The 113,908-nt window shown below is 71.3% G+C and carries 103 protein-coding genes and 3 tRNA genes (1 of these 106 only partly in view); 58 read left to right on the top strand and 48 right to left on the bottom strand.

What is annotated here, in order from left to right:
* Positions 1-45 precede the first annotated feature (45 nt).
* From DEJ08_RS14505 to DEJ08_RS14490, 4 genes are all read left to right on the top strand, one after another.
* Positions 46-1,044 carry an ATP-grasp domain-containing protein gene (locus DEJ08_RS14505; protein ID WP_111055067.1) on the top strand — a complete coding sequence of 333 codons (999 nt, stop codon included), beginning with the start codon at positions 46-48 and terminating at the stop codon, positions 1,042-1,044.
* 87 nt (positions 1,045-1,131) lie between these two features.
* On the top strand, positions 1,132-2,172 hold the full coding sequence (locus DEJ08_RS14500; RefSeq protein ID WP_071406522.1) for an LLM class flavin-dependent oxidoreductase: 1,041 nt from the start codon (positions 1,132-1,134) through the stop codon (positions 2,170-2,172).
* Positions 2,172-3,491, top strand: a complete 1,320-nt coding sequence (locus tag DEJ08_RS14495) for an O-acetylhomoserine aminocarboxypropyltransferase/cysteine synthase family protein (protein ID WP_111055066.1) — start codon at positions 2,172-2,174, stop codon at positions 3,489-3,491. The genes DEJ08_RS14500 and DEJ08_RS14495 overlap by 1 nt, the downstream gene beginning before the upstream one ends.
* A 9-nt stretch (positions 3,492-3,500) precedes the next feature.
* Positions 3,501-4,433, top strand: coding sequence for a 4-(cytidine 5'-diphospho)-2-C-methyl-D-erythritol kinase (locus tag DEJ08_RS14490; protein ID WP_027466065.1), 933 nt, complete (start codon positions 3,501-3,503; stop codon positions 4,431-4,433).
* Positions 4,434-4,475: 42 nt separating this feature from the next.
* Here DEJ08_RS14490 and DEJ08_RS14485 read toward each other — a convergent pair whose 3' ends face one another.
* Entirely contained in the window at positions 4,476-6,128 is a 1,653-nt protein-coding gene (locus tag DEJ08_RS14485; protein ID WP_111055065.1) for a glycosyltransferase family 39 protein, read from the bottom strand.
* Between the two features lie 95 nt (positions 6,129-6,223).
* Here DEJ08_RS14485 and DEJ08_RS14480 point away from each other — a divergent pair, with 95 nt between their 5' ends.
* Genes DEJ08_RS14480 through DEJ08_RS14455 form a run of 6 tightly spaced genes read left to right on the top strand, consistent with a single transcriptional unit; the run spans position 6,224 to position 11,509 of the window.
* On the top strand, positions 6,224-7,279 hold the full coding sequence (locus DEJ08_RS14480; RefSeq protein ID WP_181439035.1) for a ThiF family adenylyltransferase: 1,056 nt from the start codon (positions 6,224-6,226) through the stop codon (positions 7,277-7,279).
* Positions 7,280-7,338: 59 nt separating this feature from the next.
* Positions 7,339-7,755, top strand: coding sequence for a TOBE domain-containing protein (locus tag DEJ08_RS14475; protein WP_111024680.1), 417 nt, complete (start codon positions 7,339-7,341; stop codon positions 7,753-7,755).
* Positions 7,752-8,555 carry a molybdate ABC transporter substrate-binding protein gene (gene modA / locus DEJ08_RS14470; RefSeq protein ID WP_111055063.1) on the top strand — a complete coding sequence of 268 codons (804 nt, stop codon included), beginning with the start codon at positions 7,752-7,754 and terminating at the stop codon, positions 8,553-8,555. Before DEJ08_RS14475 ends, modA begins: the two co-directional genes overlap by 4 nt.
* 3 nt (positions 8,556-8,558) lie before the next feature.
* On the top strand, positions 8,559-9,359 hold the full coding sequence (locus DEJ08_RS14465; protein ID WP_111034049.1) for an ABC transporter permease: 801 nt from the start codon (positions 8,559-8,561) through the stop codon (positions 9,357-9,359).
* A complete protein-coding gene (locus DEJ08_RS14460) occupies positions 9,356-10,396 on the top strand; it encodes an ABC transporter ATP-binding protein (RefSeq protein WP_258367190.1) in 1,041 nt (346 codons plus the stop codon). Before DEJ08_RS14465 ends, DEJ08_RS14460 begins: the two co-directional genes overlap by 4 nt.
* A 12-nt stretch (positions 10,397-10,408) precedes the next feature.
* Complete coding sequence (locus tag DEJ08_RS14455) at positions 10,409-11,509, top strand: calcium:cation antiporter (RefSeq protein WP_017888287.1); 1,101 nt, start codon at positions 10,409-10,411, stop codon at positions 11,507-11,509.
* Positions 11,510-11,745: 236 nt separating this feature from the next.
* Here the strand turns inward: DEJ08_RS14455 and DEJ08_RS14450 are convergent, their stop codons facing one another.
* From DEJ08_RS14450 to DEJ08_RS14440, 3 genes are read right to left on the bottom strand one after another with little or no spacing between them, the layout of a single operon-like run.
* Positions 11,746-11,985, bottom strand: coding sequence for a MoaD/ThiS family protein (locus DEJ08_RS14450; protein WP_111055413.1), 240 nt, complete (start codon positions 11,983-11,985; stop codon positions 11,746-11,748).
* A gap of 3 nt (positions 11,986-11,988) precedes the next feature.
* Positions 11,989-13,041, bottom strand: coding sequence for a GTP 3',8-cyclase MoaA (gene moaA, locus DEJ08_RS14445; RefSeq protein ID WP_111055412.1), 1,053 nt, complete (start codon positions 13,039-13,041; stop codon positions 11,989-11,991).
* Positions 13,042-13,046: 5 nt separating this feature from the next.
* Complete coding sequence (locus tag DEJ08_RS14440; RefSeq protein WP_111055411.1) at positions 13,047-14,486, bottom strand: glycosyltransferase 87 family protein; 1,440 nt, start codon at positions 14,484-14,486, stop codon at positions 13,047-13,049.
* A gap of 87 nt (positions 14,487-14,573) precedes the next feature.
* Between DEJ08_RS14440 and DEJ08_RS14435 the strand changes: the two genes are divergently transcribed.
* Genes DEJ08_RS14435 through pheA form a run of 4 tightly spaced genes read left to right on the top strand, consistent with a single transcriptional unit; the run spans position 14,574 to position 18,011 of the window.
* The gene (locus DEJ08_RS14435; RefSeq protein ID WP_111055410.1) at positions 14,574-15,956 is read left to right on the top strand and encodes a molybdopterin-dependent oxidoreductase; all 1,383 of its coding nucleotides are present in this window, start codon (positions 14,574-14,576) and stop codon (positions 15,954-15,956) included.
* Positions 15,953-16,441 carry a hypothetical protein gene (locus DEJ08_RS14430; RefSeq protein ID WP_181438070.1) on the top strand — a complete coding sequence of 163 codons (489 nt, stop codon included), beginning with the start codon at positions 15,953-15,955 and terminating at the stop codon, positions 16,439-16,441. Before DEJ08_RS14435 ends, DEJ08_RS14430 begins: the two co-directional genes overlap by 4 nt.
* Positions 16,442-16,469: 28 nt before the next feature.
* Positions 16,470-17,015, top strand: coding sequence for a MarR family winged helix-turn-helix transcriptional regulator (locus DEJ08_RS14425; RefSeq protein WP_111055409.1), 546 nt, complete (start codon positions 16,470-16,472; stop codon positions 17,013-17,015).
* Positions 17,016-17,054: 39 nt separating this feature from the next.
* Entirely contained in the window at positions 17,055-18,011 is a 957-nt protein-coding gene (gene pheA / locus DEJ08_RS14420; RefSeq protein ID WP_111055408.1) for a prephenate dehydratase, read from the top strand.
* A gap of 18 nt (positions 18,012-18,029) precedes the next feature.
* Here the strand turns inward: pheA and DEJ08_RS14415 are convergent, their stop codons facing one another.
* Positions 18,030-19,100, bottom strand: coding sequence for a diacylglycerol/lipid kinase family protein (locus DEJ08_RS14415; protein WP_084741463.1), 1,071 nt, complete (start codon positions 19,098-19,100; stop codon positions 18,030-18,032).
* A gap of 54 nt (positions 19,101-19,154) precedes the next feature.
* Between DEJ08_RS14415 and serS the strand changes: the two genes are divergently transcribed.
* The 5 genes from serS to DEJ08_RS14390 all read left to right on the top strand — a co-directional run bounded on the left by serS (position 19,155) and on the right by DEJ08_RS14390 (position 22,559).
* Entirely contained in the window at positions 19,155-20,420 is a 1,266-nt protein-coding gene (gene serS / locus DEJ08_RS14410) for a serine--tRNA ligase (RefSeq protein ID WP_111055407.1), read from the top strand.
* Complete coding sequence (locus DEJ08_RS14405; protein WP_084741461.1) at positions 20,417-21,280, top strand: HAD family hydrolase; 864 nt, start codon at positions 20,417-20,419, stop codon at positions 21,278-21,280. Before serS ends, DEJ08_RS14405 begins: the two co-directional genes overlap by 4 nt.
* Positions 21,281-21,363: 83 nt before the next feature.
* Positions 21,364-21,448, top strand: a tRNA-Ser gene (locus tag DEJ08_RS14400).
* A 14-nt stretch (positions 21,449-21,462) separates the two neighbouring features.
* Entirely contained in the window at positions 21,463-21,999 is a 537-nt protein-coding gene (locus DEJ08_RS14395; RefSeq protein WP_258367264.1) for a GNAT family N-acetyltransferase, read from the top strand.
* Positions 21,996-22,559, top strand: coding sequence for a GrpB family protein (locus tag DEJ08_RS14390; RefSeq protein ID WP_111055405.1), 564 nt, complete (start codon positions 21,996-21,998; stop codon positions 22,557-22,559). Before DEJ08_RS14395 ends, DEJ08_RS14390 begins: the two co-directional genes overlap by 4 nt.
* Before the next feature lie 84 nt (positions 22,560-22,643).
* On the opposite strand, the gene DEJ08_RS14385 is transcribed toward DEJ08_RS14390, so the two are convergent.
* A complete protein-coding gene (locus DEJ08_RS14385; RefSeq protein WP_111029862.1) occupies positions 22,644-23,339 on the bottom strand; it encodes an SDR family oxidoreductase in 696 nt (231 codons plus the stop codon).
* 84 nt (positions 23,340-23,423) lie between these two features.
* Here DEJ08_RS14385 and DEJ08_RS14380 point away from each other — a divergent pair, with 84 nt between their 5' ends.
* Complete coding sequence (locus DEJ08_RS14380) at positions 23,424-23,879, top strand: winged helix-turn-helix transcriptional regulator (protein WP_111029863.1); 456 nt, start codon at positions 23,424-23,426, stop codon at positions 23,877-23,879.
* A 70-nt stretch (positions 23,880-23,949) separates the two neighbouring features.
* On the opposite strand, the gene DEJ08_RS14375 is transcribed toward DEJ08_RS14380, so the two are convergent.
* Together DEJ08_RS14375 and DEJ08_RS14370 are read right to left on the bottom strand one after the other, a co-directional pair.
* Positions 23,950-24,963: a LacI family DNA-binding transcriptional regulator gene (locus DEJ08_RS14375; protein WP_258367263.1), complete on the bottom strand. Its 1,014-nt coding sequence runs from the start codon at positions 24,961-24,963 to the stop codon at positions 23,950-23,952.
* Positions 24,964-25,039: 76 nt separating this feature from the next.
* Positions 25,040-26,305 (bottom strand): Gfo/Idh/MocA family protein, encoded by a 1,266-nt coding sequence (locus DEJ08_RS14370; RefSeq protein WP_502869427.1) that lies wholly within the window; start codon positions 26,303-26,305, stop codon positions 25,040-25,042.
* Between the two features lie 201 nt (positions 26,306-26,506).
* Between DEJ08_RS14370 and DEJ08_RS14365 the strand changes: the two genes are divergently transcribed.
* The 5 genes from DEJ08_RS14365 to DEJ08_RS14345 all read left to right on the top strand — a co-directional run bounded on the left by DEJ08_RS14365 (position 26,507) and on the right by DEJ08_RS14345 (position 31,146).
* Positions 26,507-27,481 (top strand): carbohydrate ABC transporter permease, encoded by a 975-nt coding sequence (locus DEJ08_RS14365; protein WP_228516654.1) that lies wholly within the window; start codon positions 26,507-26,509, stop codon positions 27,479-27,481.
* 11 nt (positions 27,482-27,492) lie between these two features.
* On the top strand, positions 27,493-28,434 hold the full coding sequence (locus tag DEJ08_RS14360) for a carbohydrate ABC transporter permease (RefSeq protein ID WP_027466099.1): 942 nt from the start codon (positions 27,493-27,495) through the stop codon (positions 28,432-28,434).
* Between the two features lie 26 nt (positions 28,435-28,460).
* On the top strand, positions 28,461-29,834 hold the full coding sequence (locus tag DEJ08_RS14355) for an ABC transporter substrate-binding protein (RefSeq protein ID WP_220035474.1): 1,374 nt from the start codon (positions 28,461-28,463) through the stop codon (positions 29,832-29,834).
* Positions 29,835-29,958: 124 nt separating this feature from the next.
* Positions 29,959-30,429 carry a BLUF domain-containing protein gene (locus tag DEJ08_RS14350; RefSeq protein ID WP_051596847.1) on the top strand — a complete coding sequence of 157 codons (471 nt, stop codon included), beginning with the start codon at positions 29,959-29,961 and terminating at the stop codon, positions 30,427-30,429.
* A 108-nt stretch (positions 30,430-30,537) separates the two neighbouring features.
* Positions 30,538-31,146, top strand: coding sequence for a ScbR family autoregulator-binding transcription factor (locus tag DEJ08_RS14345; protein WP_146248553.1), 609 nt, complete (start codon positions 30,538-30,540; stop codon positions 31,144-31,146).
* Between the two features lie 25 nt (positions 31,147-31,171).
* Here DEJ08_RS14345 and DEJ08_RS14340 read toward each other — a convergent pair whose 3' ends face one another.
* The 3 genes from DEJ08_RS14340 to DEJ08_RS14330 form a co-directional block, all read right to left on the bottom strand.
* Positions 31,172-31,600, bottom strand: coding sequence for a BLUF domain-containing protein (locus DEJ08_RS14340; RefSeq protein WP_017888306.1), 429 nt, complete (start codon positions 31,598-31,600; stop codon positions 31,172-31,174).
* Between the two features lie 76 nt (positions 31,601-31,676).
* The gene (locus DEJ08_RS14335; protein WP_111055400.1) at positions 31,677-32,831 is read right to left on the bottom strand and encodes an AI-2E family transporter; all 1,155 of its coding nucleotides are present in this window, start codon (positions 32,829-32,831) and stop codon (positions 31,677-31,679) included.
* Between the two features lie 10 nt (positions 32,832-32,841).
* Positions 32,842-34,059 carry an MFS transporter gene (locus tag DEJ08_RS14330; protein ID WP_111055399.1) on the bottom strand — a complete coding sequence of 406 codons (1,218 nt, stop codon included), beginning with the start codon at positions 34,057-34,059 and terminating at the stop codon, positions 32,842-32,844.
* Positions 34,060-34,127: 68 nt separating this feature from the next.
* On the opposite strand from DEJ08_RS14330, the gene DEJ08_RS14325 reads away from it, so the two are divergent.
* Genes DEJ08_RS14325 through DEJ08_RS14315 form a run of 3 tightly spaced genes read left to right on the top strand, consistent with a single transcriptional unit; the run spans position 34,128 to position 36,223 of the window.
* Positions 34,128-34,907 carry an MSMEG_4193 family putative phosphomutase gene (locus tag DEJ08_RS14325; RefSeq protein WP_111055398.1) on the top strand — a complete coding sequence of 260 codons (780 nt, stop codon included), beginning with the start codon at positions 34,128-34,130 and terminating at the stop codon, positions 34,905-34,907.
* Positions 34,908-34,940: 33 nt separating this feature from the next.
* On the top strand, positions 34,941-35,468 hold the full coding sequence (locus DEJ08_RS14320) for a DUF3090 domain-containing protein (RefSeq protein WP_071406497.1): 528 nt from the start codon (positions 34,941-34,943) through the stop codon (positions 35,466-35,468).
* Entirely contained in the window at positions 35,465-36,223 is a 759-nt protein-coding gene (locus DEJ08_RS14315; RefSeq protein ID WP_111055397.1) for an SCO1664 family protein, read from the top strand. Before DEJ08_RS14320 ends, DEJ08_RS14315 begins: the two co-directional genes overlap by 4 nt.
* Positions 36,224-36,293: 70 nt before the next feature.
* Here DEJ08_RS14315 and DEJ08_RS14310 read toward each other — a convergent pair whose 3' ends face one another.
* Complete coding sequence (locus DEJ08_RS14310) at positions 36,294-38,312, bottom strand: vWA domain-containing protein (protein ID WP_111055396.1); 2,019 nt, start codon at positions 38,310-38,312, stop codon at positions 36,294-36,296.
* Positions 38,305-39,690, bottom strand: a complete 1,386-nt coding sequence (locus DEJ08_RS14305) for a MoxR family ATPase (RefSeq protein WP_027466108.1) — start codon at positions 39,688-39,690, stop codon at positions 38,305-38,307. Before DEJ08_RS14305 ends, DEJ08_RS14310 begins: the two co-directional genes overlap by 8 nt.
* Positions 39,691-39,914: 224 nt before the next feature.
* Here DEJ08_RS14305 and DEJ08_RS14300 point away from each other — a divergent pair, with 224 nt between their 5' ends.
* From DEJ08_RS14300 to DEJ08_RS14285, 4 genes are all read left to right on the top strand, one after another.
* On the top strand, positions 39,915-41,369 hold the full coding sequence (locus DEJ08_RS14300; RefSeq protein ID WP_372444921.1) for an MFS transporter: 1,455 nt from the start codon (positions 39,915-39,917) through the stop codon (positions 41,367-41,369).
* A 169-nt stretch (positions 41,370-41,538) separates the two neighbouring features.
* Positions 41,539-42,219, top strand: coding sequence for a GntR family transcriptional regulator (locus tag DEJ08_RS14295; protein WP_111029874.1), 681 nt, complete (start codon positions 41,539-41,541; stop codon positions 42,217-42,219).
* 172 nt (positions 42,220-42,391) lie between these two features.
* Positions 42,392-43,708: an LCP family protein gene (locus DEJ08_RS14290; protein ID WP_111055414.1), complete on the top strand. Its 1,317-nt coding sequence runs from the start codon at positions 42,392-42,394 to the stop codon at positions 43,706-43,708.
* A gap of 509 nt (positions 43,709-44,217) precedes the next feature.
* Positions 44,218-44,307: transfer RNA gene (locus DEJ08_RS14285), tRNA-Ser, on the top strand.
* A gap of 65 nt (positions 44,308-44,372) precedes the next feature.
* On the opposite strand, the gene DEJ08_RS14280 is transcribed toward DEJ08_RS14285, so the two are convergent.
* The gene (locus DEJ08_RS14280; RefSeq protein ID WP_111055395.1) at positions 44,373-45,563 is read right to left on the bottom strand and encodes an MFS transporter; all 1,191 of its coding nucleotides are present in this window, start codon (positions 45,561-45,563) and stop codon (positions 44,373-44,375) included.
* Positions 45,564-45,690: 127 nt separating this feature from the next.
* Here DEJ08_RS14280 and DEJ08_RS14275 point away from each other — a divergent pair, with 127 nt between their 5' ends.
* Entirely contained in the window at positions 45,691-46,140 is a 450-nt protein-coding gene (locus tag DEJ08_RS14275) for a MarR family winged helix-turn-helix transcriptional regulator (protein ID WP_071406491.1), read from the top strand.
* Between the two features lie 78 nt (positions 46,141-46,218).
* Here DEJ08_RS14275 and DEJ08_RS14270 read toward each other — a convergent pair whose 3' ends face one another.
* Positions 46,219-47,223, bottom strand: coding sequence for a LacI family DNA-binding transcriptional regulator (locus DEJ08_RS14270; protein WP_111055394.1), 1,005 nt, complete (start codon positions 47,221-47,223; stop codon positions 46,219-46,221).
* A 116-nt stretch (positions 47,224-47,339) separates the two neighbouring features.
* Between DEJ08_RS14270 and DEJ08_RS14265 the strand changes: the two genes are divergently transcribed.
* The 5 genes from DEJ08_RS14265 to DEJ08_RS14245 all read left to right on the top strand — a co-directional run bounded on the left by DEJ08_RS14265 (position 47,340) and on the right by DEJ08_RS14245 (position 54,471).
* Positions 47,340-48,581, top strand: coding sequence for a Gfo/Idh/MocA family protein (locus DEJ08_RS14265; protein WP_111055393.1), 1,242 nt, complete (start codon positions 47,340-47,342; stop codon positions 48,579-48,581).
* A complete protein-coding gene (locus DEJ08_RS14260) occupies positions 48,578-49,582 on the top strand; it encodes a sugar phosphate isomerase/epimerase family protein (RefSeq protein ID WP_111055392.1) in 1,005 nt (334 codons plus the stop codon). Before DEJ08_RS14265 ends, DEJ08_RS14260 begins: the two co-directional genes overlap by 4 nt.
* Positions 49,583-49,781: 199 nt before the next feature.
* Positions 49,782-50,786: an AAA family ATPase gene (locus DEJ08_RS14255; RefSeq protein WP_071406487.1), complete on the top strand. Its 1,005-nt coding sequence runs from the start codon at positions 49,782-49,784 to the stop codon at positions 50,784-50,786.
* A gap of 89 nt (positions 50,787-50,875) precedes the next feature.
* Positions 50,876-52,117, top strand: coding sequence for a DUF58 domain-containing protein (locus DEJ08_RS14250; protein ID WP_146237770.1), 1,242 nt, complete (start codon positions 50,876-50,878; stop codon positions 52,115-52,117).
* On the top strand, positions 52,114-54,471 hold the full coding sequence (locus tag DEJ08_RS14245) for a transglutaminase TgpA family protein (protein ID WP_111055391.1): 2,358 nt from the start codon (positions 52,114-52,116) through the stop codon (positions 54,469-54,471). Before DEJ08_RS14250 ends, DEJ08_RS14245 begins: the two co-directional genes overlap by 4 nt.
* Before the next feature lie 498 nt (positions 54,472-54,969).
* On the opposite strand, the gene DEJ08_RS14240 is transcribed toward DEJ08_RS14245, so the two are convergent.
* Entirely contained in the window at positions 54,970-55,572 is a 603-nt protein-coding gene (locus DEJ08_RS14240; RefSeq protein ID WP_111038271.1) for a TetR/AcrR family transcriptional regulator, read from the bottom strand.
* Positions 55,573-55,819: 247 nt separating this feature from the next.
* Complete coding sequence (locus DEJ08_RS14235) at positions 55,820-56,581, bottom strand: trimeric intracellular cation channel family protein (RefSeq protein WP_071406483.1); 762 nt, start codon at positions 56,579-56,581, stop codon at positions 55,820-55,822.
* A gap of 69 nt (positions 56,582-56,650) precedes the next feature.
* Here DEJ08_RS14235 and efeU point away from each other — a divergent pair, with 69 nt between their 5' ends.
* Genes efeU through efeB form a run of 3 tightly spaced genes read left to right on the top strand, consistent with a single transcriptional unit; the run spans position 56,651 to position 60,784 of the window.
* Positions 56,651-58,261, top strand: a complete 1,611-nt coding sequence (gene efeU / locus DEJ08_RS14230; protein WP_284180474.1) for an iron uptake transporter permease EfeU — start codon at positions 56,651-56,653, stop codon at positions 58,259-58,261.
* Positions 58,248-59,483 carry an iron uptake system protein EfeO gene (efeO, locus tag DEJ08_RS14225; protein ID WP_111055164.1) on the top strand — a complete coding sequence of 412 codons (1,236 nt, stop codon included), beginning with the start codon at positions 58,248-58,250 and terminating at the stop codon, positions 59,481-59,483. The genes efeU and efeO overlap by 14 nt, the downstream gene beginning before the upstream one ends.
* The gene (gene efeB / locus DEJ08_RS14220; RefSeq protein WP_111029889.1) at positions 59,480-60,784 is read left to right on the top strand and encodes an iron uptake transporter deferrochelatase/peroxidase subunit; all 1,305 of its coding nucleotides are present in this window, start codon (positions 59,480-59,482) and stop codon (positions 60,782-60,784) included. The genes efeO and efeB overlap by 4 nt, the downstream gene beginning before the upstream one ends.
* A 321-nt stretch (positions 60,785-61,105) precedes the next feature.
* Here the strand turns inward: efeB and DEJ08_RS14215 are convergent, their stop codons facing one another.
* From DEJ08_RS14215 to DEJ08_RS14200, 4 genes are all read right to left on the bottom strand, one after another.
* Positions 61,106-63,484: a bifunctional metallophosphatase/5'-nucleotidase gene (locus DEJ08_RS14215; RefSeq protein ID WP_111055163.1), complete on the bottom strand. Its 2,379-nt coding sequence runs from the start codon at positions 63,482-63,484 to the stop codon at positions 61,106-61,108.
* A 101-nt stretch (positions 63,485-63,585) separates the two neighbouring features.
* On the bottom strand, positions 63,586-65,400 hold the full coding sequence (locus tag DEJ08_RS14210; RefSeq protein ID WP_111055162.1) for a thiamine pyrophosphate-requiring protein: 1,815 nt from the start codon (positions 65,398-65,400) through the stop codon (positions 63,586-63,588).
* Between the two features lie 134 nt (positions 65,401-65,534).
* A complete protein-coding gene (locus tag DEJ08_RS14205; protein WP_111055161.1) occupies positions 65,535-66,461 on the bottom strand; it encodes a sugar phosphate isomerase/epimerase family protein in 927 nt (308 codons plus the stop codon).
* Positions 66,458-67,615, bottom strand: a complete 1,158-nt coding sequence (locus tag DEJ08_RS14200; protein ID WP_035808774.1) for a Gfo/Idh/MocA family protein — start codon at positions 67,613-67,615, stop codon at positions 66,458-66,460. The genes DEJ08_RS14205 and DEJ08_RS14200 overlap by 4 nt, the downstream gene beginning before the upstream one ends.
* 76 nt (positions 67,616-67,691) lie before the next feature.
* Here DEJ08_RS14200 and DEJ08_RS14195 point away from each other — a divergent pair, with 76 nt between their 5' ends.
* The 4 genes from DEJ08_RS14195 (at position 67,692) to DEJ08_RS14180 (ending at position 71,198) form a co-directional block, all read left to right on the top strand.
* A complete protein-coding gene (locus DEJ08_RS14195; protein WP_111055160.1) occupies positions 67,692-69,113 on the top strand; it encodes a glucose-6-phosphate dehydrogenase in 1,422 nt (473 codons plus the stop codon).
* A gap of 29 nt (positions 69,114-69,142) precedes the next feature.
* Entirely contained in the window at positions 69,143-69,928 is a 786-nt protein-coding gene (locus DEJ08_RS14190; protein ID WP_111055159.1) for a dienelactone hydrolase family protein, read from the top strand.
* A gap of 110 nt (positions 69,929-70,038) precedes the next feature.
* A tRNA-Arg gene (locus tag DEJ08_RS14185) sits at positions 70,039-70,111 on the top strand.
* A gap of 145 nt (positions 70,112-70,256) precedes the next feature.
* Entirely contained in the window at positions 70,257-71,198 is a 942-nt protein-coding gene (locus DEJ08_RS14180) for a helix-turn-helix transcriptional regulator (RefSeq protein ID WP_181439042.1), read from the top strand.
* Positions 71,199-71,216: 18 nt separating this feature from the next.
* Here DEJ08_RS14180 and DEJ08_RS14175 read toward each other — a convergent pair whose 3' ends face one another.
* The 5 genes from DEJ08_RS14175 to DEJ08_RS14155 form a co-directional block, all read right to left on the bottom strand.
* Positions 71,217-71,846, bottom strand: a complete 630-nt coding sequence (locus DEJ08_RS14175; protein WP_111047729.1) for a TetR/AcrR family transcriptional regulator — start codon at positions 71,844-71,846, stop codon at positions 71,217-71,219.
* 92 nt (positions 71,847-71,938) lie between these two features.
* A complete protein-coding gene (gene aroQ, locus DEJ08_RS14170; protein ID WP_258367208.1) occupies positions 71,939-72,619 on the bottom strand; it encodes a gamma subclass chorismate mutase AroQ in 681 nt (226 codons plus the stop codon).
* The gene (locus DEJ08_RS14165) at positions 72,616-72,837 is read right to left on the bottom strand and encodes a hypothetical protein (protein WP_027466125.1); all 222 of its coding nucleotides are present in this window, start codon (positions 72,835-72,837) and stop codon (positions 72,616-72,618) included. Before DEJ08_RS14165 ends, aroQ begins: the two co-directional genes overlap by 4 nt.
* A 29-nt stretch (positions 72,838-72,866) precedes the next feature.
* On the bottom strand, positions 72,867-74,528 hold the full coding sequence (locus tag DEJ08_RS14160) for a glycoside hydrolase domain-containing protein (protein ID WP_111055157.1): 1,662 nt from the start codon (positions 74,526-74,528) through the stop codon (positions 72,867-72,869).
* A 172-nt stretch (positions 74,529-74,700) separates the two neighbouring features.
* The gene (locus tag DEJ08_RS14155; protein ID WP_111055156.1) at positions 74,701-76,815 is read right to left on the bottom strand and encodes an acyltransferase family protein; all 2,115 of its coding nucleotides are present in this window, start codon (positions 76,813-76,815) and stop codon (positions 74,701-74,703) included.
* Positions 76,816-76,898: 83 nt separating this feature from the next.
* On the opposite strand from DEJ08_RS14155, the gene DEJ08_RS14150 reads away from it, so the two are divergent.
* Positions 76,899-77,981 (top strand): hypothetical protein, encoded by a 1,083-nt coding sequence (locus tag DEJ08_RS14150; RefSeq protein WP_111055155.1) that lies wholly within the window; start codon positions 76,899-76,901, stop codon positions 77,979-77,981.
* 94 nt (positions 77,982-78,075) lie between these two features.
* On the opposite strand, the gene DEJ08_RS14145 is transcribed toward DEJ08_RS14150, so the two are convergent.
* The 5 genes from DEJ08_RS14145 to DEJ08_RS14125 all read right to left on the bottom strand — a co-directional run bounded on the left by DEJ08_RS14145 (position 78,076) and on the right by DEJ08_RS14125 (position 83,453).
* Entirely contained in the window at positions 78,076-79,197 is a 1,122-nt protein-coding gene (locus DEJ08_RS14145; RefSeq protein WP_111055154.1) for an alkene reductase, read from the bottom strand.
* A gap of 37 nt (positions 79,198-79,234) precedes the next feature.
* Entirely contained in the window at positions 79,235-79,447 is a 213-nt protein-coding gene (locus tag DEJ08_RS14140) for a hypothetical protein (protein WP_027466129.1), read from the bottom strand.
* A gap of 51 nt (positions 79,448-79,498) precedes the next feature.
* Entirely contained in the window at positions 79,499-79,942 is a 444-nt protein-coding gene (locus DEJ08_RS14135; protein WP_111055153.1) for a MarR family winged helix-turn-helix transcriptional regulator, read from the bottom strand.
* A gap of 134 nt (positions 79,943-80,076) precedes the next feature.
* The gene (locus DEJ08_RS14130) at positions 80,077-82,728 is read right to left on the bottom strand and encodes an MMPL family transporter (protein ID WP_111055152.1); all 2,652 of its coding nucleotides are present in this window, start codon (positions 82,726-82,728) and stop codon (positions 80,077-80,079) included.
* A gap of 86 nt (positions 82,729-82,814) precedes the next feature.
* Positions 82,815-83,453, bottom strand: coding sequence for a TetR/AcrR family transcriptional regulator (locus DEJ08_RS14125; RefSeq protein WP_163342754.1), 639 nt, complete (start codon positions 83,451-83,453; stop codon positions 82,815-82,817).
* A 161-nt stretch (positions 83,454-83,614) separates the two neighbouring features.
* Between DEJ08_RS14125 and DEJ08_RS14120 the strand changes: the two genes are divergently transcribed.
* The gene (locus tag DEJ08_RS14120; RefSeq protein WP_111055150.1) at positions 83,615-85,096 is read left to right on the top strand and encodes a mannitol dehydrogenase family protein; all 1,482 of its coding nucleotides are present in this window, start codon (positions 83,615-83,617) and stop codon (positions 85,094-85,096) included.
* 160 nt (positions 85,097-85,256) lie between these two features.
* On the opposite strand, the gene DEJ08_RS14115 is transcribed toward DEJ08_RS14120, so the two are convergent.
* Positions 85,257-85,814 carry a GNAT family N-acetyltransferase gene (locus DEJ08_RS14115; RefSeq protein ID WP_111055149.1) on the bottom strand — a complete coding sequence of 186 codons (558 nt, stop codon included), beginning with the start codon at positions 85,812-85,814 and terminating at the stop codon, positions 85,257-85,259.
* Between the two features lie 102 nt (positions 85,815-85,916).
* On the opposite strand from DEJ08_RS14115, the gene bla reads away from it, so the two are divergent.
* A complete protein-coding gene (gene bla / locus DEJ08_RS14110; protein WP_502869459.1) occupies positions 85,917-86,819 on the top strand; it encodes a class A beta-lactamase in 903 nt (300 codons plus the stop codon).
* Positions 86,820-86,856: 37 nt separating this feature from the next.
* Here bla and DEJ08_RS14105 read toward each other — a convergent pair whose 3' ends face one another.
* The 4 genes from DEJ08_RS14105 to DEJ08_RS14090 all read right to left on the bottom strand — a co-directional run bounded on the left by DEJ08_RS14105 (position 86,857) and on the right by DEJ08_RS14090 (position 89,067).
* Entirely contained in the window at positions 86,857-87,846 is a 990-nt protein-coding gene (locus DEJ08_RS14105) for an alpha/beta hydrolase (protein ID WP_111055147.1), read from the bottom strand.
* A 91-nt stretch (positions 87,847-87,937) separates the two neighbouring features.
* On the bottom strand, positions 87,938-88,129 hold the full coding sequence (locus DEJ08_RS14100; protein WP_111055146.1) for a hypothetical protein: 192 nt from the start codon (positions 88,127-88,129) through the stop codon (positions 87,938-87,940).
* Between the two features lie 55 nt (positions 88,130-88,184).
* Positions 88,185-88,754, bottom strand: coding sequence for a GNAT family N-acetyltransferase (locus DEJ08_RS14095; protein ID WP_220035464.1), 570 nt, complete (start codon positions 88,752-88,754; stop codon positions 88,185-88,187).
* 76 nt (positions 88,755-88,830) lie between these two features.
* The gene (locus DEJ08_RS14090; protein ID WP_111055145.1) at positions 88,831-89,067 is read right to left on the bottom strand and encodes a hypothetical protein; all 237 of its coding nucleotides are present in this window, start codon (positions 89,065-89,067) and stop codon (positions 88,831-88,833) included.
* Between the two features lie 158 nt (positions 89,068-89,225).
* Here DEJ08_RS14090 and DEJ08_RS14085 point away from each other — a divergent pair, with 158 nt between their 5' ends.
* Complete coding sequence (locus tag DEJ08_RS14085) at positions 89,226-91,280, top strand: transglycosylase domain-containing protein (RefSeq protein ID WP_258367206.1); 2,055 nt, start codon at positions 89,226-89,228, stop codon at positions 91,278-91,280.
* An 81-nt stretch (positions 91,281-91,361) separates the two neighbouring features.
* Here the strand turns inward: DEJ08_RS14085 and DEJ08_RS14080 are convergent, their stop codons facing one another.
* Genes DEJ08_RS14080 through DEJ08_RS14065 form a run of 4 tightly spaced genes read right to left on the bottom strand, consistent with a single transcriptional unit; the run spans position 91,362 to position 95,600 of the window.
* Positions 91,362-92,381, bottom strand: coding sequence for an ABC transporter substrate-binding protein (locus DEJ08_RS14080; RefSeq protein WP_111023547.1), 1,020 nt, complete (start codon positions 92,379-92,381; stop codon positions 91,362-91,364).
* Positions 92,382-92,392: 11 nt separating this feature from the next.
* The gene (locus tag DEJ08_RS14075) at positions 92,393-93,343 is read right to left on the bottom strand and encodes an ABC transporter ATP-binding protein (RefSeq protein WP_111055144.1); all 951 of its coding nucleotides are present in this window, start codon (positions 93,341-93,343) and stop codon (positions 92,393-92,395) included.
* On the bottom strand, positions 93,340-94,500 hold the full coding sequence (locus DEJ08_RS14070) for a FecCD family ABC transporter permease (protein ID WP_258367205.1): 1,161 nt from the start codon (positions 94,498-94,500) through the stop codon (positions 93,340-93,342). The genes DEJ08_RS14075 and DEJ08_RS14070 overlap by 4 nt, the downstream gene beginning before the upstream one ends.
* Positions 94,497-95,600, bottom strand: coding sequence for a FecCD family ABC transporter permease (locus tag DEJ08_RS14065; RefSeq protein ID WP_241660429.1), 1,104 nt, complete (start codon positions 95,598-95,600; stop codon positions 94,497-94,499). The genes DEJ08_RS14070 and DEJ08_RS14065 overlap by 4 nt, the downstream gene beginning before the upstream one ends.
* Positions 95,601-95,628: 28 nt before the next feature.
* On the opposite strand from DEJ08_RS14065, the gene DEJ08_RS14060 reads away from it, so the two are divergent.
* Positions 95,629-96,459, top strand: coding sequence for a siderophore-interacting protein (locus DEJ08_RS14060; protein WP_111055142.1), 831 nt, complete (start codon positions 95,629-95,631; stop codon positions 96,457-96,459).
* 836 nt (positions 96,460-97,295) lie between these two features.
* Here the strand turns inward: DEJ08_RS14060 and DEJ08_RS14055 are convergent.
* The 3 genes from DEJ08_RS14055 to DEJ08_RS14045 all read right to left on the bottom strand — a co-directional run bounded on the left by DEJ08_RS14055 (position 97,296) and on the right by DEJ08_RS14045 (position 100,620).
* Positions 97,296-98,207 (bottom strand): carbohydrate ABC transporter permease, encoded by a 912-nt coding sequence (locus DEJ08_RS14055; RefSeq protein WP_027466145.1) that lies wholly within the window; start codon positions 98,205-98,207, stop codon positions 97,296-97,298.
* A 1-nt stretch (position 98,208) separates the two neighbouring features.
* Positions 98,209-99,180 (bottom strand): carbohydrate ABC transporter permease, encoded by a 972-nt coding sequence (locus DEJ08_RS14050; RefSeq protein WP_111055141.1) that lies wholly within the window; start codon positions 99,178-99,180, stop codon positions 98,209-98,211.
* An 84-nt stretch (positions 99,181-99,264) separates the two neighbouring features.
* Complete coding sequence (locus DEJ08_RS14045; RefSeq protein WP_027466147.1) at positions 99,265-100,620, bottom strand: extracellular solute-binding protein; 1,356 nt, start codon at positions 100,618-100,620, stop codon at positions 99,265-99,267.
* 295 nt (positions 100,621-100,915) lie between these two features.
* Between DEJ08_RS14045 and arfA the strand changes: the two genes are divergently transcribed.
* Positions 100,916-102,421 (top strand): arabinosylfuranosidase ArfA, encoded by a 1,506-nt coding sequence (arfA, locus tag DEJ08_RS14040; RefSeq protein WP_111055140.1) that lies wholly within the window; start codon positions 100,916-100,918, stop codon positions 102,419-102,421.
* Between the two features lie 485 nt (positions 102,422-102,906).
* Here the strand turns inward: arfA and DEJ08_RS14035 are convergent, their stop codons facing one another.
* The gene (locus DEJ08_RS14035; RefSeq protein ID WP_181438279.1) at positions 102,907-103,932 is read right to left on the bottom strand and encodes a LacI family DNA-binding transcriptional regulator; all 1,026 of its coding nucleotides are present in this window, start codon (positions 103,930-103,932) and stop codon (positions 102,907-102,909) included.
* A gap of 196 nt (positions 103,933-104,128) precedes the next feature.
* Here DEJ08_RS14035 and DEJ08_RS14030 point away from each other — a divergent pair, with 196 nt between their 5' ends.
* The 4 genes from DEJ08_RS14030 to DEJ08_RS14015 all read left to right on the top strand — a co-directional run bounded on the left by DEJ08_RS14030 (position 104,129) and on the right by DEJ08_RS14015 (position 109,388).
* Positions 104,129-105,073, top strand: coding sequence for a carbohydrate ABC transporter permease (locus DEJ08_RS14030; protein WP_071404236.1), 945 nt, complete (start codon positions 104,129-104,131; stop codon positions 105,071-105,073).
* Positions 105,070-106,041, top strand: coding sequence for a carbohydrate ABC transporter permease (locus DEJ08_RS14025; RefSeq protein WP_027466151.1), 972 nt, complete (start codon positions 105,070-105,072; stop codon positions 106,039-106,041). Before DEJ08_RS14030 ends, DEJ08_RS14025 begins: the two co-directional genes overlap by 4 nt.
* A 95-nt stretch (positions 106,042-106,136) precedes the next feature.
* Positions 106,137-107,471 carry an ABC transporter substrate-binding protein gene (locus DEJ08_RS14020; protein WP_181439041.1) on the top strand — a complete coding sequence of 445 codons (1,335 nt, stop codon included), beginning with the start codon at positions 106,137-106,139 and terminating at the stop codon, positions 107,469-107,471.
* 87 nt (positions 107,472-107,558) lie between these two features.
* The gene (locus tag DEJ08_RS14015; protein ID WP_111055137.1) at positions 107,559-109,388 is read left to right on the top strand and encodes a glycoside hydrolase family 35 protein; all 1,830 of its coding nucleotides are present in this window, start codon (positions 107,559-107,561) and stop codon (positions 109,386-109,388) included.
* A gap of 136 nt (positions 109,389-109,524) precedes the next feature.
* On the opposite strand, the gene DEJ08_RS14010 is transcribed toward DEJ08_RS14015, so the two are convergent.
* Together DEJ08_RS14010 and DEJ08_RS14005 are read right to left on the bottom strand one after the other, a co-directional pair.
* Complete coding sequence (locus tag DEJ08_RS14010; protein ID WP_111055136.1) at positions 109,525-109,989, bottom strand: hypothetical protein; 465 nt, start codon at positions 109,987-109,989, stop codon at positions 109,525-109,527.
* Positions 109,986-110,285: a biopolymer transporter Tol gene (locus DEJ08_RS14005; RefSeq protein ID WP_111055135.1), complete on the bottom strand. Its 300-nt coding sequence runs from the start codon at positions 110,283-110,285 to the stop codon at positions 109,986-109,988. The genes DEJ08_RS14010 and DEJ08_RS14005 overlap by 4 nt, the downstream gene beginning before the upstream one ends.
* Before the next feature lie 44 nt (positions 110,286-110,329).
* Between DEJ08_RS14005 and DEJ08_RS14000 the strand changes: the two genes are divergently transcribed.
* A complete protein-coding gene (locus DEJ08_RS14000; protein WP_111055134.1) occupies positions 110,330-111,403 on the top strand; it encodes a spore photoproduct lyase family protein in 1,074 nt (357 codons plus the stop codon).
* 15 nt (positions 111,404-111,418) lie between these two features.
* Here the strand turns inward: DEJ08_RS14000 and DEJ08_RS13995 are convergent, their stop codons facing one another.
* On the bottom strand, positions 111,419-112,519 hold the full coding sequence (locus tag DEJ08_RS13995) for an SDR family oxidoreductase (RefSeq protein ID WP_111055133.1): 1,101 nt from the start codon (positions 112,517-112,519) through the stop codon (positions 111,419-111,421).
* Between the two features lie 122 nt (positions 112,520-112,641).
* Between DEJ08_RS13995 and DEJ08_RS13990 the strand changes: the two genes are divergently transcribed.
* Both DEJ08_RS13990 and DEJ08_RS13985 read left to right on the top strand, forming a co-directional pair.
* Positions 112,642-113,235 (top strand): nucleotidyltransferase domain-containing protein, encoded by a 594-nt coding sequence (locus DEJ08_RS13990; protein WP_111055132.1) that lies wholly within the window; start codon positions 112,642-112,644, stop codon positions 113,233-113,235.
* A gap of 11 nt (positions 113,236-113,246) precedes the next feature.
* Positions 113,247-113,633: a hypothetical protein gene (locus DEJ08_RS13985; protein ID WP_146248532.1), complete on the top strand. Its 387-nt coding sequence runs from the start codon at positions 113,247-113,249 to the stop codon at positions 113,631-113,633.
* Positions 113,634-113,655: 22 nt separating this feature from the next.
* On the opposite strand, the gene DEJ08_RS13980 is transcribed toward DEJ08_RS13985, so the two are convergent.
* Positions 113,656-113,908, bottom strand: partial view of a DUF3253 domain-containing protein gene (locus DEJ08_RS13980; RefSeq protein WP_111055130.1) — the 3' portion only. Its footprint extends 146 nt past the window's final position; 253 of the gene's 399 nt are visible here — the last part of the coding sequence; its start codon lies beyond the right edge, outside the window; it ends in the stop codon at positions 113,656-113,658.

The following is a 113,908-nucleotide window of genomic DNA, read 5'->3' as shown; positions in this document are numbered from 1 at the left end:
TCACACACTTGGGCACGTGCGGTATACCGTGCCTAGGGTGGGGGCGTGAGCACTCCGCGCGTGTACGTCATCCACGAGAACCCCGAGTGGTTCCCCCCGCTCGCCGCCGCCTTCGAGGCCGAGGGCGTCCCGGTCGAGGAGATCCTGCTGACCGAGGGGCAGATCGACCTCGCGGCCGAGCCGGCACCCGGCGTCTACTGGAGCCGCATGTCCGCCAGCTCCCACACCCGCGGCCACGAGCACAGCAAGGAGTACACCCGGGCGATCCTCGGCTGGCTCGAGCGTGCCGGCCGCCAGGTCGTCGGCGGCAGCCACGTGCTCGAGCTCGAGGTGTCGAAGGTCGCCCAGCACGGGCTCCTGCAGCAGGCCGGGTTCGACGTGCCCCGCACCACCGCCGTGTTCGGCACGACGACGCTCAAGGACGCCGCCCGCATCTTCACCGACGGGCAGGACGTCCCCTTCATCACGAAGCACAACCAGGGCGGCAAGGGCCTGGGCGTCCGGCGGTTCGACTCGCTCGCCGAGTTCGACGCCTACGTCGACAGCCCCGAGTTCGAGGCCCCGGTCGACGGCATCACCCTGCTGCAGGAGTACCTGACGGCCCGCGAGCCCTTCATCACCCGCGTCGAGTTCGTCGGTGGCGAGTTCGTGTACGCCGTCCGCGTCGACACCAGCGCCGGCAGCTTCGAGCTCTGCCCCGCCGACGCGTGCGAGGTGCCGCAGGTCATCGCGGGTGCCGTCTGCGACGTCCCCGGCACCGAGACCGCCGGCGCGCCCCCGGCGTTCGCCGTCCGGACCGAGATCAACGCCGAGCACCCGCTGGTCCAGCAGCTCCGCACGTTCCTCGCCGACCAGCGCATCACCATCGCGGGCGTCGAGTTCATGGAGACGACGGACGGCCGCACCGTCGTCTACGACATCAACACGAACACGAACTACAACCCCGCGGTCGAGGAGTCCGCGCCGGCCTCCGGCCCGCGCTCCATCGCGAAGTACCTCGGTGGCCTGCTGGCGGCGGAGTACGCGGCGCAGCTCACGGCCTGAGAACGCAAGAACCACCGGACTGGAGGCCCGTGGCGGGCCCGCCACGGGCCTCCAGTCCCCTTTCCCACACCCCCCCAAGGAACCCACGTGCGATTCGGATACTGGACCCCGCTCTTCGGCGGCTGGCTGCGCAACGTCGACAACGAGAACATGCCGGTCACCTTCGACTACGTGAAGCGCCTGGCGCAGCGCGCCGAGCGGATCGGCTTCGACCTGACGCTCGTGCCGGAGCTCAACCTCAACGACATCAAGGGCACGGCGGCGCCCTCGCTCGAGGCGTGGTCGCTCGCGGCGGCGATCGCGGCGACGACCGAGCGCCTGGAGATCATGGCGGCGATGCGTCCCGGGTACCACCTGCCCGCGGTGACGGCGAAGCAGGCGGCGACGATCGACGACATCTCGTGCGGCCGGTTCACCTTCAACGTCGTGAGCGCCTGGTGGGCGGAGGAGGCGAAGCAGTACGGCGGGATCTTCTCGGAGCACGACGACCGGTACAAGCGCACCGCGGAGTTCGTCGAGGTCATGAAGGGCCTGTGGCGCGAGACCCCGTACTCGTTCTCGGGCGAGTACTACGACATCGAGAACGCGCACCTCGAGCCGAAGCCCCGCGTGACGCCGCGCATCTACGCCGGTGGGGAGAGCGAGGCCGGCAAGGCTGCGATCACCGGGTACGCCGACGCCTACGTCACGCACGGCGGCACGGTCGAGGAGCTCCGCGCGAAGATCGACGAGATGAAGCAGCGCCGCGTCGACGCCGGTCTGCCGCCGTTCGAGGCGTTCGGCATGGCCGCGTACGTCATCGTGCGCGAGACCGAGGAGGAGGCGCAGGCCGAGCTCGCCCGGATCACCGACGTGCAGCACGGCAAGGCGTACGAGTCGTACCAGGACTTCATCTCGAAGTCGCAGCTCGAGCACGTGCCCTCGCTCGAGGACTACTCGGTGTCGAACCGCGGCCTGCGCCCCGGGTTCGTGGGGACGCCGTCGCAGGTGGCCGACCGCATCCGGGAGTTCGAGGACGCCGGGGTCGACACGCTCCTGCTGCAGTTCTCGCCGCAGCTCGAGGAGATGGACCGGTTCGGCGAGCAGGTCATCCCGCTCGTCCGGCAGTCGGTCGGGGCGCAGTCCTGATGGGTGCCGCGCCGACCAACGCCGAGGACGGCTGGGCGTTCGAGACCCGCCAGATCCGCGCCGGCTTCAAGGCCGACCCGGGGTGGGGCGCGAACGTGCCGCCGATCGCGCAGAGCGCCGCGTACGTCTACCCGTCGGGGGAGGACGCCGCCGCGCGCTTCATGCTCGACGCTCCCGGCCACACCTACACGCGGGTGAACAACCCGTCGGCGGCAGCCCTCGAGCGCCGGATCGCCGACCTCGAGGGCGGGATCGGTGCGCTGGCGCTGGCGTCCGGGCAGGCGGCGACGTCGCTGGCCGTGCTCGGTGTCGCACGCGCCGGTGACCACGTGGTGTCGAGCGCCTCGCTGTACGGCGCGACCTACACGCTGTTCGCCTCGACCCTGCGGGACCTCGGCATCACCTTCACGTTCGTGCAGGACCCGACCGACCTGTCCGAGTGGGCAGCGGCGGTGCGTCCGGAGACGAAGGCGTTCTTCGGCGAGTCCATCCCGAACCCCCGCGGGGACGTCCTGGACTTCGCCGGGGTGGCCGGAGTCGCACACGAGGCCGGTGTGCCGCTCATCGTCGACAACACCATCGCGACGCCGTACCTGGTGCGCCCGATCGAGCACGGCGCCGACATCGTCGTGCACTCGGCGACGAAGTACCTGGCCGGACACGGCAGCGCCATCGCCGGGCTCATCGTCGACAGCGGGAACTTCGACTGGGCCGCGCACGCCGACGCCTACCCGCAGCTGGCCTCGACCGAGCAGTCCGGGTTCGCGAACACGAACTTCGCCGAGAAGTTCGGGCGGCGGGCGTTCATCCAGCGCACCCGCTCGAAGCTGTCCGCCGACCTCGGGCCCGCGATCGCACCGTTCAACGCGTTCCTGGTGCTCCAGGGCATCCAGACGCTGTCGCTCCGCATGGACCGGCACGTGTCGAACGCCGCCACCGTGGCGACCTGGCTCGACGCACACGACCAGGTCGAGCACGTGCACTACGCCGGCCTGCCGGCCTCGCCGTGGCACCACCTGCAGCAGCGCTACGTGCCGAAGGGACCGTCGGCCGTGCTGTCGTTCGACCTGGCCGGCGGGGTCGCCGCGGGCCGACGGTTCGTGGCGGCGCTCGAGCTGTTCGACCACGTCTCGAACCTCGGCGACGTCCGCTCGCTCGTCGTGCACCCGGCATCGACCACCCACGTGCAGATGACTTCCGCCGAGCGGGCGGCCGCCGGGGTGGGGGACGGCCTCATCCGCCTGTCGATCGGCCTCGAGCACATCGACGACATCACCGCGGACCTGGCGCGGGGGTTCACGGCAGCCGCAGCGGGATAGGTTGGGCGCATGACCACGTTGGCCGCACCGACCCGCGTGCGGACGCGCGCCCCCGGCAAGATCAACGTGTTCCTGTCCGTCGGGGCGCTGCAGGACGACGGCTACCACGACGTCGCCACGGCGTACCAGGCGGTGTCCCTGTACGAGGACGTCACCGCCGAGGCCGCCGACGACTTCTCGGTCACCTTCACCGGGCCGATCGACACGAGCACCGTGCCGGTCGACGAGTCGAACCTCGCCATCCGCGCGGCCCGGCTCGTGGCCGACGCGGCCGGACACCGCGGCGGCGTGCGGCTGACCATCGACAAGCAGGTGCCCGTCGCCGGCGGCATGGGCGGTGGCTCCGCGGACGCCGCTGCGACCCTGCTCGCCGTCGACACGCTCTGGGGCACCGCGCTCGGTCGCGAGGAGCTGCTCCGGCTCGCCGCACAGCTCGGCGCCGACGTGCCGTTCGCCTTCGCCGGCGGCACCGCCGTCGGTACCGGTCGCGGTGACGAGCTGAGCCCGGCGCTGGCCAAGGGCGAGTTCCACTGGGTCCTCGCCCTGAGCGACGACGGGCTGAGCACCCCGGCCGTCTACCGTGCGCTCGACGAGCACCGGGAGCGGTACCGCGCCGACATCTCCCCGGCGCCGTCGCACCCCGTGGTCGAGGCCAACGTCCTGCAGGCCCTGCGCGCGGGCGACCCCGACCTGCTCGCCGACTGCGTCCACAACGACCTGCAGGCACCGGCCATGCGCCTGCAGCCCCGGCTGGCGGCGACGCTGGAGCTCGGTGAGAAGTCCGGTGCCCTGGCCGGCCTGGTGTCCGGCAGCGGACCGACCGTGGCGTTCCTGGTCGGTGACCGTGACGCCGCGCTCGAACTGCAGGTCGAGCTCAGCGCCGCCGGCCTCGTCGCACTCCGGGCCACCGGTCCGGTGCACGGCGCACGCGTGGTGCACTGACCCGACGCCCCGGCAAAGCCGACGGCGGTTGGACCGCCACCGTCAGCGGCTGTACTTCCAGAGGATGACCGTGCCGGTGTGCCAGTAGCGCACGACGTGGAACCCCTCGGCCACGAGCGTGTCGGTGACCTGCGGGCGGATGTTCCGTGACTTGCCGCCGACGAACCACACGGTGTCGATGCCGGAGATCCGCTGGGGCACCGTCGTCGCGATGTCCCCGTTGACGTTCCAGAGCTGCCCGCGTTCGGCACCGGTCTCGGCGACGGCGAGGTCGCGCATCCCGGTGAAGGCCTCGGGGTAGGAGTCGGCGATGACCTGCGCGGTGGTGCCCGGGTGCTCCCAGACGCTGCCGAAGACGACGCCCTCGTTCTGGTCGGTGCGCCGGTCCCGCTCGCGCTCGATGATCGCCGCCGCGTTCGCCCAGTGCGAGTCCTGCTTCGCGTGGGGCAGCCGGACGATCGTGCTCGTCGGTGCCGACACGAGCAGCATCCCGACGACCGCGAGCGCCAGCCACCGCCGGGGTCGGATCGCCGTGATCGCCAGGCCGATGAGCAGCGCGACGAACGGCAGGCTCAGGCTGGCGTACTTCGGGGAGTACAGGTGCTCCCCGGCCGCGGTCGCGCCGACGAGCAGTGCGGTGGGCAGGATCGTCAGTGGGACGGCGACGCGCACGGCCTGCATCCGCAGCAGGTCACGGGCGGCGGGGGAGGGGCGTCGGGTGGCCCGGACGGCGAGCACGACGCCGACGATCATCAGCGCCCACCCGAGCACCGCGTACGGCCAGACGGCACCGAACCAGGCGGTCGCGACGACCTGGCGCACAGTGGCCCACCCGACGCCGGTGATCCAGCCGACCTGCTTGGCCTGCCCTGCGGCGAGGACGATGAACGGCGACACCACGAGCGCGGCCCCGACGGCGGCGACGCCCCAGCGCACGAATGCGGCGCGGTCGACCATCGGCGCAGCCACCGGACCACTGCGCCGCGAGAGCACGGCGTCGCGCCGTGCGGCACGGTCGGCGACGGCGGTCCAGAGGAGCACGACCCCGTGCGCGACGACGGCCAGGGCCAGGTAGACGTTGAACAGGACGGCCACCACGGCGAACAGGCCGTAGACGACCCACCACCGGGTCGCGTGGTGCCGGGTCCGGGTGCGTCGGACCGCGGTGATCCCCACGAGGGTCAGCGCGACGGCGAAGGTCGTGACGGTGGCGTACGGGCGCCCCTCGGTGCCGGCCCAGGCGACGCGCGGCAGGACCAGGAACACGATCCCGGAGACGACGCCGAACCGCACCCCGCCGAGACGACGGCCGAGCGCGACGACGAGGCCGGCGGAGACCCCGATGGCCAGCGCGCTCGGGAACCGCAGCGTGAACGGCGAGTACCCGACGAGCGTGAACCAGACGTGCATCACGGCGTAGTACAGGCCGTGGACGGCGTCGACGTTCTGCAGTTCGGCCCAGAGCGCCGGCCAGCTGCGCTGTGCGCTCGCGATGGTCGCAGCCTCGTCGTACCAGACCGACGGCACCCAGCTGAAGGCCGCTGCGACGACGACGCCGAGCGCGCCGACGGTGATCTCGGGGGTCCGTGCGAGGGCTCGGACAGCCGCCACGACGAGCCCCAGCGAGCGCGCGCGCACCGACGCGTCCGACGTCGTGCGTCGGACCGGGACGGTACCGGTGCGCGGGGAACTCACGCCCGCGACCGTACCGATCTGCTCTGGGGATCCGCCGCGTCCGGGCGCTGAACTCTCACATGCAGGAGTTCGGTGCGACGGGCCAGAATGACGGGATGGAACCCCTCGTCGCCCCCGCCGCCGCGCTCTCCCCGGGGCGGACGCAGCTCGGTTCGCGGACCGCCGCGCTCGCCGACGTCGGGGTCACCGGGCTGCGACGCCTGGCCACATCGCGCATCCTCGTCGTCGGGGCCGGCGGGCTCGGTGCGCCGGTGGTCGCGTACCTCGCCGGGATCGGTCGGCTCACGGTGGTCGACCCCGACGTGGTCGACGCTTCGAACCTGGCCAGGCAGACGCTCTTCACCGCCGCGGACGTCGGCTCGCCGAAGGCGCAGGTCGCGGTCGCCCGGGCCGTCGCCGTCGACCCGGAACTCGACGCGGTCGCCGTGGTCGGGTCGTTCACGCCGGACCTGGTCGCCGGACACGACGTCGTGGTCGACGCCGCCGACTCGGTCGTGGTCACCCGGGCCGTCTCGGACGCCTGCGCCGTTGTCGGCGTGCCGTTCGTGTGGGGCACCGTGCTCGGCCACGACGGGCAGGTCAGCGTCTTCCGCGACGCCGGGCCGGACGGCGTCGACTTCCACGACCTGCACCCCGAGGCCCTGCCCGACGAGGGCTCGTGCGCCCTCGATGGCGTGGTCCCCGCACTGTGCGGTGCGGTCGGTGCGGTGATGGCAGGACAGGTCTTCGCGTTGGTCACCGGCAGCGGCGACCCGCTGCTCGGACGCGTGCTGACCGTCGACGCCCGCCGGTGGCGCTGGACGGAGAGCCCCGTCCGTCGCGGACCCGCTTCGCGTCGACCGGCACCTGCTGGTGCCTCCGCGACGCCGCGCATCGCGCCGTCCGCCCTGGCTGCCAGGGTGGCGGACCCGTCGGACCCGCTGGTCGTCGTCGACGTCCGGACCGACGAGGAACGCGCGTCCGGCGTGGTCGCCGGTGCCGTCACCGACGACACCGGTTCGGACGAGGTCGTCGTCTACTGCGCACGCGGCCCCCGTGCGGACGCGTGGGCGGCGCGGCAACCGGCCGGGAGGCGCGTGACGGTCCTCGACGGCGGCTTCGAGGCCTGGCGTCGCGAGGGGCTGCCCGTGGCGATCGAGCACCGGTCCTGACCCAGCCCGGTCACCCCCACCGCCCCTGCCGCCGCATCCGCGGATAGGATCAGTGGATCATGACGCAACTGCGGGTACGGGACGCTGCGGCCTTCCTCGGGATCAGTGACGACACCGTTCGTCGGCTCGTCGACGGCGGCACCTTCACCCGTGCCACGGACGACGCGGGGCGAGCCGTGGTCGACGGTCGCGAGGTCGCCGCGTACGCGCGGGAACGCAGCTCCGAGCTGACCGACCCGGCGTCCGCGGTGAAGAGCTCGGCGCGCAACCGCTTCGTCGGGATCGTCACCGACCTGGTCGTCGACACCGTGATGGCGCAGGTCGAGCTGCAGTGCGGCCCGCACCGTGTGGTGTCCCTGATGAGTGCCGAGGCCGTCCGCGACCTCGGGCTCGAGGTCGGGTCCGTCGCGGTGGCGTCCGTGAAGGCCACGATGGTCGCCGTCGAGGCACCCGCCCGGCACGAGGACGAACGATGATCCGCCTCCGGCCGTTCGCGGCGCTGGCCCTCGCCGCCACCGTCGCGCTCGGGCTCGCTGCGTGCACGGCTCCGGACACGGGCTCGGGGGCATCGGCCTCGGCGGGTTCCGACACCGAGGGGCCGACCGGTTCGATCACCGTGTTCGCGGCGGCGTCCCTCCAGAAGACGTTCACCACGCTCGGCAAGCAGTTCGAGACCGCGAACCCCGGTGCCTCGATCCGGTTCTCGTTCGCCGGCTCGAGCGACCTCGTCACCCAGATCCAGAACGGCGCCCCCGCCGACGTGTTCGCGTCCGCCGACCAAGCGAACATGGCGAAGCTGTCGTCGACCGACCTGGCGAGCGGGTCGCCGCAGGACTTCGCGACGAACGTCCTCGAGATCGCCGTCGCGCCGGGCAACCCGAAGGGCATCGCCGACCTCGACGACCTGACGGCTCCGGGCGTCCAGCTCGTCACGTGCGCCGCCCCGGTGCCGTGCGGTGCCGCGACGGCGAAGGTCGAGTCCGCATCGGGCGTCGATCTCGAGCCGGTCAGCGAGGAGCAGTCCGTCACCGACGTGCTCGGCAAGGTCGAGTCCGGGCAGGCCGACGCCGGACTCGTCTACGTGACGGACGTCCGAGGGGCCGGCGGCAAGGTCGACGGCGTCCCGTTCGACGAGTCGGACAAGGCCGTCAACACGTACCCGATCGGCGTGCTCCGGGAATCCCAGGACCCGGAGCTCGCGCGGGCGTTCTCGGAGTACGTCCGCTCCGCCGCCGGACAGCGCGTGCTCGCCGACGCGGGCTTCGGGAAGCCCTGACCCGTGGCTCCGCGCACTGACGGACGGCCGCCGGTCGCGTGGTGGCTCCCGCTGCCCGCGGTGCTCGGCGGGCTGTTCGTCGTCGTGCCGGTGCTCGCGATGCTCGGCCGGGTGGACTGGTCGTCGTTCGTCGGGCTCGTGACCTCCACCGCGTCACTGACCGCACTCGGGCTCAGCCTCGGCACGGCGCTCGCGGCCACGGGCGTCGCGTTCGTCCTCGGGTACCCGCTCGCCGTGCTGTTCGCGCGGTCACGGTCGCGCTGGGTCGGCGTCGCACGTGCCGTCGTGCTCCTGCCGCTCGTGCTGCCGCCGGTGGTCGGCGGCCTCGCGCTGCTCGCGGCCTTCGGCCGGCTCGGGGTGGTCGGGGCGTTCCTCGACGACCACGGCCTGCACATCGCGTTCACCACGACGGCGGTCGTCATCGCGCAGACCTTCGTCGCGATGCCGTTCCTGGTGTCCTCGGTCGAGGGGGCGCTCCGCGTCGAGGGCGACCGCTACGAGCGGGTCGCCGCGACCCTGGGTGCCGGGCCGACCCGGACGTTCCTGACCGTCACGACGCCGCGGGTCCTGCCCGGGATCGTGTCCGGGCTCGTCCTCTGCTTCGCCCGGGCCCTCGGCGAGTTCGGGGCCACCCTGACCTTCGCCGGCAGCCTGCAGGGGGTCACCCGGACCCTGCCGCTCGAGGTCTACCTGCAGCGCGAGGTCGACCCGGACACCGCGGTGGCACTGGCGGTCGTGCTCGTCGTGGTGGCCGTCGTCGTCATCGGGGCCTCGTCGTTCCGCACCCGGGGAGCCCTGGCGTGACGGCCGAGGGTGCGGTGTGCGTCCGGGCGCACGTCGTCGTCGGGTCGCGGGACGTCGACGTCGCGATCGAGGTCCGCGCGGGGGAGTGCCTGGCCGTCATCGGGCCGAACGGTGCGGGCAAGTCGACGGTGCTCGAGGCCCTGGCCGGGCTGCTGCCGATCGACGCGGGCCGGATCGAACTCGACGGGGTGCAGGTCTCGAGCCCGCGGCACACCCTGCCCGCACACCGTCGCCGGATCGGACTCGTCGCGCAGCGGTCCGACCTGTTCCCGTTCCTCGACGTCGTCGGGAACGTCGCCTTCGGGCCCCGTGCGGCCGGAGCCGGTCGCGCCGCGGCCCGGCAGCTCGCCCGCGACGCGCTCGACGCCGTCGGGGTCGCCGACCTGGCCACCCGCGACCCACGCACGCTCTCCGGCGGACAGGCGCAGCGTGTCGCGATCGCCCGCGCGCTCGCCACCGACCCGGCGGTGCTGCTGCTCGACGAACCGACCTCGGCGCTCGACGTCGGTGCGCAGGACGAGGTCCGCGCGGCACTCCGGACCGCCGTCGCCGGCCGTCCCGCGGTGCTCGTCACCCACGACCCGGTCGAGGTCGTCGCCCTGGCCGACCGCGTCGTCGTGCTCGAGGGTGGCCGGGTGGTCGAGCAGGGCACCCCCGCTGCCGTCCTCGGTCGTCCGACGAGTGCGTTCGCCGCGGCGTTCTCCGGGCTCGCGCTGGTGCACGGGACCGCCACCGGGGGTGGGATCGCGATCGACGGCGGGGGTGAGCTGGCGTCGGGGACGCATGCCGTGCCTCCCGGCCGGCCCGCCCTGGCCGCCTTCCACCCGACGGCCGCCGTGCTGACGCGGGACGGTGCCGGGGCCGCGCGCACCGTCTCGTCGCTCGAACCGCGCGACGGACTGGTGCGGGTGCGGGCCGGTGACCTGGTGGCGGACCTGACGCTCGCGCGGCTGACCGCGCTCGGGATCGCCCCCGGCGACGCGGTGCGCATCGACGTCCCCGCGGCCGAGGTGGCGGTCTACGCGCCCCGTGGTTGAGACAATGGTCCGATGACCTCCTGGTTCCCCAAGGTGTGGCCCGTGGCCACGCCGATCCTGGCGGCCGTCGTGCTCGCGTTCTCGTACGGCCGCTACGGGCTCGGCACCGCCGTGGTGGTCGTCGTCGCGGTCGTGCTCGCGGTCACGGTGCTCGCAGCCGTCCACCACGCCGAGGTCGTCGCGCACCGCGTGGGGGAACCCTTCGGCTCGCTCGTGCTGGCCGTCGCCGTGACGATCATCGAGGTCGCGCTCATCATCTCGCTGTCGAGCTCGGGCGGTGCGCAGGCCGAGACCCTGGCGCGCGACACGGTGTTCTCGGCGGTGATGATCACGATGAACGGACTGGTCGGCCTCGCGATCCTGATCGGCACCCTGCGGCACAACACCGTGCGCTTCAACCAGGAGGGCGCCAGCGCCGCGACCATGACGGTGGCCGCGCTCGCCGTGCTGACCCTGGTGCTGCCGACCTTCACCACCGGCACCGACGACGCGTCCTTCACAGGGACGCAGCTCGTGTTCGTCGCGATCGCGTCACTGGTGCTCTACGGGCTGTTCGTCGTCACGCAGACCGTGGCGCACCGCGACTTCTTCCTGCCGGTCAACCGTGCCGGCGGGGTGCTCGTCGAGTCCGAGGACGCCCACGCCGCACGCCCGTCCGGTCGCACCACGATGGTGTCGCTCGGGCTGCTCGTGGTCGCGCTCGTCGCCGTGGTCGGGCTGGCCAAGGTGGAGTCGCCCGCGATCGAGGCCGGGGTCGCCGCCGTCGGGTTCCCGCCGTCGTTCGTCGGTGTCGTGATCGCGCTGCTCATCCTGCTGCCGGAGGGCATCGCGGCGTCGAAGGCCGCCGCACGGAACCGGATCCAGACGAGCCTGAACCTGGCGATGGGGTCCGCGATGGCGTCGATCGGTCTGACGATCCCGTCGATCGCGGTCGCGTCGCTGTTCATGCCGGGGACGCTGCTGCTCGGGCTCGGGCCGTCGCAGATCGTGTTGCTCGCGCTGACGATCGTCGCGGCGGTGCTCACCGTGCTGCCCGGTCGTGCCACGCGGCTGCAGGGTGGGGTGCACCTGGTGATCTTCGCCGCGTTCATCGTGCTGTCCGTCTCGCCGTAGGGCGGGGTGGGGGCGGGCTGGTTCGGCGCGGGCGGGGTCGGGGTCGGGGTCGGGCTGGGCGCGGGGCTGGCCGCGCCAGGTCGTTCCGGGCGTACCTGGTCGAATCGGGCGTACCTGGTCGAATCGGGCGTACCTGGTCGGAAGTTCGCACCAGGTATGCCCGAAAACGGCAGGTATCGCGGGTGTTCTGGGAGGGAACGGGCGTACCGCTCAGCCGCCGAACTCAGCCGCCGAACTCAGCCCCCGGCGAAGGGCGGCATGACGTCGACGACCTCGACCCCGTCGAGCGAGGTCGCCCGGTCGCGCGTGGTCACACCGTCGACCAGGTACGAGCAGCGCTCCTGCAGCGCACTCCATCGCGCAGCGTCCACGACGTCGATCGCGCCGAGGGCGGCCTCGATGGTGGGGCCCGACGTGGTCAGCGAGTCGACACCCACGGCAGCCCGGGCAGCGGCGAAGAACCGGATCGTGGTCATGCCTCAGCCACCGATCGCACTCATGCCGCGCGTCGGGTGCACGAGCTCGTCGCTGTCGTCACCGTGGTCGCGCGGCTTCGCCCACATCGCGAGCCGCCAGAGCTCGGCGACCTCGTCGTCGTCCGCCCCGGAGCGCATCGGCCCGAGCACGTCGGTCTCCTCGTCGGAGAACAGGCAGCTGCGCACGTGCCCGTCGGCGGTCAGCCGCGTGCGGGTGCAGTCCGCGCAGAACGACTCGGTGATGCTCGCGATGATCCCGACGGTGCCGAGGGGCTCGCCGGTGACGACGTCGTGCACGCGGTACCGCTCGGCCGGGGCGCCGTCGCGCGGGGCGTCGTCCGGCGTGAGCACGAACGACGTCGCCAGCAGCGCGCGGGTCTCGGCGGCGGTGATCATCTCGGTGCGGTCCCAGGCGTGGTCGGGGTCGAGGGGCATCTGCTCGATGAACCGCAGCTCGTAGCCACGCTCCAGGCACCAGCGGAGGAGTTCCGGGGCTGCCTCGTCGTTGATGCCGCGCAGCAGCACCGCGTTCACCTTGATGTCGAGTCCGGCGTCGTGCGCGGCCGACAGCCCGGCGATCACCTTGTCGAGGAACGGGCGGCGGGTCACGGTGGTGAAGACGTCGGGGTCGACGGTGTCGAGCGACACGTTCACGCGCCGCAGCCCGGCGTCGTACAGGCCCTGGGCGCGGTGCGCGAGGCCGATCGCGTTCGTGGTGAGCGACAGCTCCGGGGCGTCGGGCAGCGCGGCGCACCGGGCGATCACGTCGACCAGGTCGTGCCGGAGCATCGGCTCCCCGCCGGTGAACCGGACCTTGCGGACGCCGAACCGCGACGAGCCGATCCGGACCAGCCGCTCGATCTCGGTCGCCGTCATCAGGGCCTCGTCGGGGGCGAACGGCAGCCCGGCCGCGGGCATGCAGTACGTGCAGCGGAGGTTGCAGCGCTCGGTCAGCGACACCCGCAGGTCGACGGCGCGACGCCCGAAGCGGTCGACGAGCCCGGCGGGAGCCGGGTCCACGGAGCCGGTCGTGCCGAGCAGGATCGCGGGTGCCATGGTCGTCAGCGTACGTGTTCCACGCGCCGGAACGTCAGCCGCTCCCACCACCGTCGCCACTCCGACCGCTCCGTGCGCAGGAGCGTGACGACCACGATGACCGCCACGGCCGCGAGCAACCACCACCGGTAGGCGTCCGCCGACGGCCACACCCCGCGCAGGGCGATGGCGAGGCCGATCGACAACCACTCCCACCGCCCGGACAGCACCACGAACGGGATGAGCAGCAGCGCGTACCAGGGGTAGCGCGGCGTCACGGCGAGGAACGTCACGCCGATCATCAGGACCTCGCCGGACCACGGCCGCGCCGGGTCGGACAACCGCCACGCCATGAACGCCGCCAGCAACACCAGGAGCCCCACCACCAGGGTCGCCGCGTCGCCCTTGACCACGAGCGACACCAGCGCGAACCGGGAGCCGTCCTCGTAGCCCTCCTCGTTCAGGTAGCCGGGCAGGTACCCGAGCACGTCGAGCCCGGTCGTCAGCACGTAGGGCACGTAGAGCAGCCCGAACACGGCGATGCCGATGGGGATCGCCCACCACGCCCGACCGCGGCCGAGCAACGGCGGGTACACGATCGCCGGGATGAGCTTCGTCGCGGTCGCGGCCCCGAGCGCGATCCCGCCCCAGATCGGCCGGCCGAACGCGACGAGCACGACACCGGCCGTGGCGAGTGCGGCGCCGACGACGTCGACGTGCGAGTTGGTGACCGCCTCGGACGCGACGAGCGGCGACCAGGCCCAGAGCGCCGCCCACCAGGTCGGACGGCCGATCCGGCGGAGCACCAGGACGAGCCCGACGGTCACACCGAGCGACACGAGCAGCCCGGCGACCTGGAACGGCAGGTACTGCGCGGTCGCCGGCACGAAGAACCGCACCGCTGCGAACCACAGCTGCGCCATCGGCGGGTAGATCGTCGTGACGTCCGGCCGGTTGATCGCGGTGCAGTGCCCGTCCGCGCCGTCGCCGAGCCCGCGGAACCGGGGCTTCAGCGGATCGCACGTGCCGTCCACCTTGTCGGGGAACAACCAGTCGGGTCGGAGACCGGACAGTGCCGCGGACTGGGGGGTGTGCGCGTACGGTGAGACACCGGCATGCTGGACGATGCCGTCCCACGCGTACCGAGCGGAGTCGGTGCTCGTGTTCGGCGGGCCGACCAGCGCGGCGATGCCGATCACCACCGCTCCGCCGATGACCATGGTGGTCATCCACCGGACGGGCACGAAACGCACCGCGAGCACGGCGATCACGAAGACGGTCCAAGCGATCAGCGTCCACGCAACGAATGCAGAACGATGGCCCGATCGGAGGAACCCCAGATGCGTGACGCCGACGGCGATGACGCCCGACAGGGCGAGTACTCCCACGACGGCCAGCACCGTGCCGATCCGCGCGGCGGTGCCGTCGGCCAGGGACGGTCGGAGGGCACGCAGTCGGTCGCTCATGGTCCGTCGAGGCTATCCGGCCTCCAGCGCCTGCTGCACGACGGACGAGCAGCTCTGGCGTCCCCCAACCGCAACGCCCGCTCGGCCGTGGTGCTCGGGCGCCTGCTCGGCATCGCGTTCCTGGTCTGCTTCGGCACCGGGATCTACAGCCACCTGCTGCAGGAACCGCTCGGCTGGATGCGGTTCCCGACCCGTCCGACGCAGCTGTACCAGTTCACGCAGGGCCTGCACATCACGACCGGGATCGCGATCATCCCGCTGCTGCTCGCCAAGCTCAACACCGTCATGCCCGCCCTGGTGCAGGTGCCGCCGGTGCGCGGCGTGCTGCACCTGCTCGAGCGGCTGTCGATCGCGGTGCTCGTGTCCGCGTCGATCATCCAGGTCGTCACCGGCCTGCTCAACACGTACCAGTGGTACCCGTGGCCGTTCCCGTTCCGCCAGGTGCACAACGCCCTGGCCTACGTGATCATCGGCTCGCTGGCCATCCACATCGCCGCCAAGCTGCCGGTCATCGCCCGCTACTGGCGGAAGCGCGACTCCTACGACGTGGACGGCCGGTTCATCGCGGACCCCGCGTCCGGCAGTGAACTGCTTCCTCCTGGCCTGGAGGCCCGTGGTGCGTCCGCCCCGAGCGCTGCGGTCGCCGAGACCGCCGGGTCCACCGCCCCCGGCCTGCTGGGCCGCGTGTTCCGCTGGATCGACGGCGTCGACGCCGCCCCCGGCGGCGCCGAGCCCCGTCCCACCGGACCCGACACGGCCCCGGAGGCCCGCGCGGTGTCCGAGGAGCCGAGTCCCGCCCAGCCGACGGCCGACGTGCCGGAGGCGAGCCGGGCCTCCAGGCCGACGCCGGAAGCAGCCACCGGACGACGCCAGCGCATCGCCCGACGCGGGTTCTTCGCCGGCGTGACGGCGGCGACCGTCGGTGTCGTCGCGCTCACGGCGGGGCAGTCCTCGAAGCTCGCGGAACCGTTCAACGTGTTCGGCGCCCGCGGTCGCGGCATCGGCGCGAACGGGCTGCCGGTCAACCGGACCGCGCGGGCAGCCGGCGTCCTCGCGACCGCGACCGCCGCCGACTGGACGCTCACCGTCGTCGGCCACGACGTGAGCCGGACGTTCGTCCGGGCGGAACTCGTCGCGCTCGGCACCGCGCAGGTCGACCTGCCGATCTCGTGCGTCGAGGGGTGGAGTCAGATGGCGACCTGGAAGGGCGTGCGGATGCGCGACCTGCTCGACGCCGTGCAGGCGCCGCAGGGGTCGCACGTGCGCGTGACGAGCCTGGAGCGGCACGGCGGCTACCGGATCATGGACATGGGACCGGAGTACGCCGAGGACCCGACGACGCTCGTCGCCCTCGAGCTGAACGGTGCGACGCTCGACCTGGACCACGGGTTCCCGGCGCGGATCATCGCTCCGGGACGGCCCGGTGTGCTGCAGACCAAGTGGATCGAGAAGATCGAGGTGCTCCGGTGAAGGCCGCGCGGATCGTGCTCGTGGTGATCGGTGTGCTGGTCATCGCGTTCGGGGCGTACGTGCTCGTGACGTCCGTCAAGCCGAACCGCATCGGCGGGCTCGGGGTCTGGCTGCTCGCGGCGGTGGTGCTGCACGACGCGGTCCTGTCGCCGTTCGTGGTCGGTGCCGGGCTGCTGCTGCGTCGGGCCGGACGCTCGCTACGGGCCTGGGTGCTCGTCGTCGTGCAGGCGGCGATCGTGCTCGGCAGCGTGCTCGCCCTGGTGGTCCTGCCGGAGATCGCTGCCAAGGACCACGGGCAGAAGAACCCCACCGTGCTGCCGTTCGACTACGGCACGCGGCTGCTGCTCGTCGAGGGGGCGCTGCTCGTCGTCGTGGTGGTCGTGCTCGTCATCGGGGTGGTGCGGTCGCGTCGCGCTGGCGGTTCGTCGGGTTCGGCGGGTTCGTCCGGTTCGTCCGGTTCGTCCGCGGTGCGCACCACTGGTTAAAGAGACAACCTTTCGGTATGATCAGGTCATGACCGACGAGACCCCGTGGCTCACCCGCGAGCAGCTGCGCGCGTGGATGAAGCTCGTCGCGGTCATGGAACTCCTGCCGGCCGCGCTCGACCAGCAGCTGCAGCGTGACGCCGACCTGACGCACTTCGACTACATGGTCATCGCGATGCTCTCCGAGACCGACACCCGGACCCTGCGGATGTCGGCGCTCGCCTCGGCCACGAACGCCTCGTTGCCGCGGCTGTCGCACGTGGTGTCCCGCCTCGAGAAGCGCGGGCTCGTGACCCGGTGCCCGTCGACCTCCGACCGTCGAGCAACCGACGTCCGGCTGACCGACGCCGGGTGCGCCACCATCGTCGACGCTGCCCCGGACCACGTCCGCACCGCCCGCCGGGTCGTCATCGACGCGCTCTCCGACGAGCAGGTCGCGCAGCTCGACGGCATCGCGGCGTCGCTCCTGACGCGGCTCGACCCCGAGGGGCGGTTCGCGGCGCTGACCTACCCGCGCGAGGACGACGACACCGCGATCTGCGAGCAGCGGCTGACGGGTGCGGCGACGGACTGAGGCCGCCTGGCCTCCGCGTCCCTGCAATAGGCTCGCCGCATGACCGACCCCGCCGCGCCGTCCGACACGTACTCCTACCTCGGACCCGCCGGCACCTTCACCGAGGCGGCCCTCAAGCTCGTCGAGGCCGCCGCCGGCAAGCCCTGGCGGAGCGTCAACAACGTCGGTGAGGCCCTGGACGACGTCATGTCCGGCCGGTCGATCGGGGCCGTCATCGCGATCGAGAACAGCGTCGACGGCGGAGTCAGCGCCACGCAGGACGCCCTGGCCCGGATCCCCGGCGTGCGGATCGTGGGGGAGTACCTGGTCCCCGTCGACTTCGTGCTCGTCGCCCGGCCCGGCACGACGCTGGCCGACGTCCGCACCGTGAACGCGCACCCGGTCGCCTACGCCCAGACCCACAACTGGCTCGAGGCGAACCTGCCCGGCCACGGCCACATCCCGGCGTCGTCGAACGTCGCAGCGGCCCTCGCCCTGCTCGAGGCGAACCCCACGGCCGACGCCGCCGTCGCGCCGCCCGGCATCACGGACCACCACGACGTCGCCGTGCTCGCGTCGTCCATCGGCGACAACGCCTCGGCGGTCACCCGATTCGTGCTCGTGTCGAAGACCCTGGCGCTGCCCGAGCCGACCGGCGCCGACAAGACCAGCGTCATCGTCGAGCTGCCCGCCGACCACCCCGGCGCCCTGGTCGACATGCTCGAACAGTTCGCGACCCGGGGAATCAACATGGGGCTGCTGTCGTCACGCCCGATCGGTGACGAGCTCGGCCGCTACCGGTTCGTCATCGACCTCGACGGGCACGTGCGCGACGAGCGGGTCGCGGACGCGCTGCTCGGGCTGCGTCGGTTCAGCCCGCGCGTGACGTTCCTCGGGTCGTACCCGCGTGCAGACGGTGCCCGCCCCGAGGTGCCCGCGCGCTACTCGGACGCCGCGTTCGTCGAGGCGCGGGACTGGTTGCGCGCGATCGTGTCGGGCGAGCCCGGGGCGCGGTAGCGGCGGAACTACCCCGGGTCAGGGCACCTGGCGCGAGCCGTGGCGGTCGTCCGCCGGGTCGGGCACGCGCACGGAGAGCCCCATCGGGTCGATGCGCGAACGGAAGGCGATGACCTCGCCCACCGGGTCGCCGTCGATCTCGAACTCGTCGGGCCGCTCGAGCCGCGCCGTGAACTCCTGCCCGCGCAGGTAGCGCAGGGGTCGTTCCTCGCGCGACTTCGAGACGATCTTCTTGCCGACGGCGGTCTTGCCCAGGTTCGACCGACGGAACGCCCGCAGGATCCCGTTCTCCCAGAACACCCGGGCACCGATCCGCACCCAGCCGAAGAACCCGCGAGGACGCATCACGGCGATGTCGAACACGCCGTCGTCGATCTCGGCGTCGGGCAGCAGGATCGCGCCGGCCTGCAGCATGCCGCAGTTGCCGACGATGAGCGAGTGCGCTCGGAGCGAGTGGTTGCCGTCGTCGTCGAGCTGGTAGCGGAACTCGAACGCGTTGGCGTCGCGCACCGAACGGAACAGCGAGTCGACGTAGGCGAGCCAGCCGACCTTCTTCTTCAGCTCGGGGCGGGTGTTCACGAGCATCCGGGCGTCGAGCCCGAGGCCCGCCATCACCAGGAAGCCGAAGCGTTCGCGCTCGCCGCCGGGGCGCTCGACCTTGAGCATGCCGAAGTCGATCTTGCGGTCGTCGCCGTGGAAGATCGTCCGGACGCTCGCGGCCAGGTCGTCGAGGGGGAGCTTCATGTTGCGCGCGAGCAGGTTGCCGGTGCCGCTCGGCAGCAGCGCCAGGGTCGAACCGGACTCGTGCACGACCTCGGCGACCGCACGGACCGTGCCGTCACCGCCGGCCGCCGCGACGACGTCGGCACCGGCCTCGATCGCCGCGCGGGCCATGCCGCCGCCCGGGTCTTCTTCTGAGGTCTCGAACCACAGGGTCTCGGCCCAGCCGGCCTGCTGCTGGTGTTCCTGCACCGTGCGCTTGAGGGTCGGCAGGTGGACCTTGACCGGGTTGTAGACCACCGCGGCCGTCCGCTGCTCGGTGGGGAGGGCGTCCTGGTCCGCGGGCGCGGTCTCCGAAGGGGTCGACATACGTCCACGCTACCGATCGAGGCTGCGTGCGGTTGCCCCGTCTAGGATGGGGCGGTGATCGATCCACAGCTGCTTCGCGACAACCCGGACGTCATCAAGGCTTCACAGCAGGCGCGTGGTGCCTCCGTGGCCGTCGTCGACGAAGCCGTCGCCGCCGATTCCGCCCGCCGCAGTGCGATCACCTCGTTCGAGTCGCTCCGCGCCGAGCAGAACGCGTTCGGCAAGACCGTCGCCAAGGCCCCGAAGGACGAGAAGGCCGCGCTCGTGCAGCAGGCCCAGGCCCTCGCCGCGAAGGTGAAGGAGGCGCAGGCCACCGTCACCGCGGCCGAGGACACCTTCAACACCGTCGTCCGCGGCATCCCGAACGTCGTGCTCCCCGGGGTGCCCGAGGGCGGCGAGGACGACTTCGTCACGCTCCGCACCGTCGGCACCAAGCCCGAGTTCGACTTCGAGCCGAAGGACCACGCCGACCTCGGCGAGCACCTCGGCATCATCGACATCCCGCGCGGCGTGAAGGTCTCCGGCTCGCGCTTCTACTTCCTGCGGGGCATGGGCGCCCGGCTCGAGATCGCGCTGATGTCGCTCGGCCTCGACCGTGCGATCGCCGCCGGCTTCGAGCCGCTCATCACCCCGACGCTCGTCCGGCCCGAGACGATGGCCGGCACCGGGTTCCTCGGTGAGCACGCGGCCGAGGTCTACCGGCTCGAAGCCGACGACCTGTACCTGACCGGGACGAGCGAGGTCGCCCTCGCCGGGTTCCACGCCGACGAGATCCTGCCGCTCGAGGAAGGACAGGCCCACCGCTACGCCGGCTGGTCGACCTGCTACCGGCGCGAGGCCGGTTCGGCGGGCAAGGACAACCGCGGCATCCTCCGCGTGCACCAGTTCAACAAGCTCGAGATGTTCGCCTACGTCCACCCGGACCAGGCCGAGGCCGAGCACGAGCGCCTCGTCGGGTACCAGGAGCAGATGCTGCAGGACCTCGGGCTGCACTACCGCGTGATCGACGTCGCCGGCGGTGACCTCGGCACGAGCGCCGCGAAGAAGTACGACATCGAGGCCTGGGTCCCGACGCAGGGCACGTTCCGCGAGCTCACCTCGACGTCGAACTGCACGACGTACCAGGCCCGCCGCCTCGACATCCGCTACCGCACCGAGAGCGGCAAGACCGCCCCGGTCGCCACCCTGAACGGCACCCTCGCCACCACCCGCTGGATCGTCGCGATCCTCGAGACGCACCAGCAGGCCGACGGTTCCGTCGTCGTGCCGGAGGTCCTGCGCCCCTACCTCGGTGGCGTCGAGGTGATCGAGCCCCGATGAGCACCCAGGGACGGTTCGTGGACGGCACCGAGCAGGGCGCGGGCACCGACGCGCCCGCCCGCACCAAGCGCTGGCTGGTCGCGCTCGACATCGACGGCACCACCATGCGTGAGGACGGTGTCATCACCGAGGCCGTCGTGGCGGCAGTCCGTGACGCCGAGGCCGCCGGGCACGAGGTCATGCTCTCGACCGGCCGCAGCGAGGGCATGACCGTGCCCCTGCTCGAGACCCTCGGCATCCGGCCGAAGTACCTGGTCTGCGCGAACGGTGCGCTCATCCTGGCCCGCCGCGCCGACGGCTCCTACGTGCGCGAACACGTCGAGCGGTTCGACCCGTCCGAGGTGCTGCAGACCATCCACGGCGCGCTCGAGAACGCCGCGTTCGGCGTCGAGGACGAGACCGGTCACTTCCTGCTGTCCGGCAACTTCCCCGACGACACGATGACCGTCGAGGGTGAGCACGTGCCGTTCGAGCAGCTGCTCGGCGTCGAGGCCACCCGCGTCGTCGTCATCTCGCCCGGCCACGACACCGAGGACTTCCTGCAGATCGTCGAGCAGATGGGCCTGCACAAGGTCTCGTACTCGGTCGGCTGGACGTCGTGGCTCGACATCGCTCCGGAGGGCGTGACGAAGGCCACCGCGATGGAGCGCGTCCGCGAGTGGCTCGACATCCCGCGTTCCCGCGTCTTCGCCGCGGGCGACGGCCGCAACGACATCGACATGCTCCGCTGGGCCTCGACCTCCGGTCGCGGCGTCGTCATGGGCCAGGCCCCCGACGACGTCGTCGACGCCGGCAACGAGCTCACCGGCGGCATCACCGACGACGGCCTGGCAGCGGCGCTCGACTCCCTGCCCCGTTAGTCCGCGCTCGCGCGCACCCCTGCCTGGAGGCCCGGGTAGACTTCCCGGGACGCGATCACGTCTCGCCACGTGGTCGCGTCACTGGAGGGTTGTCCGAGCGGCCGATGGAGCCTGTCTTGAAAACAGGTGGGCAGAGATGTCTCGTGGGTTCGAATCCCACACCCTCCGCGATGGACACACGGTTGCGCCCACTCCGCCTCGACGACGCGGCCGTCCTGGCTGCGGTCATCACCGAGAACGCCGACCACCTGCGACCGTGGGAACCGGCGCGAGCGCCGTCGTACTACACGGAGTCCGGCCAGCGGGACGTCATCACGCAGGCCCTCGCCACGCAGCGCGCCGGCAACGCGGTGCCGTTCGTCATCGAGTCGACCGACGGGGAACTCCTCGGCCGGATCACGCTGAGCGGCGTCGTCCGCGGCGCCCTGCAGTCGTGCGCGATGGGGTACTGGATCCGCGCCGACCGCACGCGCCAGGGTCATGCGTCCCGCGCTGTCCGCGCGGCAGCCGATCACGCGTTCGACGTGCTCCGTCTGCACCGCGTGCAGGCTGAGACCCTGCCCGAGAACGTCGGCTCGCAGCGCGCGCTCGAGTCGGCGGGCTTCACCCGGTACGGCTTCGCGCCGGAGTACATCAAGATCCACGGCGTCTGGCGCGACCACGTCATGTTCCAGCTCCTCGCGCCGACGCCGACGCCGACGCCGACCCCGACCCCGTGATCGAGGTCGTCGAGTACCGGTCGTCCTGGCCCGAGCGGTTCCGGCAGCTGCACGACGCGTACGCCGCCGCGCTCGACGACGCCGACGTGCCGTTCCGGAGCATCGAGCACGTGGGCAGCACATCCGTGCCCGGCTTGGCAGCGAAGCCCGTGCTCGATGTCGACATCGTGGTGGACGCTGCCGACGTCCCGGCTGCAGTGGCGGCGATGGCGACGATCGGCTTCGAGCCGCGCGGTGAACTGGGCGTCCCGGACAGGCAGGCGTTCCGGGCTCCGGAGCGCTTCGCCCCGACGAACACCTACGTCGTCACGACCGGGTCGCTCGCGCTGCGGAACCACCTGGCCGTCCGCGACGTGCTGCGTGCCGACCCGGTGCTGCGCGACGAGTACGCCGCCGTGAAACGCCGGGCAGCCACCGAGGCCGAGGACATCGACGACTACATCGAGCGGAAGAGCGAGGTGCTGGGCCGGATCCTGCGCGCCGGCGGCTTGACCGACGACGAGCGCGCCGCCATCACCGCCACGAACCGTCGGATCACCGACCGCGGCGCGGGTGGCTGACGCGATCGGGGCGGGTGACGGTTCTGGTTCAGGAACCCGGGTGTTCGTGAACCAGAACCGTCACCGTCCCGACGAGAACCGGCCTCAGGCGCTGGCGAGCATCGGGTAGAGCGCGGTGAGCGGGGCGCTCAGACCGGCACGGACGTCACGGCTGACCTGGTCGGCGAGGACCTCGTGCTCGCCGGCCTCGACCGCGTCCCAGATCGACCGGACGATGTCGGCGGGGTCGGACTTCTCGACGTCGAGGTCGGCGATCATGCCGGTGTCGGTGTAGCCGAGGTGGGCGCCGACGACCTGGGTGCCCTGGGGTGCGAGCTCGAGACGCAGGGAGTTCGTGATCGACCAGAACGCGGCCTTCGACGCCGAGTACGCGCCGGCGAGGGCGACCCAGCTCAGGGCGGAGTGCACGTCGATCAGCGCACCGTTGGCGATCGAGGGGGCGAAGGCCTTGGCGACGCGGAGTGCACCGAAGACGTTGGTGGCGAAGATGCGCTCGACCTCTTCGACGGAGACGTCGACGAGCGGGTCGGAGCCGGCGATCCCGGCGTTGTTCACGACGACGGTCACGTCGGCTGCGGTGCGGGCCGCGGCGTCGACGCTCTCCTGGCTCGTGACGTCGAGGGCGAGCGGGACGATGCGCTCGTCGTCCCAGGTGCGCGGGTTGCGGGCGGTCGCGTAGACCTTGGTGGCGCCACGCTCCAGGGCCTGGCGGACGAACTCGGCGCCGAGGCCGCCGTTCGCTCCGGTGACGAGGACGACGGCGTTGGTGAGGTCGGTCATGAGTGCTCCAGACAAGAGAAGTTGAGTACGGAAACCGAACCTAGCACGTTGTGTCCGGAAATCGAACCCAGCTAGGATGAAGACATGCTCGGCATCCTCGGCGGCGACGAGCGCTGCCCCATCGCACGCTCCCTCGACGTCCTCGGCGAGAAGTGGACGCTCATGATCGTCCGCGACGCCGTCGGTGGCTCGACCCGCTTCAGCCAGTTCCAGCAGAGCCTCGGCATCCCGCGCGAGGTCCTGACCGCACGCCTGGCCTCACTCGTCGACGGGGGAGTGCTCGAGCGCACGACCTACAAGCCCGAGGGCGCCCGTGCCCGCGAGGAGTACGTCCTGACCGATGCCGGCCGCGACCTGTCGCTCGTGCTGCTCGCCCTCGGCGGCTGGGCCGACCGGCACCGCCCGTCCGAGCGAGCGTCGGACCTGCGCTTCGTCGACGCCGAGACCGGCGAGGCGGTCGAAGCTGCCGCCGTGACCGTGGATGCGCAGCAGCGCATCCCGACCGCACGCCTCCGCGCCGTCATGGAGCCGGTGTCCTGAACGCGACCGGCTGACGGACAGGAGGCCCGTGGCGGCCCCGCCCCGCGCCTCCAGACTGTCGGTGGGTGCGTCAGCGACGCACGTCGCACCCGCAACTCGCGCCGAGGACCAACTCGGCGGGGACCAGGTCGCGGTGCCACTGGTTGTCGGCATCGAGGCCGAGCACACGGTCGACCGCGGCGACCGCCATCGTCTCGATCGGCTGCCGGACCGTGGTGAGCTGCGGGTTCGTGTAGTCCGCCTCGGCCGCGCCGTCGAACGACACGATCGCGACGTCCTCGGGGACGCGCAGACCGAGTTCCCACAGTGCGCGCATCACGCCGATCGCCTGCATGTCGGAGCTGACGAAGACGGCTCGGGGGCCGGTCTCGTCGGCGAACATGCGGAGGCCGGCTTCGTAGCCTCCGCGCCGGGTGAAGTCGGTGCGGACGATGGGGCCGTCGGGCAGGCCGGCCTGGCGGAGGGCCCGCATCCAGCCCTGCTCGCGGAGCTCCATCGAGCCGGTGTGCCCCATCACGAGGCCGATCGAGCGGTAGCCGTGCTCGACCAGGTGCTGCGTGCCGTCGAGAGCGCCACGCAGGGCGTCGACACCGATGCTGGCGTACTCGGGGACCTCGAAGAACGTGTTGAGCAGGACCATCGGCAGGCCGGGGTCGGTGACGGTCGACAGGTCCGGGTGGGTCAGGATGCTCGTCACGATGATGCCGTCGACCTGGCGCGCGGACAGGCTGCGGAGCCGCTCGCGCTCCTGGGCGGCGTCACCGTCGCTGTTGGCGAGCAGGACGTCGTAGCCGCGTGCGGCGGCGGCGTGGGTGACGGCGACGGCGAGCTCGGACCAGAACGGGTTGTCGAGTTCGGGCACGATCAGGCCGAGCATCTTCGACGAGCCGGTGCGCAGGGCCTGGGCGCTCGCGTTCGGGCGGTAGCCGAGGACGCGGATGGCCTCGCGCACCCGGGCGGCGGTGGCGGCGGCCACGGGACGCGGTCCGTCGTGCACGACGTAGCTGACGACGGAGGTGCTGACCCCGGCGTAGCGGGCGACGTCCGCACGGGTGACCGCCCTGGGGTTCGTCGGGACGGTCACGGGTGCCACCTTCGTCGGGTCCGGGAGCGTCGTTCGGGTGCCGGCCCACGACGGACCGGCACCCGAACGACACGTGTTACTCGGACGCGATCGTAGCCGACGACGTGCTGCCTGCTGACGTCGGTGCGCTCGCCGTCGCAGCGCTCGTCGTCTCGGGGGCGTCACCGAAGTCCGGCACGTCGAGGCGGGCGCCGCCCTGCAGCGCGGACTGGTGGGCGATGATGCCCGGCAGGGTGAAGCGCGCGGCGGTCCAGGCGTTCACCGGCGGCAGGGTCCGGTCGACGACGGCACGGACGAAGTCGTCGGCGAGGAACTGGTGGCTGCCCTCGTGCCCGGTCGGCACGCCGTCGTACTCGGCGGGCAGGCGGTCGGTGTCGTGCACCTCGGCGTAGCCGGAGACGAACGCGTCGCGCAGGGACGGGTCGACGTCGGCCAGGCGCGGGTCGTCGAGGGACATCGTCGCCTGCGTGTCGATCTTGTCGCTGATGTCGTACGAGTCCTCCTTGTCCTGCCAGACGCTGGTCTTCGCGAGCTGCTCGAAGCTGGCCTCGGTGCCGAAGTAGCGGAAGCGCGACTCACGGATGTGCGACGGGTAGCCGACACGACGCATCTCGTTGATGCGCATGACCCCGCCGTTGTCGAGCTCGAACAGGGCGGTGGCGTTCGAGAAGTCGTTGTCGAACTGGCTGACGTCCTTGTCGAAGACGCCGTCGCCGCGGTCGTCCTTCACGCCGATGCAGCTGACGCTGACCGCGTGCCCGGGGATCGCGCCGAGGACCCCACCGACCGAGTGCGTCGGGTAGAGCATGGGCGGGTAGCTGGCGCTGTGCTTCCACTCGTCGCCGCCGCTGTACTGGTACGCGGCGTAGAAGCCGAGGTCCATGTCGTGCACGTAGTCGCCCTCGGCGTAGAACACCCGGCCGAAGGCGCCGGCGGCGACCTGCTTGCGGGCGAACACCGTCGCGGGGTTGTAGTAGCTCGTCTCGCCCATCATGTAGGTCAGGCCGGTCTCGCGGACCGCCTGGATGATGTCGCGGATCTCGTCGACCGAGATCGCCATCGGCACGGCGGAGTACACGTGCTTGCCGGCGCGCAGGGCCTTGACCACGAGCGGGCCGTGGGTCCAGCGCTGCGTGAAGATCGCGACGGCGTCGACGTCCGAGGCGAGGACGGCGTCGAAGTCCGGGAACGTGCCGTCGAGGTGCTGTGTCTCGACGAGTTCGGACGCGCGCTCGCCGACGAGGTCCGTGACGTAGACCCGGTCAACGTCGGGGTGGAGCTTGAACAGCTTGGCGAACTGGGGGGCGAACTGGCCCGCGCCGACCATTCCGACAGAGATCATCAGTGACCTTTCCAAGGTGTGGGATGCGTCGCCGAGCGGGTCGCTCCGATGCGATCGAGCGCCATCCTGACACACGCTGTCTACACGTGACAACCCCTGTCGACGGCCCGAAAAGAGCCTCTTGCCAGCAGTGGTCCCCACGTGTAGATTCCCGGCTCACGGACTGCTGCACGTCAGTCCACCGCAGACGAAGGAGTCGCGATGGCAACCGAGAGCCCTGTGTCGTCACCCTTGACGACCGCCAGCACGAGACGGAGGAGTCGGTCCGCCGACCTCGCCCGTGCCCGCACCACCGCACCACGGCGCCGCCCCAGGAACGACCTGTGGCTCGCGCTCGTCTTCATCGCCCCGGCAGCCGTCGGGTTCGCGGTGTTCCTCGCCTGGCCGACCGTGCGGGGCATCTACCTGAGCTTCACGTCGTACAACCTGCTCACCGAGCCCGAGTTCACCGGCCTGCAGAACTACGCCCGCCTGGTGCAGGACTCGATCTTCTGGCACTCGATGGTGGTGACCGTCGAGTACGTGCTCATCAACATCGTCATCCAGACCGTCGTCGCGCTGTTCATCGCCGTGATGATGCACCGCCTGACCAAGTCGACCTTCGTGCGCGGCATCGTGCTCGCGCCGTACCTGGTGTCGAACGTCGTCGCCGCCCTCGTCTGGCTCTGGATCCTCGACACCCAGCTCGGCATCGGCAACGAGATGCTCGCCGCACTCGGGCTCGACCGCATCCCGTTCCTGCAGAGCGACGTCTGGGGCATCCCCTCGATCGCGCTCATCAACGTCTGGCGGCACGTCGGCTACACCGCACTGCTCATCTTCGCCGGCCTGCAGTCGCTGCCCGAGACCGTGTACGAGGCCGGACGCATCGACGGTGCGAGCGAGTGGAAGATGTTCTGGCGCATCACGGTGCCGCTGCTCCGCCCGATCCTGTCCCTGGTGCTGATCATCACCGTGATCGGGTCGTTCCAGGTGTTCGACACCGTCGCCGTCACCACGCAGGGCGGCCCCGCGAACGCCACGAACGTCGTGCAGAACTACATCTACAACCTGGCGTTCGGCCGGTTCCAGTTCGGCTACGCGTCCGCGGTCTCGGTCGCGCTCCTCATCGTCCTCAGCATCATCACGATCATCCAGTACCGCCTCACCCGCTCGGGTGAGTCCGACCTGGACTGAACGGAAGCGCCATGACCACGACACTCACCCGTTCCGTCACCACGTCCCGCCCGCCGCGGATGGGCGCCGGCCACCGTCGTCGCCCGTCGCTCGGCCGGGTGCTCGCCTGGGTCGCGATGATCCTCGTCATCGTCGTCACCCTGTTCCCGTTCTACTGGATCCTGCGCACCGCGCTGTCGTCGAACACCGCGATCAACTCCGACCCCACCTCGCTGCTGCCCGTCGGGTTCAGCCTGGGCGGGTTCGAGCGGGTCTTCGGCCTGCAGTCCACCGAAGAGGCGTTGGCGCAGGGCGGCTCCGGCGCCGCGCTGAACTTCTGGCGGTACCTGCTCAACTCGATCCTGGTGTCGACGCTCGTCACGGTCGGCCAGGTGTTCTTCTCGGCAGCGGCTGCCTACGCCTTCGCCCGGCTGCGCTGGCCCGGTCGCGACAAGGTGTTCGGGGTGTTCCTGGCCGGGCTGATGGTCCCCGCGATCTTCACGCTGCTGCCGAACTTCACGCTCATCAAGCAGCTCGGGCTCGTCGACAACCTGCTCGGCATCGCCCTGCCGACGATGTTCATGACCCCGTTCGCGGTGTTCTTCCTGCGGCAGTTCTTCCTCGGCATCTCGAAGGAGGTCGAAGAGGCGGCGCTCATCGACGGCGCCGGCAAGGTCCGAGTGTTCTTCCGGCTCGTCATCCCGATGGCCGCGGCCCCGATCGCCACCCTCGCCGTGCTGACGTACATCACGAGCTGGAACGACTACTTCTGGCCGCTCATGGTGTCGTACACCGACAGCTCGCGGGTGCTGACCGTCGCGCTCGGCGTCTTCAAGTCGCAGACCCCGCAGTCCGGCACCGACTGGGCCGGGCTCATGGCCGCGACCCTGGTGGCGGCGCTCCCGATGATCCTGCTGTTCGGCGTCTTCGCCAAGCGGATCGTCAACTCCATCGGCTTCTCCGGGATCAAGTGACCCGGCTGTCGGACAGGACGAACACCATGACGAACCAACTGACCCGCCGCACGCTCTTCGCCGGCGGCGCCTCCGCCCTGGCCCTCGGCGCGCTCGCCGCCTGCTCGTCGCCCGGTCGCCGCACGACGAACCGATCGGGTGCGCGCACCGTGAGCTACTGGCTCTGGGACGCCAACCAGCAGCCCGCGTACCAGGCCGTCGCCGACGCGTTCCACCGCGCGAACCCGGACATCACCGTGAAGATCACCCAGCTCGGGTGGAACGACTACTGGACCAAGCTCACCGCGGGCTTCATCGCCGGCACCGCGCCCGACGTCTTCACCGACCACCTGACGAAGTTCCCGCAGTACGCCGACCTCGACGTGCTCTACAAGCTCGACGAACTCGACGCCACGAAGGGCATCCGGGACGACGACTACCAGTCCGGGCTCGCCGAACTGTGGAAGGGCCAGGACGGCCACCGCTACGGCTCGCCGAAGGACTGGGACACCGTCGCGATGTTCTACGACCGGAAGGCGATGGCGAAGGCCGGGGTCTCCGCCGAGGAACTCGGGTCGCTCGAGTGGAACCCGGAGGACGGCGGCACGTTCGAACGGATGCTCGCGCGGCTGACCGTCGACTCGAAGGGCCGACGCGGCGACGAGGACGGCTTCGACAAGGACGACGTCGCCGTCTACGGGATCTCGTCGAACGGCTCGGGCGGTGACGGCTTCGGCCAGACCCAGTGGTCACCGTTCACCGGATCGGTCGACTGGTTCTACACGAACGAGAACCCGTGGGGCGACAAGTTCCGCTACGACGAGCGGGTCGTGCAAGACACCCTCGCCTGGTACTACCGGCTGGCCGAGAAGGGCTACATGGCGAAGTACGGGGTGTTCTCCACCACGACCGGGCCCGAGGTCCAGCTCGGCGCGGGCAAGTGCGCGCTGTCGTTCAACGGCTCGTGGATGATCGGTTCGTACCTCGGCATGGAGGACCTCGACGTCGCGGTCGCCCCGACCCCGATCGGCCCGTCGGGTCACCGTGCGTCGATGTTCAACGGGCTCGGCGACTCGATCACGAAGCAGGCGAAGGACCCCGAGGCCGCGGCGAAGTGGGTGGCGTTCCTGGGCAGCGACGAGGCGCAGCGGATCGTCGGTGAGAGCGGGATCGTGTTCCCCGCCCGTCCCGCGGGCACCGAGGCTGCCGTGGCGTCGTTCCGGAAGCGCGGGCTCGACGTCTCGGCGTTCACCCGGCAGGTCGAGGAGGACACCACGTTCCTGTTCCCGGTCACGAAGAACCCCGCCGACGTGCAGGCCCTGCTGCAGCCCGCCTTCGACGACGTCTACGCGAACGGCAAGCCGATCTCGACGCTGACCGGGGTCAACGAACAGGTCAACAACCTGCTCGCCCTCACCTGATCGAAACCCGAAACCCGAAACCCGAAACCCGACACCCCGCCCGTCGTCCGCATGCCGCACCGTCCGGTGCGGTGTGCGGACGACGCGTTGACCGTGCCGCCGACCACGACCCAGACTGCAGGGGATGACTTCCCTCACCTCCCTCGTCTACATGTCCGTCGCCGTCGACGACCTGACCGACGACCAGCTGGTCGCCATGCTGCGTGAGGCGCGGCTCCGCAACCACGCGCTCGGCGTCTCCGGGCTCCTGCTCGCCAAGGGCGGCCGTTTCATGCAGGTGCTCGAGGGTCCGGTCTGGAGCGTCGAGGACCGCTTCGCCGCGATCGAGCGCGACCCGCGGCACACCGGCGTGAAGTCGTTGTCGCGTGAGTCCATCAGCACGCGTCGGTTCGACGGCTGGGCGATGGCGTTCGGCAGCCCGACCGGGGACGAGCTCCGTGACGAGCCCGGGTTCAGTACCTTCCTCAGCGACCGCACCGGTCTGCCGACCGGGGTGGCGGGCACGCCCGCCGACTGGCTGCTCCGCTGGTTCCGTGGGCGCGACCTGCAGGACCTGCCCGAGGAGCGCATCACGCTCGGCCGGCACGCGGCCTGAGCCGCACCACCCCTCGGACTGCCGGCACGCGGCCTGTGCCGCACCACCCCTCGGACTGGAGGGACGGTGCGGGCCCGCCCCGTACCTCCAGACTGTGAGACTGGTCCCGTGGAACGACGTGAGCAGATCCTGGTGGCCGCGGCGGAGGAGTTCGACCGCGTCGGCTTCGCCGGCGCGACGATCGCGGGCATCGCCCGCGCGGCGGGCGTCTCGCAGGGCACCCTGCACTTCCACTTCCCGACGAAGCTCGCCCTGGCGCTCGGCGTCATCGGCGAGCAGAACGCCCGCACCTTCGACGTCGTCAGCCACACCGACAGCTCGCCGGTCGCCGCGCTGATCGGGGCGTCGCACGGCATCGCCGACCTGCTCCGGACCGACCCGATCGTGCGGGCGGGGATCCGGCTGTCGCTGGAGCGCGGCGAGTTCCAGACCGCGACGCTGAGCTTCTACGAGCAGTGGATCGGCGGGATCGTCGACGTGTTCCGGTTGGCGGTCGCCAGCGGGGAACTCCGGACGGACCTGACCGCGGAGCATCTCGGGTCGACGGTGGTGCCCTACTTCACGGGCGTGCAGCTCGTGTCCGACGTCCGGACGCGGCGCACCGACCTGATGCCGGCCGTGGCGACGATGTGGCGCGTGGTGATCGCGGCGACGGCAGACCCGAAGCACCGCGACCGGCTGCTCGGCGTCGTCGAGGACGAGTTCACCGAACGCTGATCCGGCGACGGGGTCCTGGGTCGGCTCAGAGGTCGTGCAGCTCGCGGTCGCGGAACCACTTCAGCAGCCAGGCCGCACTGGTCCGGTCGAACGAGCGCGGGAAGTCCATCGTGCCGGACAGGAAGGGACTGAAGCCCGCTTCGGACCGGATGTCCGAGTCGTCGAGCGCGCGGTAGGCCATCGACCAGCCGTCGAACCGTCGGCGCTCGATGTCCTCGCGCACGAGTGACTTCACCTCACCGTGACGGCGGTCCTTCGCGATCACGTCGTACCGGTCTTGCACGCTCCACGCCGGCCCCTCGAGCAGCTGCATGAACCGGCCGCCCTTGGCGAGCAGGAGCCCGGAGACCCCGAGCGCTTCGTTGCGCAGCCGGGACTCCGCGAGCAGCACCGCCATGGCCTGGTCGTCGAAGGGGACGACGGCACGGCTCATGTAGACGATGGAGACGAGCACTCCTCCATCCTGCTGGGTGGAAGGCCGCTGCGCGAAGCGGATGTCCGCAACGCGCCTCACGGATCGGCGCTGCGGATCAGCCCTGCGGCAGCTCGTGCGCGGTGACGTCCTCGTTGCGCCTCTTCCGCCAGGGTCGTGCCGGGGTGTTCGGGCCGTCCCACACCAGGATCGCGCCCCAGGCGGCGGCGATCAGCGGCACCGAGATGATCGCGCCGGTGATGCCGGCGAGGACGGTGCCGGCGGTCAGCCCGATCAGGATGACGAGGCCGTGCAGCTTGAGGGTGCGCCCCATCAGGACGGGCTGCAGCAGGTTGCCCTCGAGCTGGTTCACCAGCACCACGATGCCGATCACGATGAGCGCCTTGACCGGGCCGAGGGCCACGAGCGCGACGAGGGCGGCGAGGATGCCGGCGGCGGTGGCACCGACGATCGGGATGAACGCGGTGATGAAGACGATGACGGCCAGCGGCAGGGCGAGGGGCACGCCGACGATGGCGATTCCGACTCCGATGCCGATCGCGTCGACCGCCGCGACCGTGGCGGTGCCGCGGACGTACCCGCCGAGGGTCGAGACGACCCGGTCGCCGACGCGACGTGCTCGGGCGTAGCGCTCGCCGGTGAAGGGGCGGAGCAGGAACTCCCAGATGCTCGGGCCGTCCTTCAGGAAGAAGAACAGGACGACGATCATCAGCACGAGCCCGGTCAGGAAGTTCGCGGTGGCCGAGGCACCAGCGAGGGCACCGGAGCCGAACTGCGCGCTCGTGACGAAGTCGGACGCCGACGCGACCGCGTCGTCGATCTGCTTGTCGGAGATCGAGAACGGCAGGTTCTTCGCGAACTCCTGCAGTTGCTGGAACCCGTCGACTGCCGACTTCTGCAGCTGCGCCCACTGGTTCTCGACGGCGACGACGATGAGCCAGCCGATCAGCCCCAGGATCGCGAGGACGCCGATGAGCACCGCGAGGGTGGCCAGCACGGACGGCACCCGGTGCTTGCGGAGCCACGACACCACCGGGTGCATGGCCGACGCGATGATGAGCGCGAGGAGCACCGGGATCGTGACGACGCTCAGGATGTTGCTCGCCCAGACGACGCCGGCGACGACCACCACGACGATGATGAGCTGCAGGCACCGGGTCGCGAAGTGCCCGGCGGAGTCGGACCACGCGGCCTGGACCCTGGACGGAGCGGCTGGGGTGGTCGGGCGCGGAGCGTCGCGGAAGAACGGCATGCCGGAGACGCTACCGACCGGACGGCCGACGCGCCGGTTCCGACGGCTCGATCGTCCGACCGGTGTCCTGTCCCCGCGTCGCCGGGGCGACCAGGAACGCGGCGACCAGCAGGACGAGGGGCACGAGCATCGCCGTCTGCAGGCCGAGGTGCTCCCCGACGAAGCCGAGCAGCGGCGGCCCCACCAGGAATGCGATGTACCCGGCGGTGGCCACCACCGACACCCGGCGGTCGCCGTCGGTGGGGTGGTCGCCCGCGGCGGAGATCGACAGCGGGAACCCGAGGGCGATGCCGAGCCCCCAGACGCCGGCGGCAGCGGCGGTGACGATCGGACTCGGTGACAGCACGACGAGCAGGACCCCCACCGCACCGACCGCGGCACAGACCCGGACGACCGGGGCGCGACCGAACCGGGCGACGAGCGGGGTGCCGGCCGCACGACCGATGAGCATGGCGAGGGCGAACCCGGTGAACACGAGGGACCCGACGGACTCGGGGGCGTCGTGGTCGGTGGTCATCAGCAGCGGGAGCCAGTCGCTCGCGGCACCCTCGGCGAAGGCCATCGCCAGCGTGATGACAGCGATCATGGCGAGCTGCACGGTGAGGACGGAGCGGCGGGCTCCCCGACGGGTGCCGCGGGCAACGGCAGGCGCATCGGTCGGTGTCTCACGAGGCACCGGCCGCAGGTTCAGCGCCGCGAACACCGCCAGCGTGGCCATCACCGCGGCGCCGACGAGCAGGTGCACCCGGACCGGGGTCCCCGCAGCCGTCATGGCGATGCCGACGACCCCACCCACCACGCTGCCGAGGCTGAAGCACGCGTGCAGTACCGGCACGACCGGTCGTCCGATCTGCCGCTCGACCGCGGCGGCCTCGACGTTCAGCCCGATCTCGGCGACGCCCGCCCCGAAGCCGATCAGGAACAGCCCGGCCCAGACCCCGGCGGCGACCTGCGCCGGGGCGAGCAGCGCGACGAGCACCATGCCGACGACGGGCAGCGCGCCCCCGAGCAAGATGAGCGGGCGGTTGCCGGTCCGTCGCACCAGCGCCCCGGCGCCGAGGATCCCGATCATCGACCCGATCGACAGCCCGAGCAGGACGAGGCCCATCGCCTCGATCGAGGCGCCGAGCTCGTCGCGGATCGCGGGCGTCCGGGTGATCCACGTCGCGATCCCGAACCCGGTCACCGTCGACGTGGCGAAGAGTGCGAGTCGATGCCGCCCGGCCATGCCCCCATCTGATCGGTCCCCGGGCTACCCGTCAAGGGCGACCGCGTCCCGCGCTTAGGATCGGGCGCATGGCGACCGTCCTCCTCGTCCGTCACGGACGCACCACCGCGAACGCCACCGGCGTCCTGGCCGGACGCACCGCCGGCGTGCGACTCGACGCCGTCGGCCGCGCCCAGGCCGAGCGGACCGCGGAGCGCATCGCCGCGGTGCCCGTCGTCGCCGTGGTGTCGAGTCCGCTCGAGCGCTGCCGGCAGACCGCCCGCGCGATCCTGGACCGGCAGACGGACCGGCAGACGGACCGGCAGACCGGTGCGCCCGCCTCGCTGATCGAGCGGGCCATCACCGAGGCCGACTACGGGCAGTGGCAGGGCCGGAAGCTCGCCGACCTGGCGAAGGAGCCCCTCTGGCGCACGGTGCAGGCGAACCCGAGCGCCGTCGTGTTCCCCGGCGGTGAGTCCATGCAGACGATGCAGTCCCGGGCCGTCGCAGCCGTCCGGCGCATCGACGCCGAGGTCGAGGCGGAGCACGGACCCGGCGCCGTCTGGGTCGCGGTGAGCCACGGCGACATCATCAAGAGCGTCCTCGCCGACGCCTTCGGCATGCACCTGGATCTGTTCCAGCGCATCGGCGTCGGCCCGGCCTCGGTGTCCGTCGTGCGTTACGGCGAGCACCGCCCCGAGGTCGTCGCGACGAACACCGAGTCGGGCGATCTGTCCTGGCTGCGCACCGCCCCGGCACCCAGCGGGGACGCCGCGGTCGGCGGCGGCGCGGGCCATCCGGAACCCGATGCGCACACCGGCACCGGGCGTCCGGCGCCCGACGCGCCCGCGGGTCCTGCCGGACCCTGAACGGCCGGAGCCGAGCGCTCCTACAATGCGGGTATGCCCACCATCGTCCACGGCTTCGACTGGCCGGACCGCCTCGTCGTCGGCACCATCGGCCGTCCGGGTGAGCGCGCCTTCTACATCCAGGCCCGCTCCGGTCGGCGCGTCACCAGCGTCGCGCTCGAGAAGGAGCAGACCGCCGTGCTCGCCGACAAGATCGACGAGCTCCTCGACGAGGTGGCGACCGTCGACGACAACCGCTTCAGCGTGCCGCCGTCGGTGCCCGTCGAACTCCGCGACCCGGAGCCGCTCGACCAGCCCGTCGAGGCCGAGTTCCGCGCCGGGGCCCTGAGCCTGGGCTTCGACCCGTCCACCGCGCAGGTCGTCATCGAGGCGTACCCGATCGACGACGAGGTCGAGATCGTGTCCGAGGAGAGCGAGGACGGCATCGAGATCGAGGCCGTCGTCGAGATCCCCGAGCCCGCCGAGCTGTTCCAGGTGAAGATCCCGGTCGGCACCGCCCGGGCCTTCGTCGAGCGCACGCGCGAGGTCGTCGCCGCCGGTCGTCCGCCCGGCGACGCATGAGCGACGGCTCGCTCTCCGTCCGGGCGCGCATCCGTGAGGCGTCCAACGCCACCTTCCTCGCGGAACTCGACGGTGCGACCGTCGTCTACAAGCCCATCGAGGGCGAGCGCCCGCTGTGGGACTTCCCGGACGGCACGCTCGCCGGCCGCGAGATCGCCGCGCACCTGGTCTCCGAGGCGTTCGGCTGGGGTGTCGTCCCACCCACGTGGATGGGTGACGGTCCGTTCGGGCCCGGCATGGTGCAGCGCTGGCAGGACGTCGACCCCGAGCAGGACGCCGTCGACCTGGTGGCGCCGGAGCTCGCCGAGGCGGACGGTTCGCCCTGGCTGCCCGTGCTCGAGGCCATCGACGAACACGACCAGCCCGTCACGCTCGTGCACGAGGACTCCGAGGCCCTGCGCCGGATGGCCGTCTTCGACGTCGTCGTGAACAACGCCGACCGCAAGGGCGGGCACGTGCTCGCGATGCCCGACGGCCACCGCTTCGGCGTCGACCACGGGCTCACCTTCCACGTCGAGCACAAGCTCCGGACGGTCCTGTGGGGCTGGATCGGGGAGCCGCTCGGGCCGGACGAGCTCGAGGGCCTCGACCGGGTGTCCGACGCCCTGCGCGGCGGGCTCGGCGACGAGCTCGCCGAGCACCTGACGGACGAGGAGATCGACACGCTCCGGGCGCGCTGCGCGGCCCTGCGCGCCGTCGGGATCTTCCCGCCGCCGCCCGGTCACGGCCCCGCCGTGCCCTGGCCGCTGTTCTAGACGCACCCAGGGACGGACTGGAGGCCCGTGGCGGTGTCGCCACGGGCCTCCCGTCCGTCCCGTGTGGGCTTCAGAGCCCCCAGTCGTCGCGGAAGAGCGCGCCGCCGGCCCCGCGACGCGAGCCGAGGTACGAGCCGACCACGGCGACCCCCAGATCGTCGTTCTCCGGTGCCACGACGCTGCCGTCCACCCGCTTCGCCATCGCGTCGATGAACCGGGCGAGCCCCGGGTCCTCGCCGAGCCGGAAGAACGTCGTCTGGGCGCCGAGGCGTCCGGCGTTCTCGAGCTCCCGTACGGTCAGCGCGATCGTCACCGGGTCGGGCGGGTAGTCGAACCAGACCTGCCCGTTCGGCTCGAGGTGCGACGTCGGCTCGCCGTCGGTGACGATGAGGAGCACCGGTTGGGCCGTGGGGTGCTTGCGGAAGTGCCGGTTGGCGAGGAGCAGGGCATGGTGCAGGTTCGTGCCCTTGTCCCACATCGCGTCGAGACCGACGAGCTGTTCGACGTCCATCACCTCGGCCTCGCGACCGAAGGCGATGAGCTGCAGGTCGTCGCCGCGGAACCGGGTCGACACCAGGGTGTGCAGCGCCAGGGCGGTGCGCTTCATCGGCACCCAGCGGTCCTCCATCGCCATCGAGAACGACGTGTCGACGAGCAGCGCGACGCAGGCCTGGGTGCGGGCCTCGGTCTCCTGCACCTCGACGTCCTCGATGCTCAGGCGCACGCCGGCTCCCTGTCGTCCGCTCGCCGCCGTCCGCACCACGGCGTTCGTGATCGTGCGGGGGATGTCCCACGGCTCGGTGTCGCCGAACGCCCACTGCCGTGACGCCCCCGAGGGCTCGCCCGCGGCGCCCGAGCGACGGAGGTCCCGCGCGCCCTGGCGACCGGACATCCGCTGGGCGACGTCCTTGAGCAGGCTCTTGCCGAGCTGCCGCATCGCCTTCGGGGTGAGCCGGAGCTGCCCGTCGGCACCGCGGCGCATCGCCCCGGAGTTCCGGAGCGCCTGCTCGAGGCGCTGCAGGGTCTTCGCGTCGACCGCAGCCTCGTCGCCGAGCTGCCGGGACAGCGCGTCGAGGTCCAGGTCGTCGAGCTCCGAGCCCGGTCCGGACTGGGCGAGCTGGTCGGCGAGGGCGTCGAGGTCCGCGATGTCCTGGAACACCCCGGTGCCGTCGCCCAGCCCGAGCCCCTGTTCACCCTCCATGCGTTCGGATCCGCCCCAGTCCTCGCCGGGACGCAGTGCGCGCAGGGTGCTGTCGAGCTGGGACAGCTGCCCCATCAGGTCGGGGGAGCCGAACGCCTGCTGGGCGAGGGCGTCGAGTTCATCCCGCTGCTCCTGGGTCATCGAGTTGCGCATGCGCTGCGCCGCGGCCGCGCGGGCTGCCAGGTCGTCGAGCAGCTCGTCGACGTTCGCCGGGTTCGACGGGAAGTACTCGCCGTGCTGGTCCATGAAGTCGTCGAACTGCTGCTGGGTGTCCTCGCCGCGGGCGTGCGCCTCGAGCAGGGTGTTGAGGTCCTGCATCATCGCGCTGACCGCGGCCCGGTCCTGGTCGGTGGCGCCCTCGAGCGCCTGCTTCATGCCGGCGAAGCGCTGGTCGAGCACTTCGCGGCCGAGCAGGTCCTTGATCTCGTCGTACTTCTGCCGCGCGGCCGGGCTCGTCCAGTCGTAGTCGCCGAGTTCCTGCACCGCGGCGGCGGGGGAGGGCGACAGACTGTCGAGCTGCAGCTCGGCCAGGGCCCGGTCGCCGTCGTCGAGGTCGACGTTGCGGGCGAGCTCCCCGCGCTCGGCGAGCAGCGCCTGGTCGAGGAGCTCGCGCACCTGCTGCAGGGTGCCGTCGAGGTTGTTCTTGCTCGTCAGCTCGCGGCGTCGCTCGGCCACCCGGCGGGCCAGGTCGTCGAGACCGCGCTGCGTCCGGCCGCCGCGCCGCAGGAACTCCCGCATCGCGCGCTCGGGCGACGTGCCGCCCATCACGTCCTGTCCGATGGCGTCGAGCGCCTCGGCCAGGTCGACCGGGGCGGCGAGCGGGTCGGGGCCGTCGGTGTACCGGCCGTACCGGGTGTCGCGCGTCAGGCGCCGGTTCTGCCTAGCCATAGACGGCTTCGCCCCCGCCGGACTCCTTGCTGATGCGCCGGGCGAGGAACAGGCCCTCGAGGGCGAGCTCGATCGCGCCGGCGCGTTCGCCGTCGTTCGTGGCACCCATCCGGTCGCACACCTGGTCGTACAGGTCGGACTCGCCGATCGACGGGAGCCCTTCGAGGAATGCCCGGGCGCTGACCTGCTCGCCCGTGGTCACCATCGTGCCGCCGTCGAGCGCGTCCACGAGCACCGCGAAGTCGAGGCCCTTGAACCGGGAGCGCACGGTCTCGGCGGTCGCGGTGCGGAGCAGGTGCTCGAGGACCTCGTCGGCACGGTCCTCTTCGCCGTTCTCGAACTCGATCTTGCCGCCGAGGACGTCCACCGCGGTCTCCAGGTCGATCGGCCGCGCGACCGCCTCGTCCTCGCCCTGGCGCGCTGCGCGGTGCACCGCGGCGGCGGACACCGTCTCGGCACCGGCGATCGCGAACCGGGCGCTCACACCGCTGCGCTGGTCGACGGCGCTCGAACCACGCAGTGCCCGCGTGAACCGGGCGAGGATCTCGATCAGGGCGTCGGGGACCTCGGCCGTCAGCTGGGCCTCCTGCCGGATGACGGCGATCTCGTCGTCGAGCTCGATCGGGTAGTGCGTGCGGATCTCGGCGCCGAAGCGGTCCTTCAGCGGCGTGATGATCCGGCCGCGGTTCGTGTAGTCCTCGGGGTTCGCGCTCGCCACGACGAGCACGTCGAGCGGCAGCCGCAGCACGTAGCCGCGGATCTGGACGTCGCGCTCCTCCATCACGTTGAGCATCGCGACCTGGATGCGTTCGGCCAGGTCGGGCAGCTCGTTGATCGCGACGATGCCACGGTGCCCGCGGGGGACGAGTCCGAAGTGGATGGTCTCCGGGTCGCCCAGGCTGCGGCCCTCGGCGACCTTCATCGGGTCGACGTCGCCGATCAGGTCGGCGACGCTCGTGTCCGGCGTCGCGAGCTTCTCGACGTAGCGGTCGTCGCGGTGTCGCCAACTGATCGGCAGGGCGTCGCCGAGGTCGTCGGCGCGCCGGATGCTGGCGGTGGTGATCGGTTCGTACGGGTGCTCGCCGAGCTCGGAGCCGGTGATGACCGGCGTCCACTCGTCGAGCAGGCCCTGCAGGGTGCGGAGCAGGCGGGTCTTGCCCTGGCCACGCTCGCCGAGCAGGACGACGTCGTGCCCGGCGATCAGGGCGCGTTCGAGCTGGGGGATGACGGTGGTTTCGAAGCCGTGCAGGCCGGGCCACGGATCGGTGCCTTGGCGCAGGGCGGTGAGCAGGTTGTCGCGGATCTCGGCGCGGACCGTCTTCTGGACGTGACCAGAGGTGCGGAGCTCGCCGACCGTGCGGATGTCAGGTCGGGTCACCTCTCCGACGCTACGCCGCGTTCGCGACGGCGACCAGGGTCGGACTGGAGGCGCGTGGCGGGCCCGCACCGGGCCTCCCGTCCGCTTGTGGGTTTCCATCGCACTTGCGATCATTGAGATCCCGGCGACGGAGCCGGATTCGAAGTAGGGGGATCCGGCTCCGCCCCCGGTTCCTCGTTCCGCATCTGAACCACATCGGCGATCTCGGCGTACGGTCCCATTTCGTGAGCAGCGCGAACGCAACCATCAAGAGCCTGGTGCCCGCCAGGATGGACCGCTTGCCGTGGACCCGGTTCCACTGGAGCGTCGTCGTCGGACTCGGCGTGTCCTGGATCCTCGACGGTCTCGAGATCCAGATCGTCTCGAACGCGGGTTTCCAGGCGGACCTGAACCTGTCCACACAGCAGGTGACGTCCCTCGGCACGATCTACCTGGTCGGCCAGGTCGTCGGTGCCCTGGTGTTCGGGCGCATGTCCGACCGGTTGGGGCGGCGCAAGCTGTTCATCCTGACGCTCGCGATCTACCTGATCGGTTCGGGCATCGCGGGCCTCGCGCAGGACTTCTGGTTCCTGGCGGCCTTCCGGTTCGTCGCGGGTCTGGGCATCGGCGGCGAGTACGCGGCGATCAACTCGGCGATCGACGAGCTCATCCCGGCGAAGTACCGCGGGCACGTCGACATCGCCATCAACGGCACGTACTGGGGCGGTGCCGCACTCGGCGCGTTCGCGAACATCTACCTGCTCGACACGTCCTACTTCGCCGAGAACATCGGCTGGCGCATCGGGTTCTTCCTGGGCCCGGTGCTCGGCATCGCGATCATCTTCCTGCGACGCCACATCCCGGAGAGTCCGCGGTGGCTGATGACGCACGGGCGCGAGGAAGAGGCCGAGGCGACCGTCTCCCGCATCGAGGCGTCGGTGGAGAAGGCGACCGGCAAGCCGCTGCCCGAGGTCGACCAGTCGAAGGCGATGACGGTCACGCCGACCGACCGCGTCGGGTTCCTGGCCATCGCGCGCGTGCTGCTGAAGCAGTACCCGACCCGCACGCTCGTCGGCGCGACGATGATGATCACCCAGGCGTTCCTGTACAACGCGATCTTCTTCACCTACGCCCTCGTGCTCACGAACTTCTTCGGTCTGAAGACGGCGGAGACGGCGGTCTACTTCTTCCCGTTCGCGATCGGCAACCTGCTCGGCCCGATCATCCTGGGGCGCTTCTTCGACACCTGGGGTCGTCGGCAGATGATCTTCCTGACGTACCTGGTCTCGGGCCTCGTGCTCGCCACGTCCGCGTTCCTGTTCCGGGCGGACGCGATCTCGGCGACGGTGCAGGTCGCGTTCTGGTGCGTCTCGTTCTTCTTCGCCTCGGCCGGTGCGTCGAGCGCCTACCTGACCGTCAGCGAGATCTTCCCGCTCGAGCTGCGGTCGCAGGCGATCTCGTACTTCTTCGCCCTGGCGCAGATCTTCGGTGCGGTCGCGCCGGCGATCTACGGTGCCTTCATCGGTGACGGCTCGTCGCGGGAGCCGCTGTTCTGGGGGTACCTGCTCGGATCCGCGGTGATGATCGGCGGCGGCGTGGTGGCCTTGATATTCGGGGTCGACGCCGCGCGGAAGGGGCTGGAAGACGTCACCCAACCGCTCTCCGTGCTCACCGGGGACGCGAAGTCCGACCGGAGGTGAGCCCTGCGGCGGCGGCCTGACATTCTGTATTCAGAGTGTTTAGCGCCGCCGTCGCAGCGCTGTCACTGTGCCTGCATGGCACTCCTCCACAGCGCGACACCGGCGACCACGATCCACGGCAGCGACCGCCCTCGCCTCGGGGGTGCCGTCCGTGCGTGAGCCTGGGCTGATGGAGCACACCCCCATCCGAGCCGGTGCCGGCGGCCTCGATCCCCACGGCCTGCGTCGCAGCCTGCTGCGCGACGCGGTGTTCCTGCGACTGCTCGACAACGTCCTGCGGGGGGAGTACCGCCGCGGGCAGCGCTTGCGGCTCGACACCCTGGCATCGGACATGCGGGTGTCGCGCACACCGGTGCGCGAAGCCCTCGTGACCCTCGAGTCCCTGCAGCTGGCCAGCGTGCAGCGCTACGTCGGTGTGGTGATCTCGCAGTGGTCGGTCGACCAGATGATCGAGCGACTGCGGATCGCCCAGGCTCTGCTCGTCGATCCGCCGTCGAACTCCGTCGGGTACCACGACCGGTTCGACAAGGTGTGGCTGCGGGAGTGCTGGACCGAGGCCGGCGCCTTCGTCGAACTCGGCGCCTGGTACCTGCGGCGCCGCGGGTCGTCGGTCAGTGGCGACTGGTTGCTGTCGCAGCGCATCGTGCTCGACATGTTCTTCACCGACGACGTCGCCCTGGCGAACGGGATCGATGCCGTGGTCGACCGGCGACGACGGGTCGAGATCGTCGAGCGGGCCGTGGCCGCTGCTGAGCGAGACGCCCTCGACGACTGTGCCGCGGCGCTCCTCGACCTGTCGTCCGCCCTGATCGCCCTGCCCGACCGCTTCCGGGTGGTCGTGTCGGCCTGAACCGACCTCGGCTGCGGATCCGCTCAGGTCCGCGCCGACCGCCGTGGATCCGCAGGTCGCGGCACTGAGCAGCGAGTGTCACCGGTGTCCCTCGCACTGGATCGTCAGGCAACGTCGTGGCAGCCTTGACCGGTTGCCGTCCCCGGCGTGTCCACCGACGACAGGAGTGCCCGTGAACGACGTCCGCGATCGATCCCACCGCTTGAACCGAGCGTCCGGGATCGCACGGCACGGACGTCTGCGGCGCTCGAGCCCCTTCGCGACCGCTGCCAAGACGGTCTCCGCCGTCGTCGCAGTGGCCCTGGTGAGTTCGGTCTCGGTCACGGCGATCGCGGCGAAGCAGGTCACGGACGACCTCGGTGACGGCGTCGAGATCGAGGGCCAGCCCGCACCGCAGGCGAAGGGCGGCGCGAAGCCGATCAGCGCCTTCAAGGGCGGGTTCAACATGCTCGTCGTCGGCACCGACAACGACCCCGAGCAGAGTGCTGCCTTCGGGGAGCGCGATGCGACACTCAACGACGTCAACATCCTGCTGCACGTCTCGGCCGACCACACCAACGCGACCGCGGTGAGCATCCCGCGCGACCTCGTCACGCCGATCCCGGCCTGCAAGAAGACCGACGGCACGGGCACGGCCCCGGCGATGGCGGCGCAGCCGATCAACACCTCGTTCGGCGAGGGCGGCCTGAACTGCGTCACCCAGACGGTCGCCGGGTTGACCGGGCTCGACATCCAGTACTCGGCCGCGGTGTCGTTCAAGGGCGTCATCGAGATGTCGAACGCGATCGGCGGCGTGCCGGTCTGCGTCGCCCAGCCGATCACCGACTCGTACACCGGGCTGAACCTGCCGGCCGGCACCTCGACCCTGCAGGGCGACGAGGCCCTGGCGTTCCTGCGCACCCGGCACGGGGTCGGCGACGGATCGGACCTCGGCCGGATCTCGAGCCAGCAGGTGTTCCTGTCGTCGCTCCTCCGCACCGTGAAGTCGAACGACACCCTCGGTTCGCCGGCCCGCCTGTACAAGCTGGCCCGGGCGGCGGCGTCGAACATGCAGCTGTCGCAGAGCCTGAACGACATCGGGACGATGGTGCAGATGGGCCTGGCGCTGCGCGACCTGCCGCTGGCGCAGGTGAACTTCGTGCAGTACCCGGGCACCACGGGCGGCACCGGCGTCTACGAGGGCAAGGTCGAACCGACCACGTACCTGGCCGACCGGCTGTTCGCGAAGATCAAGGCCGACCAGTCGTTCTCCCTCGGGGCGGACAGCACGGGCATCGGGTCCGAGACGAGTCCGACGCAGCCGAACCCGACGCAGCCGACCGCTGCACCGTCGTCGCCGGCCGCTGCGCCGGAGCCCGCGACCCCCGCGACACCGGCAGCGCCGTCGTCCGCTGCGCCGCGCACCCCCTCGGCGACGCCCGAGACCATCGACGGGCTCGAGGGCCAGTCCGCCGACCAGCAGACCTGCTCCAAGGCGTTCGGGTACTGAGGCGCGGGCGGGCGGTTGCTTGCTTGGCGCCTCCCGCCCTTGCCCCCTTCCGCGAAAGCGACAGTCTGCCGCCGAACATCCGCGGCACTCTGTCGCCCTGGCACCTGTGACGGCCGAGCTCGGTGGCGCAGTGTCGCTTTCGTGGGCCCGCCGTTGCCGTGCGCGCGCCCGAACGTCAGCAGTGCACCCGCCCCCGAACGCAGAAACGGGGGCGCGGTGGTGGGCCGCGCCCCCAGGGGAAGTCGCTCCCCGCCGGGCGCCACGCGATCGGGCGCGCCGGGCCCGCACGGGGAACGACGTCGGGTGCTGTGTCGCGACGACGGGGACGAGCCCCGGAACGTGATTGCCGCGTCCCGATGATGGTATGCAGTGGGGTACGCCCCGACAACCCCCACGTGTCCCCACTTCGGGGGACCGAGTGTGACGGGTCGTGCCACGCGCGGGTGTGCGTCGGGTCGAGAGTGGCGCGGTCCTCCTGTATGGTGGTCGCAGCGCTCGCGAGAGTGCTTGGAGACGTCGCATAGTCCGGCCGAGTGCACCACCCTGCTAAGGTGGAGTCCCCTTTGAGGGGACCGAGGGTTCAAATCCCTCCGTCTCCGCACGCCGATGAACCCCGGTCCGATCGGACCGGGGTTTCGTCGTTCTCAGGCCCGAAGCGCCCGCGTCAGACGGTCACGATGCTCCCCGTCGTCGTGGTCCGCACTCCCGCACGCCCCCGACGCACCGCGCCCATCGCGACGAGCGTGAGTGCCACGGCCGCCAGGGTGATCCCCGAGCCCGCCCAGATCGGCGACGTGTACCCGAGCCCGCCGGCGATGGTCAGGCCACCGATCCAAGCGCCGAGTGCGTTGCCGAGGTTGAACGCGGCGATGTTCGCCCCGCTCGCGAGGGTCGGCGCGTGGTCGGCGTACTGCATCACCCGCGTCTGCAGGGCCGGGACGGTCGCGAACCCGAACGCCCCCATCAACACGAGGGCGATCACGGTGAGCACCGGCGAGGTCGCGACGAGGGCGAACACCGCGAGCACCACGGTCAGCACGACGAGCACCACGAGCAGCGTGCGGTCGATCGAGCGGGCCGCGAGCTTGCCGCCGGCGAAGTTGCCGACGAACAGCCCGATGCCGAACACGATGAGCAGCCACGGCACCGCCGACGACGGGAACCCGGACACCGAGGTCAGCGTGTACGCGATGTAGGTGAAGGCGCCGAACATCCCGCCGTAGCCGAGCACGGTCATGCCGAGCGACAGCCAGACCTGCCCGGACCGGAAGGCGCCGAGCTCGCGGGCGAGGGACGGAACCTCGGTGGAGCGGACTGCGGGGACGAGGAGGAGCACGCCGATCAGGGCGACGACGCCGATGGCCGCGATCGCCCAGAACGTCGCACGCCAGCCGGCGGCCTGGCCGAGGAAGGTGCCGAACGGCACGCCGAGCACGTTCGACGCGGTGAGCCCGGTGAACATGAGCGCGACGGCCGAGGCGCGCTTGGACCGCTCGACCATGTTCGCGGCGACGACCGAGCCGATGCCGAAGAACGCTCCGTGGCACAGGGCAGCGATGACACGGCCGGTCATCATCACGCCGTAGGTCGGGGCGATCGCGGACAGGGTGTTGCCGACGATGAACAGCACGAGCAGCCCGAGCAGGACGGGCTTGCGGGGGAGTCGCGTGGTCGCGGCGGTGAGCCCGAGGGCCCCGACGATGACCGCCAGGGCGTACCCGGTGACGAGCCAGCCGGCGGTGGTCTCGGTGACGCCGTAGTCGGCCGCCACCTCGGGCAGCAGGCCGGTGATGACGAACTCGGTCAGGCCGATGCCGAATCCGCCGAGTGCGAGGGCGATGAGTCCCGCGGGCATGGATGTCCTTCCGTTGTGCAGCTGTGCCGCGTACGCTTGTTGTTGCAGACGCGGGATATCGATAGTTGCACACGCGGGGTATCCGCGCAAGCAACTGTCGCCGTCTGCACCGACCGAAGGAGCCCCGATGTCCGTCGACGACACCTCCACCGCCGTCCGTGCCCACGGCTGGCGCACCCTGGCGGCGCTGCACGGCCTGATCGAGACGCGCCTGGAGCGAGCCCTCCGGCAGGTCGACCTGTCCGTCGTGGAGTTCACGGTGCTCGATGCCCTGCGCCGCCAGGACGGCTTCCACATGCGCATGCAGCAGCTCGCCCGCGCGGCCGCCCTCAGCCCGAGTGCGACCACTCGACTGGTGAACCGGCTCGAGGAGCGTGCCCTGCTGACCCGTGTCCTGTGCGCCGACGACCGTCGCGGGCTCTACACGGAGCTCACGCACGCCGGGCAGGTCCTGCTCGAGCGTGCGACACCGATCCACGCCGAGGCGCTCGAGGGAGCCCTCGCCGAGGCGCACGAGGTCCCCGAACTCGCCGACCTGGCCGAGTCCGTCGACCGGCTCGAGGGTGCGCGCGTCTGACCTCGGGTCACCTCGCACCCGGCCTGGAGGCCCGGCGCACCTCCGCCCCGCCGGCGTCGGCCCCAGGGCGGCCACCACTCAGGCGCGCGGCGGCCCCGTCGTCGACCGCACGACGAGCGTCGGGGGCACGAGTGTCCTGATGGGATCCGTCGGCGTCCCCGCTGCGGCGCCGATCCGCTCGACCAACCGCGCAGCCGCCAGGCGCCCGACCTCGTCGTTGTGCGGGTCGACCGTCGTCAGGCGCAGCAGGGGTGACGCGGCGAGCGGGGTCTCGTCGTTGCCGATCACCGAGACGTCCTGCGGCACGCGGAGTCCGGCTTCCTGCACGGCGGCGATCGCGCCCATCGCCATGACGTCGTTCGCGGCGAACACCGCGGTCAGGTCGGGGTGCTCCCGGAGTGCGAGCCGCATGCCCTCGTAGCCGGTCGTCTCCGAGGTCGGGCCGGAGCCGTAGACCAGTGGCTCGATGCCGGACGCGACCAGCTGCGCGACGGTGGCGTCGCGGCGGAGCGCAGCCGGGCCTCCCGAGCCGGTGACGTGGGCGATGCGGCGGTGACCCAGGCCGATCAGGTGATCCGCTGCCAACCGCCCGCCGGCGGCTTCGTCGGAGGCGACCACGTCGAGTCCGCCGGGGACCTCCTCGCGCGCGCCGGCGACCACGACCGGGGTGTCGGCGGGGACGACGACGTCGGGGAAGCCCTCGGCGGCGAGCACCACGCCGTCGACCCGCAGGGAGACCAGGTCGTCGAACGGGGACGAGTCGAGGTGGGCGTTGGCGCGGGTGTCGGCGAGGGTGAGGCGGAGGCCGTGCGGGGCGAGGGCCTCGCGGATGCCGTCGAGCATCGGGACGTACCAGGGGTTCCGGAAGTCGTCGACGATGACCCCGATGGTGCGGGTCCGGGTGCCGGCGAGGATGGCGGCGGCGCGGTTCGGGCGGTAGCCGAGCTCCGCGACGGCGGCGAGCACCGCGGAGCGGCGGGCGGGGGAGACCCCGGGATCGTCGCGCAGCACCATCGACACCAGGGACTTCGAGACGCCTGCGCGTGCGGCGACGTCGATGATCGTCGGCGGGCGAGGGGTCACGCTGAGCCTTTCCGGCACGGTGCTTGACAGGACATGGGCTGGTGCGGCTACAGTCTACCGACACGTTCTGGAACGTTCCAGAATCAGGATCCAGCGACCTTCTCGAAGGAGAGAACATGAGCGACAGCATCGGCGTCGCCGTCATCGGCGCGGGCATGGCGGGCAAGGCCCACATGGCTGCGTGGCGGAACGCACCCTCCCTCTTCACCTCGACGCTGCCGCCGGTCCGGCTCGTCTCGGTCGGCGACGTCTACGAGCCCCTCGCCGCCGAGGCCGCACGGCGCTTCGGCTACGAGCGGCACGACACCGACTGGCGGGCCATCGCGGCGGCGGACGACATCGACGTGGTGAGCGTCGTCGTCGCGAACACCCTGCACCGCGAGATCGTCGAGGGGCTGCTCGCCGCCGGCAAGCACGTGCTGTGCGAGAAGCCGCTGTCCGACTCGCTCGACGATGCCCGCGCGATGGCGTCCGCGGCGGCAGAGGCCGAGCAGCGCGGGGTGCTCGGCCGCATCGGCTTCACCTACCGCCGGGCTCCCGGGCTCGCTGCGATCAAGGAGCTCGTCGAGGACGGCACGCTCGGCCGGGTCCTGCACGTCTCCGGCCGGTACTGGACCGACTACGGTGCCTCGCCCGACGTCCCGTTCTCGTGGCGTTTCGCGGGGGCGCCCGGTTCCGGGGCGCTCGCCGACGTCGGCTCGCACCTGTCCTACGTCGCCGAGTTCCTGGCCGGCCCGGTCCGGAGCGTCAGCGGTGGGACGTTCACCACATCGATCACCGAGCGACCCGTGGCCGCCGGACACGCCCTGCGGGGGCAGGCCGTCCCGCTCACCGGTGCGACCGAGGCCGTCGGCAACGACGACTACGCCACGTTCAGCGCACGGTTCGGCGACGGCACGGTCGTCGGGTCGCTCGAGGCCTCCCGCGTCGCGGCCGGGCACCCGAACGGCCTCGTCATCGAGGTGTTCTGCGAGCGCGGCGCCGCCCGCTGGGACCAGGAGCGCGCCTCCGAGATCGGCCTCGCGCTGCAGTCCGACGGCTCGCGCACGGGTGGGTACCGCCAGGTCGTGCTCGGCCCCGACCACCCCTACGTCGCGGGTGGCATGGCGATGGACGCCCCGGGGGTCGGCTGGGGGCAGAACCAGATGTTCGAGTACCAGGCGCGGGCGTTCCTCGACGAGATCGCGGGGCTGTCCGGCGCCGTGCTCGACGCCCTGCCCGCGAACGCCACGTTCGACGACGGCGTGCACAACATGGAGGTCCTCGACGCGGTGGTACGGTCCGCCGCAGCCGGGGGCACGTCCGTCGACGTTGCCGACGCCGTCGTCCCGACCACGGAGGGTGGTGTCCGCGCATGAAACTCGGCCTCTACAACGCGATCCTGCACGACCGGCCCCTCGCCGACGCACTCCGCGTCATCGCGGCCAACGGCCTCACCGGCATCGAGCTGAACACCGGCGGGTTCCTGCCCCCGGTGCACGTGCCTGACATCGACGCGATCCTGCAGGACGACGGGGCGCGTGACGCGTTCCTCGCGCAGTTCGCGGGGACCGGCGTCGAGATCGCCGGGCTCAACTGCAACGGCAACCCGCTGCACCCCGACCCGGCGATCGGTCCCGCGCACGCCGAGGACGTCCGGCGCAGCATCCGTCTGGCGGCCCGCCTCGGGCAGGACCGCGTCGTCACGATGTCCGGACTCCCGGCGGGGGAGCCGGGCGGGACACGGCCGAACTGGATCGTGAACGCCTGGAACTCGGCTGCGCTCGACGTCCTCGAGCACCAGTGGAGCGTCGCGGTGCCGTTCTGGCAGGAGATCGACGCCCTGGCCCGGGAGCACGGCGTCAAGGTCGCACTCGAGCTGCACCCGCAGAACCTCGTGTTCAACCCGGCGTCGATCCGGGAGCTCGTCGAGCGCGGCGGGCTGACCAACGTCGGGGTGGAACTCGACGCCTCGCACCTGTTCTGGCAGCAGATGGACCCGGTGGCGGTCGCCCACGACCTCGGCCCGCTCGTGTTCCACGCCGCCGCGAAGGACGTCCGGATCAACCCGCACGCCGCGATCAACGGGGTGCTCGACAACTCGTTCCGCCGGTTGACGCCGGACGAATCACGGACGAACCTCGGCGGCGACGAGTGGGCGAACGAGTGGCCGAAACCGTCGGCGTGGGACTTCGTCGCGCTCGGCAAGGGCCACGACGAGGCGTACTGGACGACGTTCCTCGAGGCCCTGCGTGCGATCGACCCGGACATGTGGGTGAACATCGAGCACGAGGACACCGAGCTCGGGCGCGAAGAAGGGGTCGCGGTCGCCGCACGCGTGCTGCGCGCCGCGGACGCGGCGCTGGCGCCCCGGTCCTGACGGTCCGTCAGCCGACCCGGACACTGCCTGGAGGCCCGTGAACCGTTCCGCGCACCGGGTGACGGATCGGCGTGTGGCGGGTGCCTCCCGGCCACACCACACGCGGATCGGCCACCGGTGCGCGGAACGACCAGTCCGTGCACCCGTACCGGGTGCTGTCACCGGCCCGATGTAGCATGCACGACACCTGTCCCCGACGATGGAGCCCTGCGTGCCGGAGCCGACCCACCCCGCCTTCCCGCTCGAACACGTGCGGGCGGTGGGCGACGACATCGTGGCCTCCGTCGCCACGGTGATCGACGGCAAGGCGGAAGCCATCCGCACGGCCCTGACGGTGATGCTCGCCGAGGGGCACCTGCTCGTCGAGGACGTCCCCGGTGTCGGCAAGACCGTGCTCGCCAAGGCGCTCGGCGCCTCGGTCGGCGGGTCCGTGAACCGCATCCAGTTCACCTCGGACATGCTGCCGTCCGACGTCACGGGCGTGAACATCTTCGACCAGTCGTCCGGCACCTTCCGGTTCTCGCCCGGCCCGGTGTTCGCGAACGTGGTCATCGGCGACGAGATCAACCGCACCAGCCCGAAGACCCAGTCGGCCCTGCTCGAGGCGATGGCGGAGTCGCAGGTCACCGTCGACGGCGTCACGCGCCCGCTCGACCGGCCGTTCATGATCGTCGCGACGCAGAACCCGATCGACATGGAGGGCACGTACCCGCTGCCCGAGGCGCAGCGCGACCGCTTCATGGCCCGCATCGCGATGGGCTACCCGAGCGTCGACGCCGAACGGCAGATGCTCGCGAACCGCGGCGGCAGCGACCCGCTGTCGCGCCTGCGGCCGATCGTCGACGTCACCACGCTGCGGGCGATCATCGAGACCGTCGCCGGGGTGCACATCGCCCCCGACGTCGAGGCGTACATCATCGCGATCGTCCGGTCGACGCGCACCCACCCCGACCTCGTGCTGGGTGCGAGCCCCCGCGCGACGCTGCACCTGGCGCAGGCGGCTCGTGCGCACGCCGCACTGCTCGGCCGCCCGTTCGTCACCCCCGACGACGTCGCGACGCTCGCCCCGATCGTGCTCGCGCACCGGCTCGTGCCGGTCGCCCGTGGGCTCGGCGGCACCGGCGAGGACACCGTGCGCGAGATCGTCGTCCGCATCGTCTCCGACACCGCCATCCCGTTCACGGCCACCCCCGTCCGCTCCTGATGGCCGGTCCATCGGCACCGCCGTCGCTGCTGCGACGCGTCGGTGCCGCGCGGTCCACGGCGGCACGATTCGGTCGCCGGGGGCTGTCGTTGGCCCGACGCACCCCGTTCCCGCGCCCGACGATCCGGGGCTGGACGGTCATCGCCGTCGGCATCGGCCTGGTCGGCGGCGGTCTGGTCGGCACCACGAGCGTCGCCGTCACGGCCGGCCTGCTGCTGCTCGTCCTGGTCGTGCTCGGCATCGTGATGGCGTTCGTCGTCGCCACCCCGCTCCGCGGCAGCCGCAGCACCGCACGGGCGATCGTCCAGGTGGGCGAGGTCTACCGGGAACGCATCACCCTCGGCAGCACCAGCCTGCGGATCGGCCCGCGGGCGACGCTGCTCGTGCGCGAACAACTCGAGGACGCCTTCGCCAGCCTGGCCGAGGCGGAGACCTACGCCGAGGTCGGGCCGAACCTGCCGCCGGCAGTGCTCGACGTCGAGGCACTCGCGATGCACCGCGGCCGCTCGCTGGTCGGACCCGTGACGATCCGGGTCGAGGACCCGTTCGGCCTGCTCCGCATCGATCGTCCCGTCGTCCCTGCTGAGGAGGTCGTCGTCGTCCCGGCCTCGGCACCCCTCGGGGCGATCGACGCCGGGGCGCTCGCCGGTGCGGTCTCGGCCGACGAGGGACGGGTCGGACAGGGTGGTTCTGCCGACGACAGCGAACTCCGCCCCTACCGACCGGGTGACCCGATCCGCCGGGTGCACTGGGCCCAGAGCGCTCGGCGCGGGGAACTCCACGTCCGCCAGACCACCCAGGCCCAGCCCCCCGAGGCCGTGATCGCCCTCGACGTCCGGCGCGAGTCCTACCAGCGGCTCGGCCGAGAGGACCTCGCCGAGCTCTCCGACCTGGGCGGCGACCAGGCCTTCGAGCACGCCGTCGTGGTGGCCGCCAGTGTCGCCCGCGCGCTCGCAGCCCGGACCTCCCGTGTCGTACTCGTGTTCGACGGTCCCGAAGGCGCGACCCGGCACGCGGGCGACGTCGGTGGGCTCACCGACGTGCTCGTCGGGCTCGCCGACGTCCGGCTCCGCTCCGACGCCCGCGAAGTCACCGACGTCCTGCCCGAGGTCCGCGGCCGCGACGTGCACGGCATGACCGCCGTCGTGACGGGCACCTGCACCGCGGAGGAAGCCGCCGAGCTCGTCAGCGCGACCAGCGGGTCGAGCCGCGGCATCCTGGCGACGATCGTGCCGCCGGACCCGGCCGTGCGGGGCATCCTCGACCGCGGCGGCTGGCGGACCCTCGTGGTACCGGTCGTCGGCGCGACGCCGTCCGGAGCCGCCCGGTGACCGGGGTGAGCGCACCGGCGCGTGGCCGTGCCGACGTGCGCGAGATCCTCGACCGCGACGACGACCTGCGTGACGTCCCGAGCGCCTGGGTCGTGGCCCTCGCGCCGGTGCCCGTGCTCCTCGCTGCCCTCGCCATCCGGCCGCTCGTGCAGGGCATCGCCTGGTGGGCATCGGGCGTCGTCGTCGTCGCCGTGCTCGTCGCCGTGATGCTCGCGGTGCGCCGCCAGACGCCCGGCATCAGCTTCGTCGTCCTGGTCGGCACGGTCATCGCCTGCTCGTGCGCCGCCGCACTGGTCAACGACATCCAACCGCTCGGGTGGCTCGACGCCGACGGGGCCCTCGGGGAGACGCTCGCGGCGATCCGCCTGAACCCCGCACCACTGCCGCAGACCGACGCGATCCGGCTCGTCGTCACCGCGTCGATCGGCTGGGTGGCGGCGGTCTCGCTGTTCCTCGCCGCCATCGCGCGGATCCCGTCGCTCGCCGCTGCGCCGGCCCTCGTCATCCTGATCGTGCCGGGTGTCATCACCGGGCAGCCCGCCGGCACCCCGCTCGTCATCACCACGGCGGTGGCGTTCCTCGCCCTGCTCTGGCTGTCCGTGCGTCCGGTGCAGCGCGCACTGCCGGCCGCGGTCGTCGGGGCGATCGGGCTCGTCGTGGCCATCGGGCTGCCGACGATCGTGCCGCTCAACGCCAGCTGGTTGTCCGGCGTGACCGGTGCGATCCAGTCGCCGATCCAGCCCGGACGGCCCGGCACCCTCCTTGAACTCGGCAACGACCTGCGCCGTCCGAGCGAACTCGAGGTGTTCCGCTACCGCTCGTCCGACGGGCAGCCCGAGTACCTCAAGCTCGCCGACCTGGACGAGTTCGGCACGGGGGACTGGGTGCCGACCGTGACGAACGCGGCCGAGGCCGACACCGCCGACGAACAGCAGTGGGCCGAGGGCGTCAACCCGCGCCTGGCAAGCCGCGGCGACGTGACCGTCCGGATCACCGGGCTGTCCAGCACCTACCTGCCGGTGCCGTCAGGTGCGGTGTCGATCGAGTCGCAGTCCACCAACCTCGACCTGTCGCAGTGGCGCTGGATGGGGAACTCGAGCACCGTCCGGTCGACCGGAGCCGCGACCGCCCGCGGGGCGATGTACGAGGTCTACGGGGCCTCGACGTTCGCCAACGACTACCTCGACGCGGTCGCCGCCTCGGGGGTGCTCGCCCGCTCCGACGGCCGTGGCTTCCGGGAGCCCAGCCGCCAGCAGCTGCGCACCGACCTCGCCCTGCCCGACGACCTGCCCGCCAACATCTCGACCACCGCGACCCGCGTCGCAGCAGCCGCGACCGACGACTACGGGCGGGCGCGGGCCCTCGAGCAGTGGTTCCGCAGTGACCTGTTCACGTACTCCGAGACCGCTCCCGTCGAGCAGGGCTACGACGGCGACAGCATGGACGTCGTCTCGACGTTCCTGAAGGTCCGCGACGGGTACTGCGTGCACTTCTCGTCCGCGATGGCCGTGATGGCCCGCACGCTCGGCATCCCCTCGCGCATCGCGGTCGGGTACCGGGCCGGGTCGCCGCAGCCCGACGGCGAGTACGCGGTGTCGAACCGGCAGCTGCACTCCTGGCCCGAGCTGTACATCCAGGGCGCCGGGTGGGTCGCCTTCGAGCCGACGCCCGACTCCGACGAGGCCGCGCCGTCCGAGGAGCCCTCGGCCTCGCCGACCGCGGCGGCACCGGAGACCCCGCTGCCGGCACCCGAGCAGACCACCCCGGCGGACGAATCAGCGTCACCGACCCCGTCGGCGTCCCCGGTTCCGGGTGCCACGGGTGCCTCCGGCACCGGCGGCGGAGGACCGGTCGGGCTGCTCGTAGGCCTGCTGCTCGTGCTCGCGGTCCTCGTCGCCCCGGGCCTCGTGCGTGCAGTTCGCCGTCGGTCGAGGCTGTCGGCGATCGCCGCCGGCCGGTCGCCCGCCGTGCAGGCGTGGCGCGAGTTGCTCGACGACGTCGCCGACCACGGGTACGCCCCGGGCCTCGCGCCGCCGGGTGACGCCGCCGCCGTGGCCCGGACAGCCCGAGCCGTGCTCGGACGCCTGCGTCCCGGGCTGCCGGAGTCGGTCGTGCCGCACCTGGACGCCGCGGTCGACGCGGTCGATCGTGAGCGCTTCGCCGCCGACGGGGCTGCATCGGTGGACACTCCGGCGTTGGAGCGTCACGTCCGCGACGCTCGGGAGGCGCTCGACGCCTCGGTCCCCACGGTGCGCGTCGTCCGGTCGCGCCTGTTGCCGCCGAGCCTGCTGCCGTCGTCCGCCTGGTCCCACGACGGGCCGAAGCCCCGCCGTCGGGATCGTCGCACGGCCTGACGCGGACGCGTGCCGGCTGGCGGGTGCTGCACGGTGCGGGGTTGGTCGGGTGGTGCGTGGTTGGTGGCTCGGTGCGGTGCTGTAGGCGGGCACGGGGCGGTCGAGCGGGCACGGGGTCGTGAACCTCGCACGGTGCGGGCTCTGTTGGGCGATGGCTCGGCGGGTGTTGCACGGTGCAGGGTTCGTCGGGTGGTGCGTGGTTGGTGGTTCGGTGCGGGGCTGTAGGCGGGCACCGGGCGGTCGAGCGCGCACGGGGTCGCGAACCTCGCACGGTGCGGGCTCCGTTGGGCGTCGGGTCGGAGGGTGTTGCACGGTGCGGGGTTCGTCGGGTGGTGCGTGGTTGGTGGCTCGGTGCGGGGCTGTAGGCGTGCACGGTGCGATCGAGCGGGCACGGGGTGGCGAACCTCGCACGGTGCGAAGCCCCGACCGCCGCGCCTCGCCGCCGCCCGCCGCCCGCGGCGCCCGCAAACCGCCGCCCGCGCCGCGGGGCACCGCGCGTCAGCGCCGGCGGATGACCGCCTCGACCAGGGTCGCGACGAGCTCGCCCGGATCGACCCCGGGCAGCGCCGGCGCGTCGAACACCAGGCCGACGTTCGCCCCGATGAGCACGGTCGCGAACTCCTCCGGGGTCATGCCGACCTCGACCTCGGGGTGGGCACCGAGCCACAGCCGCACCAGCTCGAGCACCCCGTCTTGCAGGATCCGGCGCTGCCGGATGAACTCGGGCAGCAGCTCCGGGTGCCGCACCGCGTACCCGCGGAACGCCGAGAGCAGCGCGAACTGCTCGCTCTGGTCGTTCTGCCCGAACGCGGCGCGCAGGACGTCCCCGACGTCGACGGCGGCGATGTCCGCGTGCACGAGTTCCTGCAGTGAGGCGAGCACGACGTTCGTGGACCGCTGCATGACCTGGGCGAGCAGGTCTTCCTTGGACGAGAAGTTCGAGTAGACCGCACCCTTGCTGAACCCCGCGCGTGCTGCGACGTCGTCGAGCCGCGCGCCGTACACACCCTGTTCGGCGAAGACCGCGGCTCCGGCGGCGAGCAGGCGTTCCCGGACCTCGGCGCGCGGAATGCGCTGGGTGGGGGAAGCGTCGTCGCTCATCGGTTGCTGCTCCGACCTGTGGTGGTGGTCGTCGGGGAGAGCATCGTGGTGGAGACCTGCCGCGCCGCGCGTCTGATCCCGCGCGGCATCAGCGAAGCCCCCATCCCCACGTCTGCTCGGAACCGGCGCGTTCGGGTCGCGTCGGTGCTGTGCGGACAGCGTTCACCGGGACCATCCCCGGCAGAACTGCCAGGACGATACCCGGCGGTACTGATCGTAGCGTCGCGGGGCCGCGGAGGACAGCCCCTCAGTCCTCGTGCTCTTCTCGGACACTGCCGGCACCGGTCCGACGGCCCGGGCGCCGGAGCAACCGGAGCGCGTCCGGTCGCAGGCTCCGACCCCGCCGGAGCAGCGAACCGAGGGTCGACTTCGGCTGCCAGTCACGGCCGTTCGGCAGCCCCCAGCCCCGGCGGACCGCTCCCCAGCGGAGCCCGAGCGACAGCGTGATCGCGAGCAGGATGCCGAGGGACGGCGACCCGAGCGCCGAGGCGATCACCATCACGGCCGACGCCGCGACGGCCACGGTGGCGTACAGCGCGTTCCCGCCGAACACCGCCGGTACCCGCCGCAAGAGCAGGTCGCGCATGGCCCCGCCGCCGACCGCGGTGATGGTCCCCATGATGATCGCGGCCGGCCAGTCGAGCCCGGCGTCGTAGGTGCGCTGCACGCCGACCACGGCCCAGAACCCGATCACGGCGGCGTCGAGCACGGTGAACAGCCGGTCCCACGTGAGCTCGGAGAACGACACGAGGAACGCGATGAGCGCCCCGGCGACGGCGACCGGCACGTACAGCGGGTCGACGAGCGCGACGGGTGGCCCGTTCTGCAGCAGGGTGTCGCGGAGCATCCCGCCGCCGAGTCCGGAGACGAACCCGACGACCAGGAACCCGAACAGGTCGAAGTCCATCGCGCGGGCGATGGAGCCGCCGAGCAGGGCGGACGCGAAGACCCCGGCGAGGTCGAGCACGTTCGTGACCGACGCCAGGCCGTCGACGGACAGCAGGTTCATGAGAACCATCAAACATCACGTCGCACGACTGGCGGGCCGTTCGGCGGTTAGGTTAGCCTCACCTTCGTCATGCTCGCCACTCTCGTCATCGGTCTCCGTGAAGGCCTCGAAGCCACGCTCATCGTCGGCATCATCGCCGCGTTCCTGCGTCGCAACCGCGTCCCGCTCACCCCGATGTGGTCGGGCGTCGGGCTCGCGGTGCTGCTCAGCATCGCCGTCGGCTTCGGGCTGCAGGCCGTCGAGCAGGCGCTGCCGCAGGCTCAGCAGGAGGGCATGGAGGCGGTCATCGGCATCGTCGCCGTCGTCTTCGTCACGGGCATGATCGTCTGGATGCGCACGCACGCGCGCACCCTGACCGCCGACCTCGAGGCCAGTGCGACCGCTGCCCTCGGCCGCGGCACCGCCTGGGCCCTCGCCGGCATGGCGTTCCTCGCCGTCCTGAAGGAGGGCTTCGAGACCTCGGTGTTCCTCCTCGCCACGTTCCAGGCATCGTCGGACACCGGCCTCGCCGCCCTCGGTGCCGTGATCGGCATCGCGGCCGCGGTCGTCGTCGGCTTCGGCATCTACACCGGTGGCGTCCGCCTCAACCTGTCGCGATTCTTCACCGGCACCGGGGTCTTCCTGGTCTTCGTCGCGGGCGGCCTGGTGTTGACCGTCCTCCGCCGCGCGCACGAGGCCGGCTGGATCGTCATCGGCCAGCAGCGCACCGTCGACCTGTCGTGGCTCGCGCCGAACGGTTCGGTGCAGGGGGCCCTGGTCACCGGCGTGCTCGGCATCCCGCCGGACCCGCGGGTCATCGAGGTGCTCGGCTGGGTCCTCTACGTGGTCCCGGTGCTGGCCCTGACGCTCTGGCCGCGCGCCTGGCGTCCGTCGCCGGACCGCGTGCCCCGGGTGCGCGCCGTCGTCGCCGGTGCACTCGCCGTGGCGGCAGCGGCACTCGCGATCGCCGTGCCGACAGGCGGGGTCGACCTGCCCCGCACCACCGCGGTCAGCGGCGACGCCAGCTCCGTCTCCGCCAGCGTCGACGGTGCGTCCGGCGTCCTCCGCGTGGCCGGCACCGGAACCGGCCAGGAGGCCCGAATCGCCCTGCCGACGTCGGCCCACCGCCGCGTCACCCGCGCGGGCGTGGCCGCCGACCGGTGGCGCGTCGTGCAGGACGGGAACACTGAGCAGGGGAGCGGTGCCGACCGTCCGTCGACGCTGACGCTCGACGACCTCGTCACCCTGTTCGGTCGCCTGCCCGTCGGGGTCTCCCCGTCGACGAACCCCGGCCCCTTCTCGGCGCGCTGGGCCGTGCGCGACACGGTGACCCTGTGGACCGTCCGTGGTGGGGTCCTGGACGCGACCCGCGACGAACGCGAGGTGCTGACGCTGAGCGGTGGGGGCCTCCCGTCCGCGCGCACCACGACCCTGGACCGCACCGTCTGGTCCGTCCCCGACGCCCGCGTCGAGCGGTCGGCCGCCTCGGTGGCCGCAGCGGACTCGCGATCAGCCGACCTGCTGCTCTGGAAGGCCTGGCTGCCGATCGCCCTCGGCATCGCGGCCGCCGCGCAGGCGCTGCTGGCCCTCCGTGACCGCCGTCGCCGGCGACTCCCCACCATCCCCACCCCCGACCCCGTCCCCGCTCGTGGCCCTCCGGCCGCGGACCCTGCAAGGAGCACCGACCATGTCCTTCGGTAAGCCCGTCCGACCCCTGATCACCCTGGGCGCCCTCGGCGCCGTCACCGCCCTCGCACTCACCGGGTGCGCCGGTGGGTCCACCGGAGCCGACGGCTCCGGCTCCGGCTCCGGCTCCGGCGACGCGAAGGTCTCCCGCGTCACCATCACGCTCACCAACGACGGGCAGGACGCCTGCGCGGTGTCCTCGACGAAGGTCCCCGCGGGCCCCGTCACCTTCACGGTCAAGAACGAGTCGTCGACCGCGATCACCGAGGTCGAGCTGCTGCAGGACCAGCGGATCCTCGGCGAGAAGGAGAACCTGGCACCCGGCCTCGACGCCGTCCGCTTCACCGCCACGCTGACCGGTGGGAAGTACCAGGTGTACTGCCCCGGCGCCGAGACCGAGCTGACGGACTTCACCGTCACCGGCAAGGCCGCGTCGACCGCGAACAGCAGTGCTTCGACCCTGCTCCGCGACGGGACGAAGGGCTACGCGACCTACGTCGACGGCCAGGTCACCGACATGGTCGCCGCGGTCGAGCAGATGCAGAAGCACATCGACGCTGGCGACCTCGACGCGGCGAAGACCGACTACGCGAACGCCCGCCCGTTCTACGAGCACGTCGAGAGCGACGTCGACGGCTTCGTCAAGAAGGGCTTCAAGGCCACCGACAACGCCGGCAACCTCGACTACCTGATCGACATGCGCGCCTCGAACCTCGACCCGGCCGTCGGCTGGAGCGGGTTCCACGCCGTCGAGAAGGACCTGTTCCAGGCCGGGAAGATCACCGCGTCGACCAAGCAGACCGCCGCGGACCTGACCGAGGACGTGCAGCTGCTCGCGAAGCTCGTGCCGACGCTCGACTACAAGCCGGAGGACCTGGCGAACGGTGCCGCCGGCCTGCTCGAAGAGGTGCAGTCGAACAAGATCACCGGCGAGGAAGAGGCGTACAGCCACATCGACCTCGTCGACCTCGCCGCCAACGTCGAGGGCGCCCGTCAGGCCTTCGCGTACCTCAAGCCGGGGCTGACCAAGCTCGACCCGACCCTGACGAAGCAGATCGCGAAGCAGTTCGACGCCACGAACACGCTGATGGACGGCTACCGCGACGCCGACGACCTGGGCGGTTTCGCCACGTGGGACGCCGCCACCAAGAAGTCCGACGCGAACACGATCTCGCAGCAGATCCAGGCGCTGCAGGACCCGCTGTCCCGCCTGGCCGAGAAGGTCGCGACCGCGTGACCGAGCCGGACGAGGCACCCCGCGCGGACGAGGCACCCCGGGCGAACGTCTCCCGCCGTGGTCTGTTCGGCGCCGGCCTGGCCGTGGCCGGCGCCGGGGTCGGCGCGGCTGCGGGCATCGGCGGCGCCACCGCGGCGACCGGCGTGAACCCGTTCACGGCGGCGACGAACGGCGACGAGTCGATCGATCTGTCGCAGAGCCAGCCGTTCTACGCCACCGCGGCCCGGCAGCCGCAGGGCGGGATCCGCACCACCCCGCAGCGGTACTGCGTCTACATGACGTTCGACCTGTCGACGACCGTCACGACCGAGCTGCAGGTGCTCCTCGCCCGCTGGTCGGCCGCGATCGCCCAGCTGCAGGCCGGCAAGACCGTCGGCAGCGTCGAACCCGCGCACGGCAACGGGGTCGGAGCCGACACCGGCGAGGCGCTCGACCTCGGGCCGGCGTCCCTGACCGTCACGGTGGGCCTGGGCCCCGGCGTCTTCGACGAGCGCTTCGGGCTCGCTGACCGCCGTCCGGCCTCGCTCGCCGACATCCCGACGCTGCCGAGCGACAACCTGCAGGAGGGCCTGACCGGCGGGGACCTGTCCCTGCAGGCCTGCGCCGACGACCCCCAGGTGGCGTACCACGCCGTGCGCGACCTGGCACGGATGGCCCGCGGCACCGCGACCGTCCGCTGGACCGTGCTCGGCTTCGGCCGGGCATCGGCCGGGCCGCACCAGAGCACGCCCCGCAACCTGATGGGGTTCAAGGACGGCACCCGGAACATCACGACCGACGCCGACCACGACCGCTTCGTCTGGCTCGACCGCGACGCCGGGTGGATGGCCGGCGGCAGCTACCAGGTGGTGCGGAAGATCCGGATGAACATCGAGACCTGGGACGCCGACGTCGTCAGCGACCAGCAGCGGGTGTTCGGGCGGACGAAGATCCAGGGCGCACCGCTCTCCGGCGGGCAGGAGCACACCACCCCGGACTTCCACGCGAAGGACGACGACGGTGCGACGAAGATCGACGCGACGTCGCACATCGCCCTCGCCGCGCACGAGGCGAACGGCGGCGTGAAGATCCTGCGCCGGCCGTACAACTACACCGACGGGCTCAACGAGTACGGCCAGCTCGACGCCGGGCTGCTGTTCATCGCCTACGTGAACGACCCGGACCACTTCACGCGCCTGCAGCGGAAGCTCGGCGCCTCGGACCGGCTGAACGAGTACGTCTCGCACATCGGCTCCGCGGTGTTCGCCGTGCCGCCGGCACCCCGCAAGGGGTCGTACATCGGCGAGCAGCTCTTCCGCTGAGCTGCGTCGCTGACCCGAAGGGGTGGGCGCCCTCCGCCGTTTCCCTGGAGGCGGAGGACGCCCGCGTCGCGGAGTCTCGCCGAACGGAACCACCGTCGACTTGCTGAAAGCGACCCGGCACGACGCGTCGCGGTGCGACAACCCCGAGAGTACCCCGCGGATCCGCGGATCCGCAGTGATCGACCGGGATGGGACAGCAACCGTGACCGCCGGGTCGCGCGAGGTGTGCGCCGGAGCTGTGCCGGGCCTCCTGGCCGACGCGAACGGGCCGCCTCACCAGGGTGAGACGGCCCGTTCGCGTGTGTGCCCGCAGGCTCGGGGTCAGTCCGTCAGGACCGTCGCGGCACGTCGTGCGCGGTTGCGGCGGAGGACCACGAGCGCCGTGATCCCGGCGAGCAGGAGCAGGCCCGCCGCGATCGCCGGAGCGGTCAGGTCCGCACCCGTGTAGGCGAGGTCGCCACCGGCGCGCGGGTCGTCGTCGGTCCCGCCGACGCCACCGATGCCGGCGTCGTCACCGCCACCCGCGCCGGGGCCGGGGGTGACCCCGCCGCCCGTGCCCGGGGTCGGGTCGACCGGGTCCGTCGGGTCCGTCGGGTCCGTGGGGTCGGTCGGGTCCGTCGGGTCGACCGCTGCGGCGACCGGGATCGTCACGGCGAGGGTGATGGTCTGGCCGGGCAGGGTGACCACGAGCGGTGCGTCCGTCGTGGCGACCGGCTCGGCCACCGCGGCGAGCGAGACGGAGCCGGCGGTGCGGGCGGCGGCGCGTGCCGCCGGGGCCTCGATCTCGGGGACCGTGACGGTCAGGGTCGCGCGACCCTGCTCGTCGTTCTTGTCGGTGATCGTCGGGTCGATCGCCGACGACGCCAGCTCCTTGCCGTCCGCGCTGACCGAGACGGTGCCGGCCTTCGCGGGGTCCTCGCTGCTGAACACGAGCGACGACAGGTCGAGTTCGATTGCGTCACCGGGCTGGAACCCACCGGCCGGGGTCGGCGTGACCGTGACGCCGACGGCGCGCTGGTCGACCTGGGGTGTGACCTTCTTGTTCGCCACGAAGTAGTCCACCTGGGCCTGCAGGTCGACCTGGCCGGAGTCGGCGACGTTCGTGCCGGTCGCGAAGGCGGCGAAGTTGTCGCCACCGGTCGACAGGAACGAGTTGACGGTCACCTTGAGGGTGTCGGTCAGCGCGATCGCCGTGCCGTCGAGGGTCATGCCGGTGATGCGCTCGCCGCGGCCCTTCGACGGGTCGTAGGTGTACGCGAAACCGTCCGAGACGCCGAGCTTCAGGAACGGACGCTCGAGGCCGTCCGGCTGCCACTGCTGCTCGAGGGCGTTCTTGATCTGCTGGCCGGTCATGTCCTTGGTCACCAGGGTGTTGGCGAACGGCTGGACGAGCGCGGCTTCCTTGTAGGTGACGGTGCCGTCCGGGTCGCCGGCTCCGCTGGACGCGTAGACCATGTCGGTGCGGAGCCCGCCCGGGTTCATGAAGGCGATCTTCGAGCCGTTCCGCTCGGTGGCGCTGCGCTGGACCTCGGCAATGTAATTGCCCAGGACGGACTCGCCGCCGCGGTTCTCGGCCTTGCGGTCGGACTGCACGGCGCGACGCAGGTCACCCGTGATCTCGCCGAGCTTCTCGCCGCCCTTGACGTCGGCGACGGCCTTCGCGGCGGTCACGATGTCGCTCACGGCGTTGACCGAGGTGGTGTCGGCGGGGACACGCTTGTCCTCGTTGACGGAGGTGACCGAGGACGTGATGCCGGTGAGCTGCTTGTCGGCGTCCACGGTGAGCTGCAGGTGGCCGAGGTTCACCCCGTAGGACCCGGCCTGGATCACCGGACGCTTCGTGCCGTCGGGGCCCGCGATGGAGTGGTTGTACGTCGCGTGGGTGTGCGCCGACACGATGGCCGAGACCTTCGACGAGACGCCCGAGGTGATCTTGCCGAAGGCGCCGGTGCCCGTGGCGTCGGAGAGCGCACTCGTGGTGGCCCCCTCGTGCACGAGCAGGACGAGCACGTCGGCCTCGCCGTTGTCGTCCTTGCCGTCGGTGAGCTGCTCGGCGTACCGGTTGACCTGGCTGACGATCGGGGCCATCGCGAGGCCCTTCACGCCGCCGGGGCTGACGAGCCCGGGGATGAGGTCCTCGGTGGTGGCACCGATGAAGCCGACCTTGACGCCGCCCTTCTCCACGATGGAGTACGGGGTGAAGGCGGGGTCGGTGGTGCCGGCCTTGACGATGTTCGCCGAGACGTACGGCCAGTCGGCGCGGTCCTCGATGCGGCCGGTCAGGTCGTCCTGGCCCTTGTCGAGCTCGTGGTTGCCGATCGCGCTGACGTCGAGGTCCATGGCGTTCAGGGCGTCGATCGTGGGGGAGTCCTGCTGGATGAGCGAGGTGAAGGTCGAGGCGCCCACGTTGTCGCCGACGCTGGCGAAGATCGTGTTCGGGTTGGCCTCGCGGTACGACTGCACGACGCCGGCGAGCTTCGCGGCGCCGGCGGCCTTGTCGGCGGCGGTGCCCTCGGACTCGATGCGACCGTGGAAGTCGTTGACGTCGATGATGTCGATCGTCGTGTCGCCCTCGGCGGCGACGGCTGCGGACGGGACGGACAGTGCGACCAGGACCCCGGCGGTGGCGAGGGCCGCGCCGGCGCCGAGGCGTCGTCGGGTCGTCGCACCGGCGGTTCCGGTGGTGTGGGAAGTGTTCATCGCCGTCGAACCTACGAAGACGCACAGGCGACTCGCCAGACCCCTGCGCAACTCGTCACACGACGTTCACACGGCCGTCCCCCTGGGCCCACCCGACCGGTTCAGTCGCGGCCGAGGGCGCCCTTCACCCGCTCGGTGACCTCGGTCGCCATCGCCTTGGCGGAGTCCTTCACGACGTCGAACTCGACCGGGTCACCCTTCAGCAGGCTCTTCGCCGTGTTGATCGCGTACTCCTTCGTGATGTGCGGGGGCAGCGGCGGGACGCTCCGGCTGACGTACGCGTCGATGAGGGTCACCCCCTGGTGGGCGAAGGCCCGCTCGACCGCCGCCTCGACCTCGGAGTCCTCGTGCACCGCGATGCCCTGGAACCCGAGCAGCGTCGCGTACCCGGCGTAGTCGATCGACTCGACGTCCTGCGAGCCGCGCCACATCGGGTTGCCGTCCTCGGTGCGCATCTCCCACGACACCTGGCCGAGGTCGTCGTTGTGCATGACCACGATGACGAGCTGCTGGTTCGGCCAGGCCGCCAGGTACTTCTTCACGGTGATCAGCTCGTTCATGCCGAGCATCTGGAAGGCCCCGTCGCCGATCGTGCACACCGCCGGGCGGTCCGGGAACGCGAACTTCGCCGTCACCGCGTACGGCATCGCCGCGAGCATCGTCGCGAGGCGGCCGGACATGTCGCCGCGCATGCCCTCGCGCAGCCGGATGTGGTGGCCGTACCAGTCGGCGGTCGTGCCGGCGTCCGCGGTGACCGTGACGCCGTCGGGCAGCCGGTCGTTCACCGCCTGGATCACCCGGCGCGGGTTCACGCCGTCGTCGTAGGCGACCTCGGACTGGGCGCGCATCTCCGACTCCCACTCGCGCATCTCGTCGGCGACGGTCTGCTGGAAGGACTTGTCGGTCTTCTGCTCGAGCAGCGGGAGTACGGCGTCGAGCGTCGAGCCGACGTCGCCCCACAGGTTCAGCTCGGTCGGGTACCGCAGGCCGAGCTGCTCCGGCTTGATGTCGACCTGGATGCCCCGGGCCTGCCCCGTCTTCGGCATGTACTCGCCGTACGGGTAGTTCGTGCCGAGCAGCACGAGGGTGTCGCAGTCGCGGATCTGGTGCAGCGACGGCAGCGACCCGAGCAGCCCGAGCTGCTGCGAGTGGTACGGCACGTCGGACGGGATCACGTCCTTGCCGCGGAGTGCCGTGATGATCCCCGCACCCGCCTTCTCGGCCGCTGCGAGCACCTGGGCCGTCGCACCGCGCGCGCCCGCACCGACCAGGAACGTCACCTTCGACCCGGCGTTGATGATCTCCGCCATCTTCCGGACCTCGTCGGCGGGCGGCGTGATCCGGGTGGACGCGGGGACGTCGCTCGACCGCGAGGCCCAGTGCTCCAGCGGCGGTGCGTCGTACGCCATCGCCTGCACGTCGTGGGGCAGCACGACGACGGCCGGCTGCTTGCGGAGGGACGCGGTGCGGAACGCGGTGTCGAGCACCACGCCGACGGCTTCGGGCGTGGCCACCGTCTGCACGTAGCAGGCGACGTCGGCGAACACGCGCTCCAGGTTCGACTCCTGCTGGGTGAACGACCCCATCGCCGCGAGCCCCTGCTGGCCGACGATCGCCACCACCGGCTGGTTGTCCATCTGCGCGTCGTACAGCCCGTTGAGCAGGTGGAAGGCACCGGGACTCGACGTCGCGACGCAGACCCCAACCTCGCCGGTGAACTTCGCGTGCGCGGTCGCCATCAGCGCCGCGATCTCCTCGTGCGTGGGGCGGACGTACTCCAGGCCGTCGCCCTTCGACGCCGCCTCGCCGAGCGCGCCGTCGAAGGCGCCGATCCCGTCGCCGGGGTACCCGAACACGCGGGAGACCCCCCACGCCTTGATGCGGTCGATGACGAAGTCGCTCACGGTCGTGCTCATCGCACCAGCGTGCGCGGGCGCGCACGGGTCCGTTCACAGGCACCGGACTGGAGGCGCGGATCACGTGACCGACGTCGGTCACGTGATCCGGGCCTCCAGACCAGGGCCCTGTGCTCGTTGCCGGTGGGTGCTCGCTACTGCTCCTGCGCGATCAGCGGACGCAGCGTGCGGTGCGCGATGCGCAGCCCCTCGAGCACCCGGTCGTCGGTGCCGCCCCAGAGCGGGTCCTCGTGCTCGACGCTCAGCGTGCCGTCGAAGCCCGCCTCGTAGAGGCGGTCGACGACGCGCGGCCAGTCCACGACGCCGCGGCCCGGCACCCGGAACCGCCACCAGCCCATGTCCCACGGGTCGTCGCCCTTGTCGACCTTGCCGAAGAACCCGTACTCGTTGCGCCGCTCGGGGAACAGCTCCAGGTCCTTCGCCTGGGCGTGCACGATGTGCTCGGCGAAGGGCAGGATCGTCTCGACCGGGTCGATGCCGATCCACGTCAGGTGCGACGGGTCCCAGTTCAGGCCGAAGCCCAGGCCGGTGACCCAGCCCCAGAGCTCGGGGGAGTACGCGATGTTGCCGGGGTACCCGTCGGGGTGCCAGCCCTCCATCACGCAGTTCTCGATGACGAGCCGCACGCCCCGCTCGCCGGCGTAGTCGACGAGCTCGGGCAGGACCCGGTTCCCCTCCGCCATGTTCTCGCGGACGGACTTCGTGGTGTCGCGGCCGATGAACGTGCCGACGTACGGGATGCCGAGCGTCTGCGCGGTGTCGATCGCGTGCTTGAGGTGGGTCCGCACCGCGGCACGGTGCTCCGGGTCCCGGTGCAGGTTGTTCTCGTAGTACGCGAGCGCCGAGATCTCGAGACCGGTGCGGTCGAGCAGGGCGCGGGTGGCCAGGGCGTCCTCGTCGGTGAACGTGGCGACCGGCAGGTGCGCCGCCTCGAAGTCGCGGCCGCCGGTGCCGGGCCAGACGGCGACCTCGAGCCGCTCGTAGCCCTGCTGCTGGGCGAACCCGGCGATCCGGTCGAGCGACCAACCGGGCAGGCAGGCGGTCAGCATGCCGAGCTTCACCGGATCTCCCGCCAGGTCGTCTCGGCCGCGCTGCCGATCACGGCCTCGATGATGTCGGCGGAGCGGGCGCCGTCCGCGAACGTCGGCAGCCCGTCGGGGGCCACTCCGGTGCGGACCGCGGTGTAGGTGTCGGCGACGAAGGCCGCGAAGGCGTCGAGGTACCCCTGCGGGTGCCCGGCCGGCACGATCGCCAGCCGGCGCTGGTCCGGGTACCCCTGCGACGGGTCGCGGACCACGATCTGGGCGCCGCGCTCGTTGCCGAACCAGGCCGACTCGGGCTGCTCCTGGTCGAACGCCGCGCTGCCGCGGGTGCCGTCGACCTCGAACCACAGGCGGTTCTTCCGGCCCGACGCGACCTGCGAGATCACGACGTTCCCGATGCGGCCCGTGGCGGTGCGGAAGGTGGCGACGGCGGTGTCCTCGGTGGTGACCTCGGCACGCTCGGCCGCGTCGGCCACCGGGTCCGGGTCGGGGGAGCCGGAGAACGACGGACCGGACGCCGCCGGCCGCGTCGGGTAGACGATGTCGGTCGCGGCGGACACCGAGGCGAAGCGCTCACCCGTGACGAACTCGACCAGGTCGCACCAGTGCGAGCCGATGTCGGCGAACGCGCGGGACAGGCCGCTCGAGGTCGGGTCGACCCGCCAGCTCGAGGCGTCCTCGTCGAGCATCCAGTCCTGCAGGTAGTGCCCGTGCACCGCGAGCAGCCGGCCGAGCTCCCCGTCGGCGATGCGCGCCCGGATCTCGCGGACCATCGGGTGGTACCGGTACACGAACGGCACGGTGGCAACGACACCGGCTTCGGCAGCGGCGGCGACGAGCTCGGCGGCCTGCGCGGGGTCGATCGCCAGGGGCTTCTCGCACACCACGTTGATGCCGGCCGCGATCACCGCGAGCGCCTGCGGGTGGTGCTGGTCGTTCGGGGTGCAGATGTGCACGACGTCGGGGGCGTCGGCGATGACCTCGTCGAGGGAGGCGTAGCCACGGGGCAGGTCGAGCTGCGCCGCCACCTGCTCGGACCGGGCGGCGTTCCGGCCGAGCACACCGAGGACCTCGGCGCCGGAGGCCCGGGCCGCCCGGGCGTGGACGCCGGCGATCATGCCCGTCCCGACCACGGCGACACGGAGGCGTCGCCCTTCGTACCCACTGCTCATGGTGCTCCCTCGCGCCGGACTGACACCACCGTAGCGGCCCGGTCATCCACCGGGGCCGATGAGTACCGTCTGCTGCATGTCGAGCCTCCAGACCAGCCTGCTCATCCTCGGAGCCAGCGGCGACCTGTCCAAGCGCCTGCTCCTGCCCGGCCTCGCCACCCTGCTCCAGGTGAAGGACGACTGGGACGTCCAGCTCGTCGGGGCCGGTGTCGAGGACCTGTCCGACGCCGACTGGAAGGCGCAGGTGCGCGAGTCCTTCGAGAACGCGCAGGCGTCGAAGAACGAGGAGGACGAGGGCGCCTCGGGTGAGAAAACGCTGCCGGAGCGGCTGCAGGCCGTGGTCGACGCCTCCACCTACCGGAAGGCCGACGTCACCGACCCGGACGACCTGCGGGCGCTGCTCGCCGCGTGCGAGCACGACCCCGCGATCTACTTCGCGCTGCCGCCCGCGGTCACCGAGAAGAGCTGCGAGCAGCTCGCCCACCTCGACCTGCCCGCAGGCACCCGCCTGGCGCTCGAGAAGCCGTTCGGCACCGACGCCGAGAGCGCCTCGAACCTGAACGACCTGCTGCACTCGTTCATCCCCGAGGAACGCATCCACCGCGTCGACCACTTCCTCGGCCGCTCCACCGTGCTCAACCTGCTCGGGCTGCGCTTCGCCAACCGCATCATCGAACCGCTGCTCTCGTCGCAGCACGTCGAGCGCGTCGACATCGTCTACGACGAGACCCTCGGTCTCGAGGGCCGGGCGCGCTACTACGACAAGGCCGGGGCGCTCACCGACATGATCCAGAGCCACCTGCTGCAGGTGATGGCCGTCGTCGCGATGGAGGCCCCCGCCTCGATCAAGGCCGACGACCTGCGCACCCAGAAGGAGCTCGTGCTGCGGGCGGTCCGACCGTGGGGCGGCGACGTCGTCACCGCGGGCAAGCGCGCCCGGTACACCGCCGGCACCGTCGGGGACCGCCAGCTGCCGTCGTACGTCGACGAGGACGGCGTGGACCCGTCGCTCGGCACCGAGACCCTCGCCCAGCTCACCCTCGAGATCGCGAACTGGCGCTGGGCAGGCGTCCCCTTCACCCTGCGGTCCGGCAAGGCGCTCGCCGCACAGCGCCGCGAGATCGTCATCACGTTCAAGGACTCCCCGCACGTGCCCGAGGGACTCACCGGCACCGAGTTGCCCGACCGGCTGCGCATCTGGATCGCCCCGGACGAGATGCAGCTCGAGCTCAACGTCAACGGCGCCGGTGACCCGTACACGATCGACCACACGAGCCTCGAGGTGACGTTCAACCCCGGGCGCCTGAGTGCCTACGGCGAGGTGCTGGCCGGCGTGCTCGAGGGCGACGCCACGCTGTCGGTGCGCGGCGACAGCGCCGTGCAGGGCTGGAAGGTCGTCGGGCCGTTCCTCGACGCGTGGAAGGCCGGCAAGGCACCCCTCGACGAGTACGCCGCCGGGTCCGTCGGCCCCGGCGGCTGGGACAACATCGAGGCCTGAGCCCGAGTGGCGGCGTAGCGTCGGGCGACGTGAACACCACCGACGACGTCCTGCAGACCGTTCCCGAACCCGCCGGCGCCGACATCCGTGTCGACGACGTCCCCTACGAGCACGAGGGCACCGAACTGCTCGGTGTGCTCGCGAAGGACGTCGCGATCGCGGGCCGTCGTCCGGCCGTCCTCGTCGTGCACGACTGGCACGGCGTGAACGAGCACGTCGAGGCCCGGGTGACGATGCTCGCCCGGCTCGGCTACGTCGCGTTCGGCGCGGACATCTACGGAGCCGGCGTCCGCCCCGGTGACGACACCGCGGCCCAGGTCGCCGGCGGTTTCTACCAGGACCTGCCCCTGCTGCGCGCCCGCGCCACCGCCGGGCTCGAGCGACTGCTCGCCGACCCGGACGTCGACCCCACCCGCGTCGTCGTGATGGGGTACTGCTTCGGTGGGTCGACCGCACTCGAGCTCGCACGGACCGGCGCCGACCTGGTCGGCGCCGTGGCGTTCCACGGTGGCCTCATCGCGCACGACCCCTCGGACGCCGCGGACATCCGGGCGAAGCTGCTCGTCCTCACCGGGGGTGCCGACCCCGTCGTGCCGGACGACGCCGTGCACGCGTGGCAGGACGAGATGCGGGCGGCGCCGGACGTCGACTGGCAGGTCGTGACGTACTCCGGTGCGATGCACGCGTTCGCCGTGCCGGGCACCGACGCCCCGGACCACGGCGCGCAGTACCAGGAGCGCGCCGACCGCCGATCGTGGCAGGCGCTCCGGGTGTTCCTGGCCGAGGTGTTCGACGAGGAGCCCGCGGCGCTGTGACGGTGCGGCCGTCGGAGACCGTTCGCGACACGCCGAGCACCGGGGCCGGAGGGCCTCGATTGGCGCCCGGGCCGCACCTGTTGTAGAGTCTTCCACGGCCGCAAGGCCACGCGCTCGTAGCTCAATGGATAGAGCATCTGACTACGGATCAGAAGGTTGGGGGTTCGAGTCCCTTCGAGCGCACAGGCAAGCAGAACGACGAAGGGCCCCGGTGGATTCCACCGGGGCCCTTCGTCGTTGACCGGCAGCGGCGCGTCTTCGCAGGCGTTCCCCGGTCGACGGGGTGACGATGGTGATTCGGTCCGTCCGATCGGAGAACGAGGTGCCTGTGCTGTCCATCGACTTCGCGACCCGTGACGCCGAGGTCGCCGCCACGGCCCTGGGGGCGCTGTACGACCGCCCGGAGATCCGTGACGTCGGCCCGCTCTTCCGGTACGAGCAGCACGTCCGCGGCGACGGCGTGATGACCGTCGAACGGCACCACTTCGGCGGCACGATGGAGACGACCGCCGAGATCGCGGACACGCTGGTGTCGGTCCAGGTGCACAGTGGCGACTTCGCCCCGCGCGGGACGGGCGGGGTGCCGAACGGGTCGTTGCACGGCCTCGGCATGGTCCACAACGACACCCTCGACGTGGACTTCAGCGTCGTCAGCCTGCCGGTGTCGGTCCTGCTGGGGGTCGGGTTGCAGCAGCAGGGCGCGGAGCGAGGGCGGCTCGTCGTCGACGGCCGGGCGCCTCGTCCGGAACTGGCGGACTACTGGGCGAGTGTCATCGGGCACGCGCACGCGGTCACGAGCGATGAGCGGGCCTTCGGGAACGACCTGGTGCGCGCCGAGGTGTTCCGCCACGTCGCCGCAGCGGCCTTCCAGGTGTTCCCGGTGCACATCGAGCCGGACGCGATCGTCCCGACCTCGGCGGCCGCTGGCGGGGTCGTGCGCCGCGCCGTGCAGTACATCGACGACCACCTCACCGAACCGATCTCGGTCCCCGACATCGCCACGGCCGCCCGGGTGTCATCCCGCGGGCTGCAGTCCGCGTTCCAGCGCGAGCTCGGGGTGAGCCCAGCAGCCTACGTCCGGCGGGTGCGGCTGGCCGAGGCACACCTCGAGTTGCTGGTAGCGGATCCGGACGCCGGAGCGACGGTCGCGTCCATCGGGTTGCGGTGGGGGTTCAGCAACGCGACGCGGTTCTCCGCCGCCTACCGCGAGGCCTACGGGCGGTCGCCGAGCCGGACGCTCCGCGACGAGGTCCCGCGGCAGGGCGACTGAGCGACTGAGCGACCCGGGTCAGGACCCGGGGGAGTACGGCTGGGCCGCCTCGATGACCTCGGACGCACCGGCGATGCCGAACGACGTGAAGAGCGGTGCCCACAGCGCCTTGAGCTGCGCCACGAGCTCGTCGTCGGTCAGCTGCGTCGAACCGTCCACCATGCCCAGCGTCGTGTTGAGGAGCAGCAGGACGGACGGCTGGACCGCGGCCGCGTCGACGTCCGCCGCCGCGACCCCGGCGCTGACGAGCTCGCCCCGCGTCATCTCGAACCAGTCGAAACCGCGCGGCACCGGCACGCCGGCCTTGCCGAGTTCGTGCAGGAGCCGGACCGCGCCGCCCGCGACCGAGCCCCGGCGGACGTCCATCCCGGTGGTCAGGAGGAACACCGTCAGCCGCTCGATGCCCGGCTGCGCGGGGAGTGCGTCGAAGAGTGCACGCCAGCGCTGCTGCTGCAGTTCGATGACCGCCGTCGCCAGGTCCTTCTTCGACGGGAACAGGTGGTACCCGATCGCCGACTTCGGCTTCCCCATCGCCTCGGCGACACGGGAGAACGTGGTCGCCTCGTAGCCGAAGGCGGCGAACTGCTGCCCTGCGGCATCGATGATGGCTCGTCGAGAGGCCTCCATGGCGAGCTGCCGCTGGTTCATCTGGCGCGGTGTCCTTCCTCGCCCGGAGCTGAGCGATCAGTGAACACCACATCCTAGGGCCGCTCACGATGACGGCCCGTCCCCTGCCCGCGTCAGGCGGCGCAGAACGTGTGCCAGGCCACGTCGATCCCCTTCCGGTGCAGCGAGTCGAGTCCGACGTCGAGGTGCTTCCGCTCGGCGTCCACCAGGTGTGCGCACCGGTGGTCCTGGGCGACGGTCTGGGCCTGGCCGAGCGCGGTCACCAGGTCGGTGTCGATGGCGTCGAGCTGGGGGCGGATGGTCGTCAGGTCCGGTGCCGTCGTGGGTGCGGTCCACGGGTTGTGCGTCCAGTGGTTGATGAGGCCGCGCTGGACGACCTTGCTCGCGGCGATCTGTGCGCGGATGACCCGGGTCACCAGGACGGGGTCGACGCCCTGCTGCTCCGCCAGGGTCACCGCTTCGTCGACGACGGCCTGTTCGCGCACCGGGTCGGCGACCGGCTTGCCGCTGAGCCACTTCGACTCCGCCACCGGGTCGGCGAGCTCGAGCCGTCGGAGGATGAGCGTGCCGATGGTGTCGAGCTCCGCCGTCGACGCCGTGGGACGGGAACCGTCGTGGGAGATGGTCATCGTGGAACCCGTCGGTTCGGCGGACGTGGGCAGGGGATCGGCGTTCGCCGCCGAGGTCGGCAGGGCGATGCCCGCCGCGATGAGCCCGAGGGTGAGGGCCGTCGCGGCGGTCCGGCGGGTGCGGTGTCGGGCGGTGGTCGGGGTGGTGGGGTGTGCGGTGTTCACGGGGTTTCCTTCCCGAACCGGCGCCGGACGCGTCGGGTCAGATCGTCGATGATCGGTTTGATGACCTCGTCGTAGAACGGGTAGACGCCGAAGTGGTCGGCGCCCTCGTCGCAGTAGCAGTCCATCGAGATCGCCTCCTCGAAGTTCGAGAAGACGTAGGTGGCACGGTGCGGGAACGCGGCGTGCGGCTCGTCGTCACGCGGGGTCGTGGTGGTCACGGCGGTGCTCGATCCCGGTCGGCAGCCGGTCAGCCGACCAGCCGAGCCGCGGGGACGCCGGGGTCGCGCCCGGAGTCCACGACGGCGTCGATCTCGGTGGACCCGTTGCCCGACCCGACCGTGCAGTTCTGGATCTGGTTGAGGGACCAGTTGCCCGGCAGGGGCTCGAGCTGGTTGCCCGCCCAGGCCGGCGACATCCCGGCGATGAACGAGAAGTGCGCGAGTCCGGCGCTGCTCACGGCGGTGCACGTGGCGCGGGAGCCGTAGACGCCCGCCTTGTACAGGTTCCCGCGGTCCCGCAGGCCGGCGGCGACGCCACGGAAGTACGGCACCACGAGCGACTCGTCCTGCGCCGCGGTCGCGTCGAAGTCGGCGGCGAAGTAGACGGTGGTCTGCTTCGGGATCCCGAGCTTCCGGGCGGCGTCGTGGGCGCGGTGGGCGTCGCGGACGCCCTGTTCCTCCGTGAACCACGAGGCAGTGAACCCGCCTTCCTCGAAGATCGGCCACAGCCCGAGGCCGGCGCTCGCCATCACACGGAGTTCGTTGGGGGTCAGGGCCTTGTCGAGCGCTCCGGACTGCTGGTGGTTCGTGAGGTACCGGCCGACGCTGGTGGCACCGGACGCCCGGACGGCGGCCGCGCGGGCGTCGTCGAGGCGCACCGCGGTGTCGGCACCGGTCGTCGCACGGTCCGGGTCACCCGTGCTCGCCGCCAGGGCTGCCCAGGTGCCGGCGTCGCACGTCCCGGTCTGCTCGGCGGGCGGGAACGCCTGGAACTGCTGGAACGCACGGACCACCGCGGCGTCCGCCGCCGAGTAGGCACTGCTGAACACGACGCGCTCGCCGTTCAGCACCAGGAGCGCCTTGACGAGCAGCACCCAGGCGCCGGTGGCCCCGACCCCGACGGCACTCGGGCCCGCGGCACGGAGCGCAGCAGCCGTCCCCGGGCCCCAGGCGCCGTCGACCGTGACGCCCACCGCGACCTGCACCGCGCGGATCGCCGCCGAGTACGTGCTCGTGTCGACGAGCCCGCTCGTGCTGCCGTACGCGCCGCCGGTCGCCTCGGCGTAGGTGCGGTTGAGGTACTGCTGCACCGCGCGCACCGCTCGGGACCCGCCGGAGGCGAGCCGGACCGGGTCGACGGTCAGGAGTGCGCCGAACAGGTGCGCCGACAGCGGGAGTGCGCCGGGCTCGGCACCCAGGTCGGACCGGAGCGCCTGCACGGCCGCGACGGTGGCCGCGTCGTACTCGCCGGTGAGTGTGACCGTCGAGGCGCCCTTGCAGACCAGTCCGGCCTGGACCAGCCGGCGCCAGGTCGCGGCGTCGTCGCCCGTCTCGGCCCCGACGTCGCCGTGCTGCTCGAGCTTCCGACGGGTCGTCGGCCCGAACGTCGCGACGACGGGGGAGATCCCGAGCAGCGACTGGGTGGCCTGCACGATCCCGAGCACGGTGCCGCTGCCGGTCAGCCCGTCCTCGTCCACGTGCACCCACCCGTGCAGGTGCCCGAAGGTCGTGTTGAGCCAGCGCTGCACAGCGAGCACGCCCGAGTCGGAGGTACCGGAGGAGCCGGTCGACCCGGAGGAGCCGGTCGTGCCGGACGGGGTGGCGGCGTCTGCCGGGGCCGCGAGTGCTGTCGTGACGAGCGGGACGGTGGCGGTGATGCCGATGAGCGCAGTTCGGCGCGAGATGTGCACGGGGGTGCCCCTTCAGTTGCCTCGAGCGTCCGCTGGCCGTCGATCGCGCTGTGCGATGCTGATGGCCGCGGCATGGTCCGAGCAACTTCGTCCCTCAACTTGGGACGGTCCTGCAATTCGGCAGACGATCGTCTGATGAAGCGCTCAGTCCGCCCGTTCCGGGGCGTCCGGCTCAGCGCGCGAAGGCCGCCAACCGGTCCTGCAGCGCACGCTCCAGGTACGGCTCGAGCGACGACGCCCACGTCGCCGTGATGTGCGTGCTGTCCCGGTAGACCAGGACGCCCCCGACGACCGCCGGGCACGTGGTGTCGGTGCAGTAGTAGCGGCTCAGGTCGATCGAGGCTGCCCTGCCCCCGGCCGCCCGGAACGCGGCGACGGCCTCGACCGACGAGTCCGTCAGGCCGAGTGCTTCGGCGCGCGACCGGTCGCAGGCGTCCGTCGTCGGCCCGGACATCGTGCTCAGGCAGGCGACGACGTCGGGGCGGGGCACCGGGTTGTCACGGACCGCGATGACGGGCAGCTCGTCACCGGCGGCCTGCTCCCACGCGTCGACCAGGCCGTTGCGGGTGGCCTTGTCGCGGGCCGGTCCGGGCGGCAGGCTGACCGGCATCTGCGTGGTGGAGTGGGTGACGACCAGGGCGTCGGCGTCGCGGTGCTCGCGGACGTAGTCGATGGCGGCGTGCTTCCACGAGTTGCAGCCCCGCATCGACGAGGGGCTCAGCGAGTCCTGCTGCGCGGTGGTGAGGTAACACCCGCCGGCGCCGGCCAGGTCGATCCGCCAGCCGTTGTCGTCGGCGATCTTCTCGTACGCACCGAGCAGTGCGTTGCTGTGCGAGTCGCCGATGACGATGAGGTGCTTCGACCAGCCGGTGGTCTTGCCGAGGACGCAGGGCCGGAACGTGCCGCTCCAGCACTCGGCGCGGTTGTCGTCGTCGTCCTTGGCCACGGCCGGAGCGGGCACACGGACGTCGGCGAGCTCGGGGTCGACGCAGGGGTCCGCGAACCCGATGCGCGCGGCGGCACCGAAGCAGGACTCGTCGTCGTCCTCCTGCTCCGCGGTGACCTGCTTCGTGACCGTGGTCGCGTTGACCTCCTGCACGTAGACGGCGGTCAGGGTGGCTGCCCCGAGCGTCACGACGGTGAAGCTGCAGATGACGGCGAGCGAGACGACGCCCCGGGGCTGCAGGTCCCGCAGCCACGTCGAGAACCGGACCGGTTCCTCGAACCAGATCGTCGTCACGGTGGCCAGACCGATCGCGACGAGCAGCACCGCCGAGCTCGTCGCCCAGTCGAGCGGACGGCCGAGCATGATCGGCAGGATGACGACGAGGGGCCAGTGCCAGAGGTAGAGCGCGTACGAGATCCGACCGAAGAAGGCGACGGGCCGCAGCGCACCGACGTCCTCGAACTCGGTCCCCGCACCGAACAGCAGCACCAGTGCCGCACCGGCGACCGGCAGCAGCGCCGCGATCCCGGGGAACGCCGTCTCCGGGGTGATCACGACGAGGGACAGTGCGAGGGCCACGACGCCGATGCCGGTGGCGACCAGGCGGACCCGTCGGGCGACCTCGGTGCGGACCTCGGGCAGGTGCACGGTGGCGACGAGACCGCCGAGTGCGAACTCCCACGCGCGGGTGCCGGTGGAGAAGTAGGCGACGCCGGGGTCGGTGGCGGTCTGCACGATGCTCCACACGAGGGACAGCACGACGACGCTGCCGAGCAGCAGCCGCGCGGTCTCCAGCGGCGTGAACCGACGGCGTGCGAGTGCCCCGACGCCGAGCAGCAGGAGCGGCAGGAGGATGTAGAACTGCTCCTCGACCGACAGTGACCAGAAGTGCTGGAACGGTGAGGGGGCGTCGGCCGACGCCAGGTAGTCGACGGCGTTCGCCGCGAGCTCCCAGTTCTGCAGGTACACCGTCGAGGCGATCAGCTCGCGCCCGTACTGTCCCCACAGCGCGCTCGGCACGGCGACGAGCACCGCGATGCCCGTGACGACGATGGTGAGGAACGCGGCCGGCAGCAGGCGTTTGGCCCGGCGCGACCAGAACCGTCCGAGCCGGATCGTGCCCGTCGCGAGCTGTTCCCGCAGCAGCAGCCCGGTGATCAGGAAGCCGGAGATCACGAAGAAGACGTCGACGCCGACGAACCCGCCGTGCAGGGCGCCCGGCCACAGGTGGTAGACGACGACCGCGAGGACGGCGAACGCGCGGAGGCCCTGGATGTCCCACCGCGTGGTGTCGCGCGCTCGGTGCGCGGGGCCCCGCTCGCCCGGCGTTGCTGTACTCACTGCGTCGATCCTAGGAGACGAGGACGGCTCCGCCGGGCGTTCTCGGCGCGGACGCTACGATCCTTCTCCAGAGGGGGGGGCCGATGGACCTGCGCTGGTTGACCGCGTCCGACGACGAGTTCGCGGCGGAGACGGCGCGACGACCGCGGATGCGCCGCCCGCGACAGGCCCCGTGGTGGTGGAACGCGCTGCTCCTGGCGATCGAGGTCCCGCTCGCGTGGCTCGCGTCCGCGCTCGTGGTATGGGGCACCGGGCTCGTCCACAACGGTGCGGGTGTCGGGGACGTCGTCCGCTGGGCGGCCTGGTTCGTGGTGCTCGTCGCCGGCGTGGTCGGGCTCGTCGTGCTCCTGGTCCGGGGCGAACGACCTCGGACCCTGCGTCCGGACGAGGTTCGGGCGGTGCTGACGGGGGAGGCCAGTGGGTACCCGGCGCGTCCGGTCCGTCCGAAGCCGCTCGACTCGATGATCACCCCGCGCTACTCCGGCATCCGCGTCCACCCCCGGTTCGGCACCGCCCCCGTGCACGTCGACGGCGTCCCGGACGTCGAGTTCGGCTGCGTCCTGCGGCGCTGGATGGTCTCGCGGGACTGGACGTACCTGACCGTCCGGCTGCCCGGCACGTTGCCGCACCTGCTCCTCGACGCCACGGCGAACGACGGTCGTCGCAGTGACCTGCCGGTGATGCTCCGCCACCGGCAGCGGATGTCCCTGGAGGGCGACTTCGACCGGCACTTCCGGGTGTGGGCGCCGGAGGACTACGGCCGGGACGCGCTGTACGTCCTCACCCCTGACGTGATGGCGGCGCTCGTCGACCACGCGGCCGGCTGGAACGTCGAGATGGTCGACGACCGGCTGGTCTTCTCGGCGCCGGGGACCGCGGACTGGTCGCGCCCTGCGCCGTGGATGCAGGTCGAGGCAGTCCTGGGCGAGGTCGTGCCCCGTGTCGTGCGCGCCGCCTCCCGGTACCAGGACGACCGTTCGTTGCTCGAGGACGGGCACGCCGACGCGATCGCCGCCGCGGGGCGTCGCCTGGTGCTCCGCGACCGGCGGAAGAGCCGTCTGCGAGCGACGTGGGCGGGGGCCGTGTGGATGGGCGTCGTCTGCGTGTCCTACAGCGGACCGTTGGCCGTCGCGGTGGTCGGTTCGCTCTCGGTCCTCGACCACTGACCGTCGGCGCACGCCTGCGACGTGGCCCCGGTACGGACAGGAGGCCCGTGGCGGTGTCGCCACGGGCCTCCCGTTTGACCTGTCGGTGCCTCGACTACGCGACGGTCGCGCGCGCCTCGGCCAGCGACGGGTAGTCGGTGTAGCCCTCGGCGGTCGCGCCGTAGAAGAGCTCCGGACGCGGCTCGTTGAGCTCGGCGTCGTGCTCCCAGCGGTGCGCGAGGTCCGGGTTGGCGATCGCGGCGCGGCCCACGGCGACGGCGTCGGCGTGGTCGCCGTCGACGATCGCGATGGCCTCGTCGCGGGTGGTGAGCGACGAGAAGCCCGAGTTCACGATGAACGGCGCGCCCGCGGTACGGCGGACGTGCTGCACCAGGTCACCGGTCGGCTCGGCGTGCAGGACGTCGACGAAGGCGAGCCCCAGCGGCGCGAGGCCCTCGGCGACGGCGGTGTAGGTGGCGCGCACGTCGGCGGCGTCGTCCTCGATGACGCCCTGGATCCCGTGCTCGGGCGACAGGCGGATGCCGGTGCGGTCGGCGCCGATGGCCTCGGCGATGGCGGTGGTGACCTCGATCGCGAAGCGCGCGCGGTTCTCGGGGGAGCCGCCGTACTGGTCGGTGCGGGTGTTCGACACCGGCGACATGAACTCGTGCACCAGGTAGCCGTTGGCGCCGTGGACCTCGACACCGTCGAGTCCGGCGGCGATCGCGTTGCGGGCGGCCTGCACGAAGCCCTGCACGGCCTCCTGCACCTCGGCGGTGGTCAGCTCGTGCGGGACGGGCATGTCGGCCTTCGAGCCGTCGGCCAGGTGCGTCTGCCCGGGGGCGGCGATGGCGGACGGGGCGACGATGCGCGGGGTCTGCGAGATGTCGGTGTGCGAGACACGGCCACCGTGCATGAGCTGCATGACGATCGTGCCGCCGGCGGCGTGCACGGCGTCGGTCACGCGGCGCCAGCCGGCGATCTGGTCCTCGGTCTCGATGCCGGGCTGCCCGGGGTAGGAGCGGCCCTCCTGCACGGGCCAGGTGCCCTCGGTGATGATCATGCCGAGGCCGGCGCGCTGCCGGTAGTGCTCGACGAGCAGGTCGTTCGGGACGCCGTGCTCGCCGGCGCGGGTGCGCGTGAGCGGGGCCATGACGACGCGGTTCGACAGGGACAGGGCGCCGATGGAGGCGGGTTCGAAGAGCTTCACGTCAGGGCGAACGACGAGTTGTCCCATGCAATTCCGCCTCGGAGCACTTCTTCAGGCAGCGCGGTCAGTCGCGCGGGCACACCAGCGTCGACGAGCGCACCTGGCCCTCGGGCCGGATCACCTGGTGCTGCGAGAGGGGCTTGCCGCAGAGGGGGCAGCCCCGGTCGATCGTCCGGTCGTCGATGCCCTCGGGGCGACCGGCGCCGATCTGCGAGGGGCCCATCTTGTTGATGAGCGTCGTGTTCCACCGTTCGTACCACTGGCCGAAGCGTCCCACGGTGCATCCTTTCGTTCGTGCACGAATCATTATGGCACTGATGGCCGCGGATCACATCTGGTCGACGCGCTCCAGCAGCTCGGTCAGCTCGTCCTTCAGGGACTCGAGTCGGGCGAGTGGCCACCCGAGCCGGTCGGCGACGGCGAGCGGGACCGCCTCGGCTCGGTCGCGCAGGGCGTGCCCGGCGGTCGTCAGGGACACCTCGAGCTGTCGTTCGTCGGCGGCGCTGCGGGTGCGGCGGACGTAGCCGGAGGCCTCCAGTCGCTTGAGCAGCGGGCTCAGTGTCGCGGAGTCGAGTCGCAGCTCCCCGGCGATCTCGCGCACCGACCGTGGGTCCCGCTCCCACAGGGCGAGCATCACGAGGTACTGCGGGTGGGTCAGGCCCATCGGTTCGAGCAGGTCGCGGTACAGCCCGATGACGCTGCGGCTCGTCGCCGCGAGTGCGAAGCAGAGCTGCCGGTCGAGCGCGAGCGGGTCCGGTGCGGTCTGGGTCATGCGTTCAGGGTACTTCGTTCGTGCACGAAGTGGTGTGGTCGCGACCCGGGGCGGTGGGCGCAACGGCCTGGAGGCCCGGTGCCGGTCTCGTGGACCGGCACCGGGCCTCCAGGGTGGTTGCGCTGGTGCGTCGACTACGCGCGGTGCGCGGGCGGGTGACCCGAGTCGTGCGCGTTCGCGTCCGGCTCCACGGGGAGCGCGTGGGTGCCGGTGTGCGTGTCCTCGTGGCCGGCGACCGGGTGGGTGCGCTCGAGCTTCGCGCCCTCCACGTCGACGTCCGGCACGATGCGGTCGAGCCACTTCGGGAACCACCAGGCGCTCTTGCCGAGCAGGTGCATCGCCGACGGGATGAGCAGCATGCGGACGACGAAGGCGTCGATCAGCACACCGAACGCCAGCCCGAAGCCGATCGGCTTGATGGTGGACGAGTCCGAGAAGATGAAGCCCGCGAACACGGAGATCATGATGATCGCCGCCGCCGTGACCACCGCGCGACCCGCGTGCAGACCGCGCTGGACGGCCACCTTCGCGCTCGCGCCGTGGGCGTAGGCCTCACGCATGCCGGACACCAGGAACAGCTGGTAGTCCATCGCCAGACCGAACAGGATGCCGATCTCGATGATGGGCAGGAAGCTCAGGATCGGTGCCGGGTCGTGCACACCGAAGACCGAGCCGAGCCAGCCGAACTGGTAGATCGCGGTCAGACCACCGAACGACGCCAGCACGGACAGGATGAACCCGGCGGTGGCGGTGATCGGCACGAGGAACGACCGGAACACGATGATCAGGATGATCAGCGACAGCCCGACGACCACCACGAGGTAGAGCGGCAGCACGTTCGACAGCTTCTCGGACACGTCGATGTTCGCCGACGCGTTGCCCGCGACGCCGAGGGTGACCTTGCCGTCGTCGGTGGAGACGGTCTGCTCGCGCAGGTCCTTCACGATGTTCTCGGTGGAGACGCTGTCCGGGCCGCCGGCGGGCTTCACCTGGAACGCGACGATGTCACGGTCCTTCGAGGCGCCGATGGGCAGCACGGCCTTCACGTCGTCGTTCTTCGCGATCGCCTGGCCGATGGTGACCTCGGTCGCGGTGACGTCGCTCTTGCTGATCGACTCCGGCAGGGTGGCCACGACGAGCAGCGGGCCGTTCTGCCCGGCGCCGAACTCCTTCTCGAGCGTCTTGTAGGCCTTGTACTGGCTCGACTCGACGGCCTCGGACGAACCGCTCGGCAGGCCGAGGCGCATCTGGGTCGCGGGCAGGGCGATGGTGCCGAGCACCGCGACGCCGAGGACGAGCGTGATGACCGCGCGCCAGCTCGACATCGGCTTGTTCGGGATCCGCGTGGAGTCGGTGTTGCCGATCTTCGCGCGCTCCTTCTTCCGCAGGATCCGCATGCCGATGAGCGACAGCAGGGCCGGGGTGAAGGACGTCGCGATGAGGATCGCGAAGAGCACCGCGACCGCGCCGACCGTGCCCATCAGGCCGAGGAACGGGATGCCGGTGATGTTCAGCGCGAGCAGCGCGACGATGACCGTCGCACCGGCGAACACCACGGCGTTGCCCGAGGTGCCGTTCGCGAGCCCGATCGACTCGTGCACCTGCATGCCCTGCTTCAGCTGGGTCCGGTGCCGGTTCAGGATGAACAGCGAGTAGTCGATGCCGACCGCCAGGCCCAGCATCACCCCCAGGACCGGCGTGACCGAGATGAACTCGACGACGCTCGAGAACGACAGGGCGGTGAGCGAGGCGACGCCGACGCCGAGCACGGCGCTGACGAGCGGGACCGCGGCGCCGATGACCGTGCGGAGCATCAGGAGCAGCACGATCGCGGCGATGATGACACCGCCGATCTCACCCGGGCCGAGGATCGACGGCACACCCTGCGCGATGTCGTTCGAGACGTACACGTTGACGCCCTGGATGTCGGCCGACTCGGCGTCGTCCGCGATGGCGGTCTTCGTGTCCGCGGGGACCTCGTAGGTCGACGTCGTGAACTGCACGGTGCCGATCGCGGCGCTGCCGTTGTCCGACACGAAGCGGATGTCCTTCGACAGGTCGAGCAGGTCCGAGCCCTGTTCGAGCTCCTGCTCGTTGTCGTCGAGCTTCTGCTTGTTCGTGTCGATCGTCTTCTGGGCGTCGGCGATCTGCTGCTCACCGGCGTCGATCTGGGCCTGCTGGGCGTCGATCTGCGCCTGCGCCTGCTGGAGCTGGGCGGCCGCTGCCTGCGCCTGTGCGGCGGGGACGGCTGCGCCACCGGCCGCCTGTGCCTGGGCCTTCTGCGCGTCGAGCTGCGCCTGGGCGTCCTCGATCTTCTGCTTGCCGGACTCGAGCTGCGCCTTCTGGGCGTCGAGCTGGTCCTGGCCGGTCTCGATCTTCGCGCGACCGGACTCGATCTGGTCACGGCCGTCGACGATCTTCTGCCGCTGGTCGTCGAGCTGCTGCTGGGTGTCGAAGCCGCTCGTCGTGCCCTTGACGCCGTCGAGCTTCTCGAGGCTGGTCAGGAAGTCGTCGATCTCGGACTGCTGCGACGACGAGAACGCCTTGCCGTCCTTCGTCTCGAAGACGATCGTGCCGTTGCCGCCGTTCGCCGACGGGAACTTGTCGGCGAGCTGGTCCTGCACCTGACTGGTCTTGGTGTTCGGGATCGTGATCGACGACGAGATGGTGCCGGCGAAGAGCGTGTACGTGACGCCCGCGACGGCCATGATCACGACCCAGGTGATGATCACGAGCCAGTGGCGTCGTGCGGAGAACCGTCCGAGACGGTAGAGGAGACCGGCCATGCGGTTGCCTGCGGTCCTTTCGTGTCAGGTGCTGGTGGTGCGGGGTGCGCCGGTGGACCCCTGGGGGATGAGGAGGTGGAGCGGTGTCAGCCGTCGGCCATGTAGCCGCTGCGGACGCTGTGCACGAGTCGTGCGAGCAGGTCGTCCCAGGCGTCGAGCGCCGGCTGGTCGAGCTCGGGGCCGGACGTCGCCAGCCAGTGCTCCGCGATGACGACGATGCCGCTCATGAGCGACTCGACGAGCAGCGCGGCGTCGAGGGGGTCGGCGGCCGGGTAGCGCCGGGCGACCTCGTGCCGGAGTCGTTCGGTCACACGCGAGAACGCCGTCTGGGTCAGCACCGCGGCCTTCGGGTCGTCCTTGCCCGGGTCGCCGAGGATCCGGTACATGCTGGCGATCGCGGGAGCCAGGTCGGCACCGCGGGCGGCGGACTCGAGCTCGTCGAACATCGAGGCCCGGCTGCCGTCGCCCACCGGGGTGCGGGCCATGTCGGCGAGGAACCGGTCGATGATGACGGACAGCTCCTGCTCGCACACGGCCAGCAGGACCTCGTCGAGCGAGGCGAAGTGGTTGAACACGGTGCGCCGGGCGATGTCGGCCCGGGCAGCGAGGTCGTCCACGCTGAAGTCGCGGCCGCCGCGCTCGTCGATCAGGTCGCGAGCGGCCTGCAGGATCGCCGCACGGTGCTTCGCCTTCAGGGCAGCACGGCGGTCGGTCGCGATGGTCACGAGATGGAACACTAGGTGCATCGATGCACTCGGTGCAACGAGGTTGAGTGCATCCCCAGGTTCGTCCCCCGGCGCAGAACGTCTGTGCTGCACCGCTGTTCAGTCGGAGGTGCCGGGTGCCAGACTGGCCGCACGAACCGCTGCCGTACGAAGGAGTACCGATGCCCGTCCGCCTGTGCCCGGAGACCCTCGACGAGATCGCCGCGAGCGGTGTCGCCGTGCCCACCTACGACCGCGACGGCATCACCGCCGGCATCGTCCACTTCGGCGTCGGCGGGTTCCACCGCGCGCACCAGGCGATGGTGATCGACCGGCTCCTGCAGCGCGGCGAGGCCCGCGAGTACGGCATCTGCGGCGTCGGTGTGCTCGAGCAGGACCGTCGGATGGCGACCGCGATGGCCGAGCAGGGCGGTCTGTACACGCTCGTCCTCAAGCACCCGGACGGCACCCGTGAGTCACGCGTCGTCGGCAGCATCGTCGAGTACCTGCTCGCCGTCGACGACCCGGACGCGGTCGTCGAGAAGATGGCGCACCCGGACACCAGGATCGTCAGCCTGACCATCACCGAGGGCGGCTACAACTTCGACCACGTCACCGGCGAGTTCGTCGCCGACGAGCCCGGCGTCGCGGCCGACCTGCGCGGCGACGGCCCGCCCCGCACGGTGTTCGGCCTGGTGGTCGAGGCACTGCGCCGCCGACGGGACCGCGGCCTCGACCCGTTCACCGTGATGTCCTGCGACAACATCCAGGGCAACGGGCACGTCGCACGGTCGATGTTCACCGCCTACGCCCGGCTGCAGGACCCGGCCTTCGCGGACTGGATGGACGAGCACGTGGCGTTCCCGAACTCGATGGTCGACCGCATCACCCCGGTCACCGCCGACGAGGACCGCGCCTGGGTCCGCGACGAGCTCGGCATCGACGACGCCTGGCCCGTCGTCGCCGAACCGTTCTTCCAGTGGGTGCTCGAGGACGCCCACCCCGCCGGCCGTCCGCCCTACGAGGACGCCGACGTCCAGCTCGTCGACGACGTCGAGCCGTACGAACTCATGAAGCTCCGGCTCCTCAACGCCAGCCACCAGGGGCTCTGCTACTTCGGGTACCTGTCGGGGTACCGCTACGCGCACGAGGCCACGCAGGACCCGGCGATCGCGACCTTCCTGCGCCGCTACATGGACGACGAGGGCACGCCGACACTGCACCCGGTGCCCGGCATCGACCTGGAGGCCTACAAGTCGACCCTGATCGAGCGCTTCCAGAACCCCGAGGTGCGCGACACCCTCGCCCGGCTCTGCGCCGAGTCGAGCGACCGGATCCCGAAGTGGCTGCTCCCCGTCGTGCGCGAGAACCTGGCCGCCGGCCGGCCGGTCACGCTGTCCGCCGGCATCGTCGCGTCCTGGGCCCGCTACGACGAGGGCACCGACGAGTCCGGTGAACCCATCGAGATCGTCGACCGGCTCGCCGAGCCCCTGCACCGCATCGCCCTCACCCAGCGCGACGACCGCCTCGCCTTCATCGCGAACCGCCAGGTCTTCGGCGACCTGGTCGACGACGAACGGTTCGTCGCCGCGTACCGCGACGCCCTGGACGGGCTCATCGCGGATGGCGCGCACGCCACCGTGGAGCGCCTGTCACGGTCCTGAGACGCGACCGACCGACGGACGGGAGGCCCGTGGCGGCGCCGCCACGGGCCTCCCGTCCGCCTGCTGCCCACGTGACGGGCGCGGGACGGCGGTTCGTGTCTGCGCGATGACGGTTCCGGTTCGCGAACCCCGAGGATCGTGAACCAGAACCGTCAGCCGCTCACCGCGCGACGTCGTCCCACGGCACCGGGGTGGTCTCGCCCGTCTCCCAGTCGCGGCGCAGCACGCCGTAGCCGACCGACCCGACGGCCGGGCCGCCGTCGACGGGCCACGCCTCGCGGTAGTGGGCCTCCTGCACCCAACCGGCACGGACGAAGACCCGGCGCATGGCGGTGTTGTCCTCGCGGGTCTGGCCCTCGAAGCGCGTGATCGCCGGCATCGTCGTGAACACGTGGTCGGTCACCGCATGCAGGGCGGGGACCCCGAGGCCGCGGCCCCGGAACCGACCGGCCAGGCGCAGGTCGAACAGGGGGACGGGGTCGGCCAGGTCCTCGAGGCGGACCAGACCGATGCGGCCGTGGTCGTCGTGGTCGAGCCAGGAGGTGTCGTGCTCGTCGTCGCGGTAGGCGCCGGAGTCGACGGCGCTCGCCGCGTCGGCCGCGCTGATGCGCCGTCGGACGTGGAACGGGAACTCCTCGGACGTCAGGAACGCGAGCAACTCCTGGCGGTCGGCGCCGGTGGGGTCCAGACGGGTGAGGCGGACGGCGGGAGCTGGCATGCCGCTCAGGGTAGTTGCACGGTCGTCGGGCAGGCTCGGGGCGTGCAAGGTGGGACGAGGACGACGGCCGCGGCCCTGACGGCGTTGGTGCTGGTCGGGCTGGTGGGGTGCTCCGGTGCGCCGGGTGGTGACACGACCGGGCCGACGTCGTCTGCTCCTGCTGCTGCGTCTGGGGCGGCTTCGGGTGCAGCGGCGCCGGCGACCGGCCCGGCGACCGATCCCGCCACCGCGCGGGCCTTCGCGGCGCTGGAACGGCGGTACGACGCACGGCTCGGGGTCGCTGCGATCGACACCGGGAGCGGTCGGACGATCGCGCACCGTGCGGGGGAGCGGTTCGCGTTCGCGTCGACGATCAAGGTGTTCATCGCGGCCGCGGTCCTCGACGCCTCGTCCGACGCCGACCTGGCGACCCTCGTGCACTACGACCGCGGCGACCTGCTCGAGTACGCGCCCGTGACGAGCGAGCACGTCGACACCGGGATGACGGTGCGCGAGCTCGTCGACGCGGCGCTCCGCTCCAGCGACAACACCGCGGCGAACCTGCTGGTGGAACGGCTCGGCGGGCCGCACGCGGTCGAGCGGTGGCTGCGCCGCATCGGGGACCGGACGACGAGGGTCGACCGGGTCGAACCCGACCTGAACCAGGCGATCCCGGGTGACCGGCGGGACACGACGACGCCGGAGCGGTTCGCGGCGGACCTCCGGACCGTGCTGCTCGGGGACGCCCTCGACGCCGCCGACCGGCGGGTGCTCCGTGAGGCGATGCTCGGCAACACGACCGGGGACGCGACGATCCGTGCCGGGGTGGACCCGTCGTGGCGGGTCGCCGACAAGACCGGCACGGCGTCCTACGGGGTGCGGAACGACATCGCGGTCGTGACGCCGCCGGGGCGCGAACCCGTCGTGCTCGTGGTGATGACGAGCCGCGCCGATCCCGGTGCGGAGCCGTCGGACGCGCTCGTCGCCGCGGCGACCCGCACCGCGGTGGCCGGGCTGTCCGACTGAGTCGCCCGCGTCGTGGGGCGTCGCGGGCGTCGCGGGACTACCGGAGGGTGGTCCCCCAGCGCCCGATGGTGTCGTACGCGCGTTCCCGCACCTCCGGCGCGGAGAGCACCACGTCGTGCAGGGCGCCGGCGAGTCGGCGGACCGTGACCTCCTCGCCGAGGGAGAGCGAGCGGTGCGCCACCGTGTCGACGTTCAGGGCGACGTCGGCCCGCGCCATGCCCGGGTCCCACCGCGGCTGGAGCATGCTCTTGTCGCTCAGCATCACCAGGGTCGGGACCCCGATCCCGAGGCCCTTCTCGACCTGTGCCTGGCCGTCGAACACCGCGGCGAGCCACCCGGGGTGCAGGGGGAAGCCACGCTCCGGCCGCCACTGCTGCTCGTAGGTCCACGACCCCTCGCCCTCGGCCGAGACGGTGCGGGTGTAGAAGCCGGGGTCGACGGCGGGCATCGGCGCGAGGGGGTTCCGGCGGGCACCGAGCTTGATGACCGGTGCGACGATGGCCCGGCCGACCGCGGTGGCCTGGAACTCGAGCCACGGGCTGTTCAGCACGAGGCCGTGCACGAGCTCCGGGTGCCGGGCTGCCCAGAGCGACAGGGTCAGGCCGCCGGTGGAGTGGCCCATCGGGACGAGTCGGCGGCGGTCCGAGCCGGGGTGCTCGGCCGAGATCGCGTCGAGCGCCGCGGCGATGTCCTCGTCGTACACCGCCAGGTCGTCGACCATGCCCGGGGTCTGGTACGGGCGCAGGCTCCGACCGTACTTCCGCAGGTCCAGCGCGTGGAACCGGGCGCCGAGCCGCTCGAGGCGTTCGGCGAGCTCCACCTGGAAGAAGTAGTCCGACCAGCCGTGCACGTAGAGCACGTCGACCCCGTGCAGGGGCCCGCGACCGTGCAGCAGCAGGTCCGTCGGGATGTGCCGGCGGCGGACCAGGGTGGCGACGACGGGTCCCTCGGAGTCGGTACCGAGCGGCAGTTCGAGCCGCTCGTACGGTGCTCCGAGCACGTCCTCGTGCCACCCCTGGTCCGTCATGCGCCGAGCGTATCCGGCGCTGCTGCGGGTGGTGCTGGTGCGGGGATTTCGCGCGGCACGCCAGATCGTCGCGCTGGCCGTGGCTCGCGGCCTAGCTGCGGGGCGCCCGCACCAGGAACAGCGTGACGGCGCCGAGGACGACCGCGGCGACGATGAGCGCCCAGGCGAGCACGATGACCGGCCCGTCCCAGGGGGTGAAGAGCAGTCCGACCCCGATCACCAGGGCAACGGCGGAGCCGATGAGGGCGAGGCGGTGCGGTCGTACCGGAGCGGTGCGTGTCACGGTTCCCACGGTACGCGCGACGGGCTGGCAGTGCGGCGTCGAGCGGGTACGCCGGTCACACCGTCGTGCGCATCACCCACCGCCACTTGGCGATGCGGCGGTCGCGTACGAACCCGAACTGCGTGAACAGTTCTTCCGGCCCGGTGTGCAGGTAGGCCCCGCGCTGCGGCTTCCGCTCGACCGTCTGCTCCGGGTAGGCCTCGACGGTCCCGCCGCCGGCCCGCCGGATCTGTTCGAGTGCGGTCGTGACCGCGGCACGTGCGACCCCGTGGCCGCGGTGCCGGGACTCCACGAACACGCAGCCGATCCGCCAGTCCGGCGGCGTCGAAGCGTCGCGGGCGTACGCGCCGGGGTTCAGGATCGTCGGCAGCTCGACCGGCCGCCCGAACTGGCACCAGCCGACCGCCGTGCCGTCGGCGTAGACGAGCACCTGGTGGTTCGTGCCGTTCCGCACGTGGCGGTGCTTCGCCTCCTGGTGGGACACCGTCGGGTCGGGCGTCCCGCGTGGGCCGTCCGGGTGGAAACCGATGCACCAGCACCCGCCCCACACACCGTTGCTGCGGGTCACGAGCGCGGCGAAGTCGGGCCACGTCTCCTCGGTGAGCATCGCCGTCGAGTACTCCATGGGCCGATGATCCTCCGGTCCTGGCGATCCCGCCACCACCGCGACCGTGGTGCTCCGAACGGCGCGCGACTGGTGGTCAGGCCGCGCTGCGCCGGGCGGCGGCGAGGCCGGAGACGAGCGCCGCGATGCCGAGCCCGATGCCGACCACGCCGGCGAGTGCACCGAAGAACATCAGCGCCCCGGCACCGATGTTCGCGCCGCCCTCGCCGGAGTCGTTCGCGTTCGCGTACCCACCGACGAACGATGCCAGGAACGCCACGACGAGGAACGCCGTGCAGAGGATGTGCAGCACACGTGGCGCGATCGGGGTCATGCCCGGATCGTAGCGCGGCGGCGGGGAGCGGATCGCACCGGCACTTTCCCAGCGGACACGACGGTGTTCCGCGGGGAAGTCACGGCGACCGCCCGAGCAGGACTGCGAGCCTCTCCGGACCGCGCCGATGGCGGTGCGACCGAGGGGGAACGGACGACATGACGATGCGACGTGCAGGGGGAGCCGCGCTCGGCTTCGTGGGTGGCAGTGTGCTCGCCGGGTTGCTGGTGAGCGTCGGCGTGACGCCGGTGATCGCGGTCGCCGGCGTCGGTACGACCTCGGCGATCGGGGTGTTCGAGTCGCTGCCGGAGGACATCGAGATCGGGCAGCTGCCGCAGCGGAACCAGATCTGGGCGTACCGCGGTGGCGAGCCGGTGCACCTGGCGAACGTGTGGGACCAGGACCGGCAGGAGCTCACGCTCGAGCAGATCAGCGACCACCTGGAGCACGCAGCGGTGGACGGCGAGGACAAGCGGTTCCACGAGACCGGCGGTGTCGACGCGACGTCCGTCGTCCGGTCACTCGTGAGCGTCGCCACGTCCGGGACCGAGGGCGGGTCGGGTGGTTCGACCCTGACGATGCAGCTCGTGCGGAACATCAAGATCCAGCAGGCGAGCGAACTGCCCACCGCTGAGGAGCGCGAGGCCGCGTACGAGGACGCGACCCGGCGGACACCGCAGCGCAAGCTCGCCGAGATGAAGCTCGCGATCAGCCTGGCGAAGCAGTACACGAAGCAGCAGATCCTGGCCGCCTACCTGAACATCGCCTACTTCGGCGATCAGACCTACGGGGTGCAGTCGGCGGCGCAGCACTACTACGGCAAGTCGGCGACCGACCTGACCCCGGCCGAGGCAGCGTCCCTCATCGCGATCGTGCAGTGGCCGGAGCGACGGGACCTGTCGACGCCGGACCACCACCGCGACAACGCCGCGCGGCGGAACGTGATCCTGCGGTCGATGCACGAGCAGGGGCACCTGTCGACCGAGGATTACCGCACGGCTCGGCTGTCCCGCGTCGCCGACTCCGTGCACCTGACGGCCCCGCAGCAGGGGTGCGAGGCGGTCGAGGTGGGCGCGGAGTTCTTCTGCGACCACGCGGTGACCATCGCCCAGCGGCTCCCGCAGCTCGGCGCGACGAAGCAGCAGCGGGCGGACGCCTGGCGCATCGGCGGGTACCGGATCCAGACCACGCTCGACCTCGACCTGAACGCGGAACAGAAGCGGCTGCTCGACCAGTACGACCCGAAGACCGAGACGCGGCTGGCGCTCGGGGCCACGTTCAACACGGTCGAGGCCGGGACGGGCCGTGTGCTGACGATGGTGCAGAACACGGACCACGACCGGTCGTCCGACGCGCCCCGCACCGCGACCTCGCTGAACTACGCCACCGACCAGGCGGACGGCAGCTCGACGGGGTTCCAGACCGGGTCGACCTACAAGATGTTCACCCTGCTGGCGTGGATCGAGGCCGGCCGCAGCCCGGACACCGTCGTCAACGGCACACCGCACCCGCACAGCGAGTGGACCGCCTGCGGTGGACCCGCCTCGGCGTTCTGGCAGCCGAAGAACGACTCCCCCGGGCAGCGTGGTCCGTACTCGGTCCGGTCGGCGACGGCGCAGTCCGTGAACGCGGCGTACCAGTCGATGGCCGAACAGCTCGACCTGTGCGACATCCGCGACGTGGCCGAGCGGCTGGGGGTGCACCTGGCGACCGGCGGCGAGCTGCCCTGGAACCCGGGGTCCCTGCTCGGCACCGAGAGCATCGCCCCGCTCACGGTGGCGTCGGCCTACGCCGGCATCGCGAACGGCGGGCGGTTCTGCGCACCCGTGGTGATCGACCAGGTCGTCGCACCCGACGGCGAGGAACTCGGCGGACAACCCCGCACCTGCACGCAGGCGGTGTCGCCGCAGACCGCGGCCACCGCGTTCGACGTCATGCAGGGCGCGTTCCGCGGCGGCACGGCGAGCGGCGGGCAGACCCCCGACGGCGCGACCCTGTTCGGCAAGACCGGCACCACGGACGCGGCCGACCAGGTGTGGCTGGTGGGCGGGACCTCGCGTGCCGTCACCGCCTACTGGCAGGGCAACACGGACGGCGCGAAGCACAACCTGCGGTCGTTCTCCAACGGTCAGGGCGGCACCTACGCGGGGTCGCGCGCGGCCGTCTGGCGCGACGCGCAGACGGCGGTGAACGCCGCGCTGCCGGTCGGCTGACGGCCCGGAACGCAACCACCAACGGCCTGGAGGCGCGGTGCCAGCTGGCACCGCGCCTCCAGGCCGGTTCTCGGTTGCGTCCTACGACAGCTTCTTGCTGTCCTCGAGCCAGCCCGCGAGCTTGGTCATGTAGTCGGCCTGCGACGCGTAGTCGAGGGCCGGGAACGTCCAGCTGTGGACCTGGCCCGCCTCGAGCGCGGCGTTGTCGGCGAAGGTCGGCTGCTTCTCGAGGTCGGCGACCTGGTAGCCCTGCTGCGACAGCAGCAGCACGTCACCGGTGATCTGGCCGGCGTTCTCCCACGAGTAGATGCCCCAGTAGAAGCCCTCGGGCTTCGGGTTGACGAAGTCGACCCCGTACGACGCGTACATCTGCAGCGACGGCTCGTCGGTCGGGCGGGTGACGTACGCGCCGTCACCGTCGGCGTACATCGAGACGACCGACAGGTCCTGCTCCTTCGAGACCTTCTCGAGCTCGTCGGCCGCGGTGTCGAAGCGCTCCTCGGCGGCGTCGACCGTCGACTCCTTCGCACCGAGGGACTCGGACAGTTCGGCGATCTTCTCGATGACGTCCTCGCCCTTGCCGCCCCACTTCACCTGGACGACCGGCGCGATGGCCTCGATCTGCTTCTCCTGCGCCTTGTCCTTGAAGCCGTAGCCGGGCTGCTTCGTGTCGAGCGTGCCCTTGGCGTCGGTCGGGTAGACCGAGGTGACGACGAGGTCGGGCTTGAGCGCGGCGAGCTGCTCGAGGTCGATGTCGCCGTAGGCGGTGCCGAGCTGCGTGATGCCGTCGGTGTCGAGGCCCTTGAACCGGGCGTCCTTCGCCATCGTCAGCTGCCCGAAGGTGCCGACGGGCTTCAGGCCGTACTCGATGAACGACAGGGCGATGTCGTTCAGCACGACGACGCGCTTCGGCGTGTGGTCGACCTTCACGGTGGCGCCCGTGGCGTCCTCGTACGACCATGCCTTCGACGCGGCGGTGCCGCCGTCGGAGTCGGAGTCGTTCGAGTTGCCGGTGCTCGAGCAGCCGGTCAGGAGGAGTGCCGAGACGGTCACGGAGGTCAGGAGGGCGGCGCGCAGGTGGCCACGTCGGGAGGTCTTCACGTTAGGAGAGGCTAACCTAAGTTCGCGGTACTCGCCAGCACGTCTTCGGTTTTCGTCGGGACCGTGTGCTCGGTCCGGGCGCTGGGGGCCGTGTGCTCCGTCGGGGCACTCGGGACTGCGTGCTCGCTCGGGGCACTCGGGACGGGATCGTGCTCGTCCGCCTCGGGCACGATCATCGGTGCACCGGTCACCGGGTCGGGGAACACCCGGGCGTGCAGGCCGAACGCCTGCTCGAGCAGTGCCGGGGTGAGGACGTCGTGGGGGGTGCCGTCGGCCACGACCCCGCCGTCGTGCAGCACCACGAGCCGGTCGGAGTACCGCGCCGCGAGCGACAGGTCGTGCAGCACCATGACGATCGTCGACCCCTGCTCGCGGTTCAGCCGCCGGACGAGCCGCAGGACCTCGAGCTGGTGCGCGAGGTCGAGGTAGGTCGTCGGCTCGTCGAGCAGGAGCGTCTGTGCCTGCTGCGCGACGACCATGGCGATCCAGGCGCGCTGGCGCTGCCCGCCGGACAGGCTCGTGACGTCGCGGTGGGCGACCTCGGTCAGGCCGGTGGCGGCGATGGCCTCTTCGGCGACGGCGGCGTCCTCGGCGGTCCACGGCTTCGCCCACGACTGGTGCGGGTTCCGGCCGCGCATCACCAGGTCGAGCACGCTGGTGCCCGCGGGGGCGACGGGGGACTGCGGCAGGATCGCGAGCTTGCGGGCGACCTGGCGGTTCGGCTCCCTGCGGATCGGGGTGCCGTCGAGCAGGACCTCGCCGGCCTGCGGCTTGAGCACGCGGCCGAACGCCTTGAGCAGGGTCGACTTGCCGCAGCCGTTCGCGCCGAGGAACGTCGTGACGGTGCCGCGTTCGATGCGCAGGTCCAGGTCGCGCAGCACGGGGTGCCGGTCGTAGCCGACGGACAGGCCCGTGGCTTCGAGGACGGGGGTGTCGTGCTGGTGCTGGTGTGGTGCTGTCATCGGGACATCTCCTTGCGGTGACGGACGAGGAGCCAGATCAGGTACGGCGCCCCGATCACCGTGGTGATGATGCCGACCGGCACCTGCCACGGGAACGCGGAACGGGACAGCAGGTCGGCGGCGAGCACGAGCACGGCGCCGAGGGCACCGGCGAGCAGCAGTGGCGGCCGGTTCGTGCCGGCGAGCCGGAGCCCGACCTGCGGGACGACGAACGCGACGAAGCCGACCGGTCCGGCGGCGGCCACGGCGGCGGCGGTCAGTACGACCGCGAGCGCGATGACGAGCAGCCGGTGCCGCTGGACGCCGAGTCCGACGCCCGTCGCGACCTCGTCGCCGAGCTGCCCGATGCCGAGGGCCGCACTCGTCGCGAGCGCGATCGGCACCGCGACGACGGCCACCACGAGCAGCGGCCAGACGCTCTCCCACGAGGTGCTCGACAGGCTGCCGACGAGCCACTGGGACGCCGCGGTGGCGACGGTGATCTTCGCGCGGACGAGCAGGTAGCTCGTCACCGCGTCGAGTGTCGCGCTCACGCCGATGCCGACCAGCACGAGTCGGTAGCTCTGCACGCCGCCGCGCCAGCCCAGGCCGTACACCAGGACCGCCGCGACCAGGGCACCGATCGTGGCCGCCACCGGGATCCCGCCACCGAGCACCAGGGACGACACCGAGTACGTCCCGCCACCGAGGACGATCGCCGCGACCGCACCGACGCTGGCGCCCGCCGTGACACCGATGATGTCCGGGGTGCCGAGGGGGTTGCGGGTGAAGGTCTGGGTGAGCGCGCCGGCGACCCCGAGCGTCAGGCCGACGAGTGCGCCGGTGAGGACGCGGGGCAGGCGCAGGGTGGTGATGATGAAGGCGTCCGGCCCGGACTCCAGGCCGAGCAGGGACCGGATGACGACCCCGGGGGCGATCCACGTCGAGCCGACCGCCGTGCCGAGGACGATGAGCACCAGGACGGTGGCGATCGATCCGACCGTGTACCAGAACACCCGGGGGCGCCAGGCGAGGCCGACGGGGCCGAGACGGATGCCGGTGCGGCCGGGGGTTCGTGCAGCCGAGGCGGGCGTGCCCGGCGTGGTGGTCTCGGGCGTGGTGGTCTCGGGCGCGCTGCCGGGCGTGCTGCCGGTGCTGCGCACCGCTGCCCCGCTCACAGCGACACCAGCGATCGGCGACGGGCCACGGCGACGAACACGGGGCCACCGATGACGGCGAGCACGATGCCGACCTCGACCTCGGAGAACCCGCCGATCAGGCGACCGATGACGTCGGCGAGCAGCACGAGGGCGGCACCGACCAGACCCGACACCGGCAGTGTCCAGCGGTGTCCGGTGCCGACGAGCGCGCGGGCGACGTGCGGCACCGTCAGGCCGACGAAGCCGATCGGGCCGGCAGCAGCGGTCGCCCCGGCGGCGAGCAGCGTGATCCCGCCCAGGCCGACGAGCCGGGCGACGAGCACGTTCTCGCCGAGCCCCTTCGCCAGTTCGGACCCGAGCCCGAGGGCGTCGAGGGCGCGGACGTTCAGCACCGCGAGCACGAGCCCGGCGGCCAGGAACGGCCACACCGCCCCGAGGATGTCGAGCTGACGTGCCGCGAGGGACCCGACGACCCAGAGCCGGTACGCGTCGAGCGAGGCCTGGTCGGTCAGCACGACGAAGGAGGTCAGGGCGGCGAGCAGCGCCGAGACCGCGGCCCCGGCGAGGGCGAGCGGCACCGGACTGGCGGTGCCGCTGCCGGCGATGGTGACCGAGAAGACGACGACGCTGGCGACCAGGGCCCCGACCAGGGCGAACCACACGGTCGCGCTCGTGCTCGTCACCCCGAACACGTAGACGCCGAGCACCACCGCGAGTCCGGCACCAGACGAGACGCCGAACAGGCCGGGGTCGGCGAGCGGGTTGCGGGTGTGTCCCTGCATGAGCAGCCCGGCGATGCCGAGGGCTGCCCCGACCGCAGCACCGATGAGCGTGCGCGGGATGCGGGAGCCCCACACGATCGCCTCGTCGGTGCTCGACCCGGAGCGCGTGAGCCCCGCCCACACCTCGGCGACACCGATGCGGTTGCTGCCGAGCAGCATGCTCGCCACGGCGACGAGCACCAGGGCGACGACGAGGCCGATGATGACCGCGGTCCGTCGCCGCATCGCGGTCCGGTGCACACCGAGGGCGCGGGACGCGTCGCCGTCTCGGGCGCTGGACGCGACGGGTTCGGGGGCCTCCGGACCGGAAGCCAGAACGGGATTGGGGGCTGGCACGGAAGTCATCTTAGGTTAGCCTTGCCTCATGGCGAAGACCCCGCGGCTCCTGCCGACGAACCCCCGGCTCTTCCGCGCCCGTGTCCTCCGGACCCAGCGGGTGACCCCCTCGATGCAGCGCGTCACCGTCACAGGCGACGACCTGCACGAGTTCGGCTACCTCGGTTTCGACCACTGGTTCCGCCTGTTCGTCCGGCGCCCCGACCAGGACACCTTCCGGATGCCCGACCTGGACGGCAAGAAGTGGTGGCCGACGTTCCTCGGCATCCCCGAGGACATCCGCCCCCACTGCGCGAACTACACCGTCGCCGCGTACCGGCTGCTCGCCGACGGCACCGCCGAGCTCGACATCGACTTCGTCGTGCACCTGGACCACCGCGGCCAGCTCGAGGGCCGTGCCGCGATCTGGGCCTGCTCCGCCCGCCCCGGCGAGGAACTCGCGATGCTCGACCAGGGCTGCATCTTCGACGTCCCCGCCGGCACCAGCGAGGTCGTCGTCGCCGCCGAGGAGACCGGCCTGCCCGGCGTCGTCGGCATCGCCGCCTCGTTGCCGCGCGACACCGTCGGCCGCATCATCCAAGAGGTCCCGACCCCCGCCGACATCCGCGACCTCGACGCTCCCACCGGCGTGCAGGTGACCTGGATCGTCCGGCAGCCCGGCGCCGTCCCCGGCAGTGGCGCCCTCGCCGAACTGCAGCGGCACGTGCCGTCCGACGACCAGGGGTACGCGTTCGTCGTAGGGGAGTCGCGACTCGCCACCGAGGGCCGCCGCCACCTGCACCGTGCGGGCCTGCCGAAGTCGCGCATCACGTTCTCCGGGTTCTGGAAGCACGAGACGAAGGTCTCCGTCCCCGCCTGACCCGCGCGTGCCTGCCAGGCATGCCCGTTGCCGCCAGGTACGCCCGGTCTTTCCCCTTGCGCGCGCGATGCCTGGTGCTTTCGGGCGTACCACCACGGAACTTCCGACCGGGTATGCCCGGTTCCGCCAGGCGCGCCCGCTCTGCACAGGTACGCCCGTTCTCGCCAGGTACGCCCGGACCTTCCCCTGGTAGCCGCGATGCCTGGTGCTTTCGGGCATACCACCAAGGAACTTCCGCCCAGGTACGCCCGTTCCCGCCAGGTACGCCCGGTTCCGCCAGGTATGCCCGCTGTGCACAGGTACGCCCGTTCTCGCCAGGTACGCCCGGTTCTGCCAGGTACGCCCGATGCTTCCCCTGGCGTGCGCGATGCCTGGTGCTTTCGGGCGTACCACCAAGGAACTTCCGACCGAGTACGCCCGGTTCCGCCAGGCGCGCCCGTTCCCCCTAGGTACGCCCGTTCCCGCCAGGTACGCCCGGTTCTTCCCCTGGCGCCCGCGATGCCTGGTGCTTTCGGGCATACCACCAGGGAACTTCTGCCCAGGTACGCCCGGTTCCGGCAGGTACGCCCGGTCCCGCCAGGTACGCCCGATCCCGCCAGGTGCGCCCGGTTCTGCCAGGTATGCCCGGTTCTGCCAGGTACGCCCGGACCTTCCCCTGGTACCCGCGATGCCTGGTGCATTCGGGCGTACCGCCACGGAACTTCCGACCAGGTACGCCCGGTTCTGCCAGGTACGCCCGAAAGCGCCAGCCGCGCCGCGCCCGCGACGCGACCAACGGACGGACGGGAGGCTCGGTGCCAGCTGGCACCGGGCCTCCCGTCCGTGGTGGGGTGGCGTCAGCCCTTGAGGCCCGAGCCCGTCACGCCCTCCACGATCTGCCGCTGGAAGATCAGGTAGAGGATGATCAGCGGCAGCGCCGCGAGGATCGCACCGGCCTGGATGTCGGCGTAGCGCTGCCCGAAGCTGCCCTGGACCGTGGCGAGCCCGACCGGGATCGTCATGAGGTCCGGGTTGGACAGCACGAACAGCGGCAGCAGCAGGTTGTTCCACACCCCGACGAAGGTCAGGATCGTCACGGCCGCGATCACCGGACGCGACAGCGGCAGGATGACCGACCAGTAGACCTTCCAGATGCCGGCGCCGTCGATGCGCGCCGCCTCTTCCAGCTCCTTCGGGATGCCGTCGAAGAACTGCTTGAAGATGAACACCGCGATCACGGCGGGCACCTGCGGGAAGATCACCGACCAGTAGGTGTTGAGCAGGCCGACCGCGTTGAGCTCCTGGAAGATCGGGATGATCAGCACCTGGGTGGGGATCATGATCCCGAGGATGATGAGCAGGAACGCGATGTTGCGGCCGCGGAACACCAGTCGCGACAGCGCGAACGCCGCCATCGACGCGAACAGCACGGTGAGTGCCGCCGTGACGACGCTCGTGATGGCGCTGGCGAGGTACCAGTTCCAGATGTCGCCGGCCTGGAACAGCGACGAGTACGAGTGCAGCGTCGGGTTCCAGTTCGACAGGATCGCGTTCGCGCCGAGTGCGGCGACGCCGTTGTCGGACAGCGACGTCTTCAGGGCGAACACGCTCGGGATGAGCCAGATGATCGCGAAGATCGTCAGGACGATCCCCGACGCGATCGTGAAGCCGCGACCGCTGACGCCGATCTTCGCGGCGCTCGTCGGAGCGGCGGACGAGACCCCGGTGCGGAGCTTGCGGCCGGTGGTGATGCTCTCGGTGGCGGTCATGTCAGGCCCCGATCTCTCGCTTGGCGGCAGCGCGCTCGACGAGCTGCCGGATGACCGCGATCGCCACGATCACGATGAACAGGAGGACCGACGCGGCCGATGCGGCACCGAGCCGGTTGTCGGTGAAGCCGACGCCGGTGATGAGCTGCAGCGAGACCTGGGTCGAGATGCCCGGCCCGCCGTTCGTCATCAGGTAGACCTGGTCGAAGATCTTCAGGCTCGCGATGATCTGCAGCAGGACGACCAGCGTCGTCGTGCGGCCGAGCAGGGGGAGCGTGATCGACTTGATCTGCTGCCAGTTCGACGCACCGTCGACGGCGGCTGCTTCGTACAGTTCGCGCGGGATCTCCTGCAGACCGGCCAGGTAGAGCACGAAGTTGAAGCCGAGGGTCCACCACACGGTGGCGATCGCGACACCGATCATGGCCGTGTTCGGGCTCGACAGCATGCCGGAGCCGGGCGTCATGCCGATCGCCGACTGCAGGCTCGCCCACAGACCGGTGCTCGGCGTGAAGATGAACACCCAGATCAGCGAGATCGTCGCCGACGGCAGGATGAACGGCAGGAAGAACGCCAGACGGAAGAACCACTGCCCGCGGTTCATCCGGTTCGTCAGCACGGCGAACACGAACGCCAGGATGACGAGCGGCGGGGTCGTGTACAGCGTGAACTGCAGCGTGTGCCAGAGCGAGGACCAGAAGTCGCTGCGCCCGAGCATCTCGGCGTAGTTCGCGAACCCGGCGAAGCTGCCGAGCCCGGTGCGGACGGTCGAGGTGTTGAAGAAGCTCGTGACGATCATCCAGACCGTCGGGCCGAGCAGGAAGGCCACGTAGAACAGGCCGAACGGGGCGAGGAACAGCCAGCCGCTGCGGCCCTGGCCGCGGTTCACGCTGGAGCCGTAGGAGCGGTTCCGGCGGAGACGCGGCGCGGCGGCCGCGTCGGTCGGCCGGTCGAGGACAGGTGCTGTGGTCACGTCATCGTGCCTTTCGCGCGGTGTTCACGGCGATCGCGGGGGTCGTCTGCCCGGCGTGGTCCGCCCGGGTGGTTGCGTGCCGGGTCACAGGGGGCTCGGGGTGTTGAGGTACGTCGCGAGCTGCGACTTGATGGCGCTGAGGGCCTGCGCGGGGGACGAGCTGCCCTGCTGCACGAGGGCGAGCTGGGCGCCCACCGTGCCCTCGAACGTCGAACCCGAACCGCCGTACCAGGCGGCATCGTCGAACACGGCGGTCTCGGCTGCGGCCGCGTAGTTCGACTGGGGCGTGAGCTTCTTGTACGCCGCGCTGTCGAACGTCGGGATGTAGGCCGGCACGTGCCCGCCCTCGGCCCACGTCAGGCTCTGCTCGAGCATCTGCTTGATGAAGAGCATGTGCTGCTTGCGCTGCTCCGGCGTGCGGGCCTTCTTCGGCAGGACGAACGTGTGCGAGTCCGCCTGCGTCGCCGGCTTGTCGTAGAGCTGGGGGATCGGCGCCATGCCGAAGTTCAGGCCCTTGATCGACTGCGCGGTGCTGATCTCCCACTCGCCCTGCATGAAGAAGCCGGCCTTGCCGTCGAACATGAGCGACTGCGCGGTGGCGTAGTCGAGGGCCTTGTTCAGCCAGCCCTCCTTCACCCACTTCTGGGTGCGGCTCGTGACCTCGTTGTAGGCGTCCTCGTTGACGGTGAGCTTCGACCCGCCGTCGCTGATGAACGGGGTGGCGTCCTTCAGCTGGTTGTACATGGTCCAGAAGAAGCGCCACGGGGTGGCCGTCTCCGGCACCACGTTCGCGACGTTGAGCGCCGTGCCGCCGGTGACCTTGGCGACCGCGGCGAGGGCCTTCTCGAAGTTGTCCATGCCGTTGAGGTCGACGAGGTTGCCGTCGCCGTCGATCAGGCCGGCCTTCTTGCAGACGTCGACGTTGTAGAAGAGGACGAAGGGGTGGGTGTCGAGCGGGACCGCGATGTTGTTGCCGTCGGTCTTCTGCGCCGCCCAGGCCTTCTGGTTGAAGTCGGCGGCGCTCAGGCCGACGCTCGCCAGGTCGTCGGACGTGATCGGGTCGAGCAGGTCACCGTCCCAGAGCGGCTTCGCGCGGGTCAGGTGCGCGACCGCGACGTCCGGCGGCTTGTTCCCGACGGTCGCCAGTGTCAGCTTCGAGTAGTACGGGTTGCCCCACGCGAACGTGGTGCCCTGCAGCGCGCTCGAGCCGCCGTGCTGCTTCGCGTAGCCGTCCTCCATGGCCTGCATGCGGACGCCGTCGCCGCCGCCGAACAGGTTCCAGAAGACGAGGGTCTCGGGGTTGAGTGCGCTACCGGCGAGGCCGGCGGCGAGGGGGCTCGAGCAGGCGGCCAGCGGCAGGACCGTCGCGGCCGCTGCGCCGGCGGCGAGGAAGCCCCGGCGCGAGAGGCGCGACGCGGGTGTTGCGGGTGGGATCGGCATGGCATCACTCCATCGGGATGGGCCGGGCTCGGGAACAGGGTCGGTGCTCCCGCCGGAGCATCGCTGCTCCGGACCCGGAGCACTGCTGCTCCGGACACGGAACGACCTTCCGGTGCTCCGTGAGCGCTCACATTAGCGCTCGCTCCCGGCATCCGCCACCCCTTTCGCGACGGCGTGGAACCCGGTAGCGTTTCGGTCAGGTGAGCGCTCACTTTCGTGACGGCCCGCTTCGGTTCCCGTCCGTGGCCCCACCCGCTCCCCGCACGAACCGCACTGCCACGATCGAAGGAGATCCATGCCCCGCACACACCTCGTCCTCGACGCCGCGTTCACCGTGGGGCCGGTGCGACGTCGCCTGTTCGGCGGGTTCGTCGAGCACCTCGGCCGCCACGTCTACGACGGCATCCACGAGCCCACCCACGAGACCGCCGACGCGCACGGCTTCCGCAAGGACGTCGTCGAACTCGTCAAGGAACTCGGCGTCTCCGCCATCCGCTACCCCGGTGGCAACTTCGTCTCCGGGTACAAGTGGGAGGACGGCGTCGGCCCCGTCGAGCAGCGCCCCCGCCGCCTCGACCTCGCCTGGCACTCGACCGAGACCAACGAGGTCGGCCTGCACGAGTTCCAGCACTGGCTCGACCAGGTCGGCTCGGAGCTCATGCTCGCCGTGAACCTCGGCACCCGCGGCACGCAGGAGGCCATCGAGCTCCTCGAGTACGCGAACATCGACGCCGGGACCGCACTGTCCGAATACCGTCGTTCGAACGGTCGCCAGGAACCCTTCGCCATCAAGATGTGGTGCCTCGGCAACGAGATGGACGGCCCGTGGCAGCTCGGCCACAAGAACGCCGACGACTACGGCAAGCTCGCCGCCATGACCGCCAAGGCCATGCGGCAGATCCAGCCCGACCTCGAGCTCGTCGCCTGCGGTTCCTCCGGGGCGTCGATGCCGACGTTCGGCGAGTGGGAGCGCACCGTCCTCGAGCACACCTACGACGACGTCGACTACATCTCCGCGCACGCCTACTACGAGGAGGACGACGACCTGCCGTCGTTCCTCGCCTCGGGCGCCAACATGGACCACTTCATCAAGACGGTCACCACGGCCGCCGACCACGTCCAGGCGCAGAAGAAGTCCGACAAGCGCATCGACATCTCGTTCGACGAGTGGAACGTCTGGTCGATCAAGAAGTGGGAAGCGAAGGCCAAGACCTTCACGCTCGACGAGTGGCCCGTCGCCCCGCGTCTGCTCGAGGACGTCTACACCGTCGCCGATGCCGTCGTCGTGGGCGGCCTGCTCATCTCGCTGCTCCGCCACGCCGACCGCGTCGCCTCGGCCTCGCTCGCCCAGCTCGTCAACGTGATCGGCCCGATCATGACCGAGCCCGGTGGCCCGGCCTGGCGCCAGACGACCTTCTTCCCGTTCTCGGTCACCTCGCGCCTGGCGCAGGGCACCTCGCTGCAGGTCAAGGCCTCGGGTGACACGGTCGACGGTGGCAAGCACGGCGAGGTCCCGGTCGTGGACTCCGCCGCCACCGTGTCCGAGGACGGCAAGGCCGCGGTCTTCCTGATCAACCGCCACCCGTCCGAGCCGACCACGGTGACGATCGACCTGGCCGGCATCGGTGCGACCGGTGACGTCCACGCCGAGGGCGTCTGGGACGACGACCTGCACGCCGTGAACGACCTGGAGAACACCTCGCGCGTGGGGCTCCGCACGAACGAGTCGGTCCGCCGCGAGGGCGACACCGTCACGATCGAGCTCCCGCCGGTCTCCTGGACCGCCGTCTCGATCGACTGACAAGGCGCCTCGGCGCACGCCACGGCGGGCGTCGAGTGAGCACAGAGGACGTCGGGCGCTCGCGCCCGACGTCCTCTGCGCGTTGCGGGGGGCGCGGCGGGCGGCGCGAGTTCACGTGCTGGGCGACAGTTCACGGGGTGACGGGCGCGTGGACTGTCGCTGGGCCCGAAACATGCGCGGCGGCGGCCGGGAGGCCCGTGGCGGCCTGGCACCGGGCCTCCTGTCCGGCGCGTGGATGCCAAAGCGACAGGTGGTCGGCAGTTAGCCGGGTCAGGTCCGCGAAACGGACAGTTCTCCACGGACGTTCGGCGCGGTTCTGTCGCTTTCGCGGAAAGGGCCGTGGCGTCGCGGCGCGGCGGCCGGGAGGCCCGTGGCGGCCTGGCACCGGGCCTCCCGTCCGGCATGTGCGCGAGTTCACGGGCTGGGCGACAGATCACGGGGGTGTGCGCGCGTGATGGGTCGGTGAGCGCGAAACGCGCGCCGCGTCAGCGCGCCGGCGGCGGCGCCGTGCTCGCGCGCTCGACGAGCCGCACCGGCACCAGGTCCGCCGCGACGCTGACCCGCTCGCCGTCGATCTGGGCGAGCAGGTTCGCGACCGCGCGGCGGCCGACCTCGTCGAAGGACTGGTGCACGGTGGTGAGCGGCGGCCAGAACGAGTCGGACTCGGGGGAGTCGTCGAACCCCACCACGCTGAGCGACGACGGCACCGGGCGTCCGGACTCGTGTGCGGCGCGCAGGACCCCGAGGGCGGTCTGGTCGTTCGCGGCGAACACCGCGGTGATCTCCGGGCGTGCGGCGATCTCGAGCCCGGCCTCGTAGCCGTGCTCGGTCGTCCAGCCGCCGCGGAACACCGGGGGCACCGGTCGACCGGCGCGCGTCAGGGTGTCCTGCCACGCGGCGAGGCGACGGGCTGCCGAGTACGACGACTCCGGACCGGCGACGTGCCAGACGGTCTCGTGCCCGAGGTCGAGCAGGTGCTGCGTGGCCTGCCGGGCGCCGTCGGCCTGGTCGGTGTCGATCGCGGGGTGGTCGGTGCTGCCCGTGGAGTCGATGATGACCATCGGCACGCCGTCGGGCAGCACGACCTCGGCGGTGTCGATGATGTGCGACTCGATGATGATCACGACGCCATCGACGGCCTGTTCGTGCAGGCGCGAGAACGCGGAGCGGACGCCCGCTTCGGTGCGCGAGGCCATCGGCAGCAGGGTGATCGTGAAGTCGGCGACCCCGGCGGCGTCGGCGATCGCCTCGAGCGTGCGCATGTTGCCGAAGGACGCGAGCGTGAACATGATCACGCCGATCGTGCGGAAGCGGCCGGAGCGCAGGGCACGGGCGGCACGGTTGGGCCGGTAGCCGAGGGACTCCATCGCGCGCTGGACGCGGTCGCGGGTCTCCGGGCTGACGTTGTCGAAGCCCCGGGCGACGCGCGAGACCGTCTGCATCGACACTCCGGCGGCGTCGGCCACGGCGGCCATCGAGGGGGCGCGGCGGGTGCCGGCGGGGGACTCCATCGTCACGCTGGCGCTCCTTCCGGATCGAGGGGCCGAGCGGTCGGCCTCCCCGGACGCTAGCGCATGTTGACGTTGCCATGCTATCGTCGCGTCGTTCGATGTTGACGTCAACATCGGTGACCGCCCGGACACCCCGATCCGGCCCGGGCCGAGCCGCCGACATCGACCACCCGAACGCAGCAGACGAAGGAGTCACATGAGCACGCTCGCAGCGCGCCCCGGTGAGGCAGCACCGCGCCCCACCGCCGAGCGCCCGGCCGGCCGCCGCCCCAAGCCGCGGGGACGGCTCACCGGATGGCTGTTCGTCGGCCCGTTCGTCGTCGTCCTGGTCCTGATGCTCATCGTGCCGATCGGCTACGCGCTCTGGCTCAGCCTGTTCCGCGACCAGCTCATCGGTGGCAACCAGTTCGTCTGGTTCGCCAACTACGTGCAGCTCTTCCAGGACGCCAAGTTCTGGTCCGGGTTCGGCCGGGTCGCGATCTTCCTGGTCGTCCAGGTGCCGATCATGCTCGGCCTCGCGCTCGTCGCCGCCCTCGCCCTGGACAGCGCCCGACTGTGGGGGACGAGCTTCTTCCGCATCGCGGTGTTCCTGCCCTACGCCGTCCCCGGTGTCGTCGCCGCCCTGATCTGGGGCTTCATCTACGGCAACCAGTTCGGTCTGACGGGCGCCGCGAACGACGCGCTCGGCATCGACCTGCTGCAGCCGTTCAGCCCGAGCTGGGTCCTGACGTCGATCGGCAACGTGGTCACGTGGGAGTTCCTCGGCTACAACATGCTGATCTTCTACGCCGCACTCCGCACCGTCCCCGGTGAGCTGTACGAGGCGGCCGAGCTCGACGGCGCCGGCCCGATGCGCACGGTCTTCTCGATCAAGCTCCCGGCGCTCCGCGGCCCGATGGTCATCGCCACGATCTTCTCGATCATCGGCAGCTTCCAGCTCTTCAACGAGCCGAACCTGCTCAAGACGCTCGCCCCGAACGTCATCGGCAGCGCCTTCACCCCGAACATGTACGCCTACTCGCTGTCCTTCAGTGGTCAGCAGTTCAACTACTCCGCCACGGTCGCGATCGTGATGGGCGTGATCACCGCGGTGATCGCCTACGTCGTCCAGGTCCGCGGCACCCGCGAGGAGAACCGATGAGCACCATCCAGCACCCCGCCGGGCCCGCAGCGGCCACGGTGACCGAGGCGACCACGACGCAACGTGCGCCGCGCACCCGCTCGATCCGCGCCTCCCGGCAGCTCCGCACCGCGGAAGGCGGACGCAAGCCGAAGCGTTCCGGCCTGCTCACCGCGGTCATGGTCGTCTTCGTCGTGTACTCGTTCGCGCCGCTGTTCTACCTGCTCGTGAACAGCACGAAGACGCAGGCGTCGCTGCTCTCCACGTTCGGTCTGTGGTTCGGCGGGGACTTCAACCTCTGGCAGAACATCGTCGACACGCTGACGTACAACGACGGCATCTTCCTGCAGTGGTTCGGCAACACGCTGCTCTACGTCGTCGTCGGTGCCGGCGGGGCCACCCTGCTCGCCACCGTCGCGGGCTACGGCATGGCGAAGTTCCAGTTCCCCGGTCGCCGCGCGGTCTTCGCCGTCGTCCTCGGCGCCATCGCGGTCCCCGGCACGGCCCTGGCGGTCCCGACGTTCCTGCTGTTCTCGCAGGTCGGCCTGACCAACACCCCGTGGGCGATCATCCTGCCCTCGCTGATCAGCCCGTTCGGCATGTACCTGATCTGGACCTACGCGGTCGACGCGATCCCGGCCGAACTGCTCGAGGCCGCCCGCATGGACGGCGCCGGTGAGTTCCGGATCTTCTTCACGATCGCGCTCCGCCTGCTCGCGCCCGGTGTCGTCACCGTCCTGCTGTTCGCGGTCGTCGCCACCTGGAACAACTACTTCCTGCCGCTCATCATGCTGAGCGACCCGAAGTGGTACCCGCTGACGGTCGGCCTGAACCAGTGGAACGCGCAGGCCACCGGGTCCGGCGCGCAGCCGATCTACAACCTCGTCGTCACGGGATCGCTCCTCACGATCATCCCGATCGTGGTCGCGTTCCTCTTCCTCCAGCGCTTCTGGCAGTCCGGCCTCGCGGCCGGGTCGGTCAAGGCCTGATCCCTCGGACACCAGGCGCACGGCGACCCCGCCGCGACGCCCGGTCCGGCACACAGCAGCACCACCCCCTCCACGAAGAAGTGAAAGGCACTCCCATGAACAAGCGTCTCCGGCGCGGGCTCAGCGCCCTCGCCATCGGCGTCACCGCCGCGATCGCCCTCGCCGCGTGCGCCTCCGGCGGCTCCGGCTCCGGCGGATCGGCCGACGACATCGACAAGGCCCTGAAGGACGGTGGCACCCTGACCTACTGGTCGTGGACCCCGTCGGCGAAGGCCCAGGTCGCCGCGTTCGAGAAGCAGTACCCCAAGGTGAAGGTCAAGCTCGTCAACGCCGGCACCGGTGCCGACCAGTACACGAAGCTGCAGAACACGATCAAGGCCGGCTCGGGCGCCCCCGACGTCGCCCAGGTCGAGTACTACGCCCTGCCGCAGTTCGCCCTGTCCGAGTCGCTGCTCGACCTGTCGAGCTACGGGTTCGACTCGCTCGAGAAGGACTTCGCGAAGAGCACCTGGAGCTCGGTGTCGATCGACGGCAAGGTCTACGGCCTGCCGCAGGACTCCGGCCCCATGGCGCTGTTCTACAACAAGAAGGTCTTCGACAAGCACGACATCGCCGTGCCGAAGACGTGGGACGAGTACGTCACCGCGGCCAAGAAGCTGCACGAGGCGGACCCGAAGGCCTACATCGCGGCGGACTCCGGCGACGCCGGCTTCACCACGAGCATGATCGCCCAGGCCGGTGGCACCCCGTTCACCACCGACGGTGACAAGGTGACCATCAACCTGCAGGACGAGGGCACCAAGAAGTGGACGAGCACCTGGAACGAGCTCGTCGAGCAGGGCCTGCTGTCGAAGACGGTCGGCTGGACCGACGACTGGTACAAGCAGCTCGGCAACGGTGAGATCGCCACGATGATCACCGGCGCCTGGATGCCCGGCAACCTGGAGTCCGGCGTCGCCCAGGCCTCGGGTGACTGGCGCGTCGCCCCGATGCCGACCTACGACGGTGGCACCGCCCAGACCGCGAACAACGGCGGCAGCGCCCAGGTCGTCATGAAGCAGTCGAAGAACCCGGCCCTCGCCGCGGGCTTCCTCAAGTGGCTGAACTCCTCGAAGGAGTCCACAAAGGTCTTCATGGAGTCCGGCGGCTTCCCGTCGACCACCGCTGACCTCGACTCGTCGGCGTTCCTCGACGAGAAGCCGGAGTACTTCGGCGGCCAGCAGATCAACAAGGTGCTCGTCGACGCGTCGAAGTCCTCGGACAACGACTTCACCTACCTGCCGTACCAGGTGTACGCGAACAGCGTCTACGCCGACACCGTCGGTCAGGCGTACGAGAACGGCACCTCGCTCGACGCAGGCCTGCAGGCATGGCAGAAGGCCCTCGCCAAGTACGGCAAGGACCAGGGCTTCACGGTCTCGTCGAAGTAGTTCGACAGCATCCCCGCGGGGCCGTGCGGACACGTCCGCACGGCCCCGCTCCACGCCCGGCCCGGCCGGCAACGAAAGAAAGACACCATGCGCTTCGCCATCGGCGACACCGACTTCCTGCTCGACGGCGAGCCGCACCGGGTCCTCTCCGGCGCGATCCACTACTTCCGCGTGCACCCCGACCTGTGGGCCGACCGGATCCGCAAGGCGAAGCTGATGGGCCTCAACACCATCGAGACCTACGTCGCCTGGAACGCGCACGCGCCGTCGCCCGAGGTGTTCGACCTGTCGGGTGGCCTGGACCTCGGCCGCTTCCTCGACCTCGTCGCCGCCGAGGGTATGCACGCCATCGTCCGTCCCGGCCCCTACATCTGTGCCGAGTGGACGAACGGCGGCCTGCCGTACTGGTTGTTCGCGGACGGCTCCGTGGGTGTCCGGCGCAACGAGCCCGGCTTCCTCGCAGCGGTCGAGACGTACCTGCAGCACCTGGCCCCCGTGCTGGTCCCGCGGCAGATCGACCAGGGCGGGCCCATCGTCCTGGTGCAGGTCGAGAACGAGTACGGCGCCTACGGCTCCGACCCCGAGTACCTGCGCGCACTCGAGCAGATGCACCGCGACATCGGGCTGACCGTCCCCTTCACGAGCGTCGACCAGCCGATGGGCACGATGCTCGAGGACGGCTCCCTGCCCTCGCTGCACAAGACCGGTTCGTTCGGCTCACGCTCCGCCGCCCGCCTCGAGCGCCTGCGGCAGGCACAGCCCACCGGGCCCCTGATGTGCTCGGAGTTCTGGGACGGCTGGTTCGACAGCTGGGGCGAGCACCACCACACCACGCCGGCGTCCGCCAGCGCGGAGGACCTCGACGTCCTGCTCGCCGCCGGCGGCTCGGTGAACATCTACATGTTCCACGGCGGCACGAACTTCGGCTTCACGAACGGCGCGAACGACAAGGGCGTCTACCGTCCGATCGCGACGTCGTACGACTACGACGCCCCGCTCGACGAGGCCGGCCGGCCGACGGAGAAGTTCCACGCCTTCCGCTCGGTGATCGCGCGCTACGCGCCCGTCCCGCCGCTGCCCGCGACGATGGAGCCGGGTGGATCGGGTCGCCTCGGTCCCGTGGCCGCGTCCGGCGACGGCCTGGAGGCCCGGATCACCCCCGCCACGGACCTCGCCGTCCGTCTGGACCGCGTCGCGTCGCTCCGTTCCCTGCTGCCCACGCTCACGGCGTGGTCCGCGCACGACGAGCCGCCGACCTTCGACGCCCTCGGAGCCGCGAGCGGCTTCGTCGCCTACCGCGCCGAGGTCGACCTGCCCGCCGGAGGGGTGCTGACCGTCGGCACCGAGGTGCGCGACCGAGCGATCGTGTCGGCCGACGGTGTCGTCGTCGGGGTCCTGGAGCGTGAGCACCACGACCGCGCCATCGCTCTGCCGCCGGTGACCGGCACGCTCGAGCTCCTCGTCGAGGACCAGGGCCGCGTCGACTACGGCATCCGCATCGGCGAGCCGAAGGGCCTGATCGGGGGCGTCTCGATCGACGGCGTCCCGGTTGCCCGGTGGACCGCGTCGCCGCTCGCCCTCGACCCCATCGCACCGGCCGCCGTGACCGCGCTGTCCGAGATCGCTCCCACCGGCGGCGACGTGCTCGCCGGGCCGACGTTCGCAGCTGGCTCGTTCGACCTCGACACCGTGGACGACCGGTACCTGTCGCTCGACGGGTTCCGGAAGGGTGTCGCTTGGGTCAACGGGTTCTGCCTCGGTCGGTACTGGTCGCGAGGCCCGCAGCAGACCCTGGCGATCCCGGGGCCGGTGCTCCGCCACGGTCGCAACGAGCTCGTCGTGCTCGAACTGCACGCCGCTGCGTCCCGCACCGCGTGCCTGCTCGTCGAGCCGGACCTGGGTCACACCGAGGCGTAGTCGCGCGCCCTGGTCGAATCGGGCGTACCTGGTCGAGTCGCGCGGCCTGGTCGAATCGGGCGTACCTGGTCGAATCAGGCGTACGTGGTCGGAAGTTTCGACCAGGTACGCCCGATTCTGCTTTCCATCGCGGGCGTCATGGGACGTTTCGGACCTCGCGAGCCGCCGCCCACGCTCGAACTTCGAGGAGTGCCTCGCGTCGCCACCGCCAGAGCGGAGCGAACTTCGTGCCGTCGTCCTCCCGTGCCCGGGTCAGCAGCCAGATCTGCCGTCGGTGTTCGGCCCCGTGATCGTCGCGCCACTCGACGAACGCGTCGTCGAGCACCGCGGTGATCCCCGCACGCGGGGCGGTCCAGGACGAGAGGAAGCCGGAGTACCGGAGGGTGTCGTCGCACAGGTGCACGGCGACGCGTCGGAGCCTGGCCGTGGCCCAGGTCCCGCCGGCGATGAAGGCGACACCGAGGACGAAGACGAACACCCGCGCCGATGCTCCGGGCACGAAGGCCACGCCCGCGAGTGTGACTCCCGTCCCGATCATCACCGGGCCGAACACGATGCGGTTCAGGATGCGATCCGGGCGCGGTGGACGGATCGTCGTCACGGCAGAGCGTCCAGGTCGGCGAGGGCGCGCTCGGCATCGGCGATCCGGTCGGCCTCGGGGCGGGTCCACCACTCGGGGCCACGTTCGCCCAGCCCGTGCTTGGCCAGGCCGTTCCGGTGCCGCGCCGCCGCCAGGGCTTCGTCGTCTCCCGCGCGCTTCGCGGTCTTCACGGCGTTGCGCCCACGCCCCAGATGGGAGCGGAGTGCGGCGGCGAGCTCCTCGGGCAGGGCGGGGTCGGTGCGGCGCCAGCGTCGGCCGTCCACGACGAAGAAGCGGTCGTCGGGTTCGGCGCTCATGGTCCGAGTCTGCACCGTCGGTGGTGCCGGGTAGACAGGAGCCGATGAGCCACGAACGCGTCCGCCCGATGCTCGACGTCCGACGCATCTACGCCGAGCCGGCCGCCCTCGAACTCCAGCGCGGGCAGGAGATCGTCGGGCGCTGGCCGGACGCTGAGATCGTCCCGGTCGAGTCGCACTGGAACATCCCCGAGGTGCACGGCGACGAACGGAACGTCCAGCGCTGGGTGCGGATCAAGACCGAGGCGCTCGTGCTCGGCGTGAAGAAGTCGTTGGTGACCCGGCCGAACGGTCGCTCCGCCGACTTCATCGCACCGTCCACCGCGAACGGCTGCGCGATGGCGTGCGCCTACTGCTACGTGCCGCGGCGCAAGGGCTACAGCAACCCCGTGACGGTGTTCGCGAACATCGACCAGATCACCAAGCACGTGGCGCGGAACATCGCCAAGCAGGGGTCGAAGACCGAACCGAACCAGTGCGACCCGGAAGCCTGGGTCTACGACATCGGCGAGAACAGCGACTGCTCGGTCGACGCGATGATCAGCGACAACGTCCGCGACCTCTGCGACCTGTTCCGGATGACGCCGACGGCCAAGGCCTCGTTCGCCACGAAGTACGTCAACCGGGACCTGCTCGACTGGGACCCGATGGGTCGGACCCGGATCCGTTTCTCGCTGATGCCGCACGAGACCGCGAAGGTCACCGACATCCGTACGAGCCCGATCGCCGAGCGCATCGCCGCGGTGAACGACTTCGTCGACGCCGGCTACGAGGTCCACCTGAACTTCTCGCCGGTCATCCTCACGCCGACGTGGGAGTCGGACTGGGCCGAGCTGCTCCGGCAGGTCGACGACGTGCTGTCCCCGGGCGCCAAGGCGCAGCTCGCGGCCGAGGTGATCTTCCTGACCCACAACCAGCCCCTGCACGAGGTCAACCTCGGGTGGCACCCCAAGGCCGAGGACCTGCTGTGGCGTCCGGACCTGCAGGAGCAGAAGGTGTCCCAGAACGGTGCCGTGAACGTGCGCTACCGGTCCGGCATGAAGGGGCAGCTCGTCGAGCGCTTCCGCGAACTCGTGGCCGAGCACCTGCCGTCCTGCCGGATCCGGTACGCCTTCTGACCGGCCCCCGACGGATCAGGGGATGAGGCGGTCGGCCCGGTACCGGGCGAACAGGTCCGCGAAGGCCTGCTCGGTCCGGCGGAACGCCGTGAACCCGGCGTCGCGGCTCTTCCCCATGTCGGTGACGACCTCCATCGCACGACCGAGGTCGGCGTCGGTGTGCCACCACGAGGCGAGCCGGGTGATGTCGGCCTCGGCGAGACCGTGGCGCTCGGCGATGCCGGCCCACTCGGACTCGTACGGCGCCATCTGCTCCTCGAGCGGTCGCGGAGCGTCCTCGTAGCCCACCACGCGCGCGGGGTCGACACCGAGGTGCGCGGCCAGGCGCGGCCACATCCAGCGCCACCGGAAGACGTCACCGTTCACGATGTTGAACGGCTCGTCCGCACCCTCGGGTGACGTCGAGGCCCACACCATGTGCTCGGCGAGGATGCCGGCGTCGGTCATGTCGGTCAGGCCGTTCCACTGGGCCTCGCTTCCCGGGAACACGAAGTCCAGGTCGAGTTCCTTCGCCAGCGTGGCCTGCACGGCGAGTGTGAGGCCCATGTTCATGGCGTTGCCGACCGCGTGCCCGATCACGGTGTGCGAGCGGTGCACGGACCAGGTGAACCCCTGGCGCTCGGCTGCGGCGAAGAGCTCGTCCTCCTGCGCGTAGTAGAAGTTCGGGGTGTCGAGGCGCGGTTCCTCCTCGTGGAAGGGGGTGTCGGGCATCTCGCCGGCGGCGTACGCCTCGAACGGACCGAGGTAGTGCTTCAGGCCGGTGACCAGGGCGACGTGCTCGAGCGGAGCGTGCGACAGTGCCGCGAGCAGGTCGCGGACCATGCCGCCGTTCACACGGATGTTCTCCGCCTCGGTGTCCTGCCGCTGCCAGGCGGTGAAGAAGACGTGCGTCGGGCGTTCGTCGGCGAGTGCGGCCGCCAGGCTCTCGGGGTCGCGCAGGTCGGCCGCGACGGTCCGGACACCCTGTTCGGCGAGCGGTCGGCGGGAGAGCGCCGTCACGTCCCAGCCCAGGTCGAGCAGGTGGCGCACCAGGGCGGAACCGGTGATGCCACTGGCTCCGACGACCAGGGCTTCGCGGCGGGCAGAGGTCTGTTCGGTCGATCCGGTTGCAGTCATCCTTCGATGCAACCGACGTTGGACGACACGTGTTCCCTCCCCGCGTCCCGTCGCGCGCTAAGTGTGCACAAAAACGCACCACATGTACCGCTGATCGGTACACTTCTTGCGGAGGCATCAACATGCAACTCGTGAAACCACTCGCCACACTGCTGGGGGCCACGCAGGCTGACGCGCTCCGCGTCCTCGCCCGGACCGACTCGGGCATGACCGGACGACAGGTTGCGCGGGTCGCGGGCGCTCCGCAGCACACCGGCATCAAACGAGCGCTCGACAAGCTCGAGGCGGCAGGGCTCGTGCAGGTCGAGCGCGGTCTGCAGCACTCTGCTTACCGGGTCAACCGGGAACACCTGCTCTGGCCGGCGGTGGAACTCGGACTCGAAGCCAGCGACGAACTCGAACGTCGGATCGGCGCGTACGTCGCGTCGGCGCAGGCCGGGGTCCTCTCGGTCTCGATCTTCGGTTCAGTTGCCCGAGGCACCGCGACGCCGACGTCCGACCTGGACCTCCTCGTCGTCTTCGAGGAGACCGTCGACACGGACGTCGTCGTCCGCCTCGGTGACCTCGTCCGGCGGTGGACCGGCAACGAGTGCCAGGTCTTCGACGTGACCCGCGCTGATCTCCGTCGGTTCGTGGCCGAGGGAGACGCGCTCGTCGGGTCGTGGCGAGAAGAAGCCCGAACAGTCTTCGGCGAGGAGATCAGGACGTACATCTGATGGGTTCCCGCGTGCGCGCCGTCGACAGGGCCGCAGTCGCGATGCGCCGAGACGAAGCGGAGTCCTACCTCGAGGTCGCGCTCCTCTCCGTCGAGTCCACGAGTCATGCGGATTGGAAGGCCGCCGGTGCGAACGCTGTGCTCGGCGGGATCGCGGCGTCGGACGCGATCTGCGGTGCGATCCTCGGCCACCACCATCTCGGCGACGACCACGCCGCCGCTCGACGGCTGCTCGACACGGCCTGCGCACCGGACACCCGACCCGGCCTGCACTTCAAGCGCCTGACCGATGAGAAGACGAACTTCCAGTACTCGACGTCGCGTGTGACCCAGGAGAAGACACGGGCGCTGGTGACCGCGCTCGAACGGCTCATCCGAACGGTTCACGAGCACACCTGAAACAGGCGCGCCGCGACCCGGATCACCGCGGACGGCGGATGCGGATCGGGCCCTTGGCGGTCGACGGGTCGACGACGGACCCGCCCTGGGTGATCTCGACCTCGCCGCGCGCGACCATGCGCCGGGCGGCTCGACGCGCGGGCTCCATCAGCGGTCGCCAGTCGTCCGGCTCCAGTGAGCGGGCGACCTCGGACGGGCAGATGCTCGAGGTCCGTGCCCGTGCCGCGAGCAGTTCGTCGATCCGCTGCTCGAGGGCCCGGTCGGTGTCGTCGAGA

It is taken from the genome of Curtobacterium sp. MCLR17_054 (assembly GCF_003234335.2).
In the GTDB taxonomy this organism is placed as follows: Bacteria; Actinomycetota; Actinomycetes; order Actinomycetales; family Microbacteriaceae; genus Curtobacterium; species Curtobacterium flaccumfaciens.
Note: the sequence above shows the minus strand (reverse complement) of the source record. Positions and strands in the feature narration are given on the sequence as shown.

Bases quoted from the DNA above. Each gene is read 5' to 3' on its own strand.
- DEJ08_RS14495 (WP_111055066.1), top strand. From the start codon at position 2,172: ATGGGTGCCGCGCCGACCAACGCCGAGGACGGCTGGGCGTTCGAGACC.
- modA (WP_111055063.1), top strand. From the start codon at position 7,752: ATGATCCGCCTCCGGCCGTTCGCGGCGCTGGCCCTCGCCGCCACCGTC.
- DEJ08_RS14425 (WP_111055409.1), top strand. From the start codon at position 16,470: ATGACCGACGAGACCCCGTGGCTCACCCGCGAGCAGCTGCGCGCGTGG.
- DEJ08_RS14035 (WP_181438279.1), bottom strand. From the start codon at position 103,932: ATGGAGTCCCCCGCCGGCACCCGCCGCGCCCCCTCGATGGCCGCCGTG.
- DEJ08_RS14075 (WP_111055144.1), bottom strand. From the start codon at position 93,343: ATGACAGCACCACACCAGCACCAGCACGACACCCCCGTCCTCGAAGCC.
- DEJ08_RS14000 (WP_111055134.1), top strand. From the start codon at position 110,330: ATGAGCCACGAACGCGTCCGCCCGATGCTCGACGTCCGACGCATCTAC.
- DEJ08_RS14365 (WP_228516654.1), top strand. From the start codon at position 26,507: ATGGCAACCGAGAGCCCTGTGTCGTCACCCTTGACGACCGCCAGCACG.
- DEJ08_RS14295 (WP_111029874.1), top strand. From the start codon at position 41,539: ATGGAGCACACCCCCATCCGAGCCGGTGCCGGCGGCCTCGATCCCCAC.
- DEJ08_RS14235 (WP_071406483.1), bottom strand. From the start codon at position 56,581: ATGAACCTGCTGTCCGTCGACGGCCTGGCGTCGGTCACGAACGTGCTC.
- DEJ08_RS14455 (WP_017888287.1), top strand. From the start codon at position 10,409: ATGACCTCCTGGTTCCCCAAGGTGTGGCCCGTGGCCACGCCGATCCTG.
- DEJ08_RS14215 (WP_111055163.1), bottom strand. From the start codon at position 63,484: ATGAACACTTCCCACACCACCGGAACCGCCGGTGCGACGACCCGACGA.
- DEJ08_RS14370 (WP_502869427.1), bottom strand. From the start codon at position 26,305: ATGATCTCTGTCGGAATGGTCGGCGCGGGCCAGTTCGCCCCCCAGTTC.
- DEJ08_RS14335 (WP_111055400.1), bottom strand. From the start codon at position 32,831: ATGCCGTTCTTCCGCGACGCTCCGCGCCCGACCACCCCAGCCGCTCCG.
- DEJ08_RS14475 (WP_111024680.1), top strand. From the start codon at position 7,339: ATGACGCAACTGCGGGTACGGGACGCTGCGGCCTTCCTCGGGATCAGT.
- DEJ08_RS14440 (WP_111055411.1), bottom strand. From the start codon at position 14,486: ATGAGCGACCGACTGCGTGCCCTCCGACCGTCCCTGGCCGACGGCACC.
- DEJ08_RS13995 (WP_111055133.1), bottom strand. From the start codon at position 112,519: ATGACTGCAACCGGATCGACCGAACAGACCTCTGCCCGCCGCGAAGCC.
- DEJ08_RS14355 (WP_220035474.1), top strand. From the start codon at position 28,461: ATGACGAACCAACTGACCCGCCGCACGCTCTTCGCCGGCGGCGCCTCC.
- DEJ08_RS14320 (WP_071406497.1), top strand. From the start codon at position 34,941: ATGCCCACCATCGTCCACGGCTTCGACTGGCCGGACCGCCTCGTCGTC.
- DEJ08_RS14350 (WP_051596847.1), top strand. From the start codon at position 29,959: ATGACTTCCCTCACCTCCCTCGTCTACATGTCCGTCGCCGTCGACGAC.
- DEJ08_RS14275 (WP_071406491.1), top strand. From the start codon at position 45,691: ATGTCCGTCGACGACACCTCCACCGCCGTCCGTGCCCACGGCTGGCGC.
- DEJ08_RS14090 (WP_111055145.1), bottom strand. From the start codon at position 89,067: ATGACCCCGATCGCGCCACGTGTGCTGCACATCCTCTGCACGGCGTTC.
- DEJ08_RS14135 (WP_111055153.1), bottom strand. From the start codon at position 79,942: ATGACCCAGACCGCACCGGACCCGCTCGCGCTCGACCGGCAGCTCTGC.
- DEJ08_RS13990 (WP_111055132.1), top strand. From the start codon at position 112,642: ATGCAACTCGTGAAACCACTCGCCACACTGCTGGGGGCCACGCAGGCT.
- arfA (WP_111055140.1), top strand. From the start codon at position 100,916: ATGCCCCGCACACACCTCGTCCTCGACGCCGCGTTCACCGTGGGGCCG.
- DEJ08_RS14315 (WP_111055397.1), top strand. From the start codon at position 35,465: ATGAGCGACGGCTCGCTCTCCGTCCGGGCGCGCATCCGTGAGGCGTCC.
- moaA (WP_111055412.1), bottom strand. From the start codon at position 13,041: ATGGCACCCGCGATCCTGCTCGGCACGACCGGCTCCGTGGACCCGGCT.
- DEJ08_RS14175 (WP_111047729.1), bottom strand. From the start codon at position 71,846: ATGAACCAGCGGCAGCTCGCCATGGAGGCCTCTCGACGAGCCATCATC.
- DEJ08_RS14055 (WP_027466145.1), bottom strand. From the start codon at position 98,207: ATGACCGCCACCGAGAGCATCACCACCGGCCGCAAGCTCCGCACCGGG.
- DEJ08_RS14260 (WP_111055392.1), top strand. From the start codon at position 48,578: ATGAAACTCGGCCTCTACAACGCGATCCTGCACGACCGGCCCCTCGCC.
- DEJ08_RS14005 (WP_111055135.1), bottom strand. From the start codon at position 110,285: ATGAGCGCCGAACCCGACGACCGCTTCTTCGTCGTGGACGGCCGACGC.
- DEJ08_RS14020 (WP_181439041.1), top strand. From the start codon at position 106,137: ATGAACAAGCGTCTCCGGCGCGGGCTCAGCGCCCTCGCCATCGGCGTC.
- DEJ08_RS14360 (WP_027466099.1), top strand. From the start codon at position 27,493: ATGACCACGACACTCACCCGTTCCGTCACCACGTCCCGCCCGCCGCGG.
- DEJ08_RS14280 (WP_111055395.1), bottom strand. From the start codon at position 45,563: ATGCCCGCGGGACTCATCGCCCTCGCACTCGGCGGATTCGGCATCGGC.
- DEJ08_RS14210 (WP_111055162.1), bottom strand. From the start codon at position 65,400: ATGAGCACGACCGTGAGCGACTTCGTCATCGACCGCATCAAGGCGTGG.
- efeO (WP_111055164.1), top strand. From the start codon at position 58,248: ATGTCCTTCGGTAAGCCCGTCCGACCCCTGATCACCCTGGGCGCCCTC.
- efeU (WP_284180474.1), top strand. From the start codon at position 56,651: ATGCTCGCCACTCTCGTCATCGGTCTCCGTGAAGGCCTCGAAGCCACG.
- DEJ08_RS14130 (WP_111055152.1), bottom strand. From the start codon at position 82,728: ATGGCCGGTCTCCTCTACCGTCTCGGACGGTTCTCCGCACGACGCCAC.
- DEJ08_RS14060 (WP_111055142.1), top strand. From the start codon at position 95,629: ATGGCGAAGACCCCGCGGCTCCTGCCGACGAACCCCCGGCTCTTCCGC.
- DEJ08_RS14325 (WP_111055398.1), top strand. From the start codon at position 34,128: ATGGCGACCGTCCTCCTCGTCCGTCACGGACGCACCACCGCGAACGCC.
- DEJ08_RS14405 (WP_084741461.1), top strand. From the start codon at position 20,417: ATGAGCACCCAGGGACGGTTCGTGGACGGCACCGAGCAGGGCGCGGGC.
- DEJ08_RS14025 (WP_027466151.1), top strand. From the start codon at position 105,070: ATGAGCACCATCCAGCACCCCGCCGGGCCCGCAGCGGCCACGGTGACC.
- DEJ08_RS14380 (WP_111029863.1), top strand. From the start codon at position 23,424: ATGCTCGGCATCCTCGGCGGCGACGAGCGCTGCCCCATCGCACGCTCC.
- DEJ08_RS14415 (WP_084741463.1), bottom strand. From the start codon at position 19,100: ATGTCGACCCCTTCGGAGACCGCGCCCGCGGACCAGGACGCCCTCCCC.
- DEJ08_RS14095 (WP_220035464.1), bottom strand. From the start codon at position 88,754: ATGGAGTACTCGACGGCGATGCTCACCGAGGAGACGTGGCCCGACTTC.
- DEJ08_RS14490 (WP_027466065.1), top strand. From the start codon at position 3,501: ATGACCACGTTGGCCGCACCGACCCGCGTGCGGACGCGCGCCCCCGGC.
- DEJ08_RS14015 (WP_111055137.1), top strand. From the start codon at position 107,559: ATGCGCTTCGCCATCGGCGACACCGACTTCCTGCTCGACGGCGAGCCG.
- DEJ08_RS14385 (WP_111029862.1), bottom strand. From the start codon at position 23,339: ATGACCGACCTCACCAACGCCGTCGTCCTCGTCACCGGAGCGAACGGC.
- DEJ08_RS14265 (WP_111055393.1), top strand. From the start codon at position 47,340: ATGAGCGACAGCATCGGCGTCGCCGTCATCGGCGCGGGCATGGCGGGC.
- DEJ08_RS14330 (WP_111055399.1), bottom strand. From the start codon at position 34,059: ATGGCCGGGCGGCATCGACTCGCACTCTTCGCCACGTCGACGGTGACC.
- pheA (WP_111055408.1), top strand. From the start codon at position 17,055: ATGACCGACCCCGCCGCGCCGTCCGACACGTACTCCTACCTCGGACCC.
- DEJ08_RS14310 (WP_111055396.1), bottom strand. From the start codon at position 38,312: ATGGCTAGGCAGAACCGGCGCCTGACGCGCGACACCCGGTACGGCCGG.
- DEJ08_RS14120 (WP_111055150.1), top strand. From the start codon at position 83,615: ATGCCCGTCCGCCTGTGCCCGGAGACCCTCGACGAGATCGCCGCGAGC.
- DEJ08_RS14480 (WP_181439035.1), top strand. From the start codon at position 6,224: ATGGAACCCCTCGTCGCCCCCGCCGCCGCGCTCTCCCCGGGGCGGACG.
- DEJ08_RS14085 (WP_258367206.1), top strand. From the start codon at position 89,226: ATGACGATGCGACGTGCAGGGGGAGCCGCGCTCGGCTTCGTGGGTGGC.
- DEJ08_RS14450 (WP_111055413.1), bottom strand. From the start codon at position 11,985: ATGACCACGATCCGGTTCTTCGCCGCTGCCCGGGCTGCCGTGGGTGTC.
- DEJ08_RS14240 (WP_111038271.1), bottom strand. From the start codon at position 55,572: ATGAGCGACGACGCTTCCCCCACCCAGCGCATTCCGCGCGCCGAGGTC.
- DEJ08_RS14115 (WP_111055149.1), bottom strand. From the start codon at position 85,814: ATGCCAGCTCCCGCCGTCCGCCTCACCCGTCTGGACCCCACCGGCGCC.
- DEJ08_RS14045 (WP_027466147.1), bottom strand. From the start codon at position 100,620: ATGCCGATCCCACCCGCAACACCCGCGTCGCGCCTCTCGCGCCGGGGC.
- DEJ08_RS14200 (WP_035808774.1), bottom strand. From the start codon at position 67,615: ATGAGCAGTGGGTACGAAGGGCGACGCCTCCGTGTCGCCGTGGTCGGG.
- DEJ08_RS14255 (WP_071406487.1), top strand. From the start codon at position 49,782: ATGGAGCCCTGCGTGCCGGAGCCGACCCACCCCGCCTTCCCGCTCGAA.
- DEJ08_RS14030 (WP_071404236.1), top strand. From the start codon at position 104,129: ATGAGCACGCTCGCAGCGCGCCCCGGTGAGGCAGCACCGCGCCCCACC.
- DEJ08_RS14150 (WP_111055155.1), top strand. From the start codon at position 76,899: ATGGACCTGCGCTGGTTGACCGCGTCCGACGACGAGTTCGCGGCGGAG.
- DEJ08_RS14145 (WP_111055154.1), bottom strand. From the start codon at position 79,197: ATGGGACAACTCGTCGTTCGCCCTGACGTGAAGCTCTTCGAACCCGCC.
- DEJ08_RS14195 (WP_111055160.1), top strand. From the start codon at position 67,692: ATGTCGAGCCTCCAGACCAGCCTGCTCATCCTCGGAGCCAGCGGCGAC.
- DEJ08_RS14105 (WP_111055147.1), bottom strand. From the start codon at position 87,846: ATGACGGACCAGGGGTGGCACGAGGACGTGCTCGGAGCACCGTACGAG.